Origin of the sequence: Nonomuraea sp. NPDC049725 (assembly GCF_040674795.1) — a bacterium.
Taxonomy (GTDB): Bacteria; Actinomycetota; Actinomycetes; order Streptosporangiales; family Streptosporangiaceae; genus Nonomuraea; species Nonomuraea ceibae.
The window spans coordinates 1-108705 of record NZ_JBFANJ010000016.1 but is presented as its reverse complement, the minus strand read 5'-3'; the positions used below and the strand labels follow the sequence as shown (position 1 = coordinate 108705).

Annotated in this window: 112 protein-coding genes (1 of these 112 only partly in view); 53 read left to right on the top strand and 59 right to left on the bottom strand. The window is 73.5% G+C overall.

Features of this window, described 5'->3' with window-relative positions; translation table 11 throughout:
• Positions 1 to 1644, bottom strand: partial view of a nitrate reductase subunit alpha gene (locus tag AB0J53_RS34265; RefSeq protein WP_364180212.1) — the 5' portion only. The gene continues 1974 nt to the left of window position 1, outside the view; 1644 of the gene's 3618 nt are visible here — the first part of the coding sequence; it begins with the start codon at positions 1642 to 1644; its stop codon lies beyond the left edge, outside the window.
• Positions 1645 to 1776: 132 nt separating this feature from the next.
• Positions 1777 to 3474 carry a GAF domain-containing protein gene (locus tag AB0J53_RS34260; RefSeq protein ID WP_364180027.1) on the bottom strand — a complete coding sequence of 566 codons (1698 nt, stop codon included), beginning with the start codon at positions 3472 to 3474 and terminating at the stop codon, positions 1777 to 1779.
• Between the two features lie 90 nt (positions 3475 to 3564).
• Between AB0J53_RS34260 and AB0J53_RS34255 the strand changes: the two genes are divergently transcribed.
• Both AB0J53_RS34255 and AB0J53_RS34250 read left to right on the top strand, forming a co-directional pair.
• A complete protein-coding gene (locus AB0J53_RS34255) occupies positions 3565 to 4206 on the top strand; it encodes a response regulator transcription factor (protein WP_219510735.1) in 642 nt (213 codons plus the stop codon).
• A 51-nt stretch (positions 4207 to 4257) separates the two neighbouring features.
• A complete protein-coding gene (locus AB0J53_RS34250; RefSeq protein ID WP_364180024.1) occupies positions 4258 to 4662 on the top strand; it encodes a pyridoxamine 5'-phosphate oxidase family protein in 405 nt (134 codons plus the stop codon).
• Here AB0J53_RS34250 and AB0J53_RS34245 read toward each other — a convergent pair.
• Together AB0J53_RS34245 and AB0J53_RS34240 are read right to left on the bottom strand one after the other, a co-directional pair.
• Positions 4655 to 5209, bottom strand: a complete 555-nt coding sequence (locus tag AB0J53_RS34245) for a GNAT family N-acetyltransferase (protein ID WP_364180022.1) — start codon at positions 5207 to 5209, stop codon at positions 4655 to 4657. The two genes, AB0J53_RS34250 and AB0J53_RS34245, sit on opposite strands and share 8 nt — an antisense overlap.
• Positions 5210 to 5249: 40 nt before the next feature.
• A complete protein-coding gene (locus AB0J53_RS34240) occupies positions 5250 to 6419 on the bottom strand; it encodes an ROK family transcriptional regulator (RefSeq protein WP_364180020.1) in 1170 nt (389 codons plus the stop codon).
• A gap of 285 nt (positions 6420 to 6704) precedes the next feature.
• Between AB0J53_RS34240 and AB0J53_RS34235 the strand changes: the two genes are divergently transcribed.
• The 3 genes from AB0J53_RS34235 to AB0J53_RS34225 all read left to right on the top strand — a co-directional run bounded on the left by AB0J53_RS34235 (position 6705) and on the right by AB0J53_RS34225 (position 9916).
• A complete protein-coding gene (locus AB0J53_RS34235) occupies positions 6705 to 8366 on the top strand; it encodes a bifunctional metallophosphatase/5'-nucleotidase (RefSeq protein ID WP_364180018.1) in 1662 nt (553 codons plus the stop codon).
• Positions 8367 to 8486: 120 nt separating this feature from the next.
• On the top strand, positions 8487 to 9368 hold the full coding sequence (locus tag AB0J53_RS34230; RefSeq protein ID WP_364180016.1) for an alpha/beta hydrolase: 882 nt from the start codon (positions 8487 to 8489) through the stop codon (positions 9366 to 9368).
• A gap of 104 nt (positions 9369 to 9472) precedes the next feature.
• Positions 9473 to 9916 (top strand): pyridoxamine 5'-phosphate oxidase family protein, encoded by a 444-nt coding sequence (locus AB0J53_RS34225; RefSeq protein WP_364180014.1) that lies wholly within the window; start codon positions 9473 to 9475, stop codon positions 9914 to 9916.
• Here the strand turns inward: AB0J53_RS34225 and AB0J53_RS34220 are convergent.
• Positions 9885 to 11114 carry an MFS transporter gene (locus AB0J53_RS34220; protein WP_364180012.1) on the bottom strand — a complete coding sequence of 410 codons (1230 nt, stop codon included), beginning with the start codon at positions 11112 to 11114 and terminating at the stop codon, positions 9885 to 9887. The two genes, AB0J53_RS34225 and AB0J53_RS34220, sit on opposite strands and share 32 nt — an antisense overlap.
• 201 nt (positions 11115 to 11315) lie before the next feature.
• On the opposite strand from AB0J53_RS34220, the gene AB0J53_RS34215 reads away from it, so the two are divergent.
• Together AB0J53_RS34215 and AB0J53_RS34210 are read left to right on the top strand one after the other, a co-directional pair.
• Positions 11316 to 12125: a glycerophosphodiester phosphodiesterase family protein gene (locus tag AB0J53_RS34215; protein WP_364180010.1), complete on the top strand. Its 810-nt coding sequence runs from the start codon at positions 11316 to 11318 to the stop codon at positions 12123 to 12125.
• A 58-nt stretch (positions 12126 to 12183) separates the two neighbouring features.
• A complete protein-coding gene (locus AB0J53_RS34210) occupies positions 12184 to 12630 on the top strand; it encodes a DNA-binding protein (RefSeq protein WP_219510722.1) in 447 nt (148 codons plus the stop codon).
• Here the strand turns inward: AB0J53_RS34210 and AB0J53_RS34205 are convergent.
• Positions 12627 to 13409, bottom strand: a complete 783-nt coding sequence (locus tag AB0J53_RS34205; protein WP_219510720.1) for an NAD(P)H-dependent oxidoreductase — start codon at positions 13407 to 13409, stop codon at positions 12627 to 12629. The two genes, AB0J53_RS34210 and AB0J53_RS34205, sit on opposite strands and share 4 nt — an antisense overlap.
• A gap of 114 nt (positions 13410 to 13523) precedes the next feature.
• Here AB0J53_RS34205 and AB0J53_RS34200 point away from each other — a divergent pair, with 114 nt between their 5' ends.
• The 3 genes from AB0J53_RS34200 (at position 13524) to AB0J53_RS34190 (ending at position 15913) form a co-directional block, all read left to right on the top strand.
• Complete coding sequence (locus AB0J53_RS34200) at positions 13524 to 14426, top strand: helix-turn-helix transcriptional regulator (protein WP_364180007.1); 903 nt, start codon at positions 13524 to 13526, stop codon at positions 14424 to 14426.
• Positions 14427 to 14437: 11 nt separating this feature from the next.
• Positions 14438 to 15175: a VOC family protein gene (locus AB0J53_RS34195; RefSeq protein WP_364180005.1), complete on the top strand. Its 738-nt coding sequence runs from the start codon at positions 14438 to 14440 to the stop codon at positions 15173 to 15175.
• 84 nt (positions 15176 to 15259) lie between these two features.
• Complete coding sequence (locus tag AB0J53_RS34190) at positions 15260 to 15913, top strand: hypothetical protein (RefSeq protein WP_364180003.1); 654 nt, start codon at positions 15260 to 15262, stop codon at positions 15911 to 15913.
• Between the two features lie 169 nt (positions 15914 to 16082).
• Here AB0J53_RS34190 and AB0J53_RS34185 read toward each other — a convergent pair whose 3' ends face one another.
• The gene (locus AB0J53_RS34185) at positions 16083 to 16949 is read right to left on the bottom strand and encodes an SDR family oxidoreductase (protein WP_364180001.1); all 867 of its coding nucleotides are present in this window, start codon (positions 16947 to 16949) and stop codon (positions 16083 to 16085) included.
• A gap of 57 nt (positions 16950 to 17006) precedes the next feature.
• Between AB0J53_RS34185 and AB0J53_RS34180 the strand changes: the two genes are divergently transcribed.
• Entirely contained in the window at positions 17007 to 17600 is a 594-nt protein-coding gene (locus AB0J53_RS34180; protein ID WP_364179999.1) for a TetR/AcrR family transcriptional regulator, read from the top strand.
• A gap of 34 nt (positions 17601 to 17634) precedes the next feature.
• Here the strand turns inward: AB0J53_RS34180 and AB0J53_RS34175 are convergent, their stop codons facing one another.
• From AB0J53_RS34175 to AB0J53_RS34160, 4 genes are all read right to left on the bottom strand, one after another.
• Positions 17635 to 18396: a hypothetical protein gene (locus tag AB0J53_RS34175; RefSeq protein ID WP_364179997.1), complete on the bottom strand. Its 762-nt coding sequence runs from the start codon at positions 18394 to 18396 to the stop codon at positions 17635 to 17637.
• Positions 18393 to 19736, bottom strand: a complete 1344-nt coding sequence (locus tag AB0J53_RS34170) for a VWA-like domain-containing protein (RefSeq protein WP_364179995.1) — start codon at positions 19734 to 19736, stop codon at positions 18393 to 18395. The genes AB0J53_RS34175 and AB0J53_RS34170 overlap by 4 nt, the downstream gene beginning before the upstream one ends.
• Entirely contained in the window at positions 19733 to 20821 is a 1089-nt protein-coding gene (locus AB0J53_RS34165; RefSeq protein ID WP_364179993.1) for a MoxR family ATPase, read from the bottom strand. Before AB0J53_RS34165 ends, AB0J53_RS34170 begins: the two co-directional genes overlap by 4 nt.
• A gap of 128 nt (positions 20822 to 20949) precedes the next feature.
• Complete coding sequence (locus tag AB0J53_RS34160) at positions 20950 to 21513, bottom strand: GNAT family N-acetyltransferase (protein ID WP_364179991.1); 564 nt, start codon at positions 21511 to 21513, stop codon at positions 20950 to 20952.
• Between the two features lie 234 nt (positions 21514 to 21747).
• On the opposite strand from AB0J53_RS34160, the gene AB0J53_RS34155 reads away from it, so the two are divergent.
• The 4 genes from AB0J53_RS34155 to AB0J53_RS34140 all read left to right on the top strand — a co-directional run bounded on the left by AB0J53_RS34155 (position 21748) and on the right by AB0J53_RS34140 (position 24912).
• Positions 21748 to 22548: an alpha/beta hydrolase gene (locus AB0J53_RS34155; RefSeq protein WP_364179989.1), complete on the top strand. Its 801-nt coding sequence runs from the start codon at positions 21748 to 21750 to the stop codon at positions 22546 to 22548.
• 32 nt (positions 22549 to 22580) lie between these two features.
• Positions 22581 to 22850: a metal-sensitive transcriptional regulator gene (locus tag AB0J53_RS34150; protein WP_357587878.1), complete on the top strand. Its 270-nt coding sequence runs from the start codon at positions 22581 to 22583 to the stop codon at positions 22848 to 22850.
• 70 nt (positions 22851 to 22920) lie between these two features.
• The gene (locus AB0J53_RS34145) at positions 22921 to 24303 is read left to right on the top strand and encodes an MBL fold metallo-hydrolase (protein WP_364179987.1); all 1383 of its coding nucleotides are present in this window, start codon (positions 22921 to 22923) and stop codon (positions 24301 to 24303) included.
• Between the two features lie 42 nt (positions 24304 to 24345).
• Entirely contained in the window at positions 24346 to 24912 is a 567-nt protein-coding gene (locus AB0J53_RS34140) for a rhodanese-like domain-containing protein (protein WP_364179985.1), read from the top strand.
• Between the two features lie 10 nt (positions 24913 to 24922).
• Here AB0J53_RS34140 and map read toward each other — a convergent pair whose 3' ends face one another.
• Positions 24923 to 25705 (bottom strand): type I methionyl aminopeptidase, encoded by a 783-nt coding sequence (gene map, locus AB0J53_RS34135; protein WP_364179983.1) that lies wholly within the window; start codon positions 25703 to 25705, stop codon positions 24923 to 24925.
• 88 nt (positions 25706 to 25793) lie between these two features.
• Between map and AB0J53_RS34130 the strand changes: the two genes are divergently transcribed.
• The gene (locus AB0J53_RS34130; RefSeq protein ID WP_219510698.1) at positions 25794 to 26063 is read left to right on the top strand and encodes a helix-turn-helix transcriptional regulator; all 270 of its coding nucleotides are present in this window, start codon (positions 25794 to 25796) and stop codon (positions 26061 to 26063) included.
• 11 nt (positions 26064 to 26074) lie between these two features.
• Here the strand turns inward: AB0J53_RS34130 and AB0J53_RS34125 are convergent, their stop codons facing one another.
• Entirely contained in the window at positions 26075 to 27163 is a 1089-nt protein-coding gene (locus AB0J53_RS34125) for a GNAT family N-acetyltransferase (RefSeq protein ID WP_364179980.1), read from the bottom strand.
• A 30-nt stretch (positions 27164 to 27193) separates the two neighbouring features.
• Between AB0J53_RS34125 and AB0J53_RS34120 the strand changes: the two genes are divergently transcribed.
• A complete protein-coding gene (locus AB0J53_RS34120; protein WP_246646418.1) occupies positions 27194 to 27658 on the top strand; it encodes a MarR family transcriptional regulator in 465 nt (154 codons plus the stop codon).
• A gap of 30 nt (positions 27659 to 27688) precedes the next feature.
• Positions 27689 to 28801 carry a hypothetical protein gene (locus AB0J53_RS34115; RefSeq protein ID WP_364179978.1) on the top strand — a complete coding sequence of 371 codons (1113 nt, stop codon included), beginning with the start codon at positions 27689 to 27691 and terminating at the stop codon, positions 28799 to 28801.
• Here the strand turns inward: AB0J53_RS34115 and AB0J53_RS34110 are convergent.
• Together AB0J53_RS34110 and AB0J53_RS34105 are read right to left on the bottom strand one after the other, a co-directional pair.
• A complete protein-coding gene (locus AB0J53_RS34110) occupies positions 28783 to 29235 on the bottom strand; it encodes a RidA family protein (protein WP_364179976.1) in 453 nt (150 codons plus the stop codon). The genes AB0J53_RS34115 and AB0J53_RS34110 overlap by 19 nt on opposite strands.
• Positions 29232 to 30347 carry an aminotransferase class V-fold PLP-dependent enzyme gene (locus tag AB0J53_RS34105; protein WP_364179974.1) on the bottom strand — a complete coding sequence of 372 codons (1116 nt, stop codon included), beginning with the start codon at positions 30345 to 30347 and terminating at the stop codon, positions 29232 to 29234. Before AB0J53_RS34105 ends, AB0J53_RS34110 begins: the two co-directional genes overlap by 4 nt.
• A 200-nt stretch (positions 30348 to 30547) precedes the next feature.
• Between AB0J53_RS34105 and AB0J53_RS34100 the strand changes: the two genes are divergently transcribed.
• Positions 30548 to 31363 carry an IclR family transcriptional regulator C-terminal domain-containing protein gene (locus AB0J53_RS34100; protein WP_364179972.1) on the top strand — a complete coding sequence of 272 codons (816 nt, stop codon included), beginning with the start codon at positions 30548 to 30550 and terminating at the stop codon, positions 31361 to 31363.
• A 26-nt stretch (positions 31364 to 31389) separates the two neighbouring features.
• On the opposite strand, the gene AB0J53_RS34095 is transcribed toward AB0J53_RS34100, so the two are convergent.
• On the bottom strand, positions 31390 to 32376 hold the full coding sequence (locus AB0J53_RS34095; protein ID WP_364179971.1) for a transketolase C-terminal domain-containing protein: 987 nt from the start codon (positions 32374 to 32376) through the stop codon (positions 31390 to 31392).
• On the bottom strand, positions 32369 to 33331 hold the full coding sequence (locus AB0J53_RS34090; protein ID WP_364179969.1) for a thiamine pyrophosphate-dependent dehydrogenase E1 component subunit alpha: 963 nt from the start codon (positions 33329 to 33331) through the stop codon (positions 32369 to 32371). Before AB0J53_RS34090 ends, AB0J53_RS34095 begins: the two co-directional genes overlap by 8 nt.
• Before the next feature lie 125 nt (positions 33332 to 33456).
• Here AB0J53_RS34090 and AB0J53_RS34085 point away from each other — a divergent pair, with 125 nt between their 5' ends.
• The 3 genes from AB0J53_RS34085 to AB0J53_RS34075 all read left to right on the top strand — a co-directional run bounded on the left by AB0J53_RS34085 (position 33457) and on the right by AB0J53_RS34075 (position 36938).
• A complete protein-coding gene (locus tag AB0J53_RS34085) occupies positions 33457 to 34650 on the top strand; it encodes a winged helix DNA-binding domain-containing protein (protein WP_364179967.1) in 1194 nt (397 codons plus the stop codon).
• Between the two features lie 103 nt (positions 34651 to 34753).
• On the top strand, positions 34754 to 36085 hold the full coding sequence (locus AB0J53_RS34080) for an MFS transporter (protein WP_364180210.1): 1332 nt from the start codon (positions 34754 to 34756) through the stop codon (positions 36083 to 36085).
• Between the two features lie 76 nt (positions 36086 to 36161).
• Positions 36162 to 36938, top strand: coding sequence for a helix-turn-helix transcriptional regulator (locus AB0J53_RS34075; protein WP_357587852.1), 777 nt, complete (start codon positions 36162 to 36164; stop codon positions 36936 to 36938).
• A gap of 48 nt (positions 36939 to 36986) precedes the next feature.
• Here the strand turns inward: AB0J53_RS34075 and AB0J53_RS34070 are convergent, their stop codons facing one another.
• The gene (locus AB0J53_RS34070; RefSeq protein ID WP_364179964.1) at positions 36987 to 37409 is read right to left on the bottom strand and encodes a DUF6463 family protein; all 423 of its coding nucleotides are present in this window, start codon (positions 37407 to 37409) and stop codon (positions 36987 to 36989) included.
• Between the two features lie 120 nt (positions 37410 to 37529).
• Positions 37530 to 37805, bottom strand: coding sequence for a hypothetical protein (locus AB0J53_RS34065; protein ID WP_364179962.1), 276 nt, complete (start codon positions 37803 to 37805; stop codon positions 37530 to 37532).
• A 186-nt stretch (positions 37806 to 37991) separates the two neighbouring features.
• Between AB0J53_RS34065 and AB0J53_RS34060 the strand changes: the two genes are divergently transcribed.
• On the top strand, positions 37992 to 38942 hold the full coding sequence (locus AB0J53_RS34060) for an AraC family transcriptional regulator ligand-binding domain-containing protein (RefSeq protein WP_364179960.1): 951 nt from the start codon (positions 37992 to 37994) through the stop codon (positions 38940 to 38942).
• A 65-nt stretch (positions 38943 to 39007) separates the two neighbouring features.
• Positions 39008 to 40165 carry an alpha/beta fold hydrolase gene (locus AB0J53_RS34055; protein WP_364179958.1) on the top strand — a complete coding sequence of 386 codons (1158 nt, stop codon included), beginning with the start codon at positions 39008 to 39010 and terminating at the stop codon, positions 40163 to 40165.
• A 21-nt stretch (positions 40166 to 40186) separates the two neighbouring features.
• Here the strand turns inward: AB0J53_RS34055 and AB0J53_RS34050 are convergent, their stop codons facing one another.
• Entirely contained in the window at positions 40187 to 40762 is a 576-nt protein-coding gene (locus tag AB0J53_RS34050; protein ID WP_364179956.1) for a DUF2867 domain-containing protein, read from the bottom strand.
• Positions 40759 to 42684: a fumarylacetoacetate hydrolase family protein gene (locus AB0J53_RS34045; protein WP_364179954.1), complete on the bottom strand. Its 1926-nt coding sequence runs from the start codon at positions 42682 to 42684 to the stop codon at positions 40759 to 40761. The genes AB0J53_RS34050 and AB0J53_RS34045 overlap by 4 nt, the downstream gene beginning before the upstream one ends.
• 57 nt (positions 42685 to 42741) lie before the next feature.
• On the opposite strand from AB0J53_RS34045, the gene AB0J53_RS34040 reads away from it, so the two are divergent.
• Positions 42742 to 43314, top strand: coding sequence for a TetR/AcrR family transcriptional regulator (locus AB0J53_RS34040; protein WP_364179952.1), 573 nt, complete (start codon positions 42742 to 42744; stop codon positions 43312 to 43314).
• A gap of 35 nt (positions 43315 to 43349) precedes the next feature.
• Here AB0J53_RS34040 and AB0J53_RS34035 read toward each other — a convergent pair whose 3' ends face one another.
• From AB0J53_RS34035 to AB0J53_RS34020, 4 genes are all read right to left on the bottom strand, one after another.
• Complete coding sequence (locus tag AB0J53_RS34035; protein WP_364179950.1) at positions 43350 to 44630, bottom strand: glycosyltransferase; 1281 nt, start codon at positions 44628 to 44630, stop codon at positions 43350 to 43352.
• The gene (locus tag AB0J53_RS34030; RefSeq protein ID WP_364179948.1) at positions 44623 to 45225 is read right to left on the bottom strand and encodes a TetR/AcrR family transcriptional regulator; all 603 of its coding nucleotides are present in this window, start codon (positions 45223 to 45225) and stop codon (positions 44623 to 44625) included. Before AB0J53_RS34030 ends, AB0J53_RS34035 begins: the two co-directional genes overlap by 8 nt.
• Before the next feature lie 88 nt (positions 45226 to 45313).
• Positions 45314 to 45886 carry a hypothetical protein gene (locus AB0J53_RS34025; RefSeq protein WP_364179946.1) on the bottom strand — a complete coding sequence of 191 codons (573 nt, stop codon included), beginning with the start codon at positions 45884 to 45886 and terminating at the stop codon, positions 45314 to 45316.
• A gap of 263 nt (positions 45887 to 46149) precedes the next feature.
• On the bottom strand, positions 46150 to 47106 hold the full coding sequence (locus AB0J53_RS34020) for a LysR family transcriptional regulator (protein WP_364179944.1): 957 nt from the start codon (positions 47104 to 47106) through the stop codon (positions 46150 to 46152).
• 92 nt (positions 47107 to 47198) lie between these two features.
• Here AB0J53_RS34020 and AB0J53_RS34015 point away from each other — a divergent pair, with 92 nt between their 5' ends.
• The 3 genes from AB0J53_RS34015 to AB0J53_RS34005 all read left to right on the top strand — a co-directional run bounded on the left by AB0J53_RS34015 (position 47199) and on the right by AB0J53_RS34005 (position 49789).
• Entirely contained in the window at positions 47199 to 48368 is a 1170-nt protein-coding gene (locus AB0J53_RS34015; protein WP_364179942.1) for an MFS transporter, read from the top strand.
• Positions 48365 to 49171, top strand: a complete 807-nt coding sequence (locus AB0J53_RS34010) for an alpha/beta hydrolase (RefSeq protein ID WP_364179940.1) — start codon at positions 48365 to 48367, stop codon at positions 49169 to 49171. Before AB0J53_RS34015 ends, AB0J53_RS34010 begins: the two co-directional genes overlap by 4 nt.
• 84 nt (positions 49172 to 49255) lie before the next feature.
• Positions 49256 to 49789, top strand: a complete 534-nt coding sequence (locus AB0J53_RS34005) for a signal peptidase II (RefSeq protein ID WP_364179938.1) — start codon at positions 49256 to 49258, stop codon at positions 49787 to 49789.
• Between the two features lie 16 nt (positions 49790 to 49805).
• Here AB0J53_RS34005 and AB0J53_RS34000 read toward each other — a convergent pair whose 3' ends face one another.
• Entirely contained in the window at positions 49806 to 50435 is a 630-nt protein-coding gene (locus tag AB0J53_RS34000; RefSeq protein ID WP_364179936.1) for a TetR family transcriptional regulator C-terminal domain-containing protein, read from the bottom strand.
• 66 nt (positions 50436 to 50501) lie between these two features.
• Here AB0J53_RS34000 and AB0J53_RS33995 point away from each other — a divergent pair, with 66 nt between their 5' ends.
• Positions 50502 to 51011: a hypothetical protein gene (locus AB0J53_RS33995; protein ID WP_364179934.1), complete on the top strand. Its 510-nt coding sequence runs from the start codon at positions 50502 to 50504 to the stop codon at positions 51009 to 51011.
• A 40-nt stretch (positions 51012 to 51051) separates the two neighbouring features.
• On the opposite strand, the gene AB0J53_RS33990 is transcribed toward AB0J53_RS33995, so the two are convergent.
• Both AB0J53_RS33990 and AB0J53_RS33985 read right to left on the bottom strand, forming a co-directional pair.
• Positions 51052 to 51447 carry a VOC family protein gene (locus AB0J53_RS33990; protein WP_364179932.1) on the bottom strand — a complete coding sequence of 132 codons (396 nt, stop codon included), beginning with the start codon at positions 51445 to 51447 and terminating at the stop codon, positions 51052 to 51054.
• Positions 51444 to 52280, bottom strand: coding sequence for a helix-turn-helix domain-containing protein (locus AB0J53_RS33985; RefSeq protein WP_364179930.1), 837 nt, complete (start codon positions 52278 to 52280; stop codon positions 51444 to 51446). Before AB0J53_RS33985 ends, AB0J53_RS33990 begins: the two co-directional genes overlap by 4 nt.
• A 72-nt stretch (positions 52281 to 52352) precedes the next feature.
• On the opposite strand from AB0J53_RS33985, the gene AB0J53_RS33980 reads away from it, so the two are divergent.
• Both AB0J53_RS33980 and AB0J53_RS33975 read left to right on the top strand, forming a co-directional pair.
• On the top strand, positions 52353 to 53216 hold the full coding sequence (locus tag AB0J53_RS33980) for an alpha/beta hydrolase (protein ID WP_364179928.1): 864 nt from the start codon (positions 52353 to 52355) through the stop codon (positions 53214 to 53216).
• A gap of 46 nt (positions 53217 to 53262) precedes the next feature.
• Positions 53263 to 53517 carry a hypothetical protein gene (locus AB0J53_RS33975; protein ID WP_364179926.1) on the top strand — a complete coding sequence of 85 codons (255 nt, stop codon included), beginning with the start codon at positions 53263 to 53265 and terminating at the stop codon, positions 53515 to 53517.
• Positions 53518 to 53520: 3 nt separating this feature from the next.
• Here the strand turns inward: AB0J53_RS33975 and AB0J53_RS33970 are convergent, their stop codons facing one another.
• Positions 53521 to 53955, bottom strand: coding sequence for a helix-turn-helix domain-containing protein (locus AB0J53_RS33970; protein ID WP_364179924.1), 435 nt, complete (start codon positions 53953 to 53955; stop codon positions 53521 to 53523).
• Positions 53956 to 54039: 84 nt separating this feature from the next.
• On the opposite strand from AB0J53_RS33970, the gene AB0J53_RS33965 reads away from it, so the two are divergent.
• Entirely contained in the window at positions 54040 to 55197 is a 1158-nt protein-coding gene (locus tag AB0J53_RS33965) for an MFS transporter (RefSeq protein ID WP_364179922.1), read from the top strand.
• A gap of 18 nt (positions 55198 to 55215) precedes the next feature.
• Here the strand turns inward: AB0J53_RS33965 and AB0J53_RS33960 are convergent, their stop codons facing one another.
• Positions 55216 to 56853, bottom strand: coding sequence for a hypothetical protein (locus AB0J53_RS33960; RefSeq protein ID WP_364179920.1), 1638 nt, complete (start codon positions 56851 to 56853; stop codon positions 55216 to 55218).
• A gap of 149 nt (positions 56854 to 57002) precedes the next feature.
• The gene (locus tag AB0J53_RS33955) at positions 57003 to 58493 is read right to left on the bottom strand and encodes a carboxylesterase family protein (RefSeq protein WP_364179918.1); all 1491 of its coding nucleotides are present in this window, start codon (positions 58491 to 58493) and stop codon (positions 57003 to 57005) included.
• A 90-nt stretch (positions 58494 to 58583) separates the two neighbouring features.
• Here AB0J53_RS33955 and AB0J53_RS33950 point away from each other — a divergent pair, with 90 nt between their 5' ends.
• Positions 58584 to 59183 (top strand): TetR family transcriptional regulator C-terminal domain-containing protein, encoded by a 600-nt coding sequence (locus tag AB0J53_RS33950; RefSeq protein WP_364179916.1) that lies wholly within the window; start codon positions 58584 to 58586, stop codon positions 59181 to 59183.
• Between the two features lie 30 nt (positions 59184 to 59213).
• On the opposite strand, the gene AB0J53_RS33945 is transcribed toward AB0J53_RS33950, so the two are convergent.
• Positions 59214 to 59567: a VOC family protein gene (locus AB0J53_RS33945; RefSeq protein WP_364179914.1), complete on the bottom strand. Its 354-nt coding sequence runs from the start codon at positions 59565 to 59567 to the stop codon at positions 59214 to 59216.
• Between the two features lie 99 nt (positions 59568 to 59666).
• On the opposite strand from AB0J53_RS33945, the gene AB0J53_RS33940 reads away from it, so the two are divergent.
• Positions 59667 to 60521, top strand: a complete 855-nt coding sequence (locus AB0J53_RS33940; protein WP_364179912.1) for a cupin domain-containing protein — start codon at positions 59667 to 59669, stop codon at positions 60519 to 60521.
• Here AB0J53_RS33940 and AB0J53_RS33935 read toward each other — a convergent pair.
• Genes AB0J53_RS33935 through AB0J53_RS33920 form a run of 4 tightly spaced genes read right to left on the bottom strand, consistent with a single transcriptional unit; the run spans position 60518 to position 66412 of the window.
• A complete protein-coding gene (locus AB0J53_RS33935) occupies positions 60518 to 61099 on the bottom strand; it encodes a helix-turn-helix domain-containing protein (protein WP_364179910.1) in 582 nt (193 codons plus the stop codon). The genes AB0J53_RS33940 and AB0J53_RS33935 overlap by 4 nt on opposite strands.
• A 41-nt stretch (positions 61100 to 61140) precedes the next feature.
• On the bottom strand, positions 61141 to 61653 hold the full coding sequence (locus tag AB0J53_RS33930) for a hypothetical protein (protein WP_364179908.1): 513 nt from the start codon (positions 61651 to 61653) through the stop codon (positions 61141 to 61143).
• The gene (locus AB0J53_RS33925; RefSeq protein WP_364179906.1) at positions 61650 to 66014 is read right to left on the bottom strand and encodes a hypothetical protein; all 4365 of its coding nucleotides are present in this window, start codon (positions 66012 to 66014) and stop codon (positions 61650 to 61652) included. Before AB0J53_RS33925 ends, AB0J53_RS33930 begins: the two co-directional genes overlap by 4 nt.
• Positions 66014 to 66412, bottom strand: coding sequence for a YbaB/EbfC family nucleoid-associated protein (locus AB0J53_RS33920; protein WP_357587809.1), 399 nt, complete (start codon positions 66410 to 66412; stop codon positions 66014 to 66016). The genes AB0J53_RS33925 and AB0J53_RS33920 overlap by 1 nt, the downstream gene beginning before the upstream one ends.
• Before the next feature lie 187 nt (positions 66413 to 66599).
• On the opposite strand from AB0J53_RS33920, the gene AB0J53_RS33915 reads away from it, so the two are divergent.
• Entirely contained in the window at positions 66600 to 68717 is a 2118-nt protein-coding gene (locus AB0J53_RS33915) for a polyprenyl synthetase family protein (protein WP_364179904.1), read from the top strand.
• On the opposite strand, the gene AB0J53_RS33910 is transcribed toward AB0J53_RS33915, so the two are convergent.
• Complete coding sequence (locus AB0J53_RS33910) at positions 68702 to 70837, bottom strand: MMPL family transporter (RefSeq protein ID WP_364179902.1); 2136 nt, start codon at positions 70835 to 70837, stop codon at positions 68702 to 68704. The two genes, AB0J53_RS33915 and AB0J53_RS33910, sit on opposite strands and share 16 nt — an antisense overlap.
• Before the next feature lie 81 nt (positions 70838 to 70918).
• Here AB0J53_RS33910 and AB0J53_RS33905 point away from each other — a divergent pair, with 81 nt between their 5' ends.
• Positions 70919 to 71530: a hypothetical protein gene (locus tag AB0J53_RS33905; RefSeq protein WP_364179900.1), complete on the top strand. Its 612-nt coding sequence runs from the start codon at positions 70919 to 70921 to the stop codon at positions 71528 to 71530.
• A 39-nt stretch (positions 71531 to 71569) separates the two neighbouring features.
• Here the strand turns inward: AB0J53_RS33905 and AB0J53_RS33900 are convergent, their stop codons facing one another.
• On the bottom strand, positions 71570 to 72253 hold the full coding sequence (locus tag AB0J53_RS33900; protein WP_364179898.1) for a TioE family transcriptional regulator: 684 nt from the start codon (positions 72251 to 72253) through the stop codon (positions 71570 to 71572).
• Between the two features lie 91 nt (positions 72254 to 72344).
• On the opposite strand from AB0J53_RS33900, the gene AB0J53_RS33895 reads away from it, so the two are divergent.
• Complete coding sequence (locus AB0J53_RS33895; protein ID WP_364179896.1) at positions 72345 to 73511, top strand: erythromycin esterase family protein; 1167 nt, start codon at positions 72345 to 72347, stop codon at positions 73509 to 73511.
• 24 nt (positions 73512 to 73535) lie between these two features.
• Here AB0J53_RS33895 and AB0J53_RS33890 read toward each other — a convergent pair whose 3' ends face one another.
• From AB0J53_RS33890 to trpB, 3 genes are read right to left on the bottom strand one after another with little or no spacing between them, the layout of a single operon-like run.
• Positions 73536 to 74291, bottom strand: a complete 756-nt coding sequence (locus AB0J53_RS33890; RefSeq protein ID WP_357587798.1) for a GntR family transcriptional regulator — start codon at positions 74289 to 74291, stop codon at positions 73536 to 73538.
• Positions 74288 to 75103: a tryptophan synthase subunit alpha gene (trpA, locus tag AB0J53_RS33885; protein WP_364179894.1), complete on the bottom strand. Its 816-nt coding sequence runs from the start codon at positions 75101 to 75103 to the stop codon at positions 74288 to 74290. The genes AB0J53_RS33890 and trpA overlap by 4 nt, the downstream gene beginning before the upstream one ends.
• Positions 75100 to 76296 (bottom strand): tryptophan synthase subunit beta, encoded by a 1197-nt coding sequence (gene trpB / locus AB0J53_RS33880; RefSeq protein ID WP_364179892.1) that lies wholly within the window; start codon positions 76294 to 76296, stop codon positions 75100 to 75102. The genes trpA and trpB overlap by 4 nt, the downstream gene beginning before the upstream one ends.
• A gap of 129 nt (positions 76297 to 76425) precedes the next feature.
• Here trpB and AB0J53_RS33875 point away from each other — a divergent pair, with 129 nt between their 5' ends.
• Positions 76426 to 77145 (top strand): nucleotidyltransferase domain-containing protein, encoded by a 720-nt coding sequence (locus AB0J53_RS33875; protein WP_364179890.1) that lies wholly within the window; start codon positions 76426 to 76428, stop codon positions 77143 to 77145.
• 81 nt (positions 77146 to 77226) lie between these two features.
• Positions 77227 to 78114: an RNA polymerase sigma factor SigJ gene (gene sigJ, locus AB0J53_RS33870; protein ID WP_364179888.1), complete on the top strand. Its 888-nt coding sequence runs from the start codon at positions 77227 to 77229 to the stop codon at positions 78112 to 78114.
• A 25-nt stretch (positions 78115 to 78139) separates the two neighbouring features.
• Here sigJ and AB0J53_RS33865 read toward each other — a convergent pair whose 3' ends face one another.
• Both AB0J53_RS33865 and AB0J53_RS33860 read right to left on the bottom strand, forming a co-directional pair.
• The gene (locus AB0J53_RS33865; RefSeq protein WP_364179886.1) at positions 78140 to 78784 is read right to left on the bottom strand and encodes a response regulator transcription factor; all 645 of its coding nucleotides are present in this window, start codon (positions 78782 to 78784) and stop codon (positions 78140 to 78142) included.
• A 12-nt stretch (positions 78785 to 78796) separates the two neighbouring features.
• Positions 78797 to 80050, bottom strand: coding sequence for a sensor domain-containing protein (locus AB0J53_RS33860; protein ID WP_364179884.1), 1254 nt, complete (start codon positions 80048 to 80050; stop codon positions 78797 to 78799).
• Positions 80051 to 80196: 146 nt separating this feature from the next.
• Between AB0J53_RS33860 and AB0J53_RS33855 the strand changes: the two genes are divergently transcribed.
• Positions 80197 to 81642 (top strand): alpha/beta fold hydrolase, encoded by a 1446-nt coding sequence (locus AB0J53_RS33855; protein ID WP_364179882.1) that lies wholly within the window; start codon positions 80197 to 80199, stop codon positions 81640 to 81642.
• A gap of 33 nt (positions 81643 to 81675) precedes the next feature.
• Here the strand turns inward: AB0J53_RS33855 and AB0J53_RS33850 are convergent, their stop codons facing one another.
• The gene (locus tag AB0J53_RS33850) at positions 81676 to 81897 is read right to left on the bottom strand and encodes a hypothetical protein (RefSeq protein ID WP_364179880.1); all 222 of its coding nucleotides are present in this window, start codon (positions 81895 to 81897) and stop codon (positions 81676 to 81678) included.
• Between the two features lie 169 nt (positions 81898 to 82066).
• Between AB0J53_RS33850 and AB0J53_RS33845 the strand changes: the two genes are divergently transcribed.
• Positions 82067 to 82990, top strand: a complete 924-nt coding sequence (locus AB0J53_RS33845; protein ID WP_364179878.1) for an aminoglycoside phosphotransferase family protein — start codon at positions 82067 to 82069, stop codon at positions 82988 to 82990.
• A gap of 34 nt (positions 82991 to 83024) precedes the next feature.
• Here the strand turns inward: AB0J53_RS33845 and nagA are convergent, their stop codons facing one another.
• From nagA to AB0J53_RS33815, 6 genes are all read right to left on the bottom strand, one after another.
• Positions 83025 to 84149 (bottom strand): N-acetylglucosamine-6-phosphate deacetylase, encoded by a 1125-nt coding sequence (nagA, locus tag AB0J53_RS33840; protein ID WP_364179876.1) that lies wholly within the window; start codon positions 84147 to 84149, stop codon positions 83025 to 83027.
• On the bottom strand, positions 84146 to 85627 hold the full coding sequence (locus AB0J53_RS33835) for a glycoside hydrolase family 3 N-terminal domain-containing protein (protein ID WP_364179874.1): 1482 nt from the start codon (positions 85625 to 85627) through the stop codon (positions 84146 to 84148). The genes nagA and AB0J53_RS33835 overlap by 4 nt, the downstream gene beginning before the upstream one ends.
• Before the next feature lie 17 nt (positions 85628 to 85644).
• Positions 85645 to 86487 carry a carbohydrate ABC transporter permease gene (locus tag AB0J53_RS33830; RefSeq protein ID WP_219507085.1) on the bottom strand — a complete coding sequence of 281 codons (843 nt, stop codon included), beginning with the start codon at positions 86485 to 86487 and terminating at the stop codon, positions 85645 to 85647.
• On the bottom strand, positions 86484 to 87449 hold the full coding sequence (locus AB0J53_RS33825) for a sugar ABC transporter permease (protein WP_219507086.1): 966 nt from the start codon (positions 87447 to 87449) through the stop codon (positions 86484 to 86486). Before AB0J53_RS33825 ends, AB0J53_RS33830 begins: the two co-directional genes overlap by 4 nt.
• A gap of 1 nt (position 87450) precedes the next feature.
• Positions 87451 to 88764 (bottom strand): extracellular solute-binding protein, encoded by a 1314-nt coding sequence (locus tag AB0J53_RS33820; RefSeq protein ID WP_364179871.1) that lies wholly within the window; start codon positions 88762 to 88764, stop codon positions 87451 to 87453.
• A gap of 69 nt (positions 88765 to 88833) precedes the next feature.
• On the bottom strand, positions 88834 to 90033 hold the full coding sequence (locus AB0J53_RS33815) for an ROK family protein (protein ID WP_219507090.1): 1200 nt from the start codon (positions 90031 to 90033) through the stop codon (positions 88834 to 88836).
• 130 nt (positions 90034 to 90163) lie between these two features.
• On the opposite strand from AB0J53_RS33815, the gene AB0J53_RS33810 reads away from it, so the two are divergent.
• Positions 90164 to 90589, top strand: coding sequence for a MarR family transcriptional regulator (locus AB0J53_RS33810; RefSeq protein ID WP_364179869.1), 426 nt, complete (start codon positions 90164 to 90166; stop codon positions 90587 to 90589).
• 22 nt (positions 90590 to 90611) lie between these two features.
• On the opposite strand, the gene AB0J53_RS33805 is transcribed toward AB0J53_RS33810, so the two are convergent.
• Entirely contained in the window at positions 90612 to 91256 is a 645-nt protein-coding gene (locus AB0J53_RS33805) for a hypothetical protein (protein WP_364179867.1), read from the bottom strand.
• Positions 91257 to 91322: 66 nt separating this feature from the next.
• Between AB0J53_RS33805 and AB0J53_RS33800 the strand changes: the two genes are divergently transcribed.
• The 3 genes from AB0J53_RS33800 to AB0J53_RS33790 all read left to right on the top strand — a co-directional run bounded on the left by AB0J53_RS33800 (position 91323) and on the right by AB0J53_RS33790 (position 93272).
• Positions 91323 to 92207, top strand: a complete 885-nt coding sequence (locus tag AB0J53_RS33800) for a LysR family transcriptional regulator (RefSeq protein WP_364179865.1) — start codon at positions 91323 to 91325, stop codon at positions 92205 to 92207.
• A gap of 68 nt (positions 92208 to 92275) precedes the next feature.
• A complete protein-coding gene (locus tag AB0J53_RS33795; protein ID WP_246645215.1) occupies positions 92276 to 92755 on the top strand; it encodes a VOC family protein in 480 nt (159 codons plus the stop codon).
• A 94-nt stretch (positions 92756 to 92849) separates the two neighbouring features.
• The gene (locus AB0J53_RS33790; RefSeq protein WP_364179862.1) at positions 92850 to 93272 is read left to right on the top strand and encodes a PASTA domain-containing protein; all 423 of its coding nucleotides are present in this window, start codon (positions 92850 to 92852) and stop codon (positions 93270 to 93272) included.
• Positions 93273 to 93367: 95 nt separating this feature from the next.
• Here the strand turns inward: AB0J53_RS33790 and AB0J53_RS33785 are convergent, their stop codons facing one another.
• On the bottom strand, positions 93368 to 93994 hold the full coding sequence (locus AB0J53_RS33785) for a TetR/AcrR family transcriptional regulator (RefSeq protein ID WP_364179860.1): 627 nt from the start codon (positions 93992 to 93994) through the stop codon (positions 93368 to 93370).
• 101 nt (positions 93995 to 94095) lie between these two features.
• Between AB0J53_RS33785 and AB0J53_RS33780 the strand changes: the two genes are divergently transcribed.
• The 3 genes from AB0J53_RS33780 to AB0J53_RS33770 are packed head-to-tail and all read left to right on the top strand — an operon-like array spanning position 94096 to position 96506.
• Entirely contained in the window at positions 94096 to 95061 is a 966-nt protein-coding gene (locus AB0J53_RS33780) for an oxidoreductase (RefSeq protein WP_364179858.1), read from the top strand.
• Between the two features lie 60 nt (positions 95062 to 95121).
• Positions 95122 to 95577: an RNA polymerase sigma factor gene (locus tag AB0J53_RS33775; RefSeq protein ID WP_364180208.1), complete on the top strand. Its 456-nt coding sequence runs from the start codon at positions 95122 to 95124 to the stop codon at positions 95575 to 95577.
• Entirely contained in the window at positions 95574 to 96506 is a 933-nt protein-coding gene (locus tag AB0J53_RS33770) for a hypothetical protein (RefSeq protein ID WP_364179856.1), read from the top strand. Before AB0J53_RS33775 ends, AB0J53_RS33770 begins: the two co-directional genes overlap by 4 nt.
• A gap of 4 nt (positions 96507 to 96510) precedes the next feature.
• Here the strand turns inward: AB0J53_RS33770 and AB0J53_RS33765 are convergent, their stop codons facing one another.
• Both AB0J53_RS33765 and AB0J53_RS33760 read right to left on the bottom strand, forming a co-directional pair.
• The gene (locus tag AB0J53_RS33765) at positions 96511 to 97704 is read right to left on the bottom strand and encodes an FAD-dependent oxidoreductase (protein ID WP_364179854.1); all 1194 of its coding nucleotides are present in this window, start codon (positions 97702 to 97704) and stop codon (positions 96511 to 96513) included.
• Position 97705: 1 nt separating this feature from the next.
• Entirely contained in the window at positions 97706 to 98263 is a 558-nt protein-coding gene (locus tag AB0J53_RS33760; protein ID WP_364179852.1) for a TetR family transcriptional regulator, read from the bottom strand.
• Positions 98264 to 98706: 443 nt separating this feature from the next.
• Between AB0J53_RS33760 and AB0J53_RS33755 the strand changes: the two genes are divergently transcribed.
• Both AB0J53_RS33755 and AB0J53_RS33750 read left to right on the top strand, forming a co-directional pair.
• Positions 98707 to 99246, top strand: coding sequence for a sigma-70 family RNA polymerase sigma factor (locus tag AB0J53_RS33755; protein ID WP_364179850.1), 540 nt, complete (start codon positions 98707 to 98709; stop codon positions 99244 to 99246).
• Entirely contained in the window at positions 99243 to 100394 is a 1152-nt protein-coding gene (locus tag AB0J53_RS33750; protein ID WP_364179848.1) for a hypothetical protein, read from the top strand. Before AB0J53_RS33755 ends, AB0J53_RS33750 begins: the two co-directional genes overlap by 4 nt.
• Before the next feature lie 162 nt (positions 100395 to 100556).
• Here AB0J53_RS33750 and AB0J53_RS33745 read toward each other — a convergent pair whose 3' ends face one another.
• Positions 100557 to 101123 carry a TetR/AcrR family transcriptional regulator C-terminal ligand-binding domain-containing protein gene (locus AB0J53_RS33745; protein ID WP_364179846.1) on the bottom strand — a complete coding sequence of 189 codons (567 nt, stop codon included), beginning with the start codon at positions 101121 to 101123 and terminating at the stop codon, positions 100557 to 100559.
• Positions 101124 to 101315: 192 nt separating this feature from the next.
• On the opposite strand from AB0J53_RS33745, the gene AB0J53_RS33740 reads away from it, so the two are divergent.
• Both AB0J53_RS33740 and AB0J53_RS33735 read left to right on the top strand, forming a co-directional pair.
• Positions 101316 to 102488 carry an MFS transporter gene (locus AB0J53_RS33740; protein WP_364179844.1) on the top strand — a complete coding sequence of 391 codons (1173 nt, stop codon included), beginning with the start codon at positions 101316 to 101318 and terminating at the stop codon, positions 102486 to 102488.
• Positions 102489 to 102536: 48 nt separating this feature from the next.
• Positions 102537 to 103343 carry an alpha/beta fold hydrolase gene (locus AB0J53_RS33735; protein ID WP_364179842.1) on the top strand — a complete coding sequence of 269 codons (807 nt, stop codon included), beginning with the start codon at positions 102537 to 102539 and terminating at the stop codon, positions 103341 to 103343.
• A gap of 243 nt (positions 103344 to 103586) precedes the next feature.
• Here the strand turns inward: AB0J53_RS33735 and AB0J53_RS33730 are convergent, their stop codons facing one another.
• On the bottom strand, positions 103587 to 105116 hold the full coding sequence (locus tag AB0J53_RS33730; RefSeq protein ID WP_364179840.1) for an N-acyl homoserine lactonase family protein: 1530 nt from the start codon (positions 105114 to 105116) through the stop codon (positions 103587 to 103589).
• 91 nt (positions 105117 to 105207) lie between these two features.
• On the opposite strand from AB0J53_RS33730, the gene AB0J53_RS33725 reads away from it, so the two are divergent.
• Positions 105208 to 105753, top strand: coding sequence for a GrpB family protein (locus AB0J53_RS33725; protein WP_364179838.1), 546 nt, complete (start codon positions 105208 to 105210; stop codon positions 105751 to 105753).
• 53 nt (positions 105754 to 105806) lie between these two features.
• On the opposite strand, the gene AB0J53_RS33720 is transcribed toward AB0J53_RS33725, so the two are convergent.
• The 3 genes from AB0J53_RS33720 to AB0J53_RS33710 all read right to left on the bottom strand — a co-directional run.
• Positions 105807 to 107234, bottom strand: coding sequence for a hypothetical protein (locus AB0J53_RS33720; RefSeq protein ID WP_364179836.1), 1428 nt, complete (start codon positions 107232 to 107234; stop codon positions 105807 to 105809).
• A 36-nt stretch (positions 107235 to 107270) separates the two neighbouring features.
• Complete coding sequence (locus AB0J53_RS33715; RefSeq protein ID WP_219507120.1) at positions 107271 to 107957, bottom strand: response regulator transcription factor; 687 nt, start codon at positions 107955 to 107957, stop codon at positions 107271 to 107273.
• Between the two features lie 5 nt (positions 107958 to 107962).
• Positions 107963 to 108705 (bottom strand): histidine kinase (locus tag AB0J53_RS33710; protein WP_364179833.1); only part of this gene is annotated, 743 nt, incomplete at its 5' end.

The window sequence follows — 108705 nt, the reverse complement described above, 5'->3', positions numbered from 1 at the left end:
GCAGCCGGTCAGCAGCACCAGCGTGAGGAAGGAGCGGTAGATCTGGTCGGAGTGGAACCAGTGGTTGGTGCCCGCCCCCATCGCGATCATCGACCGGCCGCGGGTGCGCTCGGCGTTGCGGGCGAACTCCCGCGCGATCCGGGTGATCGTCGCCGCGGGCACGGAGGTGATCTCCTCCGCCCAGGCGGGCGTGTACGGCTGGGCGGCGTCGTCGTACGATGCGGGCCACTCGCCCGGCAGGTCCCGGGCCACCCCGTACTGGGCCATGAGCAGGTCGAACACGGTGGTGACGAGCCTGCCGCCGACCTCGGTGACCGGGACGCCGCGCCGCATCGCGGCGCCGCCCTCGGTGTCGCCGGTGTCGAAGCGCGGCAGGTCGACGGCGACCGCGTCCGGCGCGCCGAGCAGCGTCAGCTTCGGCGTGACGCCGTCCAGGCCGAGGTTCCAGCGGCCCTCGCCCTCCTGCCCCCAGCGGAAGCCGAGCGATCCGTTCGGCACGACCGGGCGGCCGGTCGGCTCGTCCAGCAGGACGGTCTTGAACCGCGCGTTCTCGCTCTCCTCGCCGAGGTCGGCGGCGGTCAGGAACCCGCCGGGCACGTACGCGTCCCCGCGCGGCTCCAGCGCCACCAGGAACGGCAGATCGGTGTATTTCCTGACGTAATCGGTGAAGTACGGCACCGTGCGGTCGCGGAAGAACTCCGTCAGCGTCACGTGCCCCATCGCCATGGCCAGCGCCCCGTCCGTGCCCGGGTGCGGCGCCAGCCAGTCGTCGGCGAACTTGACGTTGTCGGCGTAGTCGGGGCTGACCGCGACGACCTTGGTGCCCTGGTAGCGCGCCTCGGTCATGAAGTGGGCGTCGGGCGTGCGGGTGACCGGGATGTTGGAGCCCCACATGATCAGGTAGCGGGAGTTCCACCAGTCCGCCGCCTCCGGCACGTCCGTCTGGTCGCCCCACACCTGCGGGGAGGCGATCGGCAGGTCGGCGTACCAGTCGTAGAAGGACAGCAGCGTGCCGCCGATCATCGATAGGAACCGGGTGCCCGCGGCGAACGAGGCCATCGACATCGCCGGGATCGGGGAGAACCCCACCACCCGGTCCGGCCCGTACTCCTTGATCGTGTGGACGTGCGCGGCAGCCATCAGCTCGACGGCCTCGTCCCAGCTCGCCCGGACCATGCCGCCCTTGCCGCGCGCCCGCTTGTAGGCCCGCGCCCGCTCCGGGTCGCCGGTCAGCTCCGCCCACGCCAGCACCGGGTCGCCCAGCCGGGCGCGGGCCTCGCGCCACATCTCCAGCAGCACCCCGCGCACGTACGGGTAGCGCACCCGCGACGGCGAGTAGGTGTACCAGGAGAAGGACGCGCCACGGGGGCAGCCGCGCGGCTCGTACTCGGGCGACTCCGGCCCCACCGACGGGTAGTCGGTCGCCTGGTGCTCCCACGTGATCAGGCCGTCCTTGACGAACACCTGCCAGGAGCACGAGCCGGTGCAGTTCACGCCGTGGGTGGAGCGCACCACCTTGTCGTGCGACCACCGGTCCCGGTAGAAGCGGTCCCAGGCGCTCGGGTCCACCTGGTGCAGGGTGCGGCCGTCAGCCGACACCTCCGACCTGGTGAAGAAGGCGCGGGCGGCGAGCAGCGGCCCCATGCCGGGGATGGCGTCGATATCAGTCACAGGTCTTCCTCACCGTCGGATGAGTTCAGCCTCGTGGTGTCGGCGCCTGTCCCGGCAGGGACCAAAGTCCCTAGGTGCGGGCCCGATGGGCCCGCGCGGATCGCGTCAGAGGGGCACGTGCCAGAGCAGCCGCGTGCCGCCGCCCTCGGGCGACTCCACGTCCGCCTCGCCGCCCAGCAGCGCCGCCCGTTCGCCGATGTTGCGCAGGCCGCTGTGCCGGGCCCGCTCCCCCACGCCGACGCCGTCGTCGCTCACCACGAGCGTGAGCGCCGAGCCGGCGACCTCGACCAGCACGTCCGCGCGGGTGGCCCGGGAGTGGCGCACCACGTTCGACAGCGCCTCGCGCAGCACCGCCAGCAGGTGCTCGGCGACCGCGTCGGGGACGAGCGTGTCCAGTTGGCCCTCCATCCGGAGGCCCGGCATGAAGCCGAGATGCCCGCCCGCGCCCTCAACCAGGTCGACGATCTGCCCGCGCAGGCTCGGCGCCGCCTCCTCGCGCGGGCCCTGGAGGGCGAAGATGGACGAGCGGATCTGCCGGATGGTCTCGTCCAGCTCGTCGATGGCGTGCTGCAGCCGCTTGCCCGCCTCCGGCCGCTCGACCAGCCGGACCGTGCTCATCAACGTCATGGCGGTCGCGAACAGCCGCTGGATGACCAGGTCGTGCAGGTCCTTGGCGATCCGGTCGCGGTCCTCCAGCAGGCCGAGCCGTTCGGCGTCGCGGCGGGCCTCGGCCAGCTCCAGCGCGATCGCCGCCTGCCCGGCGAACGACTGCAGCATCTGCCGGTCGGCGTCGCTGAACGGCAGCCGCCCGCTCCGCTTGGCCAGCGTGAGCACGCCGTGCACCTTCGGCGCGGTGCCCAGCGGCACCATGAGGCCGGGCCCGAGGCCGAGCCGCCGCAGCGGCGAGCCGGTGCCGGGGGCGCCGTGCAGGTCCTGGTCGGTCATCGGCTCGCCCCGGGTGAACACCTCGCCCACGGACGTGCCCGGCACCGGGAAGGCGGTGCCCCGCACGTCGGCCGCGCCCTCCCCCTCGGCGACCGCCACGCTCAGCGACTCGCCCGACGGCTCCGGCAGCAGCACCTCGACCAGGTCGGCGTCGCACATCTCGCGGGCCCGCGCCGCCACCGTGGTGAGCACCTGCCGGGGCTCGGCACCGGACAGCAGGCTCGTGGTCACCTCGGCCGACGCCTGCAGCCAGGTCTCGCGCCGCCGCGACTCCTCGTACAGCCGGGCGTTCTCCACCGCGACGCCCGCCGCCGTGGCCAGCGCGATCACGACGGCCTCGTCCTCCTCGTCGAACTCGCCGCCGCCGCGCTTCTCCGTCAGGTAGAGGTTGCCGAACACCTCGTCGCGCACCCGGATCGGCACCCCGAGGAAGGTGCCCATCGGCGGATGGCCGGGCGGGAACCCGTACGACTCGGGATGGTCGGAGATGCGCCCCAGCCGGACCGGCCGCGCGTCCTTGATCAGCAGCCCGAGCAGGCCGAGTCCGTGCGGCCAGTGCTCGATCCTGGCGATCTCCTCCTCGGTCAGCCCGACCGGGATGAACTGCACCAGCGTGCTGTCGTCGCCGACCACGCCCAGCGCCCCGTAACCGGCGTCCACCAGCTTCGTCGCGGTCTCCACGATCCGCCGCAGCACCGTCTCCAGGTCCAGGTCGCTGCCCACGGACACCACGGCCTCGAGCAGCGCGTGCACCCGGTCCCGGGTCGCCAGCACGGCGTTCAGCCGGGTCTGCAGCTCGGCCAGCAACTCGTCCAGCCGCATCTGGGGCAGCAACGGGCTGTGCTCACTTTCGGACATACCGCTCAGTGTCGCACCGGCACCCGGCGATGCCGCGTTCAGGACCTTGGTCCCTTTTGCGGGAAAGCCGAGTGCGGATAGCGTCAAGGCATGATTCGCGTGTTCCTTGTCGACGACCATGAAGTGGTACGGCGCGGCGTCGCCGCCCTGCTCGACGGCGAGGACGACATCGAGGTGATCGGCGAGGCCGGCACGGCGGGGTCGGCCGTGGCCCGCATCCCGGCCCTCAAGCCCGACGTGGCGGTGCTCGACGTGCGGCTGCCCGACGGCAGCGGCGTGGACGTCTGCCGCGAGGTCCGCTCCAAGCTCCCCGGGCTCGCCTGCCTGATGCTGACCTCGTTCGCCGACGACGACGCCCTGTTCGACGCCGTCATGGCCGGGGCCGCCGGCTACGTGCTCAAGCAGATCCACGGCTCCGACCTGGTCGGCGCGGTGCGCACCGTCGCCTCCGGGCAGTCGCTGCTGGACCCGCAGACCACCGCCGCCATGCTCCAGCGGCTGCGCGACCAGGCCGCCCGGCGCGACCCGCTGGCCGCGCTGACCGAGCAGGAACGGCACATCCTCGAACTGATCGGCGAGGGCCTGACGAACCGGCAGATCGGCGAGCGCCTGTTCCTGGCGGAGAAGACGGTCAAGAACTACGTGTCGAACCTGCTGGCCAAGCTGAACATGCAGCGCCGCACCCAGGCCGCCGTGCTGGCCGCCCGGCTGCGGGCTGATCGGCGGGATTGACGGGACTTTCGCCCCTGCCGGACGCCCGGCCGCACCGGCCAGGCTGGGGGCATGCGACTCGACTCATCCGGCCTGCGGGTGCTCTCCCGCGCCGAATGCCTGCGCCTGCTGGGCTCCGCCCCGATCGGGCGGATCGTCTTCACCGACCGGGCGCTGCCGGCCGTGCAGCCGGTGACGTTCTGCCTGGACGGCGAGCGCATCGTGATCCGCACCGGGCCGGGGTCCAAGCTCGCGGCGGCCACCCGGCACTCGGTGGTCGCCTTCGAGGCCGACGCCTTCGACCCGGACCTGCGGACCGGCTGGTCGGTGACCGCGGTCGGGCACGCGCGCGCCGCCCGCGACGCGTCGGAGGTGGCGCACCTGGCCAGGCTGCCGCTGACGCCGTGGGCGGCGGGCGAGCGCGACCACTTCATCCTGGTCAGGGCCGAGCAGATCTCCGGCCGGGCGATCAGGTGACCGCCGGCTCGCCCGGGTTCGCGCGCGGCACCCGCATGGCCAGCACCTGTCCCGGCCACGCCTCGTACCGGAAGGGCTCGGCAGGCGTGAAGCCGTTGCGCACGTAGTAGCCCACCAGCTGACCGCCGCCGCCCGCCCAGCAGTCGACGCGCAGCAGCTCCGCCCCGGCCCGCCGGGTCTCCTCGACGGCGAGGGCCAGCAGGGTCGCGCCGATGCCCCGGCCCGCGTGCCGCCGGTCAGAGACGAGCAGCCGGACGTACAGCTCGGGCTCGTCGGCCGGGGCGATGGGCATCTCGGCGCTCGGCCCGGAGTCCAGCACCATCGCGCCGACGGGCTCGCCGCCGAGCTCGGCGATGTGGGGAGCGCCGCCGGCCATGAGCTGCTCGATCCGCGCAGCCCCGCCGGGCCGCTGGGAGTAGGGCTGGGTGCCCCACTGCTCGGTGTTGCCGCGCGCGTTCATCCAGATCACGGCCGCGTCCATCATGGCGAGCACAGCGGGGGTGTCGGCGGGCCCGCCCGGCCGGATCCGCAGGGTGTCGTCGTTCACGGCGGCAGTCTAGTGAGCGGATATACGGTGGAGTGCGTCATTAATGTACAGGTGACGCGGCGGGCAGCGGGCCGCCGCGCTCGGGGCCGAACAGCATCGCGGACAGGTGCTCGACGCCCTGGCACACCGCGCCCACGGCCACGCACTCGTCGCCGAGCACGGAGGCCCGCACCTGCGGGGTGCGCAGGCACATGGTCTCCAGCTCGCCTCTCAGCGGCTCCAGCAGCACGTCGGCCGAGCGGGAGAAGCCGCCGCCGAGCACCACCAGCTCGGGGTCGACGGTGAGGGCCATCGCGGCGGTGGCCAGCGCGAGCACCTTGACGTACCGCAGCACGGCGCCGCGCGCCGCGGCGTCACCGCCCCGGGCGGCCTCGAACACGGCCGCCGCGACCGCGTCGGGCGGCGTGCCCGGCTCCACGGCGGGGAAGGCGTGCAGCAGGTCGCCCACGTTGCCGAGGTTGAACAGCGGGTGCAGGCCGATCTCCCCCGCCGCGCCGCCGGCGCCGCGCAGCGGGACCCCGTCGAGCACGATCGCGGCCCCGGCCCGCCGGCCGACGTGCAGGAACACCAGGTTGCCCGCGTCGCGGGCGACGCCCCTGCGGCACTCGGCCAGGGCGGCGAGCCGGCTGTCGTTGTCGACCAGGACCGGGCAGCGCAGCCGCGCGCCCAGGTGCTCGGCCAGCGGCACGCCCGGCCAGTCGCGGATGGCCCGCGACGCGACGACGCGCCCCTCCAGGTCGACGTGGCCCGTGCTGCCCGCGACCGCGATCCGGACGTCGGAGGCGGCGGTGCCCGAGCCGGCCAGGCAGGCGTCGACGACGCGGTCCACGGCGGCCAGCCGCTCGGCGCGCGGCTGCTCGGGGGTGACCGGTTCGCGCGTGGTGTGCAGGACGGCGCCGTCGAGGTCGGCCACGACCGCGAGCACCTTGTGCGCCCCGATGTCGAGCCCGAGCACCCGGCCAGCCTCCGCGCGGAACCGGTAGCGGCGCGCGGGCCTGCCCTTCTCCCCGCCGCTGGGGTCCAGCTCGGCGACCCAGCCCAGCCCGGTCAGGTCGTCGACCGCCGCCTTGACGGTGGCTCTGGCGAGGTCGGCGCGCTCGGCGAGCTGGGTCAGCGTCAGCGGCCCGGCGGAGCGCAGGGCGGAGAGCGCGGCGAGCGCGTTGTGGCGCCGCAGCCGCTGGAGGTCGCCGCCGGTCACCGGGAGCGTCACTGATCACCCTTCTTGACGGACCTTAATGGTGGACTCCATCATAAATGCGAGCGGGGGTCCGGCCGCAGGCTCCTCGCCCCCGGATCATTCTCCTCGCTGTCATGCGGCGGCAGCCGATCGCCGGGGTCGTGTTCACCGACCGGACAGGCCGATCTACCAGCCTTTCCTCCCGTTACATCCCCCTATCTAGGAGTATGCGTGCATTCCCTCCGTAAGTGGATCGTTGTCGCCTTAGGTGTCACTCTGGCCTCGTCAGCCTCACCGGCACTGGCCGCACCCAAGCCCGTGGACGTGCAACTGCTGTCGATCGCCGACTTCCACGGCTACATCACCCCGCAGAACAACGCCGCCGACGGCACGATCAAGGACGCGCAGGGGAACACCCTGGTGGTGGGCGGCGCGCCGTACCTGGCGACCCACCTCAGCAAACTGAGGGAAGGGCACGCGAACACGGTCACGTTCTCCAACGGCGACAACTTCAGCGGCTGGCCCACCGAGGTGTCCTTCCACGCCGACGAGCCCACGATCGAGTTCCTGAACAAGATCGGGCTGGACTTCACCGCGGTCGGCAACCACGAGCTGGACCGGTCCCTGGAGTTCCTGCGCGACCACATGGGCGCGGGCGAGTGCTTCGGCGAGGCCGACGTCGACAGCTGCTTCACCGACTCCGACGGCCGCCGCTTCCACGGCGCCGACTTCGCCTTCTCCACGGCCAACATCACCAAAAAGGGCGACACCCGCCCGGTGCTCGAACCGTACGTGATCAAGAAGTTCCGGGGCATCCCCGTCGGGTTCATCAACCTGACCACGCCCACCACGGTGGACGGCTCCACCTCCTACCAGCCGTCGCTGGACAACCTGCCGCTGGTGGAGACGGCCGACAAGTACGCCGCCATCCTCAAGCGGCGCGGCGTGCGGGCCATCGTCGCCAACGTGCACGAGGGCGGCGCGGCCGGCGCCGACTTCAACGGCTGCGCCGACCCGATGAACGGGCCGATCTGGGACTTCGCCAAGAAGGCCTCGCCCGACATCGACGTCATCGTCACCGGCCACTGGCACGCGTACTTCACCTGCTCGGTCCCCGACCCCGCGGGCGACCCCCGCCCGGTCGTCGAGGCCGCCAACCACGGCCGCCTCATCAACGAGATCAACCTGAAGATCGACCGCCGCACCCGCGACGTCATCAGGTCCGCGACCACCGCGGTCAACCACCCGGTGACCCGCGACGTCACCCCCGACCCCGTCATGACGAAGCTGGTCGACCACTGGAACGCCAAGCAGAAGGAGACCTACGCCAAGCCGTACGGGACCATCACCGGCGACATCACCAGGACCCGCGACGCCACGGGGCAGAGCACGCTCGGCAACACCGTGGCCGACGTGGCCTACTTCGACTCCCAGCAGACCGAGGGCGGCAAGGCCGATCTGGCCATGGTCGCCGTGGCCCCGGTCAAGGGCTCGAACTCGCTGCGCGGCGACCTGAGGTTCGCCAAGGGGCCGAACCCCGCCGACAGCGACGGCCAGGTGCTCCTGGGCGAGTCGTGGGCGGCCTGGGGCTACGCCAACCCGGTGCTCACCGTCTCGGTCAAGGGCTCGCAGTTGGAGCAGGCCCTGGAGCAGCAGTGGCAGACCCAGGCCGACGGCACCGTGAAGTTCGCGCCGCTGGCCGTGTCGAAGAACGTCCGCTTCTCCTACTCGCCGGGCAGGCCCGTCGGGGACCGGATCAACCCCGCCGACGTGCTCATCGACGGGCAGCCGCTCGACACCGGCAGGACCTACCGGCTCGCCGCGCTGGCGTACACGCTGCTGGGCGCCGACGGCTACAGCGCCTTCGCCGGGTACACCGACGCGGTGCGCGGCAACCGTGACTACGACGCCATGCGGGCCTACCTGCGGCAGGGGCCGCTGACCCCGCCCGCCCTCGACCGGGCGGTGCCGCTGACGTAGCGCTCCCCCGTGCGGAGGGGCTCGCGTCCCTCCGCGCGTTCTAATGCCTTATCGCCGTGTTGACGCGTTAGAGCCTGCCCGCTATAACTAACGCATCATTGGCGTTGAAAGGCATTAGATATGACGATTCCCGTGCTCGCCCGTACCGTCCATCGGCACCTCGACGTCGACGGCGTCCGGGTCTTCTTCCGGGAGTCGCTGCCCGAGCGGGCCGACGCGCCCGTCCTGCTGCTCCTGCACGGGTTCCCGTCGGCCTCGCACCAGTACCGCGGGCTCATCGACGTGCTCGGGACCCGCTACCGGCTGATCGCGCCCGACTACCCCGGCTTCGGCCACACCGAGGCCCCGGCCGGGTTCACCTACACCTTCGACCGGCTCGCCGACATCACCGAGGGCTTCGTGCGGAAGCTCGGCCTCACCCGTTTCGTGGCGTACGTGTTCGACTTCGGCGCGCCCGTCGGGTTCCGGCTCGCCGAACGGCACCCCGAGTGGATCGCCGGCCTCGTCGTGCAGAACGGCAACGCCTACGAGGAGGGCCTGTCCGACGGCGCCCGCGACTTCATCGCGCTGCGCCCCGACCGGCCCGGCGCCGAGGAAACCGTCCGCGCCCTGTTCACCCTGCCGGGCACCCGCGGCCAGTACGAGACCGGCGTCGCCGTCCCCGGCCTCGTCGCCCCCGACGGATGGACCCTCGACCAGCACTTCCTCGACCTGCCCGGCCGCAAGGACGCCCAGGTCGCGCTCGCCTTCGACTACCACTCGAACGTCGAGCGCTACGGCGCCTGGCAGGAGTGGCTGCGCACGCACACCCCGCCCGCGCTCATCACCTGGGGTGCGAACGACCCGTTCTTCCCCGAGCCCGGCGCCCGCGCCTACCTGCGCGACCTGCCCGACGCCGAGCTGCACGTCCTCGACACCGGGCACTTCGCCCTGGAGGACCACCTGCACGAGATCGCCCCGCTCGTCGCCGGGTTCCTCGACCGCGTGTGGCACGCCGGCTGAGCTCGGTAGCCGTCCCCGGCGACGGCGGCCGGTTCGTCCCGGCCGGGGGTGAGAAAGGACTTTGGTCCCTGTTTACGGCGCCGGGTGGGCGGCAGGCTGTTGTCGTGACATGCCACCACGACCGGGCGCCGGACAGGACGGGAGCCCGGCGTCTGCGGGAACTGCCCGAGGCCGAGGCGCTGCGCCTGCTGGCCGGGGTGCCGTTCGGCCGGATCGTCTTCACCCGCCAGGCGCTGCCCGCGGTCCGGCCGGTGAACCACCTGGTCGTGGACGGGCGGGTGGTCATCCGGTCCAGCCCCGGGACGATCCTCAGCTCCCACGTGGCGGTGCCGGAGGCCGTGGTGGCGTTCGAGGCCGACGACCTCGACGGGCACGCGCGGCTCGGCTGGAGCGTGATCGTCACCGGGGTGGCGCGGCTGCTGACCGACCCGGCGGAGACCGAGCGGCTGAAGGCCCTGCTCCACCCCTGGGTGACCGGCGAGATGGACCAGGTGATCAGCATCCAGCCGGAGATCGTCACAGGCTTCGAGCTGGTTCCCGCACCGTAGCCCGGCGCACCACGGTCACCGTCAGCAGCACGGTCAGCGCCGCCGTGGCCGCCAGCAGCCCCAGGCCCACCCCGTACGAGCCGAGTTCGCCGTACAGGAAGCCCATCAGCAGCGGCGGCACGAACCCGCCCAGCCCGCCCGCGGCGCCCACCAGGCCGGTGACCGCGCCGACCTTGTCGGCCGGGGTGACCTGCGCGACCAGCGCGAACGTGGCGCCGCTGGCGGCGCCGAGCGCGGCCGCCATCGTCAGGAACGCGATCGTGCCCACCGGCATGAGGCCGGGCGTCAGCGCCTGGACCGCCGCCGCGCCGCACACCACCACGAACACCCCCGTCAGCACGGGGATCGAGCCGATCCGGTCCGACAGCCAGCCGCCCACCGGCCGCATCAGGACCGCGAGGACCACGAACCCGGCCATGCGGTTGGCGGCGTCGGCCTGCTCCAGCCCGTAGCCGGTCTGCAGGTAGGCGGGCAGGTAGACGGAGAAGGCGACGTAGCCGCCGAACGCGACCGCGTACAGCGCGCACGCCTGCCAGGTGATCGGCAGCCTGGCCGTGGCCGCGAGCCTGCCGAGAAGCGGCTGCGGCGACACCGTCCGGCCGGGCGCGTCCCGCATCACCAGCCACGCGACGGCGGCGTACACCGCGAGGACGACCGCGGTGATCAGGAACGGCGTGGTCGCGTTCCCGGCCTCGACCAGCTTGACCGTCGTCAGGGCGCTGATCGCGGTGCCGCCCATGCCCACCCCGAACACGCCGATCGCCAGGCCGCGCCGCCGGGGCGGGAACCAGGCGTTCACGAACGGCACGCCGACCGCGAAGACCGTCCCGCCGACGCCCAGGAAGAAGCCCCCGGCCAGCAGCGCCGGCAGCGAGCTCTGCCCGGCCACGCCGATGAACAGCACGGGCACGATGGTGGCCGCGGAGATCAGCGGGAACATCACCCGCCCGCCGAGCCGGTCGGTGAGCGCGCCCACCGGGACGCGGCCCAGCGAGCCCACGATCACCGGCACCGCGACCAGCAGCGCCTGCTGTGAGGCCGACAGTCCGAGCAGGTCCTTGTAGCGGGGCCCGAGCGGGCTGAGCAGCGCCCACGCCCAGAAGTTCAGCGCGAAGCCGAGCGTCGCCAGGCCGAGCATGAGCATCGGCCTGGCCCCGTGGGCCGCCTGTTCCTTCCCATCGGTTCCGGTCGTCGTCATCGTGTCCCCAAGGTGTCGTGCTGGATCGGCGGGCGCGGGTGCGCCGCGTGTCCATCCCAGTGCGGAAGCCCGGCGAGGGGCACCGACCAAAGTCCTCGTTACGCGGGGACTTCCGGTCCCTCCCGCCGCTCTTGATCACCTGAGGTGCGGCGCATACGCTGCCGGTGCCGGTCACCCCTCATGGACGGAGTCCCGACCCCCATGACGATCAGGACGAAGGCGGCACTCGCCGCATCACTGGCCGCGATCTCCCTCACCGCCGTCCCGCCCGCCGCTCATGCCGGTCAGTCCGCTCATGCCGGGTCCGCCGTCGCCTGCCCCGCCGTGTTCGGCCACGGCGGCTACCCCTCCGGCGCGAACCCCTGGGAACGCGACCAGATCCGCCAGCCCAACAACGTCCGCGCCGTGAACGACCAGAAGTCCTGGGGCGCCGACGGCGTCGAAGGCGACGTCCAGCTCACCAGGAACGGCACCAAGGCCGTCATGTGGCACAACACCACCACCAACGGGCTGACCGGCACCCGGGTGAACATCACCGCGCTGTGGTGGGCGGCCGGAGCCGACAACCTGCGCGACCGCCGCATCGCGCGCGGTCCGTACCAGGGAGAGCAGGTCTACACGCTGCGCCAGTGGCTCGACCACGTGCGCTCGCGCGGCCTGATCGCCCTGCTGGAGGTCAAGCCCGAGGCCAGGACGGCGCTGTCCGACCCGGCGTACGCGACGGCCGCCTGGAAGGAGATCTCCGACCCGATCAAGGAACGCCAGGCCACGCAGCGCATCCTCGTCTACTCCACGGACTCCTGGATCCAGGGCGAGCTGGCCCGCCGCCACCCCGGCCTGCTCAAGGGCTCCCAGGCCCGCTGGACCGACGGCGTCGGGTGGGAGGAGCCGCCCCCCGCCTGGACCGGCAACATCAGCCGCTGGCAGTCGGTCCTGGACCAGGCGCCGCCGAGCGTGATGACGAACTACACCCGCGACTACCGCGCCTGGCTCAACGGCAAGTGCATTTAAACGTTCTGTTCAACACGTCATGTTGACAACGGATGTTGGATCGTCCAGGGTGGGGTGCATGCCGACGACTCCTGAGCAGCACGCCGATCCCTTCACACCGCCGCATCCGGGGCAGGCGCGGGCGCACCGCGAATACGCCGCGCTCCTGCGCATCGCCGAGCGCCACGCCGCCACCGACGCGCAGCGGCGGCGTCAGGCGCACGCCTCGGAGCTGTCGCCGCACGAGGCCGTCCGGATCGTGGCGTTCCTGCTGAGCGGCGCGGTGTCGCTCGACGACGGCGAGCCGGAAGTGGACCGGGCCGACATCGTCGCCGCCCTGAGCCTGGTCGCGCAGGCCCGCGCCGAGGCCGACGACCTGGAGTCCGGGCTGCTCCGGATGGCCAGGGGGCGCGGCATGACCTGGCAGGAGATCGCGTTCGGCCTGGGGCTCGGCACCCCGCAGGCCGCCCGGCAGCGCTACGAGCGGCTGGCCGGGCGGAGCGCCGCCCAGGACGACGAGCTCTAGCCGCGCGGGCGGACGTGGATGTCCAGCCCGGCAGTCCCCGGCGCCTCGACGCCCGGCAGCAGGCGCATGTCACGGCCGTAGTCGCCGCCGGTGAGCGTCCGGTACGGGACGGGCTCGTCGGTGAACAGCCCGTCGAGCCGCCGCCCGTACTCCTGCGTGACCTGGGCGAACCGCTCGCGTGGCACGTCGACCGAGTCGTACACCGCGAACGGCTCCAGCGGCGTCATGCCGGTGAACCAGAACAGCCCGTGCTGGAGCGGGAAGAGCACGTCCGCCAGCCGCCCGTGGACGCCCCGGCCGGAGAACGCCGACTCGCGGGCGCCGATCGTCACCGAGGCCAGCGCCCGCCGCCCGGCCAGCGCGCCCTCGCTGTAGGGCGGCGGGACGGACGGCCCGTGGGCGAACTCGAACGTGAACACCCGGTCGATCCAGCCCTTCAGGATCGCCGGCACCGAGAACCACCACAGCGGGAACTGCAGGATCACCGCCTCCGACCAGCGCAGCTTCTCCTGTTCGGCGGCGATGTCCGCGGACAGCCGGCCCGCCAGCGTGGCCTCCCCCGACACGGCGAGCACGTCCAGCCGCCGGTCCCCCACATGCTCGGGGAAGTCGTCGGCGTCCACCGCCGCCTTCCACTTCGCCGCGTACAGGTCGGTCACCCGCACCTCGTGACCCGCCGCGCGCAGCCGCTCGACGGCGAAGCGGCCCAGGGCGGCGTTGAGCGAGCGAGGCTCGGGGTGGGCGGTGACGACAAGGATCTTCTTCAGCGTTTCAGACATGTCACCCACGTTCGCCTGGGCGCGCCGAGGTAGCCAGAACCCGGCCGAGCCGGTGGTCCCGCAGTCCTGGTACCGCGAGGGCCACCCATGCCGGACAACCCCATACTGGACACCATGGACGGCACGTACACCATCGACCACGCGGACGGCGGGATCGGTGACGCCCGGCGGGCACTCGGCGCGTTCCTGCGCGCCCGCCGCGAGCGCGTCGCGCCCGAGCAGGCCGGGCTTACGGGGCTCACGGCTGGGCTCACGACTGGGCGCCGCCGCGTGCCGGGGCTGCGCCGCGAGGAGCTGGCCCAGCTCGCCGGGATCAGCGTGGACTATTACGTACGCCTCGAACAGGGACGAGCCACCCAGCCGTCCCCCGAAGTGCTCGACGCGCTGGCCAGGGCGCTCGGCCTCGACGCCGCCGAGCGGCGGCACCTCACCACGCTGGTCGGCGCCGAGCACGGCGGCGAGCACGGCCCCGCGCCCGCCGCCCGGGTCGGCCCCACGCTGCGGCGCATGCTGGACGCCCTGACCGGCCTCCCGGCCTTCGCCACGGACCGCCGCCTCGACGTGGTCGCCTGGAACGCCCTCGGCTCCGAGCTGATCGGCGGCCTCACCGGCCCCTCCCGCCGCGACCCGAACCAGGCCCGCTACCTGTTCCTCGACCCCGTCTCCCGCGACGTCCACCCCGAGTGGGCGGACCGGGCGGCCGAGGCCGTGGGCCAGTTGCGGGTCGCCGCCGGGCAGTATCCCGGCGACGCCGAGCTGGTCGCCCTGATCAAGGACCTGTCGGAACGCAGCGCCGAGTTCCGCCGCATCTGGGCCTCCGGCGAGATCGTGATGTGCACGGCGGGGCGCAAACGGCTCCGGCATCCGGCGGCCGGGCTGCTGGAGCTGGACTACGAGACGCTGCACGTACCGGCGGGACCGGGCGAGACGGGCCTGGTGGTGCACGTGTTCAGCAGTGGGGAGGGCACCCCGGAGGCCGCCGCCCTGGCCAGCCTGGCGGCGGGCCGCCGGGCATAGGGTGGGGCGGCATGACGCTACGACTTGTTCAGGTGAACTTCAAGGCCCGGGACGACTCGGCCCTCGGCAGATTCTGGGCGGAGGCGCTGGGCTGGCGGCTCTCCAGCGAGGTGCCCGGCGTGACCAACCTCGAACCCCACGGCTTCGACTGGCCTGACCCCGACGGCTTCTACATCGACTTCGTCGCCGTCCCGGACCCCGAGACCGTGAAGTACCGCGTGCACCTCGACCTCGCCACCACCTCCGCCGAACACCAGGCGGAGCTGGTCGCGCGGCTGACGGAGCTGGGGGCGGCGCCTGCCGACGTGGGCCAGGGCGACGTGCCGTGGACGGTGCTGGCCGACCCCGAAGGCAACGTGTTCTGCGTGCTGGAGCCCCGCGAGGTCTACCGGGACACCGGGCCGATCGCCACGATGGTGGTCGACTGCGAGGACCCCCGGGCCCAGGCCCGGTTCTGGGGCGAGGCCACGGGCTGGACCGTGCACGAGGTGAGCGACGACCACGCGCGGCTGCGCTCCGCCGAGGGCACCGGCCCGTACCTGGAGTTCCTCCGTGTTCCCGGCCCGCCCGCCGTGTGGAACCGCATCCACATCGACCTGCTGCCGCACCCCGTCGAGGAGCAGGAGGCGGAGGTGGCGCGGCTGCGCGCGCTGGGCGCCACGGCCGCCGACGTCGGGCAGGGCGAGGTGTCGTGGAAGGTGCTGGCCGACCCGGAGGGCAACGAGTTCTGCGTCCTCGGACGCGGCTAGCGATTCCCCGGGATTCCCCGTGAAGGTGACCTGAGGAGTCAACTTCTGTTGTGTCCCGGGTCCAAGATCGCTAACGTGGGGATCGTGCCTGGAAGCAGCGCCACCTCCTGGACCGCCGCCTACACCCGCCAGGTCGCCGCGAACATCCGCCATCACCGCCGGCGCCAGGGCCTGTCGGTGCAGGGCCTGGCCGACCGGTGCACCGCTCACGGCTACCCGCTGGAGCGCGGGAACCTCGCCAAGCTGGAGTCCGGCCACCGCGCCTCCATCACGGTGCCGGAGCTGCTCGTCATCGCCCACGCCCTGGCCACGCCGCCGCTGCTGCTGCTCGCCCCGATCGGCCGCACCGGCGAGGCGGTGGAGATCCTGCCCGGCGTGGAGGCGGCGCCGCAGGACGCCGTCTGGTGGCTGGACGGCACCGCGCCGCTGCCCGACGACCCGCCCGACCACGGCGACGCCGCCCGCGCCGAGCTGCGCACCCTGCGCGAGCTGCAGGAACTGCTCACCGAGTGGACCAGGCGTGACCGCGCCGCGGCGGCGGCCGCCGCCAGGGCGGAGGACGAGCGGGAGCCGCGCCCGCAGGCGTGGGCCGAGGCGGCCCGCGTCCACGCCGCCCAGGCCGCCGACCTGGCCGAGAAGATCCGCCACGTGCGCGAGGTCGCCCGGCTGCGCGGCCTGCCGTTGCCCGAGCTGCCGCCGGGCCTGCTCCACCTCGCCGACCCGGGCCGGCTCCCGTAGACCACCCGGTCCGGTTCCGGCCCGCCTAGACAGCCTTATCCGATTCCAGCTTCCCTAGCGCGTCCTGTCCGATTCTGGCTTCCCTAGGGCGTCCTGTCCGGTTCCGGCTTGCCTGGGGCGCCCTGTTCGCTCTCGGCCACCTTTGGCCGCCCCCCTTCGTCTCCCGGCTTCATGCAGGGGTGGTCTTTGGGTAGTGCGGGCGGAGGACGGCCACGGCGACGCGGTCGAGCAGCCGGTCCGGCAGGATCCGCGACAGGCGGGTGAGCAGGGCCGCGTCGCGGCCGACGGTGTAGCGCGTGCGTGGCTTGCCGGCTGTCACGGCCTTGGCGATCACCCGGGCGGCGTCCTCGGCGGATGTGCCGCCCGCGGTGCCCGCGGCGGTCAGCGCGATGACCGCCTGGACCAGCGGCCCGTAACGCTCACGCAGCTCCGGTGACATGGCCTCGGCCAGCCGGCTCGTGGCGGCGATGCCCCGTTCGCCCATCTCCGTACGGATCCCGCCGGGCTCGACGACCACCACCTGCACGCCCTGCGGAGCCAGTTCGCGGCGCAACGCGTCGCTGACCGCCTCCAGGGCGAACTTGGTGCCCGCGTAGGGGCCGAAGGTGGCCATGGCGACCTTCCCGCCGACCGAGCTGACGTTGACCACGCGGCCGGAGTGACGCAGCAGGGCGGGCAGCAGCGCCTGCGTGACGGCCACGTGCCCGAACAGGTTGACCTCGAACAGCCGGCGCCACTCCTCGAGTGGCAGCGCCTCGACCGGGGCGTTGACGGAGACGGCCGCGTTGTTCACCAGCGCCCGCAGGGCGACTGCCCGCGAGCCGACGCGGGCGGCCAGGGCGGCGACGTGGCCGGGCCGGGTGATGTCGAGGATGACCGGCTCGATGCCGGGGGCGCGGAGCGCGTCGGCGTCCTGGTCGCGGCGCACGCCGGCCAGGACGTGGAATCCCCGGCGGGCGAGCTCGCGGGCGGAGGCCGCGCCGATCCCGGTCGAGGCTCCGGTCACGACGACGTACTCCCGATTTTCAGATGACATTGTCACCTGAACAAGGTCGCATCTTCAGCTGACAGTGTCAACGGTAGAATGATCGGCGTGATCAGCCGCGTGGAGTCCGCCGCCGCGACGCGCCGCGCCCTGCTGGACGCGGCCGCGGACCTGCTGGACGGCGGCGGCCCGGACGCGGTGACGTTGCGCGAGGTCGGGGCGCGGGCGGGGGTCAGCCGCGGCGCGCCGTACCGGCACTTCCCCGACAAGGACAGCCTGCTGACCACCGTGGCGGCCGAGGCTCTGGACCGGCTCGCGGAGCAGGTGCGGGCCGTACGCGCCGATCCACGGCAGCCCCCGGCCGACCGGCTGCGGCACGCCCTGTCGGCACTGATGACGATCGGCCGTCGCCGGCCGCACCTGTACCGGCTGATGTTCACCACCCCGGCGGGCGACCCGGCCGCGATCCACGCGGCGACCCGGGCGGCCGACCGCGCCATGGACGAGTTCCTGGCCGTCGTCGGCGATCTGATCGGGGCGGGGCAGGCCCGTCAGTTCGCCGCGCTGCTCCTGACCAGCGCGCACGGGATCACGGACCTGGAGGTCAGCGGCCACCTGTCCGCGGACAAGTGGGACATCACGGCTGAGGAGCTGGTCTCGACTCTGGTGTCCATGATCGACCAGCGGGCCCGCAGCGCGTAGCCGGACGCTGGCGGCACGAGGCACGCCATCTGTCTCACGCCTCCCGGCGGGGCTCGTCGCCCTCGGTCAGGGCCCGCAGCACCTCGGCCTGCTCGACGCCGACGCCCTCGGCCCGCATCCGGGCCGCCTCCTCGCCCGTGAACCCCGCCGCGCGCCAGGCCGCCACCTCCTCGATCGGCACCCCGGCCCGCCAGAACTCGGTCATCAGGGAGATGGCGTCCTGGCCGGAGGCGAGCACCCGTTCGGCCTCGCGGGCGGACAGGCCGAGCGCTTCGAAGACCCGCGCCTGTCCCGCCTCGATGCCGCGTTTCGCCCACTCCACCGCATCGGCGCCCGTCCACCCCGCCTCCACGTAAGGGCGGGCCCGGCCTGCCGGGATGCCGGTGCGCAGCAGCTCCCGCATGCTGTGGGAGCGTTCCTCGTCGGCGAACGCGCCGCCCGGCCGCTCGCCCCGGTGCAGCAGCCGCCCCAGCCAGCCGCGCGGGTACGGGCGTTCCCCGGCCAGGTGCCGGTCGGCTGCTTCCTCGGGCGAATAGCCCAGCTCGCGCCACTGCACCGCGTCCCGTGGGGTCATGCCGGCCCGCAGCCACAGATCCACGGTGAACGGGGTGGCGCCGGCGGTGCGCCACGACCGCGCGTCGGCGGCGGTGTAGACGCCGGACCCGCGCCACCGCTCGGCGGTGTGGATCGGGAAGCCGTCCTCGATCCACTGCCGGGCCTCGGCGATGGTGAGCCCGCGCCGCCGCCATTCGTGCAGCGGCTCGGGGCGCGGCTCGTCGGCGTGGTCCGTGGTCATGAGTCTCCTTTCGCCGGCACGCGGGCCACGGACGCCCAGCCGGGCGCGTGCCCGCCGTCGCCGATCAGGCAGACCACCACCTGCGCCCCGGGCCGCCGCCCGGGCCACGGCGTCTCGCCGTCGGTCAGCACGACGACCAGGTCGGGGCGGGGCCGCAGGGCCATCGCCGCATCGAGGCCAGCCCGCATGTCGGTGCCGCCGCCGCCGGTCAGTTCGATGTCGCTCGCCCGGCGCACCACCTGGACGGGGTGCGGGCGGACGTCGCAGCAGAACGCCCGCAGCCGCCGGTGGGGACCGGCCACGCCGTCGATGATCCCGGTCACCTCGGCCAGCAGCCGCTTCAGCACGTCGTCGGTGACGCTGCCGGAGGTGTCGATCAGCAGCACCGTGTCCGGGACCGCGCGCGCCATCGACGGCGGCACGATGTCGGCGTACGCGCCGGCGCGGCGCGACGGGCGGCGATAGCTGAAATCGACCTGACCGGCCACCGTGCTCAGCCCGCGCCGGATCATCGCGCCCAGGCGGGCCCGCCAGTTCACCGAAGGGCGCAGGCGCTCCTCGGCCCAGCGGCGCCACCCCGACGGCACCTCGCTGCGCGCGCTGATCCGGTCCTGGATGCCGGCCGCGATGGAGCGTTCGAGCAGGTCCCGGTCGAGCTCGGTGAGTCCTTCGCCGGAGCCGCTGTCCTCGTACGCGCGATCCTGCCCGTCCACCGCGCTGCCGCAGTCGATCGCCTCGGCCAGGGCTCGCCCGCCCCGGCCCATCGCCTGGGCCAGCACGTCGAGCATCGGCACGTACTCCTCGGCGGTGCGGTTGACCGGGAGCCCCAGCTCGGCGGGCGACACCACGCCGGCCGGGCCGCGCAGGTCGGCGGCCTCCAGGTCGTCGTTGATCTCGGCGTCGGCGGCCTGGTTCCAGCGGTGGGCCTCCTCGTCGCGGACCGGGCCGGCGGCGTGGCTCACTTCGGGGCTGACCTCGGGGCTCACCTTGGGGCCCGGCTCGTGGCCCGGCTCCGGCCGCACCGGCGAGCGGGCCGCGTGGCCGCGCACCAGGTGACCGACCTGGTGCAGCATCCACCAGCCGATCTCCTCGACGGGGGTGGCCAGCGTGGTGCCCGGTTCCACGTACAGGTTCCAGCGGGTGTCGGCGGGGAAGGTGCGGAAGCCGGGGTCGGGAACGGGAGCGCCGGTGTCCTCGTCCAGGGCCGGTTCCAGGACGACCGGGTTGAGGGCGAAGACGGCCGAGGCGAGGTAGGGCGCCTGGTGCGCCGCCCACAGCCGCGCGGCGGCGATGCGGGCGCGCACCGCCTCATCGGTGGCGCGCGGGCGGTCGGGGGTCATGGCATGAGCCCCGCCGAGCGCAGCACCGGCGCGAGTTCGAGCATCGTCCTGGGCAGGGTCGCGCCCTCGGGCCGGCAGCGGGCCAGCGACCGGGCCGCGGTCGCCGCCACGTCGGGAGCCGTGCGCGCGACCCGGGCCACCACCGCCCAGGCCCGCTCCCACGTGCCGGCCGTGGCGTCCGAGCGCACGTACGCCACCACGGCGCCGAGCAGGGCGTGCAGCCGGTCGAGCCGTTCGGGCAGCGGGGCCCGCGGGTCGTCCAGCAGGGTCTGCGGGTCGGGCAGGTCGAGGTTGCGCCGCCAGGACAGCAGCTCGAACCCGGCCGCCTCACCGACCGCGCCGAGCACCAGCTCGGCCAGGACCGGCTCGTCCGCGCCCAGGTGCTCGCACGCGGCGACCGCCCCCGCGGCCATCTCCCAGCTGCGCGGGCTGGGCCAGCCACGTCCGGCCCGATCCGGGCTGTCGGGCACCGCCAGCACGAGTTCCGGCCGCACCCGCAGGAACGCCCCGACCAGCGCCCGGGCCCTGGCGGTCTCGGCGGGCCCGGCCGTGTCCTTCACGTTGAACTCCGGTACGGGGAAGCCGCCGGTGAATCCCTCGGCGATGTCCTCGGCCGACACACTCCATGTCAGGTGAATGAGCCGGTTGGCCAGCGGCGCGGACAGGTCCCAGCCGTCGGCGGCCTGGTCCGGCGGGTTGGCGGCGGCCACGATCCGCACCTCGTCCGGCAGCACCAGGTCGCCGACCGTGCGCTCCAGCACCACCCGCAGCATGGCGGCCTGCACGGCCGGCGGCGCGGTGGTCAGCTCGTCGAGGAACAGCAGGCCGCCGCCCTCGGCGGCGAGCCGCTCGGCCCAGCGCGGCGGTGCGAACCAGGTGCCGCCCTCACGCAGGACCGGCAGCCCGGAGAAGTCGCTGGGCTCGCGGATCGAGCCGACCACCACCTCGACCGGCAGGCCGACGGCCGCGCCGAGCGCGGTCACCGCGGACGTCTTGCCGGTGCCCGGCGCACCCCAGAGGATGACCGGCAGATTGGCTGTCACGGCGACCGCGAGGGCCTCTCGTGTCACTGATGGAGCCGCCATGTCGTCCTCCTCGCCGCTGCCCGGATGCGGCGCGCCCGACGGGCCGTCACCGCAGTGCCGTCATCCTAGGTTGACGATCCTCCGTGCGTCAACCAAAGATGACGCCACTCAGGGGGCGCCTGCGCGGATCAGGCGCGGAAGGCGGCCAAGGGGGCGGTGCAGAGGGTCTGCTCGGCGTCGTACTCGTGGAACATGCTGACCGGCCGGAAGCCGAGGCGGGCGGCGAGCCGCAGGGATCGCGCGTTCGCGGACTGCGTCACGATCAGGATCGGCTGGTCCGGAAGCTCCGCCGCCGCGGCGCGCAAGGCGGCGGACGTGGCCTCGAACGCGTACCCGGCCCCCCAGGCGTGGCGGCGCAGCAGGTAGCCCAGCTCCAGCTCGCCGCCCTCCTCGGTGACGTGGCCGGGGCGGTCGGCCGGTCGTCGGGACAGCATCAGCGAGCCGACGACCTGGTCCGTCGTGGTGTCCGCGACGATGAAGCTGCCGGGCGCAGAGGTCTCGCCGGCGGCCATGACCGTGCCGAGATGCCGCTCGACCTCGTCCAGCGGCCGGGGGCCGCCGAGATGCGCCTGGACCTCGGGATCGGTCGAGAGCTCGATGAGCTCGTCACGGTCGGACGCGTATACCGCCCTGCGGAGCAGGAGTCGGTCCGTGCGGATTTCCTTGACGGACAGCGTGGGCGATTGGCTCATGAGCCCGTGATCATAGAACAAGGTCACCGAATGGTAGGGTGTCGGCCATGATCCAGAAGTTCATCCGTTCGCGCTGCAGCTGAAGCGGCCTGCGCCCGCCGGTCGCCGAGCGACCAGCGCACGCGTCTTCGTCATGCCTTTTCAGCGAACGGACTGTTCTTCATGCGATCCAACCACTCTTCTTCGTCGTCGCCCACGTTCGTGCTGGTGCACGGCTCCGGCAGCAGCTCTTTCATGTGGGCTTCGGTCCAGCGTGAGCTGGCCCTGCTCGGTCACCGCAGCTACGCCGTCGACCTGCCGGGCCACGGCCTCGACGCGCAGTACCCGATCTCCTACCAGGCTCCGCAGGACCTCGACGCGTGGGCGGCCGAGCCGTCGACGCTGGCCGGGGTCACCCTGCGTGACAACGTCGACGCGGTCACCGGCGTGGTCCGGCGGCTGGCGGAGCACGGGCCGGTGGTGCTCGTGGCGGCCAGCCTCGGCGGCGTCACCATCTCCGGCGTCGGCAACGCGATCCCCGAGCTGGTGAGCCGGCTCGTCTACATCTCCGCCTGGTCATGCGTACGGCTCCCCAACCCGATCGCGTACATGCAGGAGCCCGAGTTCGCGGACAACCTGATGGCCCCGCTGGCGGCCTTCAACGTCGGCGACCCCGCGCGGCTCGGCGTCGGCCGGGCCAACTACCGCACCGCCGACGTGGAGCTGCTCGACGCGCTGAAGGCCGCCACCCTGGCGGACGTCAGCGACGAGCGGTTCCGCGCCTTCCTCAACATCCTGCAGCCGGACGAGTCGATCGCGGTGATGACGGCCGACGCCCGCGTCGACGCCGCGACCTGGGGCACGATCGCCCGTTCCTACATCCGGCTCACCGCCGACCGGTCGCTGCCGGTGGCCATGCAGGACAGGCTGATCGCCGAGGCCGACGCGCTGACGCCCGGCAACCCGTACGACGTGCACACCCTGGACACGTCGCACGCGGGGTTCGTCTTCAGGCCCGCTGAGGTGGCCGCCCTGCTGGACAAGGCCGTGAGCTAGCCCACTATACGGGCGGGGGTATGCTCGGTGTCATGGAGATGACCCCCGCCCTCGTGGGCGACGCGTTGACCCGGTTGCGCCGGGCGCACGGGCAGTTGGCCGGCGTGATCTCGATGATCGAGGACGGCGAGGAGTGCGCCGACGTGCTCACCCAGCTCGCCGCCGTCTCGCGGGCGCTTGACCGGGCCGGATTCAAGATCGTGGCCACTGGGCTGCGGCACTGCCAGGCCGCCCGCGAGCGCGGCGACGAGCCGCCCATGACCGAGCAGGAGCTGGAGAAGCTCTTCCTGGCGCTGGCCTGAAATCCCGCGACGCGGGAAGGCGATGAGCGCAATGTCTGACCCGGATACCCCCGGGGGTGTAGGAGGAATGATGAGCATCGACGTCCACGTCATCGCGACCTCGTCGCTGGGCGACCACAGCTATCTGGCCACCGACGGCCAGGTCGCGGTCGTGGTCGACCCGCAGCGCGACGTCGACCGGGTGCTCGCCCTGGCCGGCCGCGTCGGCGCGCGCATCACCCACGTCGTCGAGACGCACGTGCACAACGACTACGTCTCCGGCGGGCTGGAGCTGGCCAGGCTGACCGGCGCCCAGTACGGTTTCGCCGCCGCAGACCGGCCGCCGTTCCCGCACCTGCCGCTGGCCGACGGCGACGTCGTCGAGGTCTCGCCCGAGCTGCGCCTGCGCGTCCTGGCCACGCCCGGCCACACCTTCCACCACCTGTCCTACGTGCTGGAGGGCGCCGACGGCGTCCGGGGCGTGTTCACCGGCGGCTCGCTGCTGTTCGGCACCACGGGCCGCACCGACCTGCTGGGCGCCGAGCACGCCGACACGCTCGCCCGCGAGCAGCACGCCTCCGTGCGCAAGCTGTCCGACCTGCTGCCCGGCGGCGCCGCCGTCTGGCCGACCCACGGCTTCGGCAGCTTCTGCTCGGCCACCCAGGCGTCCGGCGACGACTCCACCATCGAACGCGAGCGGCGGGTCAACCCGGCGCTGCGCCTGGCCGAGGACGAGTTCGTCAGCCGGACGCTGGCCGGGCTCGACGCCTACCCCGCCTACTACGCGCACATGGGCGTCATCAACCTGCACGGCCCCGATCCGGTCGACCTGCGCCGCCCGCCCGGCATCACCCCCGGCGAGCTGCGCGCCCGGCTGGAGGCCGGCGAATGGGTGGTCGACCTGCGCCACCGCACGGCCTACGCCGAGGCCCACCTGACCGGCACCGTCAGCCTCGGCCTGGACGGCCCGATGGCCACCTGGCTCGGCTGGCTGATCGACCGGGGCGCGCCGCTCACCCTCATCGGCGAGACGCCCGAGCAGGTCGCCGACGCGCAGCGGGAGCTCGTGCGCATCGGCGTCGACCGGGTCGCCGCCGCGGCCACCGGCACGCCCCGGCGGCTCGCCGACGACCCCGCCCAGGTGCGGGAGCTGCGCACGGCCACGTTCGCCGGGCTGGCGGCCGCGCTGGCGGGTGACGTGCCTGCCGGGCTGCCCGCCCCCGACGTGATCCTCGACGTGCGGCTCGGCAACGAGTGGGACGCCGCCCACCTCGACGGCGCCGTGCACGTGCCGCTGCCCGAACTCGCCGCCCGCGCCGGCGAGATCCCCGCCGGGACCGTCTGGGTGCACTGCGGCAGCGGCTACCGCGCCACCGCCGCCGCCTCACTGCTCGCCAGGACGGGACGCGAGGTCGTGCTGGTGAACGACGCCTTCGACCGCGCCGCCTCCGCCGGGCTCCCCATGGCCGCCTGACCCGCCGCGCGCCGAGAACGTACCGACCAGAAAGGCCAGCACATGACCACCCTCACCACCGCACAGGTCCGCGCCCTGCTCGACAGCGGCGCGGGCGTCCGGCTCATCGATGTCCGCAGCCCCGGAGAGTTCGCGGCGAGCCACATCCCCGGCTCGGCCAACGTCCCCCTCGACCTCATCCGCAAGCACGCCGCCGGCCTCGCCGCCCGGCACGACGACCACGTCGTCCTGGTCTGCCGCTCCGGCGTGCGCGCCCGCGACGCCCACGCGATCGCCGCCGCGGCGGGCCTGCCGGCCGTGAGCGTGCTCGACGGCGGCCTGACCGCCTGGCAGAGCGAGGGCGCCCCGCTGAACCACGGGCGCGGCGCCTGGGCGATGGAACGCCAGGTCCGCATGGTGGCGGGCACCCTCGTGCTCGCCGGGGTCGCCGGCGGCATGGCCTGGCGGCCGCTGACGTGGGTGGCCGGGGCGATCGGCGCGGGCCTGACCTTCTCCGCGCTCACCGACACCTGCGCGATGGCCAGGGCGCTGTCACTGCTCCCGTGGAACCGGACCGCCTCGCCCCGGCCCGAGGCCCAGACGCTGGCGGCGCTGACCGGCCGCTCGTGACCGCGAAATCTCAGGCCGTTTCGTCCGGTTCGCGCCGGGTGAGCACCAGGGCGGCGTCCTCGGTGATGGCCACCGTGTGCTCGGAGTGGGCCGTACGCGAGCCGTCGGCCGACCGGATGGTCCAGCCGTCGGGGTCGTAGACGATCCGGTCGGTCGTCCGGGCGAACCAGGGCTCGATCGCCAGCGTCAGGCCGGGCCGGAGCGCGAGGCCGCGCCCCGCCTTGCCCTTGTTCGACACGTGCGGCCCCTCGTGCATGGTGCGCCCGATGCCGTGCCCGCCGAACTCGGTGTTGACCGGGTAACCGTAGTCGCTGGCCACCGCCCAGATGGCCGCCGAGATGTCGCCCAGGCGGTTGCCCGGCCGGGCCGCCTCGATCGCCGCCTCCAGCGCCTCCTCGGTGGCGCGGACGATCCGCAGGTCCTCCTCGGCGGGGGTCCCGACGATGACCGTACGGGCCGAGTCGGCCACCCAGCCGTCGATGCCGACCGCGAGGTCGGCCTTGAGCACGTCGCCGTCACGCAGGGTGTAGTCGTGGGGCAGTCCGTGCAGGACGGCGTCGTTGACCGACAGGCAGATGACGTTGCGGAACGGGCCCTCCCCGAAGGAGGGCGCGTAGTCCCAGTAGCACGACTTCGCGCCACGTCGTTTGATCATGCCGCGTACGTGGTGCTCAAGGTCGAGGAGGTTGACGCCCACGTCGGCGAGCCGGCCGACCTCGGAGAGCACTTCGGCGACGAACCGCCCGGCCACGTGCATGCGTTCGATCTCCGCAGGCGTCTTCAGTTCGATCACGGTTACCTCGCGTCCTAGAGTGTCGGTATAACTATACCGCCATCCGGGCGCTTGCCGGTATAGTTATACCGGCACTATCCTGGGGCGCATGGTCCGCCAACCGCTCACACGCGAGCAGATCGAAGCCGGCCGGCGTCTCGGCGCCCTGCTGCGCCACGCGCGAGCGGGACGCGACCTGGCCGAGGTCGCGCAGGCGGCCGGCATCTCGCCGGAGACCCTGCGCAAGATCGAGACCGGACGGCTCCCGTCCCCCGGCTTCGGCACGATCGTCTGCCTCGGCGAGGCACTCGGCCTGCCGGTCGAGGAGCTGGCGGCCACCTGGCGCGGCAGCGACCTGCCCCTGGAGGCGGCCTCGTAGCGGCCCGCTCCTCACGCCACGCCCGCCGGCTCCCCCACGGCGTCGTTCGCGGGCGCCGGCTTGACGAGCGAGGCCGTCGCGCCGTCTGACGACTCCGTGCGGTAGCCCTCGGCGTGGTAGAGGGCGAGGTTGCGGCGGCTCCCGGCGCCGGTCGACAGCACGACGCGGCGGCAGTCCGCGTCGGCGGCGGCCTCGGCCCGGCGCAGCAGCCAGCGCCCGACACCCTGCCCGCGCAGGTCCGGGGCGACGCCGAGCCGGCCCACGTGCCAGTCGTCGCCCGCGCGCCGGGTGCGCACCATGCCCAGCAGCCGCCCGTCCCGCCACAGGCCCGTGCCCTGCCAGGCGCCCAGCCACGCGCGCACCCGCTCCAGCGACTCCCCCAGGGCGGGGATGTCCAGCGTGTCGTTGGCCTGCGCCTCGTCCACCCAGCAGCAGCGCTGGAGCACCAGGACCTCCGCCGCGTCGTCAGGCGTCAGCTCCCGGACGTACGAGCCCGGCAGCGGCCCCGGCGTCGAGCGGATCCGCTCGCGCATCGGACGCAGGGCGTGGGCGAGGCCGACGAGCTCGTCCAGGATCCCGGTGGCGGCCGAGTCGCGTGCGGCGTCCGGGCGTAGCCGCCCGTTCTCCACCGTGTCGGCGATGCGCAGCGCGACCGTGGCGCCCAGCGGCACCATGCGCAGTGTCGTCACCACCTGCTTGGCGTGCTGGACCGCCCGGGTGCCCGCCGAGGTGTTGCCGTAGCTGACGAACCCCATCGGCTTCCACGCCCATTCGCGGCCGAGGTAGTCCAGGGCGTTCTTGAACGTGGCCGGCATGCCGTAGTTGTACTCGGGCGTGACGGCGATGAAGCCGTCCGCGGCGTCCACCATCGCGCTCCACCGCTTGGTGTGCTCCTGCCGGTAGACGCCGGACGACGGGTGCTCCTCCTCGTCGAGGAACGGCAGGGCCAGGTCGCCGAGCGCCACGGGCACGAGCTCCACGCCGAGCTCGGCCGCACGGGGCGCGATCGCGTCGATCAGCCACTCCCCCACGGCCGGGCCGAGGGCGCCGGGACGGGTGCTGCACACCAGGACGAGGACACGCGTAGTTTTCGTTGACATGGAAACGACCGTACCTGGTAACTTGTTGACATGTCAAAGAAGCAGTCTCACGCCACGGTGCGCTGGCTCGAAGCCGACGAGGAACGGGCGTGGCGTGCCCTGCGGCGCATGATGATCGCGGTCCAGACGCGCACCGCGCGCGACCTGGCCGAAGTCGGCCTGTCCGACCCTGATTACGAGGTGCTGAGCACGCTGTCCGAACGCCCCGGCCGCACCAGCACGCTGCACGAGCAGGCCGCCAAGATGGGCTGGTCGCGCAGCCGCCTGTCCCGGCACGCCACCCGCATGGAGGCTCGCGGCCTGCTGCGGCGCGAGCCCGACCCGGACGACGGCCGGGGCTGCTACCTCGTCCTCACCGACCACGGCCTCGAAACGCTGGAGGACGCCGCCCCCGCCCACCTCGAATCGGTCCGCCGCCACGTCATCGACCGGCTCTCCCCCGCCGACCTGGCCGCCCTGGAGGAGATCGCCGGCAAACTGGAAGAACCCACCTGACCGGTGTGAAGCGTCCTAGGATGGGCCGCTATGCGGCTGGTCTGGGTCCTGCTTTTGCTGCTCACGGCGTGCGCCCCCAGCGCCGGATCACCCACCCGGACGCCGGCGGACCCGGGCGGGTCGTGGCGGCTGACGCACACCTGGAACGGGTCCGGCGAGCACCGGTGGCACTCCGTCGCCGCCACGAGCTCGGGGCAGGCGTGGGCCGTCGTCGCGGGCGACCGGGCATTGATGATGCGGTGGGACGGGCGCGCCTGGCGGCGCACCGAGCCGCCCGGCTCCTTCACCCCGGCGGGCTACGGCTTCGGCTTCCGGACGTCACCGGCGGGTGACGACCTCTGGCTGGTGTCCGGCAGCGTGTGGCAGTGGGCGCGGGGCCAGTGGGTGAGACGCCCCCGGTCCTCTCCCTACGACGACCTCGACGTCAGGGACCTGGCGGTCCCGGCCAAGGGCGAGGCGTGGCTGGCCGAGACCGGCGAGTACGGAGGCTGGTACCTGCACCGGCGGGACGGCGGCAGGTGGAAGCCGGTGGTCAGGCCCGCGGGCGAGGCGGGTTCGGCATGGCTGGAACGGGTCGCCGCCTCCGGGCCCGATCAGGTCTGGGCGATCCAGCAGGCCGGCGGCGAGACCCAGGCCATCCGGTGGGAGGGCTCCCGGTGGAGCGTCCACCCTCTGCCTCAGGTCCCGGTCCCGTCCCCCAGCCCCACCGGCGCGGGCTGCGTCAACACGGGGTGGCCGAGGTTCTCGATCCAGGCCCTGGCCGTGCCCCGCCGTGACGACGCCTGGGCCGTGGGCTCGGTCCTGGTGGAGAAGCCCGGCGCCTGCCTGCGCTACACGGCCAAGGAGGGCGTGGTCCTGCGCTGGGCGGGCGGGACGTGGAGACGGGTGGAACGCCCGATGCCCGGGACCGCGCTGACCGTCGCGCGGGCGGACACCGAGGGCGGGGTGTGGATCGCGGCCAACCCCGACCAGGGGCGCAGACCGTACCTGCTGCACGTCAAGGACGGGCGGTGGACCGAGCACCCGCTCCCCGAGGGGCCGACCGAGATCATGGACCTCGCGCCGGTGCCCGGCACCGCCCGCGTGTGGGTGTACGCCAGGCAGGGCAGCCGGGTGTCGCAGCTCTACGAACTGGCCGGATGACCCGGGCCGGCCCCCGGCGCCCGGAGGTCGCCGTTCACCGCGACGACGGCCTCGATCTCCACCGTGAGCGCCGGGTCGGCCAGCGCGGCGACGACGGCCAGGGAGTGCGCCGGGACGTCGCCGCCGGGATACCACGCGTCGAACACCTCGTCCCGGGCAGCGCGGAAGCCGGGCAGGTGCTCCGCGCCGGCCACGAAGGTCAGCAGCTTGACCACGTCGTCCGGCCCCGCCCCGCACGCGTCCAGCACGGACCGCAGGTTGGCGAACGTCTGGCGGGTCTGGGACAGGGCGTCCGGGCCCGCGAGCGAGCCGTCCGCCAGGTTCCCCACCTGCCCCGAGACGAACACCAGCGTGGTGCCTCCCGGCACCGCGGCCACGTGGCTGTAGCGGCCGACGGGGGCCGGGACCCCGGCGGGGTTCCAGCGGTTGATCATGACGCTCGCCTCTTCCGGTCTCGCAGCGCGTCGACGGCCCGTTCGACGTCGCCGCCGTCGTTGAAGTAGTGGAAGCCCACCCGCAGCCGGTCGCCGAGCAGGGTGGCGCGCACGCCCTCCCGGGCCAGCCGGGCCCGGACCGCGTCCGGGTCGCTGACGCGCACCACCGCGATGTGGCTCCCGCTGCCGGGAAGGGGGGCGCCGGCCTCCGTCTCGGCCACGCGCTCCCGGAACTCGGCGGCCAGCCGCAGGCAGTGGCGCTCGACCCGCTCGGCGTCGAGATCGAGCAGGAGGTCCAGCGCCGGCAGCGCCCCGACCCAGGACAGCCAGGCAGGCGAGGTGTCGCAGCGCGCCGCGCTGCCGGCGGTGACGTACGGCCCGCCGAAGTACCCGTGCGGGGGCTCGGTGGACTTCCAACTCGGCAGCAGCGGAACCAGCCCGCCGACGTGCTCGGGCGCCGTGACCAGCCAGGCGGCCCCGCGCGGGCACAGCATCCACTTGTAGCCGTGCACGGCGAGGTAGTCGGGGCGTACGCGGTCGAGGTCGAGGCGGAGCGCGCCGAGCGACTGGGTCGCGTCGACGAACAGCCGCGCGCCCACGCCGTCCGCGGCCCGGCGCAGCGCGGGCAGGTCGGTGCGGTGGCCGTCGATCGACAGCACGTCGCTGACGGCGAGCAGCGCGGTGCGCGGATCGAGCGCCGCCACCAGGTCCTCGGTACGGGTGCGGCCGTCCCGGGGCGGCACCAGCGTCACCTCGTGCCCGGCGGACTCCAGTTGCCGCCACGGGAACAGGTTGCTCCGGAACTCCTGGGCGGGCACCACGATCCGGCCGGGCGGCAGGGACTTGGCGACCGTCGCGGCGGCCTCGGCGACCGAGCCCACGACGGCGACCCGCTCCTCGGCGACCCCCAGCAGGCGGGCGACCGAGCTCCTGGCGGCGCCGGGGGCGCGGTCCCATTCCTGCCAGTCGAAGTCGCCGTACAGCCATGAGTCCAGGGCCGCCTGCAGCGCGTGCGCGACCTCGAGCGCGGCGGGCGGGCTCGCCGGCGTGTCCAGCCAGACGTGGCGCTGCAACGCGGGGAAGCGCGACCGGAACTGCTCGGAGCTGAGCATGTGATCCTTCCGGGTCCGTCGATTGTGCGGTTGGCAGTATGGCCCGCGGCCCCGCGCACCGGCCCAGGGCCGGCCCGGCCTTTCGCTATAGTCGAAAACTCGCTTCGACGGACCCGTGACCAGCCCGCTCACGGCATAGCGTGCGGGCGACCAGCCCGGGAGCCCAGCATGACCAGCCAGCCCAGCATGACCAGCACAGCATGACCGACACCGCCCTGTCGCCATCCGCCGCCGAGAGCGACGGCAGCCTGCAGACCCTGCTGCGAGGCATCGACGTGCTGCGCGCCGTCGCCCTCGCGGACGGCCAGGCCACGGCCAAGAGCCTCAGCCGGCAGCTCGGCCTCAGCCTCGGCCGCTGCTACCACATCCTGCGCACGCTCAAGGCGGGCGGCTACGTCGTGCGGCTGCCCGGCGGGCGCATCGACGTCGGCCCGGGCGGCGCCTCCCTCGGCAGGCAACTGCGTGCCAGGTTCGAGCCCCTTCCCGAGCTGTTCGCGATCCTGGCCAGGCTGCACGCCCGGACGCGGGAGACCTCGTACGTCAGCGGCTGGCACCACGGCGTCATCACCCTGCTGCAGTTCATCGCCGGTGAGCAGGCGCTCGGCGTGCGCGGCCTGGACGTCGGCTACACCGGCGACACGCACGCCCGCGCCTCCTGCAAGGCGGTGCTGGCGCACCTGCCGCACGAGCAGATCGAGATCATGTTCGGCGGGGTCGAGCTGCGGCGGCTGACCGCGCGCACCCTCGGCGACGTCGACAGCCTGACCGTGGAGCTCGGCAACATCCGCAGGCAGGGCTTCGCGCTCGACCTGGAGGAGTTCAGCGACGGCATCTGCTGCGCCTCCGCCGCGTACTTCGACCAGGACGGCGCTCCGGCGGGCTCGTACACGGTGTCGGTGCCCGCCACGCGGTTCAGGACCGCCCAGCGCGACCTGATCGCCGCCGTGCAGGAGGCCGCCGCCATCGCGACGAACCTCCTGCGCGGTCATCACCTGGCCGTGCCCGGCCGCGACTGACCGGACGCCCGCCCGTCACGTGGCCGTCACGCGGCCGTCGCGGGCGTGAACATCGAGAGCAGCCGCCCGGCCACCGTGTCACGGCCGGGGATCGCGGCCCGCTGGAGCGCGGGCGCGGCGGGGATCCGCAGGTCCTCGGTGGCGATCCGCAGCGGCGGCGCCGACAGCGGCACCCCGCGCTCGACCACCCGCGCGACGACCTCCGCGCCGAAGCCGCCGGTCAGGTTGGCCGCGTGGACCACCGCCAGGCGGCCCGTACGCGAGACGCTGTCCACGACGGTGTCCGTGTCGAACGGGTCGATCCAGCGGGCGTCGATCACCTCGACGCTGACGCCGGACGACTCCAGGACCCGGGCGGCCTCCAGCACCGTGTGCAGCATCGGCCCCCAGGTCACCACGGAGAGGTCGGACCCCGCGCGATGGACGCGCGCGCCGCCGATCGGCGCCCGCGGCCCGTCCTGGTCGACCGGGCCCTTGAGCGAGTGGTAGAGCTCGCGGCTCTCGATGACGACGACCGGATCGTCGCAGCCGATCGCGGCCAGCAGCAGGTCGTAGGCGTCCTGAGGGGTGGCGGGCAGGCACACCCGCAGGCCGGGGACGTGCGCGAACAACGCCTCCACGCTCTGGGAGTGCTGGGCGCAGGAACCGGGTGTCGCGCCCTGCTGGGTGCGTACGGTCATCGGCGCGGTGAGCCTGCCCCGGGAGACGTACCGGACGTTGGCCGCCTGGTTGATCAACTGGTCGAACGCGACGAACGCGAAGTCCGCCCACATGATCTCCACGATCGGCCGCAGCCCCATCATGGCCGCGCCCACGGCCCCGCCGAGGATGGCCGACTCGGAGATGGGCGTGTCGAAGACGCGCTCGCCGAACTCCCGGCGCAGGCGGCGGGTCACGCCGTGGACCCCGCCGGGGAGCGCGACGTCCTCGCCGAACAGCAGGGTGCCCGGATCCTCCGCGAGGGCGCGGCGCAGCGCGGCGTTGACGGCCTGGGCGTAGGTGATCTCAGCCATGCACGTGCTCCTTCACGGTGGCGGGGTCGGCCGGCGGAGCGGCGAGCGCGGTGACCGCCGCGGCCGCGATCTCGGCGCGCGCCCGGGCCTCGACCGCGGCGAGCTCCGCGTCGCCGGCCCCTGCCGCGCGCAGGGCCGAGGTCAGCACGACGATCGGCTCCGTGGCGCGGGCGGCCTCCACCTCGTCACGCGGCCGGTACGTCTGCGCGTCGCCGATGTAGTGGCCGACCAGCCGCTGGGTGTGCGCCTCGACCAGGACGGGCCCCCGGCCGGACCGGCAGGCGTCCACCGCCTCGGCGACCACGCGCCGGACGGCGCCGACGTCGTTGCCGTTCACCCACGAGCCCGGCATGCCGTACGCGGCGGCGCGCGAGACCAGGTCGTCGTCCCTGACCATCGCGGCGATCGGCGTCAGCTCCGAATACCGGTTGTTCTCCACCAGGAAGACGACCGGCAGGTCGAAGGCGCTCGCCATGTTCATGGCCTCGTGGACGGCGCCCTGGTTCATCGCCCCGTCGCCGAACACCGCGAGCGCGACCCGGCCGGAGCCGTCGTACCGGGCGGCCAGCGCGGCGCCGACGGCGATGGGGGCGTGCGCACCCACGATGGAGTTCTCGCCGTAGAAGCCGTGGCCGGGATCCGACAGGTACGCCGAGCCGGCCCGCCCGCCGTTGGTGCCCGTCTCCCGGCCCAGCAACTCGGCGAACAGCGCCGCCGGGTCGGCGCCGCAGGCCAGCGCCCAGCCGTGGCCTCGGTAGGTGGCGAACACGGCGTCACGCGTCAGGTCGAGCGCGGCGCAGGCGCCCACCGGGACGGCCTCCTGGCCGATGCACAGGTGGACCGACCCGGCGATCCGCTCCTCGACCCGCAGGCGGGTGACGGTCTCCTCGAAGACCCGGATCCGCCACAGTCCGGCCAGATCCGCCAGCGCGGTCTCGGTAGGGGGATGAGGCAACGGGTCCGCCTTTCCTGGGAGTCGTGACGGCACTCACTGTGCGTCCGTCCCCCTGCCGCCTCCACCGCGCGACGGCCCGCTTTCGACTATCTGCAAATGAATGGCCCCTACGCCAGGATGGCCTCATGCGTCTCGTGACCGATGACGAGCGCCGTGCCCGGCTGGGCGTACGGCACGCTCTCGCGCCCACGGCCAAGGCGGCCTCTCCCGAGGAGGCCGCGCGTGCGGTGGTGTGCCTGCACGCCACCGACCCGCCGAGCGTGCACCTGTCCTGCTGGGCACGCGTCGGCGCGCTCGACGTCGACGACGTCGAACGGGCGCTCTACGGGACGCGTTCCCTCGTCCGGCAGCAGTCGATGCGCGAGACCCTGTTCGTGTTCCCCCGTGATCTCGTGCCGGCGGTGTGGGGAAGCGCCTCGGCCCGGGTGGCCGCGATCCATCGCAACCGGCTGGTCAGGGACCTCGAACGCTGGGGCCCGACAGCGGAGGGGCAGGGGGCCGCCTGGCTCGCGACTGCGGAGAAGGCGGTGCTGGCGCACCTGGCCGACGGCGTGCCCCGCTCCTCGAAGCAAGTACGCGAGGAGGTGCCCGAAGTCGCCGGCTTCATCGAGCAGGCCCCCGGCAAGTCCTGGGGAGGCCGGATCGCGCTCGCTCCGCGCGTGCTCACCCAGCTGAGCCTGGACGGCGTGGTGGCGCGCGCGGCCAACGCCGGAGCCTGGTACACGAGCCGCCCGACCTGGACGACGACCCGGGCGTGGTGGAGGGACGAGGTGCCCGAGGCGCTCGCGGCGCGGCAGGGCTATGCCGAGCTGGTGTCGCGGTGGCTGTGGTCCTACGGCCCCGGCACCGTCGAGGATCTCGCCTGGTGGCTCGGCGCCACCAAGTCCGCGGTCCGCACCGCGCTGGACGACATCGGAGCGCAGCGGGTTTCTCTGGCCGACGGCTCGGTGGGGTGGCTGCGCGAGGACGACCTCGCCCCGGTCGCCGCCGCCGGGCCGTGGGTCGCGCTGCTGCCGTTGCTCGACCCGACCGTGATGGGCTGGAAGGCCCGCGCCTTCTACCTCGGTGCGCACGCGTCCCAGTTGTTCGACAGCGCGGGCAACGCCGGGACCACCGCCTGGGTCGACGGGCGCGTCGTCGGCGCGTGGGTGCAGGATGCGGACGGCGTGGTCGAGCTGCGCCTGCTCGACGACGACGTCTCCGCGCAGGCCCGCGAGGCGCTGGCGGACGAGGCGCGGCGGCTGAGTGCGTGGCTCGACGGCCGCCGGGTGTTCGCCGTCTACCCCTCTCCGGCCATGCAGCCCGGCTTCGGGCGCTGACCCCAGTCAGGCATGACGGCGCCCGATGTCCTCCATGCGACATGGTCTGGCCCCGTCGCGGATTGTGGCCATCGGCGGCGGATCATAGCGTCGTCGGGTGCCGATGATCGTGTTGTGCCTGGTCCAGTTCATGCTCGTGCTCGATGACACCGTCGTGAACGTCGCTCTGCCCAGCATCCGCGATGAGCTGGGATTCAGCGCGTCCGGGTTGCCCTGGGTCGTCAACGCCTACTTCCTGGCCTTCGGCGGGCTGCTGCTGTTGTGCGGCCGGATGGCGGATCTGCTGGGCCGCCGCCGCGTCTTCCTCATCGGGGTGGCGCTGTTCGGTGTGGCCAGCCTGGCCTGCGGGCTCGCGCAGGAGCCGTGGCAGCTCGTCATCGGGCGGTTCGTGCAGGGCGCGGGTTCTGCGATGGCCGGCCCGGCGGCGATGTCGATGATCACGTTGCTGTATCCGGGGCCGGAGGAGCGCACCAGGGCGCTGGGCGTCTGGGGCGGCATCGCCGCCCTGGGCGGGACCTCAGGCCTGGTGCTGTCCGGGGCGCTGACCGACCTGCTGTCCTGGCGGGGGATCTTCCTGATCAACCTGCCCGTCGTCGCCGTGGCCCTGGTGCTGCTCCCCCGCCTGGTCCCCGAGTCCCGCGCTCCGGGCCGGCGCGGCCTCGACGTTCCCGGCGCGGTCCTGGTCACCGGCGCTGCGGTGTCGCTGGTGTACGGGCTGCTGCGGGCCGGAGAGACCGGCTGGAGCGACCCGGTCGCCGTCGGCGCCGTCGTGCTCTCCGCCGCCTTGGCGGTGGCGCTCCTGGTGGCCGAGTCACGGGCGGCGGCGCCGCTGGTGCCCCGGTCGTTCCTGGCCTCGCGGACGCGGGCGGTCGCCAACGGCGCGACCCTGCTGTTCTCGATGGCGATGTACGCCATGTCGTTCCTGCTGATGATCCAGATCCAGACCGTGCTGGGCTACAGCCCGCTCCTGGCCGGAATCTCCTACCTGCCCTACGGCGCCGGCATCCTGGCGGGCATGTGGCTGTCCTCCCGCATCTCGCTCAGGATCGGGACGCGCTGGGCGCTCCTGCTGGCGTTCCTGGTCAACATCGCCGGGCTGCTGCTGCTGTCCGGCGTGGCGGCGGGCGACACCTACGCCGCCCACGTCCTGCCCGGCATGCTCGTCCTGAGCGTGGGCAACGGGCTGAGCCTGCCCGTGCTGGCCGTGGCCGCGGTCGATGGCACCACCGTGGCGGACGCCGGTCTCGGATCGGCCCTGTTCACCTCCGTCCAGCAGATCGGCGGCGCCGTCGGGGTGGCCGCGCTGGCCGTCATGGGCTATGCGGACGGGCTCACCGCGGGCGCGGTCTGCGTGGCGCTCGGCGCGGTGCTCATCGCCGTGCTGCTGCCGTCGCGTGCCGTCAGCGGAAGCCTTCCGGCCGCCGCTCCCCGGTGAGTGCCTCACCCGAAGCGCTGGCCACGATCCGCGATGAGGTCACACCATGTCGCCGTGGGGACATAGCCTGCACAGCATGATCGAGGCCGGCGAGTCCGCGGTCCCGGCCGCGGTGGGCGTGATCGTCGTCGGGCACTTCCCGCTGTCGTCGGGAGAGTGGATCTCCCCGCACAGCCACACGCACCACCAGCTGGCCTGGACGCGGAGCGGCGTCCTCAGCGTCGCCGTGGACGACGCGTACTGGGTCCTGCCGCCCACCCGGGCCCTGTGGTTGCCGGCGGGGGTCGTCCACCGGACCGGTGCGACCCGCGACGCGCTGCTGTGCAGCCTCTACCTCGATCCGGCGCGGTGCGCCCTGGACTGGGCGGAGCCCACCGCGGTCGGCGTCGACGGGCTGCTGGCCCACCTGATCGCCCATCTCGCCCGTGAAGACCTCGCCGATGACGCGCGGCTGCGGGCCGAGGCGGTGGTGCTGGACCTGCTGCGCCCCTTGCCTGCCCTGCCCATCGATGTTCCGCTCCCCGTGGACGAACGCGTACGCGCCGTGGCCGGCACCCTGCTCGCCGACCCCTCCGACTCCCGGAGCCTGGACGCCCATGCCCGCTCCATCGGAGTGAGCCGGCGCACCCTGACGCGGCTGTTCGTCCGTGACACGGGGATGAGCTTCGACCGCTGGCGCACGCACATGCGCCTGCGGGCCGCCCTGCCGCTCCTCGCCGAGGGGCGGCCGGTGTCGCAGGTGGCGCACACGGTGGGGTACGCGACCCCGAGCGCCTTCCTCGCGGCGTTCCGCCGGACCGTCGGCACCTCACCCGGGCGCTACCTCAACGGAGAGGCCGTTCTGGACGTTTGATCCGGAACCGCAGCGGTCACCAGAAGATCCGCTGAGGCTGGGGAGGTGTCACCGGTCCAGCCCGGCCGTCGCCTCGGTGAGCGGCCGGGCCGTGCCGGCACGGCGCGCGGCGACGAGGCCGAGCACGCCGATGGCGACCATCAGCCAGCCGCCCGTGACCGGGAACTCGATGACGCACAGCAGGGCGCCGCTGATGATCAGGTACCAGCCGACCTGGGCCGGGAAACGTCCGGTGACGTGGGCCAGCGTCCGGGCCAGGGTGCCCAGCGCCAGGAGCAGGATGCCGGCGGCGAAGAAGTAGAGCGTGTATTCGCGCTTGTAGTAGTCGGCGGCGGCGGTGTCGGCGGCGGAGGCCCAGAAGCCGTCGCCCGCCATGTCGGCCCAGGAGTTCGGCGTCGCGAGGGCGTAGGCGAAGTGCACGATCGCCAGCGCGATGATGAGGCGGGGAACCCATCGGGTCAGTGCGTTCATGTGGTGTGCTCCCACTCGTCCGGGCCAGGCGCGCAGGGTCGCGCCCGCTTACCAGGCGGACCATACCATACCGGATCGTATGGTCCTTTGCGCTGGTGAGCGAGCGTGCGCGGAGCCCGGTCAGCCCACCTGCTGGGCGCACTTGGAGAGCGCCTGCTCGGCCTCCTTGTTCCCCGTCAGGCCCTTGATGTCGTCGGCCGATTTGAGGGAGCCGTCCATGTAGCTTTGCAGGCTCTCCGCGTCACCGTATTTGAGTGCGACGTCCACCAGGCAGGACAGGGCCTGCTCGGGCATGCCCTTCATGTCCTCCTCGGCCTTCAGCTTCTCCGTGAAGCTCGCCTTGTCCACGCCGCCGCCACCGCAGGAGGCGAGGCCGAGGGCGAGTGTCGTCGCCACGCATCCCAGCATGACGGCACGGACGGTACGGGAAAAACGCATGATGCGACCTTTCTGAGGTGCGGGAATCTGCGAATTCAAGGAGTAATTCGGCCGCCCGGGCATTTCACGGGCGGCCCCTCGTTCCTTGATCGGAAAAGGTACCATACGGAATGGTATGCCTTGTCGCGACGTACAATTCCGGCTGTGAATGGGACAATTGCGGCATCAGCGGTCAAATACGTGCTGGGCGCAAGCGAGGACCCCGAGCGGCTGGCCCGGGAGACCGGCCTGTCCGATCACGAGCTCTCCTCCCGCGTCCCCGCCGGCGCCGTGGACGAGCTCTGGACCCGGGCGGCGAGGCTGAACGGCGACCCGGACTTCGGGCTGACGCTCGGGCGGGCGTACCAGCCGGGCACGTTCGGCCTGCTGGACTTCCTGTTCCTGAGCTCGGACACGCTGGCGGGCGCATTCGGCGCCGCCGTACGGAACGTGGGGGTGCTCTCCACGGGCGGGTCGTACGGCTGGAGCGAGCACGACGGGCTGGTCACGCTGAGCCGGAGCCTGCCGACGCAGAACAGGCACGCGGTCACGTTCCTGCTCGGCTGGCAGCTCGCGCTCGTCCGCGTGGCCGCCGGGAAGCCGATCACCCCGGTCCACGTCGGGCTGGCCATGCCCGCGCCACACCGTCACGGCGACCTGGCCGAGGCCTACGGCTCCCCCGCCGTCGACTTCGGCCGGCCGGCCAACTCGCTGACCTTCCGCCGCTCCGAACTGGAGATCCCGCTGGTCGGAGCCGATCCGGTGACGGCGGCGATGCTGCGGCGCCGGGCCGCGCAGCTCCTGCCCGCCGAGGAGAGCTGGCGGGACAGGGTGCGGGCCTACCAGGCGCAGCATCTCGGCGACCTGGAAGCCGCGTCCAGGCACTTCGCGATCAGCCCGCGCAGGCTCCAGGAACTGCTCAAGCGGGAGGGCACGAGCTGGCGGCGTGAGCTCGAAGCGGTCCGCGGCGACCTGGCGGTGGAGATGCTGGGCGACGGCAGCCTGCCGACGGCGGTGATCGCGCGGCGGCTGGGATATTCGGACGAGCGGGCCTTCCGCCGGGCCTTCCGCCGCACGTACGGAAGGTCGCCCCAGCAGCATCGTGGGGGCGCGTGAAAGGTCCCCCAGACCACGCCTCCGGTCCTTACCGGCCGACGCGTCGCGGCCGTACCTTCGCCCCCATGACGCAGAACACCACGCTGCAGCGCAGCAACGCGACCCGCTATTTCTTCGACGACCGCGACATGGACTTCATCTTCCAGTGGTCGCTGGGCGCGGCGAAGACCGGCGGGCTGGACTCCGGCGAGCTGTTCCACATCGCCTCCCGGATCGAGGACGGCGACACGGCCGGCTGGGTGGCGGAGTTCGAGGGCTTCGGCGACGCCCAGCGGGCCCTGGCCGAGCGGTGGGCCGGACAGGGCCGCAGGCGGAGCGCCGGCGAGGTCATGATGAAGGCCTACTACGCCTACCGGCAGGCGTGGCAGTTCGCCGGCCGCGGTGAGCGGTTCCTCCCGTTGATCTCCAAGTACGAGGACGCCTTCAGGCGGGCCGTGGAGCTGCTGGCTCTCCCGATGACCTTCATCGAGGTGCCGTTCGAGGGCGCGTCGCTGCCGGGTCTGCGGATCGACGCCGGCCCCGGCACGCCCACGTTGATCGTGATCGGCGGCGGGGACACGAGCAAGGAGGACATGTACCACCTGGCCGGGCGCAACGCCTGGGAACGCGGCTACACCACGGTCATCGTCGACCTGCCGGGCCAGGGCAGCACGCCGCTGCGCGGGCTGCACCTGATGGCCGAGACCGAGCGGCCGGTCGGCGCGATCGTCGACCACCTGGTGGGGACCTACGGGCAGGACACCGCGAAGCTGGCGATCATCGGGTTCTCCGGCGGCGGCTACATGATCAGCCGGGCGCTGATGTCCGAGCGCAGGATCGCCGCCGGCGTCGCCAGCACCCCGATCCTCGACTTCGGCGCGGTGCTGCCCGTCGAGGTGGTCGAGGCGATGGCGACCGACGGGGCGATGAAGGACAGCTTCCGGATGTACCTGTGGCGCTCCGGCCTGGCCGAACCCGTGGACTTCGCCCGTCTGCTGGCGACCTTCACCACCGACCCGGGCGAGATCCGCAGCGCGTTCCTGTCGATCGCCGGGCTGAGCGAGTCGCCCGTCCTCGTCGACCAGGCGCGGCGGTTCCACGAGGCGCTGCCGGTGGAGCGCAAGACCCTGCTGGAGTTCGACGCCGCCTCGGGCGCCGACGCGCACTGCCAGGTCAACAACCCGACCCGGCTCGCCCAGGAGGCCGTGGACTGGCTCGACGAGACGCTCGGCGTACGGGCCTGACCCGGCGGGCCCCGGCGCCCGTCACGGGCTCCCGGCCCGCCAGCCCCTGCCGATCATCCGGACCAGCGCCGGGTCCACGACCAGGCGGCGGAAGGGCCGGATGACGGCCATGTACGCCCTGCCGAACAGGCCGTTCGGCTTGACCAGCACCGCCATCTGCCCCCGGTGGCCGCCCGTGCCGTCCGGGACCCAGCCGATGTGCATGACGGTGTGCACGGTGCGGTTGGCCAGCTCCGCCGCCCATTCGGCGCCGGTCAGGTAGACGGAGGTGAGCGGCACCGCGCGGGGGTCCGGGCCGCGCGGGCCGTCACGCAGGTCGGCGGGCAGCCGGTGACGCAGCGACTCCACCCGCGTGCCGACGCCCGAGCCCGGCCCGTCCCAGCCGAACAGCTCGCCGAGCCTCCAGCGCAGCGCGAACAGCCACCGGCTCGGCCCGGAGAACCGGCCCGCGCCGCCCGCCATCTGGGCGACCAGCCGGTCCAGGTCGGCGGGGCCGCCGGGCGTGGGCAGCGCCCACACGTCCTCCAGCCGGAAGTCGGGTGCCACGGCGTGGATGCGCCACGGGACGGAGGTGTGGGCGGTGTCGGGAAGTCTCATGAGCGGGCGGCCTCCCATTCGGCCATCAGGGCGAACAGCGCGAACCTGTCGAGCACCGGCTGGCCGGGGCGGATCTCGCGATAGCGCTGGTAGACGTTGACCACGACCCGCTCGGCGTCCAGCCAGGCGGCGTACTGCGCCAGGTCGATCCCGAACGCCGCCTCCCGCAGGTCCAGGCCCTTGACGTGGGCGGCGTCCGCCTGCTCGACGACGTGGCTCAGGTAGTCGCGTACGGCGCGGACGCCGGCGGCGTCGGTCACCGGGCCGTGGCCGGGCACGACGGTCGGCGCGTCCAGCGCGATCATCGTGTCGCAGGCGGCGATCCAGTTGGCGATCGGCCCGCTCCACACGATCGGCGTGCAGCCGACGAACAGCAGGTCCCCGGCGAACAGCACGCCCGCGTCGGGGACGTGCACGACCGTGTCGGCCCCGGTGTGCGCGGGGCCGAGGTCGAGCAGGCGCACCTCCCGCCCGCCCACCTCGACGCTCAGCCGCCGTTCGAAGGTCTGGTCGGGGGCGCGCAACCGGATGCCGCCGAAGTCGTAGTCGCCGAAGCGCGCGCGCAGGTAGCGCGAGAGCGTCGGCCCGAGGTCCATCACCTGGAGGGCGGCCGTCAGCTCCGGCGGCAGCTCGGTGCGCATCTCGTGCGCGGTGCCCTCGGCGGCGATGACGCGCACCGAGCCGGCCAGCAGCTGCCCGCCGTGCGTATGGTCGCCGTTGGCGTGGGTGAGCACGTGGTGGCTGATGGGGTGCCGGTCGGTGACGGGCCGCATGCCGTCGAGCATCGCGGCGGTGAGCCGCAGGTCGTACAGGGTGTCGACCAGCAGCGACGCGCCGTCTCCTGCGACCAGCCCGGCGTTGCTGCGGCCGTAGCCGCCGTCCGGCAGCAGCCACGCCCACACGCCGTCGCCGACCTGGTGCAGACCTTCGGTGTACGGCACGGCGGAGCGGGCCGGGTTGACCCGCGCGGGACGCGGGACGGCGGCCGGGTCGGGCCGCCGCGGCAGCGGGTGCGGGGCGGTGGCGGCGCGCACGGTCTGCCGCACCTCCCCCAGCCCGTCGGCGCGCAGCCGGACCACGTCGCCGTCCTTGAGCCAGCCGCGGAACGCGCCGAGGTCGCCGAAGTCGAGGTGTTCGAGCAGGCAGCAGCCGGGCACGGTGCCGGAGCCGAAGACGTCCCCGGGCCGGAGCTCCACGCCGCGCGAGGCGTAGGAGACGACCTCGGCGAAGGACCAGTCCATGGCGTCGGTGCGGCCTTCGCCGACCACCTCGCCGTTGACCTCGGCGCGGACGCCGAGCGCGAGCCTGCCGTCCGGGCCCGTGGGCAGCTCGTCGGGGGTGACCAGCCACGGCCCGAGCGTGGTCGCCCCGTCCTTGCCCTTGGCCTGCCCGATCTTGAGCTGGCTCTCCAGCCCCTGCAGGTCGCGGGCGCTCCAGTCGCACATCAGCGTGTAGCCGGCGATGTGGCTCCCGGCCTGCTCGGGGGTCAGGTCGCGGCCCGGGGCGCCGATCACCGCGGCGATCTCCAGCTCGAAGTCGAACCAGGCGCTGCCGGGCGAGACGGGCACGTCGTCGTGCGGCCCGACGACGGTGGCGGGGTTGCCGAAGTAGAAGGCCGGGATCTCGTACCAGGTCGGTTCGAGCTCGCCGGAGGCGCCCATGGCGCGCAGGCAGCCGCGCATGTGGTCGAGGAAGCACAGGCAGTCGCGGATGGACGGGGGTGTGGGGATCGGCGCCTTCAGCGTGACGCCGGCCAGCGGGACGACCTCGCCCGGCTCGGCCAGTGCCCGCTCCCCCGCCTCCCGCAGCCCGCCGGCGAGCAGCCCGGCGAGCGTGACGCCGGGCGGGAGGGGGTGGACGAGGTCACCGTCGAGGACCCCGGCTCGGTCGCCGTCGGCGGTGGCATAGGTGACGAAGCGCACGATGCTCTCCTGTGTTGGCCAACATAGAATATGATTGCTAGCACACAAGGAGGGTGTGTGACAACGCGACGAGAGCAGACCAGCCACGAGAGCCGCGAACTGATCCTCACCGCGGCCGCGGAGCTGTTCGCCGAGAAGGGCTACCGGCAGACGACGTTCGTCGACGTGGCCGAGCGGTCCGGGATCAGCAGGGGCTCCATCCCCTGGCACTTCGGCAGCAAGGAGGGGCTGCTGCTGGCCGTGCTCGAACGCTCGGTGGCGGCGATCCGCGCGGGCCTCGACGCCGACGAGCCGGACCCGGGGCCGCTCTGGGAGGTGGAGGACGAGTTCGAGGCACTGTTCACCGCGCCGACCACCAAGCTGTTCGTCACGCTCCTGGTCGAGGCGCTGGAGCCGGGCTCGCCCATCCAGAGCCGCTACGCCGAGATCCACGCCACCCTGCGCGAGCACCTCCGGCGCAGGCTGCGACGGGCGCCGCTGCCCGCCGGGGTGTCGGCCGACGCGCTGACCGTGGTGATCGTCGGCGCGGGCATCGGCATCTTCCAGCAGTGGCTGCTGGCGCCCGACCGGGTCGACGCCGGGCAGGCGCTCGCGACGCTCCGCACGATGGTGGCCGCGCTGGTGCCCTGATCGGCGTCCCGCAGGTATCCCGCAGGCGTCGCGGATCAGCGCCGCGGCGGCCCGCCGACGGCGCGGGCCGCCAGGGACTCCAGCTCGGCCACCGCGAGGTCGGCGGCCGTCTCGGCGGCGATCTCGTCCGCCAGCCGGCGCGCCTCGCGCCGGTAGGAACCGTCGTGCAGGACCCGGCCGGCCGCGCGGGCGATCGTCCTGGCCGAGGCGCCCTTGCCCACGACCAGCCCGGCCCCGGCGTGCTCGACGCGGCGGGCGACCTCGCCCTGGTCCCGGCCGAGCGGCACGCAGACCAGGGGCACGCCCGCCGCCAGGGACTTGACGGCCGTGCCGTGCCCGGCGTGGGTGATCGTCAGCGCGGCGTGGGGCAGGACGGCGCTGTGCGGGGCGGTGGCGGTGACCAGCACGTTGCCGGGCGCGCGGACCGTCGCCGGGTCCACGGCCGGGCCGGTGGTCAGCAGCCCGCGCACGGGCAGCGTGCCGAGGGCCTGGGCGATGCGGTCGAGCAGCGCGCGCTGGTTCATGAACGTCGAGCTGAGGCTGACCAGCGCCAGCGGCGCGTCGCCCGGGGGCAGCTCCAGCTCCCCCACCCAGACGGGGTCGTCCAGCCGGGGCCCGGCGTGGCGGACGTGGTCGGGGAAGCGCCGTCCCGGGTAGTCGAGCGCGCGCGGCGACAGCACGAGGAACCGGTCGACGCGGGAGAACGCGCTGATGACCGACTCCACCGGCCGCAGCCCGTTGGCGGTGCGGGCCGCGTTGAGCGCCGGCAGGCCCTTGGCCCACGGCCTGAGCGTCATCTCCGCCACGATCCGGTCACGCAGGCGGGCCAGCGGGCCGGTGGCGGGCTTGAGGCCGGGCCCGAACGGCGGCGCCCCGGGGGTGGCGAACGGGTAGAGGGTCGTGCCGAGGGCGGCCACCGGGATCCCGGCGGCCTCACCGGCGGTGAGCGTACCCAGCAGGGAGAAGTCGGAGACCAGCACGTCGGCCGGGTGGGCGCGCAGCTCGGCCAGCGTGTCGCGGGCGAAGTCGGCCGCGGGCCCGCAGACGAGCCGGTCGCGCAGCCGGGCGAACGCGCCCATCGGCGTGCGGGCCTCGAAGTCCTTCAGCAGGTCCTGCGCCGGGTCGGTGGTGTCGCCCTGGGGCGCCGTCGTCCAGGCGACGGGCTCCGCGCCGGTGGCGGCGACCTCGTCGTGCAGCGACCTGTCCGCCAGCACCCGGACGCGGTGGCCGCGCTCGCGCAGCGCGCGGGCGACCGAGAGGGTGGGCGGCACGGCTCCGCCGCCGGACCAGGTGGCGAACAGGAAACTGCTACTCATGGTCACTCTTTCGCGGGTCGATCGAGGTCAGCAGGTCACGCATGGCGCGTTCGGCGTCGGCGCGGGCTAGGCCGAGGTCGCGCCGCCACAGCTTCCACAGGCAGACGTCGGTGGCGGCGTAGTGCAGGTTCAGCGCGTGCTCGCGGGCGGGGCCGCCGTCGGGGAGCCGGTCGGCGAAGACGCGCTCCAGCCAGGCCCGGTGCTGGGCGCGGGCATGGGCGGCGGCCCTGCCGATGGCCGGGACGCGGTCGACCTGCGCGATCCACAGCGTCACGGCGTCGCCGTCGCGCTCGTAGTCGTCGAACAGCGCCGCCACGATCGCCGCCACGTCGCCGGCCGGGGCCTGGCGGGTGTCGGAGATCCGGGCGGCGAGCCAGTCGGCGACGGCGTCGGCCAGCTCCTCCTTGCCGCCGAAGCGGTTGACGATCGTCTGCACGGACACGCCCGCCGCGTCGGCGACGTGCTGCAGCGTGACGTCGTCGTACCAGTGGCGCATCCACAGCCCCGCCGCCGCCTCCAGCACCCGCGTGCGGGTGGCCTCCACGGCGGCGGCGCGGGCTCCCATCCGGTACGGACGCCTGCTCCCAGTTTGCATGGAGTCATTACTATATTCAATTGGGTCGGCGGTCAAATGAAAAACGGGGCCCGCCGGTGACGGCGAGCCCCTTGATGCGCTCTACACCTCAGCCGAGGATGACCGTGGCGTACCGGTATCTCGTGCTGCCGTTCTCGTCACCCCAGTGCGCGCGGCCGACCATGACCTCGCCCGGGGTGCCGTGCGAGTAGTGGCTGCTCTCCTTGAGGTTCCCCGTCCACACGTGGGCCGCCAGACGCAACTGCCGCCCCTGCCAGTGGAGGGTGGCGGGCCGATACCGCGTGCTGCCGTTCTCGTCCCCCGTGTGCCACCGGCCGGCGATCGCCTGGTCGGCGGGCGTCTCGTAGAACGAGCTGCTCTCCCTCTGCGGGTCGCTCCACGCCCCCGGCGAGACCACGGCCTGCTCCCCGTTGACGAGGACCCGGCTGCAGTAGTAGGTCGTGTAGCCGTTCTCGTCCCCGCTGTGCTTGCGCCCCGTGATCACCTCGTTGAGCGGGCAGGTGAACGCCACGCCGCTCGACTCCTTGAACGTGGAGGTGTGCTGGAGCTGGGTCGTGATCGTCACCTCCGCGCTCTGCGAGGTGGTCGCGGCCGCGGGGGCCGCAGGCAGGGCGGCCAGGGCGGCCGTCGCCGCTACAGCGGATAGCACCTTCTTGTACACGCTCTTCGTCCTCCGGTTTCGTTTCCGATGTCGTCCGGTGGGCACCGAGTGCGTGAGCTTTTCAGCGCACGCCATCCCGCGCGATCGGTGACGCCCCGTTTGTCCCGTACTGCGGGCACGGCGCCTGGAAGGCGCCGCATGGGATGGTGATCACATGCTGGCCGCTGAGGCACCGCCGATTCGTCCGCCTGACGGGTGATCTCCGATCCGCCGCGCGGATTACCTCCCGCCGGCGCGCGCGGGAGGTCTCGATCGCGTGAGGGTCAGCCGGTGGCCGGCGTGGGCTGGCTCGCCTCGGGCTCGGGCAGCCAGGCGTCGTCGGGTGCGGCGAGCCAGTCGTGGGCGGCGGCGAGATCGTCCACGGCCCGGTGCAGGGCGCGCAGGCCGGGATGGTCGCCGTCGGCCCGCCAGATCATCATCCACGGGAACACCGCGACCGGCTCGACCAGCGGGCGCAGCACCGCGCCGGGGATCGCGGGCTGGGTGGTCAGGGTGAGGATGGGCGCGTCACGGTCGCGGATGTGCTGGGCGAGCTCGTCGCCGCCCCGCACGTGCGGGTGCGCCATCGCCGGGTCGACCCCGAACGGCGCCAGCAGCTGCAGGACGGCGTGCTCCCACCCGGGCGTCGCGTGGTCGCCGGCCCGGATGCACGGGCTGGTGCCGCGCAACGACTCCAGCGGCACGGCCGGCAGCCTGGCCAGGGGGTGCAGCTCGGGCACCAGCACCGCGATGGGCTCGTGGCGTACGGGACGCTGGCGCAGGCCCTCGAGCGCGCCCGGGCCGCGGCCGAACGTGACGTCCAGCCGCCCGTCCAGCAGCAGCGGCGACGCCGCCTCGGTGCCGTTGTGGAAGCGGGCGAAGAACTCCACCTCGGGCGCGAGCCGGCGCGCGGCGGCCAGCACCAGCGCGGGCGTGAGGCCGGAGCCGACGACGTCGACGGTGAGCGAGCGTGGCTCGCCGCGCAGCTCCAGCATGGTCGCGTCGTAGAGCCCGAGGATCTCGCGGGCCCGCGCCAGCAGGAGGCGGCCCTCCGGCGTGAGCGTCACCCGGCGGGTGGTGCGTTCCAGCAGCTTGCGGCCCACCCGGTCCTCCAGCCTGCGCACGTCGCGGCTGAGCGCCTGCTGCGCCACGAACAGGCGCTGGGCCGCCCGGCTGAAGTGCAACTCCTCGGCCACGGCCACGTAGTGGCGCAGCAGGCGGATCTCCACGTCGTCAGGCATGCCTCCTTCCTAGCCGATTGACGCATCCGGTGCGTGAATCGCCTTCGAACAGGTGTTGGACCCGCGCGGGGCGCCACCACCAGGATCGAGGCATGGCCGGACGAGGAACGATCACGCTCAGCTACGGGCTGACGGGCGTCATGAACGCGCTGTGGGGCGCCACGCTCCCGGCGACCGACGCGCGCCTGGAGCTCGGGCCGGGCCGGGTCAGCGCGCTGCTGATGGCGCTGGCCGTCGGCGCGCTCGTGGCCATGCCGGTGGCGGGCCGCCTGGCCGACCGCTGGACCGGGCGGGCCCTGCTGCGCGTCTGCGCCCCGGCGGCGGCGCTCGCGCTGACCGGGCCGGCGCTCGCGGCGGACGCGGGGACGCTGATGGCCTCGGCGGTGGTGTTCGGGATGCTGTCCGGGCTGCTCAACGTGGCACTCAGCCTCCAGGCGGCGGCCGTCGAGCGGGCGCTCGACCGGCCGATCATGGCGGGCGTGCACGGCGCCTGGACGCTCGGCGCGGTCGCGGGCGGCGCGGTCGTCACGGCGGCCCTGCGCGCGGGCGTCGACGTGCGGGTGCTGATGGCGGCGGGCGCGCTCGCCCTGGCCGCCGCCCTGACCGCGGTGAAGGGCGCCCCGGACGCCCCCGCGCCCCCGGCTCCGCCCGTGCCCGGCACCCGGGCGCCGGGGCGGCTGCTCCTGCTGGGCGTGATCGGCGCGGCGGCGTTCGTCAGCGAGGGCGCCGCCACCGACTGGGCCGGGCTGCACGCCACCCGCGTCCTGGGCGCGGACCCGGCCACCGGCTCGCTCGTCTACACGGTCTTCTTCGTCGCGATGACGGTCGTGCGCTTCACCGGCGACGCCCTGCGCTCGCGGCTCGGCGCCGGCCGCACGATCCGGCTGGCCGGCTCGACCGCCACCGTCGGCTACGGCCTCGTCCTGCTCGCCGGCGCGCTGCCAGCGAGCGCGCGGGTGGAGTGCGCGATGGCCGGCTGGGCGCTCGCGGGCGCCGGCATGGCCGTCGTCTGGCCGATCGTGGCCAGCCGGCTGGGCGCCGCCGACGGCGCAGCCCGCCGGCTGTCGGCCGTCACCACCATCAGCTACGGCGGCGGCCTCGTCGGCCCCGCCCTCATCGGGTACGTCGCGACGACCGCGACGCTGTCCCTCGCCCTGGTGATCCCGGCGGCGCTCGCGCTGCTCGTGGCCACCGTCGCACCACCCCTGCTGAACGCGGTCACCAGGACCGCGTCCGACACCCTGTCCAGGAGGACATCATGACCGTTTCCACGCTCCGCGTCCCGGACGCCCGCCTGCACTTCGAGGTACGCGGCCGGGGCCCGCTCGTGGCGCTCGTCGGCGCGCCGATGGACGCCGACGCCTTCGCCCCGCTGGCCGACCTGCTCGCCGCCGACCACACCGTGCTCACCGCGGACCCGCGCGGCATCAGGCGCAGCGTGCTCGACGACCCCGCCCGGGACTCCACCCCCGAGCTGCGCGCCGACGACCTGCACCGGCTGATCGCCCACGTGGACGCCGGGCCCCCCGTGGTGTTCGGCTCCAGCGGCGGCGCCGTCACCGCGCTCGCCCACGCCCAGGCCCACCCTAGGCAGTTGCGCGGCGTCATCGCCCACGAACCGCCGCTCGTCGAGCTCCTGGACGACCGCGACAAGCTGCACGCCCAGACCGACGACATGGTCGCCGCCTACCTCGGCGGCGACGTCATCGGGGCGTGGGCGGCGTTCATGGCGCAGGCGGACATCGCGCTGCCCGAGGGGGCGCTGGAGATGATGTTCGGCGGCGAACGCGATCCGCAGCACGTCGCCGACGAGCGCCGCTGGTTCGCCCACGAGCTGCGCGGCACCACCCGCTGGCGGCCCGACCTGGGCCTGCTCCGCTCCGCACCCGGCCTGGTCATCGGGGTCGGCGCGGAGTCGGCCGGGCAGCTCTGCGACCGCGCCTCCCGCGCGCTGGGGAACGCGCTCGGCCTCGACGCCGTCGTGTTCCCTGGCGACCACACGGGCTTCGCCGACGACCCCGCGGCGTTCGCCCCCGTCCTGCGCGCCGTCCTGGCCCGGCTCTGACAGCTTCGGGCACGTACGCATGGGTCGGCGCTTTCGATCGATACGTGGGCGAAACCGCTAGATTGGGCGGGACAAGCTCATCGGATGGCGAGGTCGAAGGTGCCGATCGGACAGGATGCCCGCAGGCCGGGACGGTACACGTGGATGCTGGCGCTGGGCGCGGTCGTGCTCGTGGTGGACCAGCTCTCCAAGTTCTGGGCGCTGTCGGCGCTGGCCGGCGGCCGGACCGTCACGGTGATCCCGGATCTGATCCGGCTGCGGCTGCTGTTCAACCCCGGCGCCGCCTTCTCCATCGGTGAGGGCGTGACGTGGGTGTTCACGCTGACGGCCGCGGCGGCCGTCGGCGGCATCCTCTACACCGGGCGGCGGCTGCGCTCGTCCGCCTGGACCGTCGTGCTCGGCGCGCTGCTGGGCGGCGCCGCCTCCCACCTGCTCGACCGCCTGTTCCGCCCGCCCGCGTTCGCGCAGGGGCACGTCGTCGACTTCATCGACTACGGCGGGCTGTTCGTCGGCAACGTGGCGGACATCGCCCTCACCGTGAGCTGCGCCCTGCTCGTGCTGCTCACCGTGCGCGGCATCCCCCTCGGCGCGGAGGCCGAGGAGCGGCCCTCCACCTGACCTCCCCGGCCGTCCCTCAGGCGCCTTCGGAGGTCAGCGCGGCCAGGTGGGCGCGGAGCACGGCGAGCATGGTGCCGGGGTCGAGCCGGTCAGGATAGAACGCGCCCTCCAGCGACAGCCCGTCGAGCAGCGCGCACAGGCGGCGGGCCTCCACCGCGACGTCCGCGCCTGGCCGCAGCCGGCCCGCCCGGCGCCCGCCTTCCAGGACCTTGGTGGTGAGCGCGAGCAGCCCGTCGTACAGCTCGTCGGCGTGGGCGCGCAGCTCGGGCCGTGAGCGGGCGGCGGCGGCGAACGACAGCCAGACGACGGCCTCGGTGCGGCGCTCGTCGTCCAGCGGCAGCATCTCCGCCAGCATGCTGACGACGGTCTCGCGCCGCTCGCTCTCGCTGATCGGCGCGGCCGGGTCCAGCAGCAGCTCCGCGTGCGCGGTCAGCCGGGCCAGCAGCCGCGCGGCCATCTCCCGCATCGCGAACACCATCAGCTCGGTGTGCCCGGCGAAGTAGTGCCGCACCGAGCCGATGGCCAGCCCGGCCTCGGCGGCGACGTTGCGCAGCGACGCCTGCTCCAGGCCGTCGCGGCAGATCACGCGGAACACGGCCTCGGCGACGGCCTGCCGCCGTTCCTCCGGGTCGACGATTTTCGGCACCCCCTCTTTATAGCACGGCCATGCTATGTTCTGATTTAGCATGATCGTGCTATCAACGGAGGTGTCATGAGCGGAACCCTGCTCGCGGTGGTCGTCGTCGTCCTGGTCGTCGCCGTGGTGATCCGGCGGTTCCGGGGGGAGCCGCTCCACGCCCGCGACCTGTTCGTTCCACCCGTCGCGCTCGTCGGCATCGGCACGTACACCCTGGTCGACAACGTGCGGCCGGAGGGGGCCGACCTGGCGTGGGTGGTGGCCGGGGCCGTCACGGGCCTGCTGCTGGGCGCGCTGCGCGGGCTCACCCCGCGCCTGTTCGTCCGCGACGGCCACCTCTGGCAGCGCTACACCGCCTGGACGCTGCTCGTGTGGGCCGCCTCGGTCGCGGTCAACGCCGGCCTCGGCGCCCTGGCCACGGCGGCGGGCACACCCGGCCAGATGTGCCCGATGACCCTGTCCATCGGCGTCAGCCTGCTCGGCGAGGGCCTGGTCCTGGCCCTGCGCGCCCGCACCACCGGCGCCCCGTTCGCCCCCGCCAAGGACGACTCCCCTCTCGACCGGCTCACCCGCCGCCGCCCCTGACCGGCGGACCGCGGCGGGGCCGGGCAGGCGTACGGGCGGCTCAGCGCGGGTCGCCGGTGAGGATCCACAGGTGGCCGAACGGGTCACGGACCCGGCCCGAGCGCTTGCCGTACGGCCGGTTCTCGATCGGCACGACCACCTCGGCGCCATGGGCGGTCATGCGCTCGCCGACGGCGTCCGGGTCGTCGACCTCGATCTCCAGGAGAACGGCGGAGCCGCCGAGGTCGTCGGGTGACAGCCACCCCCACGCGGGGACGGCCGGCGAGACGCGGAAGGACGACGCGCCGAGGCGGTGGTCGATCACGCTGGGCCGGCCGTCGTCCTCCCGGGGAGCGCTGAACACCTGCTCAGCGCCGAGAGCGACCTGGTAGAACGCCGACGCGCGGTCCGGGTCGGGCACGACGAGACGGGGACGGAGACGAAGGTCGGAAGTCATGCGCCCATCGTCGGGCCGGGCGGGGGCAGGGGTATTGAAGATTTGGGAACCAGACCTTCGGCACGCAGCCACTCGGCCGGCGCGCACCCGGCCATGGCCCGCCATTCCCGGGTGAAGTGCGCCTGGTCGGCGAACCCCGACGCCGCGGCCACCGCCGCCAGGCTGACCGTCCCGGCGCGGGCGGCGGCCACGAGCCTGCCCCGGGCGGCCTCGAACCGGAGGAGCCGCTGATACTCCTTCGGCGTCACGCCCAGCCCGCCCCGGACCGTGGCGCTCAGGTGACGCCGGGAGCACCCGAGCAGCCGGGCCGCCTCCTGCACCCGGCCGGTCCCGGACAGCGCCGCCAGCGCGGCCCGCAGTCCGGGGCCGCCGGTGCTCGCCCGGTGCCGGGCCAGCCCGGCGACCAGCGCGGCTTCGACCAGCGCCCGGCGGTGCGGCCAGGACCGGCAGGCCGCCAGCCGCTCGGGCAGGTGCGCCATCGCCGGGGCCACGTCGGCGAGATCGGCGACCTGCCCGGCCAGCGCCGACGCCGGCACCCCCAGCAGCGCGGCGGCGCCCGGCGGGCTCAGCGTCAGCCACACGCCGCGCGTCCCGCCCTCCTGCCGCAGCTCGGCCGGGTCCAGGTGCAGCCCGGCGACCACGGCCCGGAACCGTTCGCGCGAGGCCGGCCGCCCGAGCCACGCGATCTCCAGCGAGTCCGCCTCCGGGATCGTGATCGACACCGTGGACGAGGGCAGCCCGCGATGGAGGCCGGCCGGTCCGGGGCCGAGCTCGTACGGGCTCAGCGTCGCCACGAACGGCACCAGAGCGGCGGACCTCTGCTGAGCAGGCACGACGGTCACCTCTCCACCCTAGGGCGGCCGGGCCGCCCGTTTGGCGTGATCGCGCCGGGGAACCCACGGTGGATGTTCAACGGCTTCACTCTCGACCACGTCGACGTCGGACCGGTGACGCTGCGCGTGCGCCACGGCGGGTCGGGCCCCGCGCTCGTGCTCCTGCACGGGCATCCGCGCACCCACGCCACCTGGCACAAGGTCGCCCCCGCGCTCGCCGAGCGGTTCACCGTCGTCTGTCCCGACCTGCGCGGGTACGGCCGTTCGACCGTCCCGGCCGACGAGCCGGAGCACGCGCAGATGTCCAAGCGCGCGATGGCGGGCGACGTCGCCACCCTCATGCGGACGCTCGGGCATCAGGAGTACGCGGTCGTCGGACACGATCGCGGGTCCTACGCGGGCTTCCGGCTGACCATGGACCATCCCGGCCGGGTACGGGCCTTCGTGAACATCGGCGGCCCGCCGATCGGCGAGGTGCTCGACCGGGCCGGGGCGACCTTCGCCCGGCTCTGGTGGCACTGGTTCTTCCTCGGCCAGACCGACAAGCCCGCGGACGAGGTGATCAACCGCGACCCGGACAGGTGGTACGGCGACCAGCCCGGCCACGTGGCCGACGAGGCGTGGCAGGACTACCGGGCCGCCCGCCGCGACCCTCGGACCGTCCACGCCATGTGCGAGGACTACCGGGCGGGGCTCACGGTGGACCGGCGCGACGACGCGGCCGACAAGGCCGCCGGCAGGAGGATCGGCTGCCCGGTGCTCGTCGTGTGGGGCAGGCACGACGACCTGCCGGAGCTGTACGACGGCGACCCGGCCGCCCCCTGGCAGGCGTGGGCCGCCGACGTGCGGGGATGCGAGGTGGACGCGGGGCACAGCGTGCAGGAGGACAACCCCGAGGCGCTCCTGGCCGCGATCGTCCCCTTCCTGTCGCGCTAGGCAGCCCCGGCCCGCCACCCCGGAGTGGCGGGCCGCGACGACGGGCATGCACCTGCCCCGGACCGGCGAGGCCCGGTTCGGCTCGGCGGAACAGGCGCTGTTCCCGCACGGGCAGAGCCGCACCGCCGACTCCCTCGTCGCGACGCTCGCCACGCGCGCCGCCATGCTCGTCCTGCCCGAACAGGAACGTCAGGCGGCGCTCGGCCGGATCCGCGCCTACCTGGCGGCCAGGCCGGAGACCGCGCTCGGCGAGTTCACCCTGCCGATGCTGACCGGAGTGCTCCGCGCCAGGCGCCTGTAGAGGTCAGACCTTCCGCACCAGCGTGCTCTCGGCGTCGAGGCGGGCGCCGTCGGCCCCGGCCGGCACGATCTCCGGCACCCGGACGCCGTGCCGGTCGACCAGCGTGGAGTGGGCCTCGCCGGGCGCGAACGCGTGACGCTCCCCCCACTGCCGCAGGGTGAGGATGACCGGGAAGAGGTCACGCCCGGCGTCGGTGAGCACGTACTCCTGACGACGGCCCGACGGCGCGGCACGCTGCGCGAGGAGCCCGTGGGCGACGAGCTTGCGGAGCCGGTCGGTGAGGATGTTGCGCGCGATCCCGGTGCGCCGCTGGAACTCCGTGAACGACCGCGCCCCGTCCATCGCGTCGCGGACGACGAGCAGGCTCCACCGGTCGCCGACCAGGTCGAGGGTGCGGGCGACGGGGCAGGCGGGGTCGGTCCAGCCGGGGTCCTGCATTGGCGACTCCGTTCGGTTGCGGATTGAAACCATCATGCCGTACGGTCCAAACAGTTGCAATCTGCTACTGATTGGGTCGATGTGATGGATGCGTGGCGGCGTGCGCTGCTGGCGGTGGTGTGCGGGGTGGCGGTGGCGAGCGTCTACGCCGCGCAGCCGGTGCTGGAGCCGATGGGTCGCGATCTCGGCGTGCCGGCCGGGCTCACCGGATGGATCGTGGCGATCGGCCAGCTCGGCTACCTGGCGGGGCTGGTGCTGCTGGTGCCCCTCGGCGACGTGGCCGACAGGCGGCGGCTCATCGCCGCGCACCTGGCGCTCACCTCTGCGGGCGCGACCCTGACGGCCTCGGCCCCGGCCGCCTGGGCAGCGCTCGCGGGGCTGGCGGTGGCCGGGGTGTTCGCGGTCGTCGTGCAGACCACCGTGGCCTACGCCGCGTCGGTCGCGCCGCCCGCCGAACGCGGCCGCACCATCGGGGTCGTCACCTCCGGCGTCGTGATCGGCATCCTGGGCTCGCGGGTCGTCACCGGCCTGCTCGCCGACGCGTGGGGCTGGCGGAGCGTCTACGCCGTGCTCGCCGCGCTGTCGCTCGGGCTCGCGGCCCTCGTCCTCCTCGCGCTGCCGGCGGAGAAGCGGCCCGCCCGGCCCGCCACGTACGGGCAGGCCGTCGCCTCGCTCGGCAGGCTGTTCGCGCAACGGACCTTCCTGACGTACGGGTTCGTGGCGTTCTTCCTGTTCGCGTCGTTCGGCGCGCTGTGGAGCGGGCTGTCGCTGCCGCTGGCGGACGCGCCGTGGCGGCTGAGCGAGAGCCAGATCGGCCTGTTCGGCGTCGCCGGGCTGGCCGGCGCGCTCGGCGCGGCACGCGCGGGACGATGGGCCGACACGGGACGGGCGGTCCCCGTCACCGGCCTCGCACTCACCCTGCTCATCGTCTCCTGGGCGGCGATCGCGCAACTCCCCCGGTCGCTGTGGCTGCTCGCCGCCGGGATCGTCGCCCTGGACCTCGCCGTCCAGGCCGTGCACGTGAGCAACCAGCACCTCCTCACGCTCGCGCACCCGGATCGCACGAGCGGCGTCGTCGGCGGCTACATGGTCTTCTACTCGCTCGGCTCCGCCCTCGGCGCGGCCACGACCACCGCCGTCTTCACCACCTACGGCTGGGCGGGCTCCAGCCTGCTCGGCGCCGGGTTCGCAGCCTGCGCGCTGGCGGTCTGGGCCACCGGCAGCCGCGCCCGGCCCCGATGACCGGGCACGGCCGTCCGGTCACTCGACCATGAGCTGATAGGCGGCCTTGGCCGGCCCGGCGGTGGCCTCCCCCGGCCACGTCGCGAGGTAGCTGTACCTGCCGGCTACGGCGGGCGTGTCGGTGAACGTGTACGTGCCGTCGGCGTTCACCTTCACTGGTGGCAGCTTGACGCTCCCATCGCTGACGCCGTCGACATACACGCTGCGCTGGACGGTGAGCGTGGCCCCCGGCGACGGCGGCCTGCCGCCCACGGCCAGCACGCCGGTCACCTCCAGAGGCTTGCCGACGCTGCCTGACTGCGGCCCGTTCATGGTGAGGGTGGATCTGTGCCTGATTGTCACGGTGACGGAGGCGTTGCTGCGGCGGAAGTGGTCGTCGCCGTCCCAGAACACCGAGTAGCTCACCTCGCCGGCGTCCAGCCGGGTGTCCTCGAAGGTGAACGTGCCGTCCTTGCGGGTCGTCACGTCCGTGATCGGCTCCTTCGTGCCGTCGATCGGGCGCCGGGTGACCGTGAGCGGCCTGAGCCCGAGCGGCTTGCCGTCGGCGCGGATGAGCCGCCCCTCGACGGTGACCGGCGAGCCGACGTACGCGCGCGCCGGGGCCGTCACCGTCAGCTGGGACGCCGGCAGCGTCACGCCTGTCACCCGCCACAGCAGCAGCCGGTCCGCGGAGCTCCGCAGCAGGACGAAGACGTCCGGGCCGGAGAACGCGACGCCGTCCAGGAGCGTTTCGGCGTCCGGCTGGTCGGCCGCGAACAGTGCCGCGCCGGTCGCGGCGTCGTAGAGCGTGAGGTCGGTGCTGCCCCACTGGCGTCCGGCGGCGACGTAGGCGCCGCCCGGGCCGAGCGCCACGGCCGACGGATAGCCGTCCCAGCCGTCGCCGTAGGTGCCGGTCGCCGCCAGGCTCCTCGTGTCGTACCGGGTGAAGTGACCAGGGGTGTCGGCCGCGGAGAACAGCGTGGTGCCGTCGGAGGTCAGGGCGAGGTCACGCAGGTAGTCCATGCGCCACTCCTCGCCGTCGATCGTGCCGCGCAGCTCCGGGGCGCCGCCGACGACGTCGTAGACCAGCATGTCGGCGTGGTGCAGGCCGGTCCGGCCGACCACGAGCGTGTCGCCGGCGGCGGCGAGCGCGGGCGGGCGCAGGTGCTCGCCCCCGACCGCCACCGGCGCCGGTGAGGCGGCGCTCAGGTCGAGCCCGACGACCCCGCCAGGGCCGTCGTCGCACCCGTGCCCCACCCACAGCCGCTCGCCCAGCAAGGCCAGGGTGGACGGGCACGGGTGGGCCGGCAGGTCGATCCGCCGGGTGACGGCGAGGCTCGCGGTGTCGATCTCCGCCACCTCGTCCGAGCCGGTGAGGGCTGCGTACAGGCGGGTCCCGTCCGCGTTCACGGCCAGCTCGCGGACGCCGGGCAGGCCGGTGAGGACGTCGCCGGTGAGGTCGCCCGCGGTGTCGGCCACGATGATCCGGTCGCCGGCGGAGACGAACACCCGGCCGCCGCCGATGGCCAGGTCGGCGGTGTAGGCGTCGAAGGTCACGCCGAGGTCGGTCGTGGCGCCGGCCGCCGAGGCGGCAGGGGCCACGACGGTCAGCAGGCCGGTGATCAGGGCGGCGGCGCCGCAGTGAGCGGCTAATCGGCGAGCCAGTGGGTGACGCACGAAGACCTCCTGCACGAATGGGAACGTATGTTCTAATCACAGCGCATGAACACTCTCCCGTCAAGATCACAGGAGTCCCCCCTCGGTGGGATCCGATGCCGAGTGCGCTGGGTGGGCGGCGTCGCGGTCGCGGGAGCCGGCCCGGGCGGTTACGGGAGATCGAAGGGGGCGGGGGCGTGGCCTTCCCAGATCTGGCGGGACGCCTCTTCGGGGTAGGGCAGCGTCTCCGGCTCGGAATTCAGGACGCGGGTGAGGCGCTCGCCGGGCCGGTGGGCGGGCCAGCCCGCGTCGCCGGTAGTGACGAAGCGGACCCACGCCCCCTGGAGCTCGCGGGAGAGCGCGACGGCCTCGGGAGTGGGCTGCTCGCCGATGAGCTGGGCGCCGACGGGGCTGTCCAGCGTGCCGAACGCCAGCGGCATGTCCAGGCTGTGGCAGGCGCCCAGGATGCCGCCGCGGACCGGGGCGGTCCAGCACAGTTCGAACAGGTACGAGGTGCCGCCCGCTGCGGCGTTCGCCTCGGCCAGCTTCTGTGACGGCATGCGGAAGAGGGCGTCGGAGTACACCGTCTCCACCAGCTCCTCCGGGCCCGCCTGCGGGAACGTGGCACGGTAGGCCCGGGCGCCGTCCGGCTGCGGGGCGAGCAGTTCCAGGGCCGCGCGGGCGTCCTCCTCGGTGAAGGCGCCGTACCGGCCGCTCATGACGCTGAAGTACCGGAACTCGTCCCGGGTGTGGCCGACGAGCAGGTCGGTCCCGTCGGCGCGCGCGCCGGTCAGCGCGGGCCAGGGGGTTTCCGGGAGGACCTCGCCGTCGACGACGGGGCACAGCGCGGTGCCGGTCTCCGTGAGGCGTCCCCAGCTCTCGCGGTGCGCGTGGAGGCCGGCGTTGAAGGAGGTGAGCTCGGCGGCCAGGCGCCAGGGGTCGATGTCGCGCAGGGCCTCGGCGGTGGGGGCCGCCGCGCCGAGCCGGTCCGCGAACGCGGCGGTGACCTGCCGTGCCAGCGCGGGGGTGCTGTGCAGCCCCGGCACCGAGTGGGCGATGGCCCGCCGGAACAGGCCGCGCGCGGGCTTCATCGTCAGGAGGGCGGCGACCGAGCCCGCCCCGGCGGACACCCCGCCCACGGTGACCCGGCCGGGGTCGCCCCCGAAGGCGGCGATGTTGCGCTGCACCCACTCCAGCGCCGCGATCTGGTCGAGGAACCCGCGGTTGGGCGGTGCGTCGTCGAGGAACGCGAATCCCTCCGCGCCCACGCGGCAGTTGATGGTCACCACGACGACTCCCGCCTCGGCCAGCGCCGCCGGGTCGAACATCGGGTCGCTCGACGCCGCCGAGAGGTAGCCGCCCACGGGGATCCACACCAGCACCGGCAGTCCGGCCGCGCCGGGATCCGGGGTGCCGATGTTGAGCGTCAGCCAGTCGTCGCCCTGCGGGGGCACGTCGATCGGCAGGGACAGCGGCACCACGGGGCCGAACTCGACCGCCTGCCTCGTCCCCTCCCAGCGGTGCGGCGGCGCGGGCGCGGCGAAGCGGAGCGGCCCGACCGGGGGCCGGGCGTAGGGGATGCCGCGGAACACCGCGTGCCCCTGCCGCCTGCGCCCCTGCACCACGCCTTCCGTGGTCCGTACCTTCGGCTCTCCTGACATGGCGGTTCCTTTCCTGGAGTGGACCCCAGGATTATGGGTCAGGTGTATTATGTCAACTGTATTGGAACAGCCCCGAGGGAAGGGCCGGCGATGCCGAAACAGGTGGACCATCGCGGACGCCGCGAAGCGATCGCCCGCGCGCTGTGGCGGGTGGTGGAGCAGCGCGGCGTCACGCAGCTGACGATGCGCGTGGTGGCGCAGGAGGCGGGCATGTCACTCGGGCAGCTGCAGCACTACTTCGCCTCCCGGACCGCCATGCTCTCCTTCGCCATGGACCTCGCGTCCGAGCAGACGTCGGCGCGCGTACATCAGGGGCTCGAGAAGCTCGGCGACCGTCCGCACCCCCGTGACGTGCTGCGGCTGACGCTCGCCGAAATGCTCCCCCTGCATGCCGACGCCCGCGCGACCAGCCGGATGAGCGCCGCCTACGTCCTGGAGGCGCTGCACGACGAGGCCGTGCACGAGCAGGCGCGCCGCGGCCTCGTCCAGGGGCGGGCCCTTGTCGAGCGGCTGGTCCGCCAGGCGATCGCCGACGGGCACATCGACTCCGGCCGCGACCCGGTGACCGAGACGAACCTGCTCCTCGCCCTCACCGGCTTCACCTCCCTGATCGAACTCGACGTGATCGAGCCCCAGGACGCGCTCGCCGCGATTGACGCGCATCTGGACCGGCTGTTCAGCAGTACGTGACCTGCCCCGGGAGGCGGGGGCGGGCTCCGCTCAGTGTTTCCGCTCGCCCAGGACGCAGAACTCGTTGCCCTCCGGGTCGAGGAGGGTCACCCAGTGCTGCTCGTCCTGCACGGTGTCGGCGCGCCGGGCGCCGAGGGAGAGCAGCCGGGCGACCTCGGCCTCCTGGTCGTCGGGGCGGAAGTCGGGGTGGAGCCGGTTCTTCGCCGTCTTGCCCTCGGGGACAGGCACGAAGAGCAGCCCCGGCATCCGGTCCGGTTCGGGCCGGATCTCGATGATCTCCTCGGTTTCGTCGACCACGATCCAGCCGAGAGCCTGGGCCCACCAGCGCCCGAGCGCGACGGGGTCGGCGGAGTCGACGATGATCTGTTCCCATTCCAGTGCCATGGGCCTGAGCATAGACAGGCTGCTTTGACAGTGATTCGGGCGGTCTGCTAGATCTAAAACGGAATCGGAATCCGAATCCGTTTTATCGAAAGGGCCGCCATGAGCAAGGACCGTTTCTTCGTGCTGGACGCCGGGGACTCCCGGCCCGCCCGCGTGCCTCTGCCGCCGCGGGCGAGCGTCAAGGCGAGCGCCGAGGACACCCAGGGCCGCTTCTCCCTCCTGGAGCTCCGCGGCGGCGACGTCCCCCCGTACGCGCACGACGACTACGACGAGTTCGTGTACGTCATCGCGGGCGAGCTCGGCGTCGACGTCGGCGGCGAATCCCACCACCTGACCGCGGGGATGTGCGTCCTGCTGCCGCGCGGCGTCACCCGCGCCATGCGTGACCTCGGCGGCGACGCCTCCCCCGTGCACGCGCTGCGGGTGTCGGCGCCGGGCGGCCGGGAGCGCCACCTGGAGGACGCCACCGGGGCGGACCCGCAGGACGACTGGGGCGACCCGGACCGCTGCTTCGTGCTGAAGCCGGGCGAGGCGCGTCCGGGGCGCGTCCCCGTGCCGCCCGCGTTCTCCGTCAAGGCGCGCACCGCCGACACCGGCGGGCTGTTCTCGCTGCTGGAGGTGACGGTCGCGCAGCCGGTCCCCCGGCACACCCACCTGGTGGCCGACGAGTGCGTCTACGTGCTGGACGGCGAGCTGGAGATCGAGTTCGACGGCTCGGTCCACACCGCGGGCACGGGGCAGTTCGTCCTGCTTCCGCATGGCGTGCCCCACGCGATCCGGCCGGGCTCCACGCCGCCGCCCCGGGTGATCCAGATCTCGTCACCCGGAGGCTGGGAGAGCGTGGTGGAGGCCCTGATCGAGCACAGGACCGAGGTGAGCAAGGGGGGCCGGTTCGACCCGGCGGCGCTCAACCGCCACACGCGCAGGCACCACGTCGTCTACGAGGAGAGCTAACCGGTCGGCGAGGAGGGGCGGCCGGGCCGCAGCGCGTCGAGGGCGAGCCTGACGAACCGCCGCCAGTCGCCGCTGCCCGTGCGGATCACCGCCGCCAGCCCGCACACGATCATGTAGACGTCGGTCACCGTGGCGTCGTCGCGGACCGAGCCCGCCGCGCGCCCGCGGTCGAGCAGCGTGCCCGCCAGGCCCTCCAGCGCGGTCCGGCTGTCGCCCGACGGCTCGGCCGAACCCATGGCCGACTCGATCGCGCCGGACAGGCCGCGGTCCTTGGCCAGCACCTCGCCGATGCCCGTCAGCAGCAGGTCCAGCCCCGCACCGGGGTCGGGCGCGGCCAGGCAGCGCTCACGGGCGAAGTCCAGGATCTCCGCGAACCGGTGCTGCGCCGCCGCCTCGACCAGCGCCTGCCGGGTGGGGAAGTGACGGTAGACGGTGCCGATGCCCACGTCGGCGGCCTTGGCCACCTCCGCCATCTGCACCTGGTCGCCGAGCTCGGCGAACAGCTCGCGGGCCACCTCCAGCACGCGTGCTCGATTCCGTTCGGCGTCGGTCCGCGACTTGCTCCGGCTGGCTGGCACGATCGCAGATTACCAGCGCCCCGGCGCTCACCCCGGCCGCGTCAGGCTCCGGCGCGGGCGTTCACGGTGATCAGACCGGCGGTGTGCAGGCTGGTCAGGAGCGTCCAGTCGTCGGCGGGATCGAGCCACACCTGAAGGCCGGCCGGGCCGGACGGCCGAGGGAGAGGACCGGCGGGCTCGTAGAAGGCGGCGACCAGGACCAGCGGGACCGGCGCCGTCCACCGGGCGGGCGCCGGGGGCTCGTGCCGGGGGCCGAGGAGCACGGCCCGCTCCTCGTCCGTGCACGCGCCGAGCCGCCCGGCCGCGAGCTCCGCCTGCAGCCTGACCTGGAGGTCGAGGGCGAGACGGACGCGGGCGGCCGCGCGCCCGTCCTCTCCGGGCAGCTCGGCGTAGCCGGGGACGAGCATCGCGACCAGCTCGGCGGGCTCGCCCGCGTAGCCGCGGAGCCTGCCGCCCGCGTGGATCATCTCGAAGCGGTACGGCAGGCCGTCCGGTCCGGCCGGCGCGGCCGGGGGCGGCTCCGCCGACGACGGGTTGGCGATGATCACGCTCATGGGGTGCCTTCCGTGGCCCAGCGGGTGGCGGCGTACAGGGCGGTGAGCTGCTCCTTGTCGGCGGCCCGCCAGAAGATCTCGTCCATCAGGCTGCGGAAGGACAGGCTGCCCGCCTCGGTGCGGTCCTGCGCCGGGTCCCGGAAGTGCCCGGCGTGGGCGCCCAGCGGGTCGGGCTCGCCCCGGTTCGGCAGGTGGTCCAGCGTCGCGTTGCGGAACGCCGCCTCGACCAGGCCGAGCGACACCTTCACCTGCGCCTGGATCACGGCGGCGTCGAGCGAGCCGTCCCACAGCCGCAGCTCGATGTGGTCCGCCGTGGAGCCCGTCATGGCCTGCATGTTCACCGCGGAATCATGGCCGCTGTTGCGGTGCCGCACCGGCCCGATCTCCGCGTAGCCTTCCGTGGGCACCGCGTTGGGGCGGCAGTGCTTCAGACCCCGATGGCTGTCCGCCTCCGGGTTGTGCGCGAGCCTGAACAGCGTGTCGGTGTGGTGGCCGACGTGGACCAGCGTGCTGACGTAGTTCTCCACGATGTGGTCGAAGTCGTGCGTGCTCACGTGGACGTGCCCGCCGGTCCTGGGGCCGGCCGTGCCGCCGTGCGCCCGGATGATCTCGACGGCGGTGCGCAGGTTCGCCCAGGTCGCCGGCTCGTCGTACAGGATGGGCGAGACCAGCTCGCCCGCGACCGTGCCGTCCTGCTCCAGCGCCCACAGGCCGAGCCCGCCGTTCGCGCCCGAGCTGTAGCCCCGCTTCTTCATCGTGTGGTAGCCGTGCTGCACGGCGTCGCCGGTCAGCCCCGCCTGGTGCAGGGCGCGGGCGATGTCCTCCAGGCGCCGGGGGGAGACGCCTTCCGGCAGCTCGAACTCCAGCTCCAGCCCGAACCCGCGCCCGCCCTCCCGCGCGCCCAGCGACGCCGTGGCGTCGTCGAGCATGTACGGGATCACCGGCTCGCCGCTCACGGCCCGTTCCACGGCCCGGTCGTAGGCGTCACGGAACGCCGCGAAGTCCCTGGTGTACGACACTTCCGGGCGATCCGGCCAGCGCTGCCAGGCCCGGACGCGGGACTCCAGGGAGGCGACGCGCTCCCGTTCCATCGCGGCCAGCGGATCGGGGCCCGCCAGCAGGGAGCGGACGCGGCGCAGGACGGGGTTCTGCTCGGGGCGCGTCTGCTGGGCCGCGTCGAGCTCGCGGCTCGCGGCCCGCAGCGCGTCCCGGTGCGCCGAGGGCGGCAGGTCGTGCAGGCCGGGCGGGACGGCCGGCGGCCGGGGCGCGGCGGCTCCGGCGTCCCCGATCAGGGCGTCGAGCACCTGCTGCCGGTCGACCGGCGCGAACAGGTCGAAGCCCCGCTGCCGCACCTCGGCGGCCCGGTCCGCCAGCCGTTCGACGGAGTAGCCGAGGCCCGCGTCCACGGCCAGGCGGCGCAGCGGCTCGAACACCGGCAGCCGCGACGGCGCCTCCGACCCGGTGATCTCGGCCAGCCGGGACAGCGCCCGCGCCGCGTCGTCCGCCGGCCGCGTGACGCCGTGCTCGGCCGCGACGCGCAGCCCGTCCCACAGGTACGGGTCCCGCGTCCGGTGGGCGGTGAGCAGGTCGGCCAGCTCGCGCGGGCCGGACACCCGCGTCAGGTCGGCGCCGTGCCGGTGCGCGTCGCCGGCCAGGTGGAGCAGCTGCTCGACCGAGTCCCCCTGCCCCACCTCAGCGGCCAGCCCCTCCAGCGGCGGCGCGTCGCCCTCCTGGCGGGCGGCGAGGTCGTCCAGGAGCGCGAGCAGGCGCGCCTCCGGCTCGCTCAGGCCGGTCAGGGCGTGCCGCTCGGCCAGCAGCACGCCGTCCCACAGGGCCGGGTCCTCGCGCCGGAACGCGTCCAGGGCTGCCAGGAAGTCCGCCTCGCTCATCGCCCCGCGCGGGAAGTGGCCGTTCTGGTGAGCCGCGCGGAAGACCGGCAGCAGCTCCCTGATGTCGCGGATGCCGTACCGGTCGAGCACGGGCTTGGTGTAGCTCCTGACCCGGCTGGAGGTGACGGGCTCCCCCATCACGTCGATCATGATCCCGATCGTGCGCGCCTGGTCGGCGTCCGCGTCGTGGAAGGAGAACCGGACCTGGTTCCTGAACCCCGTCCAGCGGTACGAGTCCGCCCCCATCATCCGGTCGAGCACGGCGGTCAGCGACGCGCGGTCGGTCGCGGCTTCCGGGGCCATCTCGTACCGCTGGGCGTCGCCGAACACGTCGACCAGGGCGTCGATCTCGCGATCCAGGCCGAGGTCGCGGGCGAGATCCTGGACGGCGCGCGCCGGGTCCGGCCCGCCGAGGCTGCGGCTCATGTGGGCCAGGGCGCGGGCGGTCGCGTCGTCGCGCCGGGTGGTGGACAGCCGCTCGGCCAGTTGCCGGCCTTCGGCCAGGAGCACCTCGTCGGACGGGCCGCTGAGCAGCCGTTCGATCCGGTTCTGCGGGCCGGGGGTCCAGCGGTGGACGATCGCCGCGGCCTCGGCGAAGTTCCGGGGGCGGGGGTCCGCGATCGGCGAGTGAACGTCGGGCCCGTACTGCGGCCCCGCCGGATACGCCCGATCCTGCACGGCGGTCCCGCCCGCCGCCGGTGGCGCGCCCTCGCGCACGGGGGCCGCCGGCGTGGGGGCATGATCGGCCGCGAGCATCGACGCCACCGGCCGCTCCCGCTGAGCCGCCGCACCCTCGGGGGCCGCCCCTTCGGGCCGGTCGCGGGTGGTCGCCAGGGACCCTGCTTCCGGGCGGCCGGGGGCCGCCGCTTCCGGTTGGTCGCGGGGTGCGGTGGGGGCCGCCGGTTCCGGCCGGGGGGCGGGTGGGGGCGCGTTCTGGTCGCGTGCCGGTGGGGGTGCGTCCGTGCGGGGGTGTTCGGGCCGTTCCGGTCCGGGCTCGCCGCCGGTGGCGGTCTCGGGGGACGCGACGACCGTCGCCGGGACGGTGGCCGGAACCAGGGAGGCGCGCGGAAGCTCCCCCGGGCCCGCGGCATCGGCGCGAGCGGTGGTGGCCGCGCTCTGGCTGTACGGGGTCCGCTCGGCGGGAAGGGTCTGCGGGGCGCGCTCGGCCGGCAGGTTACGAGCCCGCTCCCCCGGCGGGTCCTGCGAGGCGCGCTCGGCCGGGCGGGTGTGCGGGGCGCGGTCACCGGGATGGGGCTGCGGTGCGCGGTCACCGGGCGGCTGGTGCGGGGGGCGCGTCGGCGCGGCACGGTCGGCGGGGGGCAGCGGCGTGTCGTGACGCCGGACGACCTCGCCGGCGAGGGCGCCGTTCGGGAGCACCTGCGGTCCGGCGTCGTCCGGGGCTCTGGGGGCGGGCGGCGGGGCGGTGTCGGCGTGGGCGGCCCCGGCGAGCGAGGTCTCCCCGAGGGCGGGCCGGGCGGGAGGCGGTGAATCGCCGGCCGGGTGCGCGGGGCCGCCGATCTCGCCGATGGCCGCCATCGGCAGGTAGCTCACCCGGGCCGACGCCGGGATGTCGAGCCCGCCCGCCACCCCGGAGATGAACGCGTAGCCGAGGTGGGAGGCGTCCAGTTGCCCGCTGGCCGCCAGCGCGGGGACGGCCCCGGCGGTGCCCGCCGCCCCGCCCAGCAGCGCCTGGCCGTACATGCTCTGCCCGATCGCCACGATCTTGTCGCGGACGGCCAGCTCCGCCCGGGACGCGACGTACACCATCTGCTTGCTCAGCAGGCGGGAGAGGGCGGCGTTCGCGCCGCCGAACAGCACGCCGGTGAGGGCGCCGCTGCCGGTCGACATCGCCAGCGAGGCGAGGTCGAAGTCCCCCGCCTCGCGGTCGCCCCAGAGCTGCTGGGCCACCTGCACGCCGAGGTCCAGGCCGCCCATGATCCCGGCGAACTTCAGCGTGTTCAGCAGCATGAGCCGCTTGATCGTCTGGATGCTCACCTGGGTCATCAGCGTGTGGTGCCTGATGAGCGCGAGGACAGCCGGGCCGTTGACGTAGATCCACACCAGCAGCCTGACGATCATCACGCCGAGCAGCGCCAGCGCCGCGTAGATCATCCACTCGGCGTGCTGCATCCGCACGCCGTGCGTGCGCAGGGCCTCCGCCTCGTCGCGCAGCGCCCGCTCCAGCACGTCGAGCACCGCTTCGCCGGAAACGGAGCCGGCCTCGCCGCCGAGGGACTCGAAGGCCTTCTCGAACGCCTCCTTGGCGACGCCCTCCCATTCCCCGCTGCGTAACAGCCGGGTGACCGCGCCGGCGTCCTCGGCCTTGATCCCGGCCAGCAGGTCCGCCAGCCGCTCCAGCGCCTGCGCCTCGGCGAGCAGCCCGCCGACGTCGGCCCCGGGGAACGCGCCGCCGGTCAACGGCTTGGCCAGCGGCTTGACCACGTCGGGCACCAGGCTGAGGTCCAGCCCCATCAGCGCGCGTCCCCCCGCGGCTGCGCCGGGCCGGCACCGGGGAGGAACGCGTCGAGGTCCGTGCCCTCGCCGAACAGGTCCTCGAACGGGAGGTCCGGCACGAACGGCGCCATCAGCTCCTTCATCTCGCCGGACACCTGCGTGGTCGCCCGCCCGATCTGCTCGACGAGCACGGCGGACAGCTCCGAGGGCGACAGCCTGCGGTAGACGCGGGGGTCGAACTCGATGGACCGGACCTCGCCGCGCGGGCCGACGGTCACGGTGACCAGGCCGTCCTTCGACGTGGCCGTGGCCGACAGCTCCCGGGCCCGCTCGCGCATCCTGCCGAGCTGTTCGGTTTGCTGGTTGACCTCCTGGACGAGTTGCTCCAGCAGCCGCCACGGCTCGTCTGTCGGCATGTTTATCCCTCATGTCCCGTCTGCAACACCAGTCCCACAATTACCATCGTTTCCCCGGTTTTGTGGGACTTGTCGAGTACGGGCGCGGACCGGGCCGATCCGGTGGCAGTGACGGCATGCCATCCCTCATCATGACGGTGAGCGACGGCACGCATGCGTATCGTCACCGATCTGAAGGGTGGACGCCGTGGGGGTTGAGCCGATCGTCGAGACGGGCACGCAGACGCTTCCCGGCCCCGGTCTCGATCACGAGGAGTGGCGCTTGGCCGCCGTGCTGCGTGACGAGGGCGGGGTCGAGCACCGGCTGACGGCCGGCTTCCAGGTCCGGCGCGCCACCCGTCCCGGCGGCGGCCCGCTGGTCGCCCACGGGTGCGAGTGGGCGACGTGCGAGCCCGGGCAGCCCGCGTACCGGGCCTTCACCTGGTGCGACGACGGCGGGGTCGAGCTGACGCGACAGGAGGCGGCCGACGGGTGGGACCCGCGCATCGGCGAGGCGGTGCGCGAGGCGTGCGCGGCCGGGCGGCCGATCCTTCCCGCCCGGCTGCTGCCCGGCCCGGCCCGCGTGGCGGACGATCGCACCGGCCTCGACTTCGGCGGCGTCGCCGAGCTGCGGGCGGCCGGGGACGACGGCTGCCGCGTCGTGCTGCGCGGCGACGGCGACGAGTGGGAGCTGACCGCGCGCCCGCTCAAGCCCGCCGTGGCGGCGTCCGGCGCGGAGCTCGTCACCCGCCTCGCGGTCGAGGCGACCTGGCGGCGGCCGGAGCACCCGCCCGTCCCGCTGACCGGGATCGCCCTGTACCGGCACGGGCCCGCCCCGGCGCGGGACGGCCACGCGCGGATCGCCGTGCACCTGGACAACGGGTGGGACGTGGTGGCCGCCGACGACGGGCTGCTGCTCGTGGCGCCCGACGGCACCCGCGCCGGCAGCCCCGTCACGCTGGTCCCGGGCGAGAGCTGGATCTCCACGACGACGCTGCACGCCTACCCGGTCGCCTGGCGGATCGAGGCGCCCGGCGCCGGCCTGTCGCTGCGGGTGGCCGCCTGCTTCCCGGAGCAGGAGCGCCAGGCGGCGTTCGGGCTGGGCGCCCTGTTCGACGCCGCCGTCACGGCCGAGGGCGAGCTGGGCGGCGAGCCGGTGCGCGGCGCCGGCTGGCTGGAGATCCAGCCCGACCACCGCATCACCGACTTCGAAGGGCACGTCGAACGGCTGCGCGACATCACCCACGCCGAGGTCGTACGCCTGTATCCCGACGAGCCCGACCCGGACGCCATCGCCACGCTGGCCGGCCTCTCCCCCGCCGGCTCCTGGCCGGTCGAGGCCGTCGCCGGGCCGCTGCACCGCGCGCTGGTCGCGCCCGTCCGCCACCTGGCCGACGCGATGGGCAAGGGCTGGCGCAGCTACGCCGCGCTCGCCGCGATGGAGATGCAGGGCGTCGACAGCCGCCACTACCGGGCGCTGGCGGCGCTCGTCGAGCTGATGCACACCGCCAGCCTCATGGTCGACGACGTGGAGGACAACGCGCCGACGCGGCGCGGCCGGCCCGCCGTCCACACGGTGTTCGGGCAGGCCACCGCCATCAACACCGGCACCCACACCTATCTGGTCTTCGACCAGGTGGCACGCCATCTGCTGCCCGGCGACCCGGACCGGCGGCTGCGGCTCTACCAGGCGTACCTCGACGGCATGCGGCGCAACCACGCCGGTCAGGCGCTCGACATCGCCGGGCACCACGACGTGATGGAGCTCGCCGTGGCCACCGGTGACGCCACCGTCGTGCTGGAGCGGGTGCGGACCACGCACCGGCTCAAGACGGGCGGGATGGTGCGCGGCGTGGGCGAGTTCGGCGCGATCCTCGGCGGCGCCAGGGGCGAGCTGCTGGACGCCGTCAGCGCGTACTTCGAGGCCGTGGGGCTGGCGTACCAGATCACCGACGACGTGGCCGACCTGCGGGCGGTGCTGGTCGCGGACGGCCGTCCTGGCGCCCGCGTCGCCAAGCTCCCCGGCGAGGACATCCGCGAGGGCAAGGTCACCTACCCGCTCGCCCACGCGGTCGCGCGGCTGCCGCGCGACCGGCTGCGGGAGGTGTGGGAGATCGTCCGGGCGGGCGGCGCCGACCCGGTCGCGGCGGCCGAGGTCGCCCGCGCCGTGGACCGCTGCGGCGCCACCGGGGCGAGCCTGGCCGACGCGCGCACGGCCGTCGACCAGGCATGGCGTCCGCTGCAGGCCCTGCTGCCGGTCAACCACCACACGGTCATGATCCGCGCTCTCGGCCTGTACGCGGCCAGCCGTCACCTGGACGAGTGACGCGCGAACGGCAGCCACCAGTTGCGGTCGCCGAACAGCCGCATGAGCGCCGGTACGAGGACCAGCCGGATGACGGTCGCGTCGATCACGATCGCGACCGCGACCGTGAGCCCGAGCTGCACCAGATGGCGGCTGTCGGCCGTGAGCAGCGCCGCGAACGTGGCGACCATGCAGGCGGCGGCCACGGTGATCGGCCTGGCGGTGTGCGTCAGGCCGTCGGCCACGGCGGCGGTGTTGTCGCCGTGGGCCTGGTAGTGCTCGGCGACGCGATGGATGAGGAAGATCTCGTAGTCGATCGACAGGCCGAACACCAGCGTGAACGCCAGCAACGGGACCAGCGTGTCGACCTCGGCGCCGACCAGGCCGGGAAGGTGGCGGGTGGCCAGGGTCAGCAGGCCGAACGCGGCGAGGACGGCCAGCAGGTTCATCACGACGGCCTTGACCGGCAGCACGACGCTGCGGAACGTCACCAGCAGGAACGCCAGCGAGCAGCCCAGCACCAGCGGGATCACGGTGCCGAGCTGGGCGGCGGTCTCGTCCATGAGATCGGCGAAGATCACCGTGGGCCCGGTCACGTACACCCGCTGGCCGGGCGGCAGCGTCGCGGGCGCGAGCCGCCCGGTGATCTGCCGGGCCAGCTCGGTGGTGGCCGGGTCGTCGAGGCTGGTCCGGGTGAAGACGGTCACCACGGTGAGGTCGCGGCCGTTGTCGACCGAGGCGGCCAGCGACACCCTGGCGTCGTCCTTGAGCGCGGCGACCAGCGCGAAGGCGTCGACCGGCGGCGTGCCGGCGGGGTGCGGCAGCACGACGGCGAGGCCCGAGGCGATGCCGTCGGCCTCCATGTGCGCCAGGCCGCGCCCGAAGTCGGTGCCCGCGAGCGCCGGCCGGTCGAGGTCGAAGCCGAGGCGCACCCCGGTCAGCGGGGCGGCGGCCAGCAGCAGCGCCCCGGAGCAGGCCAGCGTGTAGGCGACGGGACGGCGCATGAGGTGCCGGGCCCAGCGCGCCCAGCCGTCACCGCCCGCCGGAGCGGCGGCGCGGCGGCGGAGCAGCCACCTGTCGGCGGCCACGAGCAGGGCCGGTAGCAGCGTGACGGCGACCGCGGCCGCCACCACGGCCGTCACGCTCACCGCCACCGCCATGGTGCGGATCATGGGCGTGCGGACGACCAGCAGCGCCGCCGACGTGAGCGCCACCCCGAGCGCGCACCAGGCCGCCGTGCGCCCGGCGGTGGCCACCGCGGCCCCGGCCGCGTCGTGCCGGTCGTGCCCGGCGGCCCGCGACCGGCGGTAGCGCAGCAGGATCAGCAGCGCGTAGTCGAGGCCGAGCCCCAGCCCGACGGTGGCCGCCACGGCCAGCATGAACGTGTTGACCGTCACGCCCAGCAGGCTCGCCGCGCCCAGCAGGCCGAGGCACGTCACGGTCACCGCCCCGGCCACCGCCAGCACCGCCACGGCCGCCCCGATCGCGCCCAGCCCGGCCGCCAGCGCCAGCAGCGACAGCGGCACGGCCAGCAGCTCGGCCCGCCGGAGGTCGGCCAGGTCGGCCTGCTTGACCACGGTCAGCAGCGCGCCCTCGGCCACCACGTGCACCTCGACGCGCCCTCCGGAGGCCCGCCCGGCCGCGTCACCGGCCGCGCGCAGCAGCGACGGCAGCGCCTCCTGCCTGGCCCGCTGGTCGCCGTTGACGCCGAGGAGCGCGTACACGCGCCGCCGGTCCTGCCCCGGCACGGCGGGCAGCAGCCGGACCCCGCCCACCAGGGGCCGGGCGGCCACGGCGCGCGTGGCGTCGTGGAGGGCCCGCTGGTAGGGCCCGTCGGCGTCGGTGAGCGTCGCGGAGGCGAACACCATCAGCATCTGCTCGCCGCCGAGCTGCGGAAAGCCCTGCTGCAACAGCCGCGCGGCGTCGGCCGAGCCCGACCCCTCGACCCGGATCGCGGGCGCGGCCGAGCGTTCGACGAGGCCGGGGACCAGCACCGCCGACCCGGCCACGAGCGCCAGCCACACGGCGAGGATCACCCGGCGGCGGCGCGCCGCCAGCACGCCCAGCCGCCACCAGAGCGAGCGACGCTCCCGGCGCTCGGCGGCCGACTCGCCGGCCGACGCGTGTGAGGACACCACCACGATGCCGCCTCCTGGTAAGCGGAGCCAAAAGCGTGTTACAAAGAGTAGTCAATCAGCTCCACATAGTTATCAGGAGGATGCGTGTCCCAGTCACGTCCCGGCCGCGTTCGCGGTCTCGCCGTCGCGGTCGTCGTCGCCGGTCTCGCGGTGCCGTTCCTGGCCTCCACCGGCTCCGCCGAAACCGTCGCCCGGCAGGTCGCCCGCCCGGCGGCGCAACCGGCGGCGGCAGCCGCGGCCGTGCTGAAGTGCGACGTGCGCACCGCGCCCAAGCACCCCATCGTCTTCACCCCCGCGCTGCGCGACGCGGCGGCGCGGCACACCGAGGGGCAGGGCGTCCTCCTCCTGGAGAACTGCACCTCGCCGTCGGGCACGATCACCGACATCAAGTCGGGGCGGCTGGAGGTGAGCGGCAGCGCCACCGCGAGTTGCCGCGGCGTCGCCGACCTGACCGCGACCGGCACCGCCACCTGGCGCAACGGCCAGGGCACGAGCGTGGGCACCTCCACGCTCACCGCCTCACACCCGGGCAGCGCCACCCTGGCCGACAACCTGCTGAGCGGCACCGTCGCCTCCGGCCGGCTCAAGGGCCGCACCTTCAGCGGCAGCGGCACCATGACCTCCGACCTGAACCAGTGCACGACCGCCGCCGGATTCACCCAGCTCACCGGCACGGGCCAGATCTCCTTCACCTGACCCCGGCGACCGGCCTGCTCGTCCGCCGCCCCGCCCGGGTCAGGCTTCCCGGGCGCGGAGGTAGGCGTCCAGCGCGGCGGCGGCGCCGAGCATGGCCCGGCCCCGCGCCGACAGGCGGGCCTGCCACTCGCGCAGCGTCGCCTCCAGCGGGGCGACGCCTCCGGCGGCGCGGACCTGCGCGATCAGCGGGGCGATCTGTTCCAGCAGGTAGCCGCCCCGCCTGAGCTGGTGGGCCAGCCGGGCGTCCCGTACGTCGGCCGCGTCGTAGACCCGGTAACCCGTCAGCGGGTCGCGGCGCGGCCGGACGATCCCGGCCTTCTCCCATTTGCGCAGCGTGGCGGGCCGCAGGCCGAGCTTCCTGGCCAGCGGGCCGATGAACGTGTCGCCGCGCTCCTGCGGCACGGGCGCCAGATCCCGCAGTGCCGCCTCGACGGCCTGGAGCGTGCGGCGGTCGTCGAGAAGCAGCCCGTGGCTCTCGTCCACGAGCAGCAGCGCGTCCTCGACGGCCCCCCGGTTGACCGCCTGCATGATCGACGTGGCCGTCTGGTGGCCGTGCCCCGGCACGAGGGCGAGGAACGCGCGCAGCGCCTCGGCGTGCAGCGGCGTGTAGGCGCGATAGCCGTGGGCGGTGCGCCCGGCGGCGGGCAGGATGCCGGCGTCCTCGTAGTTTCTGATCGCCTGCGTGGACAGGCCGTGCTCGCGCGCCAGGTCCACCGGCCTCATGGATGCATCACCGTTTGAAGGTCCATCCCGCACAGGTCCAGGAATTTCGCGCGAAAGTTTACACCGGCTGTTCAACGATACCATCGAAGGCATGGATTTCAAGGACATGGCCCGGCCGCTCGACGGCGCGGGCGTCTCGGCGTTCCTCCGCTCGCTGCCCGCCCGGCCCCTGCTGCTGGGGCTGGGCGAGGCCAGGCATTTCGTGAACGAGCTGGGCGAGGCGCGCAACGAGATCTTCCGGCATCTGGTGGAGCACGAGGGCTACCGGGGGTTCGCCCTGGAGAGCGACTGCCTCATGGGCCTGCTCGTCGACGACTACGTCACCACGGGCGCGGGCACGCTCGACGACGTCATGGAGCGTGGCTTCAGCCACCGGTTCGGCACGGTCCCGGCCAACCGCGAGCTCGTCCGCTGGATGCGCGCCTACAACGAGGAGCACGACGAGAAGGTGCGGTTCTTCGGCTTCGACGGCCCGCTGGAGTACTGGGCGGCAAGCCCCCGCCAGGCCCTCACCGGCCTGCACACCCTCCTGGACGGCCCGCTCCCCTGCACCGCGGAGACCCTCGACGCGCTGCTGGGCGCGGACGAGCGGTGGTCGGACGAGGCCGCGGTCATGGACCCGTCCCGGTCGATCGGCCGGTCCGCCGAGGCCCACCGGCTACGCGTGATCGCCGACGACCTGGTGGCACTGCTCGCCACCCAGGCGCCGGCGCTGAGCGCCGCCGACCGGGAGCTGGCGGCCCTGTACGGGCGCACCGCCGTCGGCCTGCTCCGCTACCACCACTGGATGGCCGACACGGCCCCGACCCGGTGGGCCCGGCTGTCGGCCCTGCGGGACGCGATGATGGCCGACAACCTGCGCGCCGTCGCCGCCCGGGGCCCGGTCCTCGTCTACGCCAGCAACCTGCACCTGCAGCGGCACAAGAGCCTCATGTCCTTCGGCGACCACGAGCTGGAATGGTGGAGCGCGGGCGCGCTCGCCGCGACGGACCTGGGTGACCGCTACGCGTTCCTGGCCACGGCCTTCGGCACGGTCGGCGACGACACCCCGTCCCCGGACACCGTGGAGGGGCTGCTGTCCACGCTCCCGTGGGAGCACGCCCTCGTCGACGCCCGCCGTTTCGCCGAGGCCGTCCCGGCCCCGGACAAGCGCGTCTCCCGCGATTTCGCCTATTTCTCCCTCGACCCGGCCCACCTCGGCCTGATCGACGGCATCGTCTTCCTCCAGAAGGCCGTGGACCTCCAGGTCCTCGACTGACCAGGCTCCCCGGCCGGGCGCCGGTCAGCTCGCGGGGCCCCAGGTGAGGGAGAGGCCGGTGGCGGCCCGTTCGGTGCGGATCTCCATCATGCTGCCGAGGATCGTGGCGTGGTCGGCCACCACGGGCGTGCCGTCGAGCGTGAACGTGACGCGGGTGCTGACGAGCACCGGGCTGCCCTCCGGCTCGTGCAGGTGGCGGGCGGCGGCGGGGTCGAGCACGCCGGGCCGCACCACCTCCGACGCCCGCGCGACTGTCACCCCGGCGTCGGCGAGCGCCGTGTAGAGGGAGACGGCGGTGAAGTCGCGGTCGCGGATCCCGTCGGCCACCGGCCGCCGCACCCACGACACCTGGTGCACGGCCGGGCGCCCGGCGAACTCGCGGACCCGCTCCAGCCGCAGCGCCGAGTCGCCGGGCCGCAGCCGCAGCTCGGCGGCGACGTGGGCGGGGGCCCGGCGCACCGCCCGCCCGGCCACCGAGGTGCGTACGTCGTGACCCTGTTTGCGCAGGTCGTCGGCCAGGCTGCGGAGCGAGTCGAGCTGGTATCCCAGGTGGGGCGGGGCGACGAACGTGCCCTTGCCGGGCTGCTGCACGATCAGCCGCTCGTCGCTCAGCTCACGCAACGCCTGGCGCAGCGTCATGAGGGTCACCCCGTAGGAGGCGCTCAGCTCTCGTTGCGGCGGCAGGGCCGTGCCGGGGGCGTAGTGTCCCGACCGGATCTTCGCGGCGAGGTCGGCGGCGATGGCGCGGTATCTCGCCTCGTGCCCGGCGTCGGGGGTCATCGGGGTCGGTCACACTCCTGGTCGAGGGCTTGCCGCAGGCTCGTGAGGAAGGCCCGCAGGTCGTCCGGCCCGGCCCCGTCGAGCACCCGCCGCATGACGGCGGCGCCGACCACCACGCCGTCGGCGTGCCGGCGGGCCTCGCGTGCCTGGTCCGGGGTGGAGATGCCAAAGCCTAGCAAGACCGGCCGGTCGCTGACGTGCCTGATCCGCGCGGTGAGCCCGGCCGCCGAGGCGGCCAGGGCCGCCCGCTCGCCGGTGGTGCCCATCAGCGACACGGCGTAGACGAAGCCGCGGCTGCGCTCGCAGATCCGCGCCAGCCGTGGCTGCGGGGTCGTCGGGGACGCCAGCAGGGCCAGCTCGATCCCGGCGTCGGCGGCCACGTCCGCCAGCTCGTCCGCCTCGTGCACCGGCAGGTCGGGCACGATCAGGCCGCTGACGCCGGCCCGGCGCAGCGCGGCGCAGAACGCCTCGGGGCCGTCGTTGAGCACCAGGTTGTAGTAGGTGCTGGCGACCAGCGGCACGCCCAGGTCGCGCACCTCGGCCAGGTCGGCGAGGATGCGGCGGGTGCTCGCCCCACGGGCCAGCGCCGTGTCGCTCGCCTGCTGGATGGTGGCGCCGTCCAGCGTGGGATCGGAGAACGGCAGGCCCAGCTCGATCGCGTCCGCCCCGGCGTCGGCGAACGCCCGCAGGTAGCCGGTCCAGCCGGGCGCGATCCCGCCCGTGACGTACGGCATGAGCAGGCCGCGGCCGGTGGCACGGCGGGCCCGCAGGTGGCGCTCGACCGCTCCGGCGGTCAGGGTCGGGTTCGTCACAGCAGCTCCTTCAGGGTCGAGACGTCCTTGTCGCCGCGGCCGGACAGCGTCATCAGCACCGTCGAGCCGGCGGCCAGCTCGCCGCCCGCCGCCGCGCGGATCACCCAGGCGAGGGCGTGCGCCGACTCGAGCGCCGGGAGGATGCCCTCCGTACGCGCCAGCCGTACCGCCGCCGCGACGGCCTCGTCGTCGGTCACCGTGACGTAGCGGGCCCGGCCCAGGTCGCGCAGGTGGGCATGCTCGGGGCCGACGCCCGGGTAGTCGAGCCCGGCGGCGATGGAGTGCGGCTCGACGATCTGCCCGTCGCCGTCCTGGAGGAACAGCGAGCGGCAGCCGTGCAGGACGCCGAGCCGGCCGTGGCTCGCCCCGGCGCCGCCGTCCGCCTCGACCCCGACCAGCCGCGCCGAGGTGCCGGAGAAGCCGGCGAACGTGCCGGCCGCGTTCGAGCCGCCGCCGACGCACGCGACCACGTGGTCCGGCACGCCGGCCGGCAGCTCGGCCGCGCACTGCGCGCGCGCCTCGTCGCCGATGACCCGCTGGAACTCCCTGACCATCCACGGGTACGGGTCCGGCCCGACGACCGAGCCGATGCAGTAGTGGGAGTCGCCGGTCGCGCCCACCCAGTGGCGCATGGCCTCGCTGGTCGCGTCCTTGAGGGTGCGGCTGCCCGAGGTCACCGGGACGACCTCGGCGCCCAGCATGCGCATGCGGAACACGTTGAGCGCCTGGCGTTCGATGTCACGTTCGCCCATGAAGACCGTGGCCCGCAGGCCGAGCAGCGCGGCGGCGGTCGCGGTGGCCACGCCGTGCTGCCCGGCGCCGGTCTCGGCGATCAGCCTGCGCCGCCCCATCCGGGTGGCGAGCAGGGCCTGGCCCAGCACATTGTTGATCTTGTGCGACCCGGTGTGGGTGAGGTCCTCGCGCTTCAGGTACAGCTCCACCCCCAGCGCCTCCGACAGCCGGCGGGCCGGGGTGAGCGGCGTCGGCCGCCCGGCGTGCACGGCGAGCAGCCGCGCCAGCAGGCCCCGGAACCCGGGATCCGCCCACGCCTCCCGGAACGCCTCGTCCACCTCGCGGCACGCCTCCACCAGGGACTCGGGCGCGTAGCGCCCGCCGTACGCGCCGAACCGCCCCCGGGCGTCCGTTGTCGCGCCCTGCGGGACCGGCTCGCGCCAGGGCAGCAGATCACGCATGTCTAACTCCGATCGTTCTATAACTCTTCAGCGAGTTCTAGAACAGTGTGACACCGATTGTCCTGGGACGCCACCACGGCCCCGTTAACCGGTTGCCGTCATCGCGCCCGGGTGCTGGAGTGGCCCTCGATGAGCACGGACAGCGGCACGGCGCCGCCCGCTCCCCGCCTCGCCGGCATCCGGTCCCGCTGGCTCGCCGCCGCGACCGCGGGGCTCCGCGACGATCCCGCGGTGGCCGGGGCCGCCCTGGTCGGGTCGCTCGGCGCGGGCCGGGCCGACGACTGGAGCGACGTCGACCTGCTCGTGGTCGTCGACGACCCGCTCCTCGACGACTACGCGCTGCCCGGCCGCCTCCCCACCGGACCGGGGACCATGACGGCCGCCTTCGACGCCCGGCAGAACGGGCCGCGCGGCACCAGGGCGTTCAGCGCGTACCAGATCATCGACGGGCTCCCGCTCTGCGTCGACTGGCACATCCACCCGAGTTCGCGGGCCGGCTGGCCCGCCGACAGCACGGTCGTCCTCGACCGGCGCGGCTTCGACCGGCTCCCCGCCGCCTTCGCCGACCTGCTCGCCGCAGGCGAGCGAGAGACCCCCACCCCCAAGCGGCCGGTGGACCACCAGGTGGCTCGGCTGGTGATGATCCCGATCGCGGGCAAGCGGATCGCCCGCCGCTCGCCCGGGACCGCTCAGCTGATCGAGTTCCTCGGCGGCTCCCCGGGGGCCTCCTGGCGGGACCACCTCGCCGCGCTGCGCCGGCTGCTGGACGGCTTCACGCCGCTCGACCGGCCCGGCGACCTCGCCGCCGGGCACGCCTACCTCGACCTCGTGGAGGACACGCTGGACTGACGCCGAGGCGTACGCGGTCACCTTTCGCTGGTTGGATACGTCACCTGTTGTGATGTGACTGAGACGAGAGGAACGCTACCGATGACCTCCCCTGACTTCCTGGCCGACCAGTTCCAGGGACACCGCCCCCATTTGAAGGCCGTCGCCTACCGCATGCTGGGCTCGCTGAGCGAGGCCGAGGACGCGGTGCAGGAGGCGTGGCTGCGGCTGGCGCGTTCGGACTCGGGTGACATCGACAACCTGGGCGGCTGGCTGACCACCGTGGTCGGCCGGGTGTGCCTGGACATGCTCCGCGCCCGCAAGTCCCGGCGCGAGGAGTCCTTGGAGGAGCGCCTGCCCGACCCGGTGATCAGCAGCACGGACGCCACCGACCCGGAGCAGGAAGTGCTGCTCGCCGACTCGGTCGGCCTGGCGCTGCTGGTCGTGCTGGAGTCGCTGAGCCCCGCCGAACGGCTGGCCTTCGTGCTGCACGACATGTTCGGACTGCCGTTCGAGCAGATCGCGCCCATCGTCGACCGCACCCCCGTGGCGGCCAAGAAGCTCGCCAGCCGCGCCCGCCAGCGCGTCCGCGGCGCGGCCCCGAACCCCGACCCCGACCTGAACAGCCAGCGCCGGGTCGTCGACGCCTTCCTCACCGCCGCCCGCGGCGGCGACTTCGCCGCCCTGGTCTCCATCCTCGACCCCGACGTGGTCCTGCGCGCCGACGGCGGCGTGCTCACCGGCGGCATGAAGGTCATCCGCGGCGTCGCCGCCGTGGCCGGCCAGCTCGCCACCTTCCAGCGCATGGCCACCTCCAGCACCACCCAGCCGGCGCTCGTCAACGGCCTGGCCGGCCTGGTCAACACCGTCGACGACCAGCTCATCTCCGTCATGAGCTTCACCATCTCCGACGGCAAGCTCGCCACGATCGACATCCTGTCCGACCCCGACCGCCTCGCCCGCCTCGACCTCACCCGCCTGGAGCCATGACCCCCGGGGCCGGCGTGGGTGCGGGTCAGGCCTGCAGGTAGTGCAGGACGGCGAGGACCCGCCGGTGGTCGTTGTCCGACGGGGACAGGCCGAGCTTGGTGAAGATCTGCGTGACGTGCTTCTCCACCGAGCCGTACGACAGGAACAGCGCGGCGGCGATGGAGCTGTTGGAACGCCCCTCGGCCATCATGGCCAGCACCTCGCGTTCCCTCGGGGTGAGCGTGCCCAGGGCCTCCGCGCGGCGGCTGGCGCCCATGATCTGGGTGACGACCTCGGGATCGAGGACGGTCTGCCCGGCCGCGATCTGGTCGAGCGCGGCCAGGAAGTCCTTGACGTCGGCGACGCGCTCCTTCAGCAGGTATCCCACGCCGTGGGCGCCACCGGCGAGCAGCCGGGCGGCGTAACGCGTCTCGATGTACTGGGAGAACACCAGGACGCCCACCTCGGGGTGATCATGGCGGATCCGGATCGCGGCTCGCAGGCCCTCGTCGGTGTGGGAAGGCGGCATGCGCACGTCGACCACGGCGACGTCGGGACCGTGTTCCGCCACTGCGGCCAGGAGCGCGTCGCCGTCGCCCACGGCGGCCACCACCTCGTGGTCGCGGGAGGTGAGCAGCATGCACAGGCCCTCCCGGAGCATCACGGCGTCCTCGGCGATCACGATGCGCATGCGCTGCTCCGTTCAGATGTGCAGGGGAAGCTCGACGGTGATCACCGTAGGTCCTCCGGCCGGGCTGTGGATGTCGATCGTGCCGTCCAACGTCCGGACCCGGGTGGCCAGTCCGCGCAAGCCGGATCCGGCGCCGATCGCCGCGCCGCCTGCGCCGTCGTCGCGTACCCGCAGGGTCAGCAGGCCGTCACGTGCCCGTACCTCGACGAGGGCGTGGCTGGCGCCGCTGTGCCTGACCACGTTGGCCAGCAGCTCCGTCGTGCAGAAGTAGGCGATGGCCTCGATGGCCGGTGCCGCCCGCCCGGGCAGGTCGGCTTCGAACCGGGCCGGGATCGGGCTCCGCGCGGTGAGCGTGGCCAGGGCGGTCTCCAGCCCTTGGTCGAGTGCCGGCGGGTGGATGCCCCGGATCAGGTCACGCAGCTCGGCCACGGTCTCCTTGGCGCTGCGGTGCGCGCTGTCGACGAGGACGCGGGCGCGCTGGAGCCGTTCGGGCCGGTCGGCCCGCTCGAGCTCGTCCTGGGCCATGCCCAGGCTCATGGCCAGCGTCACCAGCCGTGCCGCGGTCCCGTCGTGCAGGTCTCGCTCGATCCGGCGGAGCCTGGCGACCGCGTCCTCCTCGGCCAGCGCCCGGGCCTGCTCCAGCCGCCGGATCCGGGTGTCGCCCGGCGCGGGCCCGAGCAGCGTACGGGCGAGCAGCCGCTCCGGAGCCAGCGCGAGATGGACGCCCCACGGGGCGAGGAGCAGCAGCGCCAGCCCGGCGAAGCACACCAGGACCGCGACCGGCCGGCCGGGAGACAGATGCGCCAAGGCGGAGAAGTGCCCCCACAGGGGGCAACCGAGCAGGAACAGGCCACCTCCCCACAGCCCGGCGGCGGCCGCACAGGCGGCCACGGCGGCCGGCAGCCGGAGCAGACCGTGGATGACGGCACGCCATCCCGTCACGTCACCGAGCGCCGCGCCGAGCCGGTTCAGCAGGCCCGACCCGGCACGGAACGGCGCGGGATCGGCAATCCGCACCCCGGCCCACGCCCGGGCCAGACGTCGATTGGCCGTGCCGAGCCGTCTGGCGGCCACCACGCTCACGGCCAGCATCGGCACTCCGACGAGATTCGCCGCCAGCATGACGCTCAGCAGCACGAGAACGAGATGAACCAGGCCGGCTCCCACCATGATCGGCAATATCAGCGCGTAGGCGAGCTCACGCCGCGACCGCTTCCGCACCGGGGCGGCGATCAGCACACGCCACCACTCTGTCCGCCCGTCCACGCTCCTCCTCGCCTCACGCGCCACGCCGTCCAGCCTGACGGACACGTACGCGCGAGAACACCCGGACAGCCCGTGGGGGACATCCCGAACCGGCACGGAGGACGTCCCGGTGGCGGCCGGCCCGTCGCTGTCACAGAGTGATCACCATGACGACTACCAAGCAGCGGCTGGTCATCGGCGTAACGGTGGCGACGCTGGCGGGCATGACCCCGCAGGCCTCCGCCGCCCTGGACGCCGGGCCGGTCTGGCGGGACTGCGCCGGCCAGGGCATGCCGGCGGGCATGCAGTGCGCCGCGATCGAGGTGCCCGTGAACTGGGCCGAGCCGGACGGGCCGAAGGTCGGACTGGACCTGGCCCGGCTGCCCGCCACCGAGCCCGCGCACCGGATCGGCAGCGTCCTGGGCGTCCCCGGCGGTCCCGGGGCCGACGGGATCGACGACCTGAAGCACGCCGCGACCGACCTCGCCGAGCTGGGCCGCAGGTTCGACCTCGTCGCCTACAAGCCGCGCACCGCCGTGTGGCGCGATCGGATGCCGCCGTCCTGCATGAAGTCGGGGACGTCACTGTTCGAGCCGCGGAGCCGGAAGCAGTACAAGGCGTTGGCCGCGGCGATGACCAGGGCCCTCGAAGCCTGCCGGAAGGCGGACAGGACCGGACTGTTCGCCCACATGGACTCCCTGTCGGTGGCCAGGGACATGGACGCGATCCGCGTGGCTCTGGGCGAGGAACGGCTGAGCTTCATGGCCAACTCCTACGGAGGGGTGCCCGCCGCCGCCTATGCCCGGCTGTTCCCGCGGCGCATCCGAGCCATGTACCTCGACGGGACGATCAACCAGGTCGACGGCTGGCGGGACCAGACGCTGCGGACCCTGCCCGTCATGGAACGGGTCTTCACCAGGTTCGCGGCCTGGTGTGCGGACACCCCCGCGTGCGCGCTGCACGGGCAGGACGCCGGGGCGGTCTGGCGCAAGCTCGTCCGGGACGCCGATCGCAGGCCGATCCCGGTCACGTCGTCCGAGTTCGGCAAGGGCGAGCTGACCGGGTGGCATCTGAAGAGTTTCGGCTTCTTCGGCGACCCGGGGCCGGGCCATGCGCGGTGGCTGGCCTTCGCCGAGGCGGTCGACAAGGCCCGGAGCGGGGACGGGTCCGGATTCGCCGATGTCGCCCTCGGCAACGCGCGGATCTGGGCCGCCCCCGGAGCGCTGGCGATGTCGTGCGCGGACGACCGCGGCTACAGCGGCTACGCGCAGTTGCGGACGTTCCGGCGTCAGGCGGAGAAGGTCTCGCCGAACTTCGGGACGGCCTCGTTCGACGCTCTCGGATGCACCGGCTGGCCGCTACCGGTCGCCAACCCGTCCCGCCCGCTGCCGGCGCGCGGCCTGCCGCCGTTCCTGGGAGCAGGCAGCACGTGGGGGGACTACGCCTGGACCGAGAGCTTCACCCGGATGATCCCGGGCTCCGTGACCGTAGGCTACGACGGGCCTGGTCATGTCATGTACCTGTCGGGCAAGAAGTGCCCCATCCGGCACGCCACCGCGTACCTGACCGATCTGCGGCTGCCCGAGCCGGGCACCACCTGCCCTGCCGAATGACAGGCCCGACTCCCGCACTGCCGTACGTCCGGGTCACCTTCCGCGTCCGCTCCGCTTGGCGTGCTTGCTGCCCCAGCCGGCCAGGAGGGCTCCTGCGACGGCGGCGGCCACGTAGCAGGTGAGCCACACCCCGAACCCGCCGGGCAGCCGGCCGAGCAACCCGGCGTTGTCATGGTCGGCCAGCAGCCGGATGGCGCCCTGGGCCCCCAGGACCAGCAGCAGCATGCCGATGATCAGCACGGTCACGTACTTCATGCGCTTCGTCTCCTTTTTGTGGTGCGTTCGAACCATAACACCTGCTTGGTGCGATCGCACCACAAGGTAGACTCGCTCCGTGCTTTGACGCCGGCCCAGCGACCGGGCCCCTCCGTGCTCTCCTTCGTTCGTCGCCATGTGACCCGAATCCACGAAGGAGATCCTTTTCATGACCACGTCGGCCTCCATCGAGGTCCCCGACCGGTTCGCCGCCTCCTACGGAGCGCACGGCGCCGACGCCCGCGCCTGGCTCGCCGGACTCCCACGCCTGGGCGGTGAGTTCCTGGACCGCTGGCGGCTGCGGCCCGACGGCCCGGCCGCGTACGGCATGGCCTCGCTGGTCTTCCCCGTACGCCAGCCCGACGGGACGCCCGCCGTCCTCAAGCTCCAGCAGCTCCGCGAGGAGACCGCCGGCGCCGCCGCCGGACTGCGGGCCTGGAACGGCAACGGCATCGTGCGCCTGCTCGACCATGACGAGCAGAGCGGCGCCCAACTGCTGGAACGCCTGGACGCGACCCGTACGCTCTCATCGGTGGCCGACGACGACGCCGCCATGCGGATCCTGGCCGACCTGATGGCCCGCCTGACCTCGATCCCCGCCCCCAGCGACCTGCGCCGGCTGTCCGGCATCGCCGCGGCCATGCTCGACCAGGCGCCGCAGGCCGTCCCCGCACTGCGCGACCCCGACGAGCAGCGGCTGGTACGCACCTGCGCGTCCGCCGTGGCCGAACTGATCGGCGAGCCCGGCGACCGCCTCCTGCACTGGGACCTGCACTACGACAACATCCTGGCCGGCGAACGGGAGCCGTGGCTGGCCATCGACCCCGAACCGCTGGCCGGCGACCCGGGGTTCGAGCTGCTGCCCGCCCTGGACAACCGGTGGGAGCAGGTGGAGGCGACCGGCGACGTGCCTCGCGCCGTGCTGCGCCGCTTCGACCTGCTGACCGAGACGCTTGGCCTCGACCGGAACCGCGCAGTCGGCTGGACCCTCGGCCGCGTGCTGCAGAACGCCCTGTGGGACATCGAGGACGGCAAGCCCACCCTCGAACCCGCCCAGGTCGCCATCGCCACCACCCTGCTGCACCGAAGCTGATCAGCACGGCGACACGACCCCTGAGCCCGGGCGGTCAGGCCAGGTAGGTGGTCTGCGGGTGCAGGTGGGCGTCCAGGATGACGAGGTCGGCGCGGTGGCCGGGCTCCAGGGCGCCGCGGCCGGGGAGGTCGAGGACGGCGGCCGGGTTGGCGGTCGCCATGCGCAACGCGGTGTGGACGGGGACGTGGGCCGCTCGCACCAGGTGGCGGACGCAGTCGGTGAGGAAGGCGGTCGACCCGGCGAGGCGGTCGGTGCCGGCCAGCCGGGCCGTGCCGCCGGAGACGTCGACGGTGCGGTCGGCGAAGGCGTAGCGGCCGTCGCCGAGGCCGGCGGCGGCCATGGCGTCCGTGACGAGGACGCCGCGGGTGCCGTCACCGGTGGCCAGGGCCAGGACGGGCGGCAGCACGTGCTGCCCGTCGGCGATCAGTTCGTAGGTCAGCCGCGGATCGGTGAGGGCGGCGGCGACGGGGCCGGGGGTGCGGTGGCCGAGCGGGGGCATGGCGTTGAACAGGTGGGTGACGTGCCGGGCGCCGGCGTCGGCGGCGGCACGTACCTGGTCGTAGGTGGCGTCCGTGTGCCCGATCGCGAACACGCAGTCGCCGGAGTAGGCGGCGATGAGGTCGAGCGCTCCGGGCAGTTCGGGCGCGATGGTCATGACGGTGGGAAGGCCGTCGGCGATCTCCAGGAGGTCTTCGAGGAGGGTCCGGTCCGGCGCGCGCAGCGCCGACTCGGTCTGGGCGCCGCGGCGGGCGGGGGCGAGGAACGGGCCCTCGAAGTGCACGCCCACGAGGTTGGGCACGCCGGGGTCCCTGGCCGCCTCGCACACCGCCCGGGCGGCGGCCCGCATCAGGGGCTGGTCGACCGTCGCCACGGAGCCGAGCATGGCGGTGGTGCCCCGCCGCAGGTGGGCCTCGGCCGCCGTGCGCACGTCGGCGGGGTCGCCGGTGTAGACGGCCGCGCCGCCGCCGCCGTGACAGTGCAGGTCGACCAGGCCGGGAGCCAGGTACGCGCCGCCGACGTCCACGATCGGCGCACCACCGGCCGGGTACGGCGAGCCGTACCCGAGGGCGGTGATCCGGCCCGCGTCGGTGCGCAGCCAGCCGGGCTCGACCCGGTCGGCGTGCACCAGCCGGGCGTTCACGAAGAGCCGGGCGGTCACCCGCGCCTCCCGGTGAGCGCCTCGACGGCGGCCTCGGCGCAGACCCGGGAGGCGCCGAACGTGCGCACCCAGCCGCGGGCGGCGGAGAAGTCCAGCTGGGGGAAGCCCATGTCCAGGACGACGACGTCCGGGGTGGTGGCCAGGATGCGGTCGAGGATCGGGGCCTGCCACTCGAACCGGTGCGGGCTCCTGACCAGGATCACCACGTCGCCCGAGGCGCCGTACTGCTCGCGGAACTCCGAGATGGCCGCGTGCACGATCCCGGGGCCGTTGTACGTGCCGGCCGCCACGGTCACCTGTTCGACGGTGCGGCCGGGCGTGGCCAGCAGCGTCTCCACGTTCCCCGGCCCGCCGCCCGAGGCGGGCGAGGCGACCGGTTCGAGGCGGACGACCAGGGTGGCGTCCCCGCGCAGCAGCGGGTCCCCCGACACCCGCGCCGCCCGCCGCGCCAGCCGCAGCCCGAGCCCGCTGTCGGCCTCGCCGTCGAGCGGGCTGTCCGGGGCGCCGCGCCGGCCCATGCGCCGCAGCCGGTCGGCGGCCTGTTCGAGGCGTTCGGCGGGGAGGTCGCCGGTGCGCACGGCCTCGACGATGGCGTGGGCGGCGGTCCTGACGTCCTCGCCGTAGGCCCACGCGCCCAGGCACAGGGCGTCGGCCCCGGCGCGCAGGGCCAGGACGGCGGCTTCGCCCAGCGGCGCGACGTCGGCCACGCCGCGCATCTCCAGGGCGTCGGTGATCACGACGCCGTCGAAGCCCAGCTCGTCGCGGAGCAGGCCGGTGATCACCGACGCGCTGATCGACGCCGGAAGCTCGTCCAGGGCGGACACCCGGGGGTGGGAGACCATGATCGAGTCGACGCCGGCCGCGATCGCCGAGCGGAACGGGTCGAGGTAGTGGTCGACGAGCTCGTCCCGGCTCAGGTCGAGGTCGGGGGTGCCGAGGTGGGCGTCGGTGCCGCTGAGGCCGTGGCCGGGGAAGTGCTTGGCGCAGGCGCTCACCCCGGCGGCCTGGAGCCCTTCGACCCAGGCGGCGGCGTGCGCGGCCACGTGCGCCCGGATGCCGCTGAAGCAGCGTACGCCGTTGGGGCTGAAGGGGTTGACGGCGGTGTCGACGGCGGGGGCGAGGTCCCAGGTCACCCCGGCGGCGCGCAGCGCGAGCCCGATCTGGTGGGCGCAGGCCCTGGTCGCGTCGAGGTCGTCGATCCGGCCGAGGGCGAGGTTGCCCGGCGTGGAGATCCCGCCGGCCGCCTCCAGCCGGGTGACGTCGCCGCCCTCCTCGTCGATCGCCAGGTGCAGGGACGGGGAGAGCTCGCGCAGCCCGGCGGTGAGGCCGCGCAACTGGTCCTGGTCCACGATGTCCTTGCCGAACAGGACGAACCCGCCGAGGCCGGCGGCCACCGGCCCGTCGATCCAGCGCGGGACGACGGGACGGCCGAGAGCGGGGAAGAGTACGGCGTGTGCGAGCCGTTCGAGGTGATCCATGAGACTCCTGTCGGGTGTCAGCCCTTGACCGCGCCCGCCGCCAGCCCGCCGACGAGCCGGCGCTGGAGGAAGAGGAAGAAGACGAGGACGGGCAGGGAGAAGATGGCCGAGGCGGCGATCGTCTCGCCGTAGTCGACCTGGGGCGCGGTGCTGAACGACACGAGCCATACGGGCAGCGTGTAGTTCTCCTGCGACCGCATGAGCACGTACGCGAAGAGGTAGTCGTCCCAGGCGTTGATGAACGCGAAGACCGACGTGACGACGATCCCGGGGGCGAGCAGGGGAAGCACCACCCGGCGGAAGGCCTGCAGCCGGTCGCAGCCGTCGATCATCGCCGCCTCCTCCAGTTCGACGGGTACCCCGGCGACGAAGGCGCGCAGGTTCCACACGGTGAACGGCAGGACGAAGGACAGGTACGTGAGGACGAGCCCGGGGAGCATGTCGAGCGCCCCGATGTCACGCAGCATCAGGTAGAGCGGGATGACCATCGCCGAGCCGGGGATCATCTGGACGAGGACGAGCACGGCCAGCAGGGTCCGGCGCCCGCCGAAGGCGAACCGCACGGTGGCGAACGCCGCCGCCACGGCCACGGCCATCGACAGCACGACCGTGATCAGCGACACGACCAGCGAGTTGCGCAGGAAGGTCAGGAACTCGGGCGCGGCCAGGGTCCTGGTGAAGTTCTCCGTGCTGGGCGGCCACGGCACGAACTGCGGCGTCAGCGACAGGACCTGCCCCGGCGGCTTGAACGCGGTCGCGAACATCCAGTACACGGGGAAGATCATGACGACGGCGGCGAGGACGACCACCGCGTCGACGGCCAGCCGGCGGCGGGTGCGGAAGTCGCGCAGGGCGTTCATGCCACCTCGCCCCCCTTCGTGAGACGGCGGACGTACAGGACGGCGAAGACCGACAGGAGCGCGATCGTGATGACGGAGATCGCCGACCCGGCTCCGTAGTCGTTCGCGGTGAAGGCCTGGACGTAGGCGTAGACCGACACGGTCGTCGTCTGGCCGGACGGCCCGCCCTGCGTAAGCACCCAGAACGGGGTGAAGGAGTTCACCGACCAGATCACCTCGAGGACGACGAGGACGGCGAGCACGGGCCGCATCAACGGGAGCGTGATGCGGCGCAGCGTCTGCCAGGCCCCCGCGCCGTCGATGCCGGACGCCTCGTACAGGGCCGACGGGATCTGGAGCAGGGCGGCGTACATCGTGAGGATCACGAACGGCAGCCCCTTCCAGACGATGAGCACGATGATCAGTACGAGGGCCGGGCCGGGCTCGGAGAACCAGTCGCGCGCGGTCAGGTCGCCGAACACGCCGAGCTGGGTCAGCATCCAGTTCGCCACGCCGTACTGCGGCTGGAACAGCCACTGCCAGATGAGCGCGGCCGAGACCATCGGCATGGCCCACACCAGGACGAGGCAGACCACGAACACGAGCCTGGCCCACGCCGAGGTGCGGGTCAGCGCCCTGGCCAGGGCGAAGCCCAGCGCCATCATGGCCGCGACGCAGGCGGCGGTGACGACGACGGTGCGCCCGAGCACCGCCCAGAAGGCCGGGTCGGCCAGCACGTCGGTGTAGTTGGCCACGCCCACGAAGGGCGCCTCGCCGGTGAACAGCGAGCGGGAGTCGAACTTCTGGAACGACAGGACGACGAGCCGGACGACCGGATAGCCGAGGGTCACGGCCAGGACGATCACCGCCGGCGCGACCAGCCCGTAGGGCAGCCGGGAGCGGCGGTCGCGCGCCGGGGCGGGCTCGCGGGACTCACCCCGGTCCGGCCCGAGACTCACCGCCCCCTGAGTCTGGAGTGCCATGTCAGGAGGTCGTCCCCGTCGCGTTGAACGCCTTGGCGACGTGGGCGTCGTACTCGGCGGCCCGGGCGGCGATGTCCTTGCCTGCGGCGATGTCGGAGAAGAACTGCTCGTTGTAGCGTTCGCCGTCGAGCGTCGCCTGACCCGGGGTCACCGGCAGCGCGTGGTTGCTCTTCACGGCCTCGGCGCCGGTCGTGAGCGCCTCGGTCACCCCGTCGGCGGGCATGAACGCGGGCGAGATCGGCATGAGGTTGAGCTTCTGCGCCATCAGCCCCTGGAACTCGCGGCCGGTGACCACCCGCAGCCAGTCCTTGGCGGCGTTCGGCCTGGTGGTCGCCGCCGAGACGCCGATCGTCGAACCGGCGACGATCGTCGGCAGCGGCTTGCCCTTCTCGTAGCCGGGCATCACGAAGTAGCCGAGCTTGTCCTTCAGCTTCGGGTTCTTCTCCAGCACCTTGTCCGGCTCCCAGGCCCGGACGTAGAGCATCGCCGTCTGCTCGTCGGCGAAGAGCTGGGTCTGGTCCGGGCTGTTGGTGTTGCTGCCGACGGACGAGGGCGTGGAGCAGGTGTTCTGGAAGTCCTTCCATTCCCGCAGCCCCTCCTGGGCCTGGGTTGTGCTCATCGCGCCCTTCCAGGTGTCGCCGTCGCGGGTGGCCACGTCGCCGCCCTTGCCGAAGACGAACGGCGCGCCGGCGAACCAGTACTGGCCCGGCATGTAGAAGCCGGAGAAGTTCTTGGTGCCGGAGTTCTTCCCGGCGAGCGTCTCGCAGGCGCTCTTGAGCTCCTCGATCGTGGCCGGCGGCTCGTCGATGCCCGCCTCGGCGAAGAGGTCCTTGTTGTAGAGCACCACCTTGGTCCCGCCGTACAGCGGGGTGGCGTACAGCTTGCCCTGGTGGGTGGAGGGCTGGGCGAGACCGTCGAGCCAGGTGGCCGACTCCTCGAAGCCGGCCTTGTCCGCGGTCAGGTCGAGCAGCGCTCCCGAGTACGACTGCAGCGGGGTCTGCGTGTTGCCCATCTCGACGACGTCCGGCCCCTTCCCGGACGCCAGCGCGGTCGTGATCTTGGTGGCGATGCTGTCCCACTGCTGGATCTCGACCTTGACGTCGATGCCCGGCTGCTTCTTGGCGAACGCCGCCTTGGCCTGTTCGATGATCTCGGAGTCGCCGGGCCCGCCCGTCATCATCCAGACGGTCAGGGTGCCGGACTCCGGCCCGCTGTCACCGGAGCCGCCGCCCGCGCCACCGCACCCGGCGGTGAGTACGAGCAGGCCGGCCAGAGTCAGTGCGCCGTGGACGACGGCGGTCCTCCTGGTTCGCATCGAGGGTTCCTTCCATGGGGGATGTGAGGGGGTTCGTGGGGGTGGCTGGTTCGGGCGTCCGCAGGCGGGTCAGCCGGGATGGACGGGCGCCTCTTCGAGGGCCTTGACCGCGCGGGCCCGGTCCACCTCGATCTGGTTGATGTGCTCCTCCAGCACGCCGAGCGAGGCGTACAGGTCGCCGAGCGCGATGGCCAGCGCGCCGAGCAGGCCCGCCTGGCCGCCGAGCATGGTGCGGCGGACCCGGGTGCTGACGCCGACGAGGTCGAGCACCTCGCCCTGGACCTCGTCGAGCGCCGACTCGGCCAGGCCGTCGCCGAACCCGCCGGTCACGATGACCGTGCGCGGCTCGTAGGCCAGGGCCACGATCGACACCAGGTGGACGAGCGCGTCGCGGATGCGCTGCCGCAGGTCGCCGAAGCGCTCGGGCTCCTCCAGGATCTGCCTGGCGTGCGTCACGTCGTACCCGGCGGCGCGGGCGTGGGCGACCAGGCCGGCGCCGGAGACGAGGTCACGCAGCCGGGTCTTGGTGCCGGGGATGAGCAGCCGCCCGAACTCGCCGAGCAGCCCGTCCTTGCCGGACAGGACCTGGCCGTTCATCGCCGCCGCGGAACCGAGGCCGGTGCCCAGCGTGAGCAGCACCGCGGTCTCCTTCTCGGCCAGCGCGCCGTACTGGAGCTCGCCGACCAGGGCCAGCTTGGAGTCGTTGTCCAGCGTCGTCGGCACGGCGATGCGCTCGCGCAGGGCGTCGACGAAGACCGTGCCGTGGAGCTGCGGCAGGTTGTGCGAGCCGACGACCCGTGACCTGTCGCCCGACACCACACCCGGCAGTCCCACGGCGACCGCGCCGAGCGGGCCATGCTGTCCCGATACCGCGCCGGCCAGCTCGTGGATGCGCTCGGCCATCCAGCCGGCCAGCCGCTCGCCGTCGAGCGCGAGCGGGGTGGGGTGCTTGGCCCGGACCAGCGTGTTGCCCAGCGCGTCGGCGACGGCGAAGCGGCAGTTGGTGCCGCCGAGGTCGATGCAGCCCACCAGGTGCACGGAGCCGTCGAACTGGACGAGCGTCGACGGCCTTCCTCTGCCGCTGGCCGGTTGCACGGCCGCGTCCCGGGCGAAACCGCGTGAACGCAGGTCGTCCACGATGCGGAACACGGTGGCACGACTGAGCCCGGTGCCCTCCACGATCTGTCCACGCTCCAGGGAACGCCCGGAGAGCAGCGTGGACAGGACCGCGCTGCGGTTGGTGGCACGAGGTTCGGTGGCAGAGTGCATTTATTTCTCTCAGCTTGAACAAAAATGTTGGCCGTGAGTGTAACCACACGACCACGCGGTTGTCACCACCCCGCTCTTGCGTCCGGTCCCGCTGGTTTGTAATGCAAAGCACGATGGGTAGCGTGAGCACATGACTTCCGACGCCCTCGTGGACGCCCTCGTCCGCAACACCTTCGAGGTGGTCGGCGTGCTCACCCGCATCGGAGCCGAGCACGACCTCTCGCTCACCCAGCTGCGGGTGCTGGGCATCCTGCGCGACCGCCGCCCGCGCATGACCGAGCTCGCCGCGTTCCTCGGCCTGGACAAGTCCACCCTCTCCGGCCTCATCGACCGCGCCGAGCAGCGAGGGCTGGTGGCCAGGGGCAAGAACGCCCAGGACCGCCGCGTCGTCGACGTGTTCATCACCCCGGCCGGGCTGGAGCTGGCGGAGCAGGTGTACGACGAGGTACGGCGCGCGCTGACGCCGGTGACGAACCGGCTCGACCCGCAGGACGGCGACCAGCTCGCCAAGCTGCTGCACGGCCTCCACTCCCCCGGCCGGGACCTGGCGCCCTGACACCGCGCTCGCCGCGGGTCGCTCAGCCCTCCGCGCGTTCGGCCACCCGGCGTTGCAGCTCGCGGACCCGCTCCAGAGCCGCGTACTCCTCCGCCACCTCCTCGTCGTCCACCGAACCGGCGCCCCAGTTACGCGGGTCGCTCAGCTGCTTCTCCACCCGGCGCACCGCCTGGAGGTGTTCGCGGTGCAGCACCTCCAGCATCGACGCCCCGCAATGCCGCGCCTTCGCGGCGGGAGCCGTCCTGGGGAGCCGGAAGACCGTCGAACGGCCCTCCCGGAGTTCGCTGAGCCGATAGCAGACGACCTGGTCAGGCGTGTCGAACAGGACGGCGGGGATGCCGAAGAGCGGCATCAGGTCAGGATCCTCGGCCAGGAGCCGCAGCTCGGTGCCGTACATGCTGTTGGAGGTCGCCGCCGGGCCTCCCCGGTCCGGCGGGACGGCCGGCTGCCACGGCTGGTTGGTGAAGCGCGCGCGCAGCTCCAGCCGCCACATCCCGCCGTCGACGACGACGAACAGCTCCTCGGGGAACGTGACGCCGTAGCATTCGCGCAGCACCTCGCGCCGGTCGTGCCCGAGCTCGTACAGGGCCCGCGCCAGCCGGGCCATCGACGGATAGTCGTCGCGTGACGCCTCGGCCCGCAGCCGGCCGACGGTCTCAGGGGTCATCGTCACGTCCTCCAAGGTCGCCGCCGGCGCCATGAACCGAGCGGGACGGTCGCTAACGTACGGGGCATGGAACGGCGCGACATCGAAATCTTCCTCACCCTGGCCGAGGAGCTGCACTTCACCCGCACGGCGGAGCGGCTGGGAGTCAGCGCCGCCCGGGTGAGCCAGACGATCAAGCAGTTGGAGCGCCGGTTCGGTGTCGCGCTGTTCCAGCGGACCAGCCGCCAGGTGGCGCTCACCCCGGTCGGCAGCGCGCTGCGCGAGGACGTGGAGGCCGGGCACCGGCGCATCCAGGAGGGCATCGCCAAGGCGGTCGCCGCCGGGCGCGGCTTCACCGGGACGCTGCGGGTCGGCTTCTCCAGCCCGCTCGTGGGCGAGGCCCTGATGGCCGCAGCCGAGGCGTTCCGCGCCCGCCATCCGGGCGGCGAGGTGCGCATCCGCGAGGTGCACCTGTCGGACGCGTTCGGCGCGCTGCGCACCGGCGAGCTCGACCTGCAGATCACCGAGCTGCCCGTACGGGAGCCCGACCTGGCAAGCGGTCCCGCGCTGCTGCGCGATCCCCGCGTGCTGGCCGTCTCCGCCAGGCATCCCTTCGCCCGGCGTGACAGCGTCACGGTGGAGGACCTGGCCAGGGACGCCGTGCTCGTGCCCGCCGACGCGCCCGCGTACCTGCTGGACGCGATCATCCCGGCGCGGACCCCCGGCGGGCGGCCCGTCCGGCGCGAGCGGGTGCTGACCTCGCGGCAGGAACTGCTCACGCTGGTCAGCGGCGGCGCGGGGATGGCCGTGGTGGGGAACCAGGCCACGCGCTATCACGCCCGGCCGGACATCGCCTACGTGCCCATCGCCGGCCTGCCGCCGATCGAGTACGGGCCGGTCTGGCCGGCCGGCGGCCGGACCGGCCGGGTCGGTTCCTTCCTCGCCCTCCTCCAGGCCGAACTGGATCGTTAACCCAAGGGTTGACGGTCGTTGCGGATCTCGTCGTTGTTGCAGGTCGGCGCCGTGGCCAGGATGGAGTCATGACCACGACGAAGGAGCACACCATGACGAACCCCATCCCCGAGGAGTACAAGGGCGGCGTCCCCTACCTCAACGTGCACGACGCCAAGGCGGCCATCGACTTCTACCGGCGGGCCTTCGACGCGGACGTGCGCATCGAGATCCCCCGCCAGGGCGGCAAGATCGCGCACGCCGAGTTCCGGATCGGCGACGCGGTGTTCATGCTGCGTGACGAGTACCCCGAATACCGCTTCCGCAGCCCGAGGACGATCGGCGGCACGCCGGTCAACCTGATGGTCTTCGTGGCGGACGTCGAGACGTTCGCCGAACGCGCCATCGCCGCGGGAGCACGCGTGATCCGGCCGGTGGAGATGCAGTTCCACGGCGATCTGCAGGTCGAGCTGGAGGACCCGTTCGGCCACTCCTGGTTCTTCACCAGCCGGGTCGCCCACATGGACGCCGCCGAGCTGCAGGAGACCGCGTCCGCGGTGAACCTCTGAGCCCGGCCCGGGCCGGCCCTGATCCGAGAGTAACGTCCCGCCTACTTTTCGTGATTCAGAAGGGTCGGCCCACCGCTCCCAGGAGGCTCCAGCCATGCACCTCGCCCGTGCGCTCACCCCCGCCGCGCTCCTGATCGCCGCCACGGCGTCCGCCTGCTCCCCGGCCGCCCCGTCGACCAACACGCCGGCGCCCGCCGTCACCGTCACCGCGACGACCACCACGACCCCGCCACCATCGGGTGACCTAACCACTGACCAACCGGAATCCACCGCCCCCAGCCGCAGGAGCGCCCAGCGCGTCCGCCTGCCGGACGTCGTCGGCATGAACCTCCAGGCCGCCCAGGACCACCTCCAGGCCACCGGCTTCTACATCCTCAACGACAAGGACGCCACCGGCCAGGGCCGCCTCCAGGTCCTCGACCGCAACTGGGTCGTCGTCCGCCAGACCCCGGCCGCCGGCAAGCGCGTCCCCACCTCCACACTGATCACCCTCTACGCCAAGAAGCTCGGCGAATAGCGAGGTCAGCCCGGCTCTCCGCTACTCCATGCATGGCCGAAGTCGCGCAGAGCTATGTGGCTGGCTCCCTGGCCCGAGGCTCGATCCCCAGGCCGCTACCCGTCCGCCGGGCGGGGGGATGGCGTCCGCAGGGCGCCGGCGTGGGCGGCGGCCAGGGTCACCTCCACCGCCCGGTCGGCGGTCGTCTCGTCGACCGGGTCGGCGGTGATGAGCAGGCGCAGGTAGATCGGCGCGGCCAGGGTCTTCAGCAGCTCGGCCGGATCGGTGCCGGCGGGGAGCTCGCGGCGCTCGACGGCGCGGGTGACCACGGGTTCGGCGCGGGCGAGGCGGTCGTCGAAGACGTGGCGCCGCGCTGCGGCGATCTCCGGGAGGTGGGCCGCTCCGGTGAACATCGCGGCGAGGATGGCCTGCCCGGTCGGGGTGGTGAAGGTCTGGACGATCGAGCGCGCCAGCGCCCGCAGGTCGGTCTCGATCGCGCCGGTGTCGGGAACGGGGACGTCCGTCGCCATGTGCTCGGCCAGGGCGTCGGTGAGCAGGCTCTCGCGATCCTTCCAGCGCCGGTAGACCGTCGTCTTGTGGACCCCGGCGCGCTGGGCGACGTTCTCGACGCTGAGCGCGGCGTAGCCCTTGTCCACGAGCTCGGCGAGCGTGGCGGCGTGCACGGCGGCGCGCACCTTGACGCCGCGGCCGACCGGCCGGGCCGGGGGGTGATCAGACTGCATTGCAACTCCAAGTTGCGATATTCGCAGGATGGGTGACAGGATGACTTTATCGCAACTTTGAGTTGCGATACATTCGCCTGCGTCCCCTGAGGTGACACACCATGCGCAACCCTCCCCCTTGGACCTTCCACGCCATCCCCGACCAGAGCGAACGCGTCGCGATGGTGACCGGCGCCAACAGCGGCATCGGCTACGTCACCGCCCGCGAGCTGGCCCGCCGGGGCGCGCACGTCGTCCTGGCCTGCCGTGACCCCGGACGCGGCCGGGCCGCCCTCGCCCGCATGCGGGACGAGACGGGCAGCGCCCGCCTGGAGCTGCGACGGCTGGACCTGGGCAGCCTGGCCGCCATCCGGGAGTTCGCCGCCGGCTGGGACCTCGGCCGCCTGGACCTGCTCGTCAACAACGCCGGGGTGGCGATGGTGCCGTACGCCAGGACCGCCGACGGGTTCGAATCGCAGTTCGGCGTCAACCACCTGGGCGCCTTCGCCCTGACCGGCCTGCTCCTGCCGCACCTGCTCGCCGCGCCCGACCCGCGGGTGGTCACCGTCAGCAGCGAAGGCCAGCGCTTCGCCCGCTTCGACCTGGACAACCTCAACGCCGAACGCCGCTACCGCACGGCGTTCGCCTACGTGCAGTCCAAGCGGGCCAACCTGTACTTCGCCGTCGAGCTGCAACGCCGCGCCGACGCCGCCGGGCGCAAGCTGCGCAGCATGGCCGTCGCCCCCGGCCTCACCCGGACGAACGTGCTCACCGGCGGCGCCAACAGCGGCAGGGGTCGGGTGTACGCGACCCTCACGCGGCTGCTGGTGCGCGCGGCCTTCCGTCCCACCCCGGAAGGCGCAAGGACCTCCCTGTACGCGGCGACCGAGCCAGATCTGCCGGGCGGCTGCTACGTCGTCCCCGACGGCGTGCTGCAACTGTGCGGCGAGCCCACCCGCCGGACCCGCGAACGCGCCGTCCGCGACACCGCCACGGCCGCCCGCCTCTGGCAGCTCTCCGAACGGCTCACGGGCGTCACGTACGCGCTGTCCACCACGGCGACTCCGCTGCCGGGAAATGGTCTGTGACCATCGGGCGTATCGGCTCGTCCTCAATGACGTGACTGTCGTTCAAGCCCGGAGGCCCCCATCATCGAGGAGCTGTACCGCGAGTACTGGCCGCTCGTGTGCGGGTTCCTTCAGCGGCGCACCCGAGACCCCCATCTGGCCGAGGACCTCGCCCAGGAGACGTTCATCAAGGCCACCCGGGCGTTGCTCGGCTGGCGTGGTGAGAACCCCGGCGCGTGGCTGCTCGCCATCGCGCGCAACGTCCTCATCGATCACGCCCGGCGCCGCCGCCTGGAGCTGCCGTTGCCCGATCCCGGCGAGCTGGCGGTGCCCGCGCTCGACGTCGCCGCCGTCGACGTCCGCGAGGCCCTGGACCGGGTGCCCGAGCAGCACCGGAGGCTGCTCCTGCTGGTCTACATCGAGGGGTTCTCGCTCGTGGAGGTGGCCGCGATGACCGGGAAGAGCACATCGGCGGTGAAGACCGCGATCTGGCGGGCCCGCGCCGCCTTCGCCGACAGCTACGGAGACGACGCATGACCGAGCAGCCCGAACCCCTGCTGATCCCCGAGTTCGACCCCAAGGCGACCCGGCGCGCGATACGCCGTGGCATCCGCAGGACCGCCGTGCTCGTGCTGGGCGTCCTCACGGCGCTCGTGCTGGTGGCGACCCTCGGTTCGGCGCTGATCCAGACGCGCGGCGACCGGGAGGGGCGGATGGTCCACGTCCTCGGCACCGCGCTGCAGATCGCCAAGCCCGCCTACACGGTCACGTCCTGGACGTGCTGCCGGACGGAGCCGCTGTCGATGTCCTTCACGGTGACCGCCGCGCCGATGCGCGCGCACGGCGGATTCGCCCTGCAGAGCCGGCCGGATTTCACCGTACGGCAGAACCTGTTCGGCGGGGTCGAGGAACTGCCGTGGGCGCAGCTGGCGAACACCACGCTGACCCAGGCGCTGTTCAACATGGGCACCCAGCTCCAGCGCAAGCCGGACATCCGGCAGGTTCTGGCGAGGTTGCCGCAGGACATGAACGCTCTCGCCGTGGTGGAGTTCGAGCGGCCGCTCACGGCCGACTCGCTGGTCGGCTTCGCCCAGCAGTACGGCGCGTGCCCGGAGAAGGTGGTGTACGAGGCCCGTCCAGGGTCGGCGCCCATCACCTGGGGCAGCGACATGACCACGTTCCTGGGCGTCGCCCCGATGAGCCAGGTGACCAGGTGCAGTGATCTTCCTCCGGAGGACCTGGCGGCCTTCCGGTCCTGGGTGAAGACGCTGAGGCAGCACGATGAGCCCAATCTGCGCCGGTTCGACCTGAACCTGGCGCGGCTGCGCAAGGCGTCGGGCGAAGGGCTCGCGTACGGCTACGTCGATCAGCTGGTGACCGTCAAGCAGCTCAGGAAGATCATCGAGGATCGGCAGGTGCGCGCGGTGCGGCTGGCCGACGTGACCTTCGATCTCGAGCGCCCCTGACGCGTCATGCGGCGAGGTGCTCCGGGCGGACGCCCAGGCCGATGAAACGCCCGAGGAGGTGGCGCAACGGCGGCAGCGTCCGGAACGCCGTGAGGACCGGCGGCACGTGCCGGGTCGTGTCGTCGCCCAGGTCCTTGGGGTAGAGGTCGCGCAGGATGCCGAGCTGGAAGGCCTGGGTGATCCGCGCGGCGCGTGCTCTGCGTGCCTGCACCCGGGCCAGGTCGGCGTCCTGCGGCACGCCGCCCCGGGCGAGAAGCGGGCCGAGCAGGTTGGCGGTGGCCACCGCGTCCTGCACGGCCAGGTTGATGCCCACGCCGCCCGCGGGCGACATGGCGTGGGCGGCGTCCCCGATGCACAGCACTCCTGGCCGGTGCCAGCGCGACAGCCGGTCCACCCGGACGCTCAGGTGGTGCACCGCCTCCCAGTCCTGGATCTCCTCCACGCGCTCGCGCAGGGCGGGGGCCAGGTGCGCCACCCGGTCCCGGAACGCCGGCAGCCCGGCGGCCCTGAGCTCGTCGAAGGCGCCGGCCGGGATCGCGTAGGCGAGCTGCCAGTAGTCGCCACGGTCGATGGAGATCAGCGCCCCCTTGCCGCCCTGGAAGAACGGCACGTCGTCCAGCGGGTGGCGGGGCAGGCGGAACCAGAGCACGTCCATGGGCGGTGAGGCGCTGACCGGGGTGAGGCCGGCGGCGGCCCGTACGGTGGAATGGCGGCCGTCGGCGCCGATCACCAGGTCGGCCCGCACCTCCACGGGACCGTCGGCGGTGTCGGCCAGGACGCCGGTCACCCTCCCCCGCTCGGTGAGCAGTCCCGTGGCCCGGGCCCGGCGCACGAGGCGGAAGGAGGGGTAGGCCGTGGCCTTCCCGGCCAGGAAGTCCAGCACGTCCCACTGCGGCATGAACGCGATGTAGGGGCAGCGCACGTTCAGCCGGCTGAAGTCGGCGAAGGTGATGTCCCGGCCGCCCAGGTTGACCGTGACCTGCGGCATCCTGGTGTGCGGGAGGTCCAGGAACTCCTCGATCCAGCCCAGCTCGGCGATCAGTTGCAGGGTGGAGGGGTGGACGGTGTCGCCGCGGAAGTCGCGCAGGAAGTCCGCGTGCTTCTCCAGCACGATCACCTCCACGCCCTGACGGGCCAGCAGCAGCCCGGCCATCATGCCCGCGGGGCCGCCCCCGACGACGCAGCACTGTGCGCGCATCTCATCCTTCTTCCGGAAAAAGCAGCCCGACCAGGGCCGCGACGTCGACGGGGGTGCCCAGCCGCCGGTTGACGGCGACGGTGGCGAACAGGGTCCTGGCGGCCGTGACCGTGTCGTGCAGGCGCAGCTCGCCGGCCTCGACGCGTTCGAACAGGAAGTCGCCGATGAGCCGCTGGCCCTCGCCCACGAGCGCCGCCAGCGGCACGCGGGCCTGGGCGGAGCTGAAGAACACCGCCATCAGCTCGGCGTTGTCGGCCAGCAGCCGGTCGAACGCCGCCAGCGTCTCGGCCAGCACCACGACGGCCGGCCGCGGGTCGTTCTCCTGCTCGGCCCGCAACTCCCGCAGGCGCGGCAGGAACCCCCGCTCCGACAGGAGCGTCTCCACCATCGCCTCCTTGCTGTCGAAGTAGCGATACAGCAGCCCCGGCGTCACCTCGGCGGCCTGGGCCACGTCCTTGACCGTGGCCCCGTCCACGCCCTTGTCGGCGAACACGCGCAAGGCCGCGTCCAGCAGCCGCTCCCGGCGCCATGCCGCCTGCTCACTTCGTGTCCTGGACACTGCCCCACCTCATTGAGTAAACGTTTATTCAACGTAGCACGCGCACCAAGAAAACGAAAAGGGCGTCCGGTAGGCAAGGGGCAGAGTCCCCGTTCGGGGGCCCCGGGCGCCGATCCCGGGCGGCCTGCCGGCGTACCGGGAGACGATCAAGGTGGTGGTGGTCGGCGGCGAGCGGCTCGGGCCGGCGCTCCTCCGGGCCGCGGGCGGCCTGGAGGTCGCAGGAGAGGCGGCGACCGCCGAGGAGGCGGCGGGCGGGGGCGGCCGGGCTGCTGCCACGCGACACCTCGCCGGCCCGGGTGCTGCCCGCGGTCCGGGCGGCCCGCGGCAGCGAGGGCGTGGTCCAGGTGCGGACACCCTGGGGCGTGCCCGAATCGGGATGTAAGAAAGCCTTCCTTCGGACCACTTGCTCTGTGAACGTTCGTCCCTGACCGAAGGAACCCGGCTTGCCAAACCCACCTGAGCGCTTCACCGCGCTCTACAACACCTACCAAGCGCGGGTGTACGGCTATGCGGCGAGTCGCGCCGGGCACCAACTCGCGGAGGAAGTGGTCAGCGAGACCTTCCTGGTGGCCTGGCGGCGTCTGGACAGCATCCCCGACCAGGCGCCACTGCCCTGGCTGCTCCGCGTCGCTCGCAACATCCTGCGTGACAACTACCGGCAGGCCGCACGGCGCGAATCCCTGGAAGCCGAACTGCGCAGGTGGACCGACGAGGCGGCCACCGACGTGGGCGAGCACGCCACCGAACGCGTCGCCGTACTCCGCGCCCTGGCCGGTTTGTCCGAGGCTGACAAGGAGATCCTGACCCTGACCACCTGGCACGGCCTGTCCACCACGGAAGCGGCCACGGTGCTCGGCTGCACCAAGGCCGCCTTCTTCGTCCGCCTGCACCGGGCGCGCCGCCGGCTCCAGGCGGCGGTCGAAGCCACCGGCACCACCACACCCCGCAAGCCCGTGACCGTTCCAGGAAGGAACCTGCGATGAGCCGCAAGCCCGACGCGATGGACCTGCTCGCCCTGGCCCGCCCGGCCTCGCTGGACCGCGGATCACGCGTCTCCGCTGACGACCTGCTGCTCAGGGCCACCGCCGAGGCGCCACCAGCACTCGCGCGCCCAGGCCGTCCCCCGCGCTCCCGCCTGGTGGTCCTGTGGGCGCCGCTGTCCACGGCCGCGATCGTGGCCCTGGTCCTCGCGGTGGTGACGAACCTGGCGCCGGCCCCAGCCGTGCTCACTCCGCCGAGGACCAACCAGGAACTGTACGACCTGGCCGACAGGATCGAGAAGCTCCCCGCGGCCGGCGGCGCCTACTGGCGGGACGTGCGAATCGACGGCAACAGGCTGTCCGCCCGTGGCTACAGGCTCATCGTGACCGGACGCCGCGAGACCTGGCAGCCGCGCGATCCCGCGGATCCGGTGCTCACGCAGGTCTGGCGGCAGGACAGCGCCCGCCCGGCCACGGCCGCGGACGAGCGCGCCTGGCGGGCGGCGGGCGCTCCCGCCGAGGTCAAGGGGCACTGCGAGACCAGCGGGCCGTGCGAGCCGATTCCGGTCGCCGACGAGCCGGAGGACTGCACGTACAGCCTGAGCCTGAATCCCGCGGGAACCTACCCCGACACCTCGGTCAGCGAGTTCACCATGGCGGACCTCGCCGCGATCCCCACCGATCCGGCCCAGCTCGTGAAGCGGTTCCGCGCCTATCACGAGACCTGGAACGGCCGCGGCTTCACGCAGCCGTTCGAGAAGTTCCTGCCGATCACCGCGAACCTCCTGAGCATGCCGCTCAGCCCCGCCCAGCGCGCCGCGATCATCCGCGTTCTGGCCGGCCTGCCGACCACCAAGGTCGTGGGCACGGTGACGGACCCGCTGGGCAGAAGGGGCATGTCCGTGGACTTCGGCGGCGCGGGAGGCTCCCTGGTGTACTCCGACAAGCCGCGCAAGGAACTGCCGGTCTATGACAGGCACATCCTCGACCCGGCTACGGGGGTGACGCTGGCGCGCGTCTCCCACGCGGCCCGCACCGCCCTGGGAGCGACCAAGGGAGAGGTCATGGGTTACCAGGCCCGCGGCCCCGAATCGGGCTGGACCGGACCGCCCGCGTCCCCGCCGAAGGGGTGCGGGAAGAGCCGCCGGTAAGAACACGGCGGCCCCGCTGACCTCTCGCTCGTGCCACTGGTTGGCCTCGGCTGGCGGGGCACAGCTTCCGGAGCGCCCGCCGGCTCCTGCGGCCTATAGCCACCTCTGCCCGTTTTGACGGGAGGGCCACACGGACGAGGTTCTCGGCGGCGCGGCGTCAGGTTATTTCGGTAGCAGATGCGACACGAGCGAACGCGCCCATTCGGGCGAAAGGGGCTGGTCGGTGAAGACGGCCCGGTAGTAGAGGGGGGCGAGCAGGGTCTCTATGGCGCGTTCGATGCTCGGAACCTCGTTGCCCCGCCCCTGCTCGCGTTCGATGATGGCTTCGAGCTGCCGCTGCCGCTCCATGCGGCACACGCCGGCGCCTTCCCCGCCCGTGCCGACGATGGCCCGTACCAGCGCGAGAGTGTCCGGGTCGCTGAGGTCCCTGGCGAGGTCGTACGCATAGCGTTCCAGGTCCTCGCGGAGGCTGCCGGTGTCGGGGACGACGACATCGCCGGAGAAGCGGCTGGTCGCGACGTCGGCGAGCAGCTCGCCGACGGAGCCCCAGCGGCGGTAGACGGTTGTGGCATGCACCCCCGCGCGCGCGGCGATGACCGGGATCGTCAGCGCGTCGCCGGCCTCGTCGGCGAGCAGTTCCTTGACCGCCTGGTGGACGGCCGCCCGGACCCGGGCTGAGCGACCTCCGGGCCGGCTGTCGGTGCGCGGTGGAGAGCTCTGAGCTGGCATGTCTCCATTATTGCATCGATCGCTGCTTTTAATTCGCAGTAATCACTGCGTTTGTGGTACGTTTCCAGCCACTAACGCAACGATCACTGCGAGGTTCCAGTGTCTGTTGATTCCTACGATACCGCGTCCTCCGGCACCGCACCGCCTGTCGCCGGTCCGCACCGCCGGCCGTGGAGAGGTGCCTTCTCGTCCGTGGCCGCCGTCCTGGTGCTGTTCCTGGCCGCTTCCAGCGCGCCGTCACCGATCTACGTGATCTACCAGCAGCAGTGGCGGTTCACGGCGTGGGTGCTGACCGTGGTCTTCGCTCTCTACGTGTTCGGCCTGCTGGCCTCGTTGCTGGTCGTGGGAGCGCTGTCGGATCATCTCGGTCGCCGGCCGGTGCTCGCGGCGGCGATCGGGCTGGAGGCGGTCGCGCTGGTGCTGTTCCTGGTCGCGGGAGACGTGTGGGTGCTGTCCGCCGCCCGGGTGCTGCAGGGTGTCGCGACCGGGGCGGCGACGACCGCGCTGAGCGCCACTCTGGTCGATCTCGAACCGGAGTCGGCTCGCGGCCGGGCGGGCGTGGTCACGTCGGTGGCGCCGTTGACCGGGCTGGCTCTGGGCGCGGTCGGCAGTGGTGTGCTGGTGGAGTTCGGTCCGGCACCGACCCGGTTGATCTATGCGCTGCTGCTCGGAGGCATGGTTGCGGCGGGGGTGGTCGTCGCCCTGCTGCCGGAGACGTCGCTGCGCAGGCCGGGAGCGCTGGCCTCCCTTCGCCCCCGGGTGGCGATGCCCGCACACCTGCGCGCCGACATCGTCCCGCTGGTGCCGGCGATGATCGCCACCTGGGCGCTGGCCGGCATGTATCTGTCCCTCGGCCCGTCGGTCGCCGCGGAGCTGCTGGGGCTGCGCAGCCATCTCATCGGCGGTGTCGTCGTGACGCTGCTTGCGGGCACCGCGGCGCTCGCGGTCGCCCTGCTCCGCTCCCGCCCGGCGTCCTCGCTGCTGGCCCCCGCCGCGGCGCTGCTCGGGCTCGGCACGTTGATCTCGCTCGCCGGCGTGGCGGGCGATCTCGTCTGGCTCGCCGCGGCCGGCACCGTCGTCGCGGGCATCGGCTTCGGCGGGTCGGTGCTGGCCACGTTCGGCACCTTCGCCCGGATCGCCAGGCCACACGAGCGCGGCGCGGTCTTCGCGCTGGCGAACGTCATCAACTATCTGGGCAACAGCGTGCCCGCCGTGCTGGGCGGCATCGCCGTCACCGCCCTGGGACTGAGGTCCGCCACCGTGATCTACGCGCTGGCGATCGCGCTGATCACCTTCTCCGCCTTCGCCCTGCGCCTGAACCAGCTACGGCTCCAGTCCCGCATGGCCACGGTTCCCTGCGACTGAGGCCCCGACGAAGACATCCCTGCCAATTTCGCGAAATGAGGACGAATCATGACAACTACGCACAGGATCAGGCAGGACCGGGAGGTACGGCGGCCCGGTGGCACGACGATCCGCTACACGGCCAGCGGTCCGGCGGAAGGGCCGGCCCTGGCTCTCATTCATGGCTGGGCGTGCGACCGCGGCGACTTCGACGCGGTGACCGACCATCTGCCCGACGACCACCGCGTGCTGGCGATCGACCTCGCCGAGCACGGCGAGTCGCGGTCGGCGCGGGAGGTCTGGACGATCGAAGAGTTCGCCCGCGACGTGGCCGCGGTGCTGGAGGCTGAGTCGGTGGACAAGGTGGTCGTGGCCGGGCACTCCCTCGGCGGGGCGGTCGCCGTCGAGGTGGGCCGGCTGCTGCCCGGCAGGGTCTCGCACGTGGTCGCGCTCGACGCCTTGCACTATCTGTCCCTGTTCCCGGCGATGAGCGAGCAGCAGGCCGAGGCGATGCTGCGCGTGTTCAGGGAGGACTTCGCCGCGGGCGTACGGGGCCTGGTGGAGGGAGGCTCGCCGGCCGGGACCGACCCGGCTCTCAAGGACGCGTACTTCGAGAAGATGGCCGCCGTGCGTCAGCCCGCCGGGCTGCGTTCCATCGAGGGCCTCGTGCGCTGGGACATGGACGCGGCGCTGCGCGAGACGGAGCAGCCGATCACCGTGTTCGCGATCCGTGACCTCATCACGCAGGATGCGATCGACCGCTACGGTGACCGGCTCGACATCGTGCTCGTCGACCTGGGCAGCCACCACTTCCCGGTGGAGTCGCCGGCAGACACGGCGAAGCTCCTGGCCGGTGTGACGCCCTCCCCTGCCTGACCCCTGCCGAAACCCGCCCCGCCTGCACGCCTTCACCCGCGCGACTCGTTCCGGTGGCGCCCCGAGGCGTTCCTGCCGAGGAGGGGGCGCGTCGGGGGGCCGCAGCAGCCGGTCGGCGTGGCGGAGGACGGCCCGCAGGTACTGGCGGGTGGCGGCGGGGCCGGGTCGATGAGCATGCGGTACATGGCCGCCCCGACGATCATGTCGATCACGGTGTCGAGGTCGGCGTCGTCCGCGTGGAGGTCATCGGAACTCCACCCGCCCCAGGTCGGCACCGGACGGGGGCGGCACGAAGTGGGGGGTGTGCCCGGGCCGCAGCCGCCAGCCGGGGGTGAGGACGGTCTCCATGTACCGGCGCAGCTCCCGTACCCCTTCCTCGCCGGGCGTCCCGTGGGCGAACGCGGAGGCGACCGGGCCGGACTGGTAGCGGGTGTTGTCGTGGGCGAACAACGGCACGGTGGCGGGGTCGGCGGCCAGCAGGCTCTGGATGCGCCGGGCGGCCTCGAGCTGGCGGTTCGTGTCGGCGCCGCCGATGGTCATCTGGCGGACCTGGTCCGTGGCCAGGTGGGGCAGGGTGTAGAGGGTGTCGCCCATGAACAGCACGCTGCCGGAGTCCAGGCGCAGCAGCACGCACATGTGGCCCGGCGAGTGGCCGGGGGTGGGGAGCAGGACGAGGCTGCCGTCGCCGAAGTGGTCCTGGGCGGCGGGGAACGGGCCGAAGGCGCCGGAGTCGAAGGCGGGGAAGGACAGGTTGTCCTTGACCAGGTCGAAGGAGTACGGGTAGACCGCACCGTGCTCCCAGTCGCGGCGGTCCAGCACCACCGTCGCCTGGGGCAGGCCGCGCAGCCCGCCGGCGTGGTCGTCGTGGACGTGGGTGAGGAACACGGTGGTGATCTCCCTGGCGTCGTAGCCGAGCCGGGCCAGGCGTACCCGCAGGTCCTGATCGGGGGTCAGCCTGTACTCGTCGCGCTGGGTCAGCAGGCGCGAGACCATCTGGTTGTGGTTGTAGTACCCGTCGTGATCGTGGGCCTGTTCCCAGTTGACGCCGCTGTCGACCAGCAGGAGGCCGTGCCGGGGGTGGTCGATGAGGTAGGCGAACACCGGCACCGCGATCTGCGCCTTGTCCACCAGGGTGCGCAGGTAGCCGTTCAGCCCTTCCCAGCCGTCCAGACCGCCGTAGAACTGGCCGTACGTGACGATGGTGTCGCCGGTGTGAATCGGGAACACCCGTACGGCGCCGTCGTCGATCCGCCGCCGCGCGCCCGGGGCGCGCACGGCCGCCCGCCGCTCCTGCTCCCCCCTCGCCAGCACCTCGCGTCGCTGCCGTTCCACCCGATCGACGGACAGTACGCCCAGCGCTCCCAGCACCAGCCCGGCGCCGCCTGACAGGAAGGCGCGCCTGGTGCTCCGCTCCTCCCGGCCGCCCGCCGCCCGGCGCCCGCGCAGGTAGGCGACCACCGCCCACGCCAGGCAGGCGACGGCGGCCAGGGCGAGCAGCACCGGCAGGTCCGTGACGTAGTAGACGACCGCGAGGTAGAGCCCGAAGGTGGCCAGGCCGGCCAGGACCCCGAGGTACGCCGGCACCCGGCGCCGTGCCGCCGACCGGCCGAACACGCCGGGCCACAACAGCCCGACCACCGCCCCGGCCAGCAGCAGTCCATAGACCACCAGCAGCGGCACCGGCACGTCCTTCATCCGCAGCACGACCAGCCAGGCGGTGCCGACTGCGAACGCGGGCACGAGTAACCCGATCTTGCCCAGAACCTTCAGCATCCCGGCCACCCCAATTCGTATACGCATACGGATGCGTTTACATAATAGGACTGCCGTAAGCCCTGGTGCGCCCAGCAGGGACAATCAGGGCATGGGCGATTCGATCGAGGTCGTGGACCATGACCCGGCCTGGCAGGCGGAGTTCGCCGCGATCGGGAAGACGTTGCGCGGGGCACTCGGCGACGGCGCCCTACGGGTGGACCACATCGGCTCGACGTCGGTGCCCGGCCTCGCCGCCAAACCGGTCATCGACATCCAGATCTCGGTACGCTCGCTGGAACCGCTGGACGCGTACAGGGTCCCGCTGGAGCGGCTCGGCCTGACGCATCGGGCGGACAACCCCGAGCTGACCAAGCGCTACTTCCGCGAGGCCCCGGGCAGCCGCCGCACCCACGTTCACGTACGCGAGCTCGGCAGCTTCTCCCAGCAGCTGCCCCTGCTGTTCCGCGACTACCTGCGCGCCCATCCTGACGCCGCGGCCGAGTTCGCCGAGGTGAAGCGGCGGTGCGCGCGGCAGTTCCGTGATGACCGGCAACGGTATGTCTCCGCCAAGGAGCCCTTCGTCTGGGACATCGTGCGCCGCGCCGACACGTGGGCCCAGCGCGTCGGCTGGCGACCGGGCCCCAGCGACGCCTGACCCGACCGACGCCACCACCCCGCGGGGCATGGACGGGCACCCGTGACGCCGGCTCACTGCTTCTGACCAGGTAAGACCGGTCCGACCTGGCGGGTGCGGAGCCTGGTGAGCGCGACGATCAAGAGCCCGATCGAGGACCAGGCGGCCCAGTCGCCCAGGCTGGTGTAGACGGTGGAGGCGCCCTGCCGCGGCAGCGCCGCGTACACCGTGTTGACCGTGTTCGCCGTGTTCGCCGTGTTCACCCCGGGCTCGCCGCTGCGGCCCTCGGCCAGCACCCGCCCACGGGTGTCGCTCACCGTGAGGAACCCCTGGCGGGCCGCGCGAGCCACCGACAGCCCGCTCTCCACGCCGCGGACCATCGCCATCCGGCTGTGCAGCCAGGCGTCGTCGTCGAAGTCCCACGCGGGCGCGAGCAGCGCGGTGGCGCCGGCCTGGCGGTACTGCCGCACCAGCCACGGGAAGTCGAGGTCCTTGCAGATGATCAGCCCCAGGGTGGTCCGGTCGAGGAAGGCCAGCGCCCGTCCAGGGGTGAACCCCGACTCCAGCCCGGGTATCAGGTGGTGTTTGTCGTAGCGGACGCCGGTCGGAGTGGCCAGCGCGGTGTTCGTCCACGTCGCGCCGGCGCCGAGCGCGACGCCGGTGACGACCTCGACCCCCGGCCCGGCCGGCGGCAGCCGAGGGGTGTCGGCCTCGAACGTCTTTTCCGGCAGCACCACGATCTCGGCCCCGCGGGCGGCGGCCGCGTCGACGGCCTGGCCGTAGCGCCGGAGCAGGTCGCGCCCCTGCGGGGAGTCCAGCTCCGCGGTGTCGCGCGGGTGGTCGGTGGAGATCAGCGCGACCGTACGGCGCCCCTCGCCGTCCTGGCCGGCGCCGAGCCGGGTGAAGCCGTACGCCGCCACCAGCGCCGCCAGCGCGCCCGCGGTCACCGCGACGTGGAGCCGGTGCGTCGCGCCGGGCGCGAGCAGCGCGGCCACGGCGGCGGGCGCGAACAGGAGCAGGAAGGTGATCCCCCACACTCCCGTGACGGACGCCGTCTGCAGGACGGGCAACACGTCGGCCTGGGTGTAGGCCTGGCTCCACCAGGCGCCGTGCGGACCGGCCCGCGCCATCAGGTATTCGACGCCGACCCACAGCGCCGGCACGGCGAGCGCGGCCGTCAACGGCCGCCGCCGCGCCAGCAGCGAGCGGTGCAGCAGCACGCCGAGGCCGTACAGCAGCGCCGGCCCGCCGAGGAGACCGGCCGCCACCAGGGCGGGCATCTCGAGCGTCCCGGCGAAGTACGGCCACAGCTGAAGCTGCCCGCCCAGCCAGGCCAGAACGCCCGAGGCGAACGCGAGCCCGGCCCCCACGCGGGGAGCGGCGACCAGCACGGGCAAGGGAGCGAGCCAGGTCAGCCAGGCCACGGGGTGCAGGCCGGTGCCGAAGTGCAGCAGGACAGCCGAGGCCAGAGCCGCGACGAGCGGGATCAGGGCACGTCTCATGACGACGATGTTGCTGGAGGCGACCCCGGTGGCGCGTCAGTCCTGAGTATGATCCCCGAGGTCACTCTCACCGGCGACCACCAGGCCGCATTCGTAGGCGAACACCGCCGCCTGCACCCGGTCCCGCAGGCCCAGCTTCGTCAGGATGCGGCTGACGTGCGTCTTGACCGTGTGCTCGGTGACCACGAGCGTGGCGGCGACCTCGGCGTTCGACAGGCCGCGGGCGACCAGCCTGAGCGTTTCGCGCTCCCGCTCGGTGAGCGCCTCCAGCCGTCCCGCCAGGCGCGGCATCGGGTCGTGGGCCGGCCGTCTGACCAGGCTCTCCAGCAGCCTGCGGGTGGCGGCGGGAGCCAGCAGCGCCTCACCGGCGGCGACGGTGCGCACCGCGTGCGCCAGCTCGTCGCGGCGGATGTCCTTGAGCAGGAAGCCGCTCGCGCCCGCGCGTACGGCGTCGTACACGTACTCGTCCAGGTCGAACATCGTCAGCACCAGCACCTTCGCGGAGGTGGTCGCGCAGATCTCACGGGTGGCCTCGATGCCGTTCCTGCCCGGCATCCGCACGTCCATCAGGACGACGTCCGGACGCAGCCGCCCGGCCAGCGCGATCGCCTCGTCGCCGTCCGCCGCCTCCCCCACCACCAGCATGTCCGGTTGAGCGCCGAGGATCAGGCCGAACCCGGCCCGGAAGAGATCCTGGTCGTCGGCGATGAGCACGCGCAGCATGTGCGCTATTCAAGCGGAAAGACGGCCCTGACCACGTATCCGCCGGCTGGTCCCGGTCCGGCGGTGAGGGTCCCGCCGCACGCCGCCGCGCGTTCCCGCATGCCGATCAGGCCGTAGCCGCTGCCGCCTCGGGCCGGGCCGCCGCCCTCGTCGGCGAGCTCGACGACCAGGTCCTGCGCGGTCCATCGCAGTCGCAGCCGTACGGCGTCCACCCCGGCGTGCTTGCGCACGTTGGTGAGGGCTTCCTGGACGATCCGGTAGACGGCGGCTTCGAGGCCGGCGGGCACCGGCCGCCGCTCGCCCTCCACGGTGATGTCCACATCCAGGCCGCTCCGCCCGGCCAGCGAGGCGAGCCCGTCCAGGCGCGGTTGCACCGGCCCGAGGTCCTCCCCCACCGGGACGGCCGAGGTGCGCAGGGCCGCGAGCAGGCCGCGCAGCTCGGTGAGCGCGCCTCTGCCGGTGTCGGCGATCGCGTCGAAGACGGCCTCGGCCCTGGGCGCGTCGCTCCGGACGACCACGGGCCCGGCCTCGGCCTGCACGACCATCAGCCCGACGGCGTGCGTGATGATGTCGTGCATGTCGCGGGCGATCCGCGCCCGCTCCTCGGCGACCGCGGCGACGTGCTCCTGTTCGAGGCGGCGTGCCCGTTCGGTCAGTTCCGCGGTACGTGACCGGCTCGCCCGCGCGCTGGTGCCGAGCGCGTACGCGGCCACGAAAGCGATACCGACCAGGCGGAACGTCTCGCTGT

Excerpts from the sequence above, each read along its gene's own strand:
- AB0J53_RS33995 (WP_364179934.1), top strand. The coding sequence starts at position 50,502 with ATGAGCGGAACCCTGCTCGCGGTGGTCGTCGTCGTCCTGGTCGTCGCC.
- AB0J53_RS33835 (WP_364179874.1), bottom strand. The coding sequence starts at position 85,627 with ATGGATCACCTCGAACGGCTCGCACACGCCGTACTCTTCCCCGCTCTC.
- AB0J53_RS33720 (WP_364179836.1), bottom strand. The coding sequence starts at position 107,234 with ATGAGACGTGCCCTGATCCCGCTCGTCGCGGCTCTGGCCTCGGCTGTC.
- AB0J53_RS34250 (WP_364180024.1), top strand. The coding sequence starts at position 4,258 with ATGCGACTCGACTCATCCGGCCTGCGGGTGCTCTCCCGCGCCGAATGC.
- AB0J53_RS34035 (WP_364179950.1), bottom strand. The coding sequence starts at position 44,630 with ATGAGTAGCAGTTTCCTGTTCGCCACCTGGTCCGGCGGCGGAGCCGTG.
- AB0J53_RS33790 (WP_364179862.1), top strand. The coding sequence starts at position 92,850 with ATGCACCTCGCCCGTGCGCTCACCCCCGCCGCGCTCCTGATCGCCGCC.
- AB0J53_RS34070 (WP_364179964.1), bottom strand. The coding sequence starts at position 37,409 with ATGAACGCACTGACCCGATGGGTTCCCCGCCTCATCATCGCGCTGGCG.
- AB0J53_RS34010 (WP_364179940.1), top strand. The coding sequence starts at position 48,365 with ATGACCGTTTCCACGCTCCGCGTCCCGGACGCCCGCCTGCACTTCGAG.
- AB0J53_RS33770 (WP_364179856.1), top strand. The coding sequence starts at position 95,574 with ATGACCGAGCAGCCCGAACCCCTGCTGATCCCCGAGTTCGACCCCAAG.
- sigJ (WP_364179888.1), top strand. The coding sequence starts at position 77,227 with ATGACCTCCCCTGACTTCCTGGCCGACCAGTTCCAGGGACACCGCCCC.
- AB0J53_RS33780 (WP_364179858.1), top strand. The coding sequence starts at position 94,096 with ATGCGCAACCCTCCCCCTTGGACCTTCCACGCCATCCCCGACCAGAGC.
- AB0J53_RS33930 (WP_364179908.1), bottom strand. The coding sequence starts at position 61,653 with ATGAGCGTGATCATCGCCAACCCGTCGTCGGCGGAGCCGCCCCCGGCC.
- AB0J53_RS33940 (WP_364179912.1), top strand. The coding sequence starts at position 59,667 with ATGAGCAAGGACCGTTTCTTCGTGCTGGACGCCGGGGACTCCCGGCCC.
- AB0J53_RS33725 (WP_364179838.1), top strand. The coding sequence starts at position 105,208 with ATGGGCGATTCGATCGAGGTCGTGGACCATGACCCGGCCTGGCAGGCG.
- AB0J53_RS33865 (WP_364179886.1), bottom strand. The coding sequence starts at position 78,784 with ATGCGCATCGTGATCGCCGAGGACGCCGTGATGCTCCGGGAGGGCCTG.
- AB0J53_RS34175 (WP_364179997.1), bottom strand. The coding sequence starts at position 18,396 with ATGACCACGGACCACGCCGACGAGCCGCGCCCCGAGCCGCTGCACGAA.
- AB0J53_RS33850 (WP_364179880.1), bottom strand. The coding sequence starts at position 81,897 with ATGAAGTACGTGACCGTGCTGATCATCGGCATGCTGCTGCTGGTCCTG.
- AB0J53_RS34115 (WP_364179978.1), top strand. The coding sequence starts at position 27,689 with ATGCGGCTGGTCTGGGTCCTGCTTTTGCTGCTCACGGCGTGCGCCCCC.
- AB0J53_RS33765 (WP_364179854.1), bottom strand. The coding sequence starts at position 97,704 with ATGCGCGCACAGTGCTGCGTCGTCGGGGGCGGCCCCGCGGGCATGATG.
- AB0J53_RS33810 (WP_364179869.1), top strand. The coding sequence starts at position 90,164 with ATGACTTCCGACGCCCTCGTGGACGCCCTCGTCCGCAACACCTTCGAG.
- AB0J53_RS34005 (WP_364179938.1), top strand. The coding sequence starts at position 49,256 with ATGGCGAGGTCGAAGGTGCCGATCGGACAGGATGCCCGCAGGCCGGGA.
- AB0J53_RS33925 (WP_364179906.1), bottom strand. The coding sequence starts at position 66,014 with ATGGGGCTGGACCTCAGCCTGGTGCCCGACGTGGTCAAGCCGCTGGCC.
- AB0J53_RS34200 (WP_364180007.1), top strand. The coding sequence starts at position 13,524 with ATGGACGGCACGTACACCATCGACCACGCGGACGGCGGGATCGGTGAC.
- AB0J53_RS34030 (WP_364179948.1), bottom strand. The coding sequence starts at position 45,225 with ATGCAAACTGGGAGCAGGCGTCCGTACCGGATGGGAGCCCGCGCCGCC.
- AB0J53_RS34195 (WP_364180005.1), top strand. The coding sequence starts at position 14,438 with ATGACGCTACGACTTGTTCAGGTGAACTTCAAGGCCCGGGACGACTCG.
- AB0J53_RS33900 (WP_364179898.1), bottom strand. The coding sequence starts at position 72,253 with ATGAGGCCGGTGGACCTGGCGCGCGAGCACGGCCTGTCCACGCAGGCG.
- AB0J53_RS34140 (WP_364179985.1), top strand. The coding sequence starts at position 24,346 with ATGACCACCCTCACCACCGCACAGGTCCGCGCCCTGCTCGACAGCGGC.
- AB0J53_RS33890 (WP_357587798.1), bottom strand. The coding sequence starts at position 74,291 with ATGACCCCCGACGCCGGGCACGAGGCGAGATACCGCGCCATCGCCGCC.
- AB0J53_RS33715 (WP_219507120.1), bottom strand. The coding sequence starts at position 107,957 with ATGCTGCGCGTGCTCATCGCCGACGACCAGGATCTCTTCCGGGCCGGG.
- AB0J53_RS33990 (WP_364179932.1), bottom strand. The coding sequence starts at position 51,447 with ATGACTTCCGACCTTCGTCTCCGTCCCCGTCTCGTCGTGCCCGACCCG.
- AB0J53_RS33785 (WP_364179860.1), bottom strand. The coding sequence starts at position 93,994 with ATGCAGTCTGATCACCCCCCGGCCCGGCCGGTCGGCCGCGGCGTCAAG.
- AB0J53_RS34110 (WP_364179976.1), bottom strand. The coding sequence starts at position 29,235 with ATGATCAACCGCTGGAACCCCGCCGGGGTCCCGGCCCCCGTCGGCCGC.
- AB0J53_RS33950 (WP_364179916.1), top strand. The coding sequence starts at position 58,584 with ATGCCGAAACAGGTGGACCATCGCGGACGCCGCGAAGCGATCGCCCGC.
- AB0J53_RS34105 (WP_364179974.1), bottom strand. The coding sequence starts at position 30,347 with ATGCTCAGCTCCGAGCAGTTCCGGTCGCGCTTCCCCGCGTTGCAGCGC.
- AB0J53_RS34150 (WP_357587878.1), top strand. The coding sequence starts at position 22,581 with ATGGAGATGACCCCCGCCCTCGTGGGCGACGCGTTGACCCGGTTGCGC.
- AB0J53_RS33825 (WP_219507086.1), bottom strand. The coding sequence starts at position 87,449 with ATGGCACTCCAGACTCAGGGGGCGGTGAGTCTCGGGCCGGACCGGGGT.
- AB0J53_RS34085 (WP_364179967.1), top strand. The coding sequence starts at position 33,457 with ATGCGTCTCGTGACCGATGACGAGCGCCGTGCCCGGCTGGGCGTACGG.
- AB0J53_RS34125 (WP_364179980.1), bottom strand. The coding sequence starts at position 27,163 with ATGTCAACGAAAACTACGCGTGTCCTCGTCCTGGTGTGCAGCACCCGT.
- AB0J53_RS33730 (WP_364179840.1), bottom strand. The coding sequence starts at position 105,116 with ATGCTGAAGGTTCTGGGCAAGATCGGGTTACTCGTGCCCGCGTTCGCA.
- AB0J53_RS33750 (WP_364179848.1), top strand. The coding sequence starts at position 99,243 with ATGAGCCGCAAGCCCGACGCGATGGACCTGCTCGCCCTGGCCCGCCCG.
- AB0J53_RS33965 (WP_364179922.1), top strand. The coding sequence starts at position 54,040 with ATGGATGCGTGGCGGCGTGCGCTGCTGGCGGTGGTGTGCGGGGTGGCG.
- AB0J53_RS34210 (WP_219510722.1), top strand. The coding sequence starts at position 12,184 with ATGCCGACGACTCCTGAGCAGCACGCCGATCCCTTCACACCGCCGCAT.
- AB0J53_RS33815 (WP_219507090.1), bottom strand. The coding sequence starts at position 90,033 with ATGCACTCTGCCACCGAACCTCGTGCCACCAACCGCAGCGCGGTCCTG.
- AB0J53_RS33820 (WP_364179871.1), bottom strand. The coding sequence starts at position 88,764 with ATGCGAACCAGGAGGACCGCCGTCGTCCACGGCGCACTGACTCTGGCC.
- AB0J53_RS34220 (WP_364180012.1), bottom strand. The coding sequence starts at position 11,114 with ATGACGACGACCGGAACCGATGGGAAGGAACAGGCGGCCCACGGGGCC.
- AB0J53_RS34165 (WP_364179993.1), bottom strand. The coding sequence starts at position 20,821 with ATGGCGGCTCCATCAGTGACACGAGAGGCCCTCGCGGTCGCCGTGACA.
- AB0J53_RS34215 (WP_364180010.1), top strand. The coding sequence starts at position 11,316 with ATGACGATCAGGACGAAGGCGGCACTCGCCGCATCACTGGCCGCGATC.
- AB0J53_RS34145 (WP_364179987.1), top strand. The coding sequence starts at position 22,921 with ATGAGCATCGACGTCCACGTCATCGCGACCTCGTCGCTGGGCGACCAC.
- AB0J53_RS34075 (WP_357587852.1), top strand. The coding sequence starts at position 36,162 with ATGATCGAGGCCGGCGAGTCCGCGGTCCCGGCCGCGGTGGGCGTGATC.
- AB0J53_RS34170 (WP_364179995.1), bottom strand. The coding sequence starts at position 19,736 with ATGACCCCCGACCGCCCGCGCGCCACCGATGAGGCGGTGCGCGCCCGC.
- AB0J53_RS33735 (WP_364179842.1), top strand. The coding sequence starts at position 102,537 with ATGACAACTACGCACAGGATCAGGCAGGACCGGGAGGTACGGCGGCCC.
- AB0J53_RS33970 (WP_364179924.1), bottom strand. The coding sequence starts at position 53,955 with ATGCAGGACCCCGGCTGGACCGACCCCGCCTGCCCCGTCGCCCGCACC.
- AB0J53_RS34120 (WP_246646418.1), top strand. The coding sequence starts at position 27,194 with ATGTCAAAGAAGCAGTCTCACGCCACGGTGCGCTGGCTCGAAGCCGAC.
- AB0J53_RS34230 (WP_364180016.1), top strand. The coding sequence starts at position 8,487 with ATGACGATTCCCGTGCTCGCCCGTACCGTCCATCGGCACCTCGACGTC.
- AB0J53_RS34130 (WP_219510698.1), top strand. The coding sequence starts at position 25,794 with ATGGTCCGCCAACCGCTCACACGCGAGCAGATCGAAGCCGGCCGGCGT.
- AB0J53_RS33855 (WP_364179882.1), top strand. The coding sequence starts at position 80,197 with ATGACGACTACCAAGCAGCGGCTGGTCATCGGCGTAACGGTGGCGACG.
- AB0J53_RS33975 (WP_364179926.1), top strand. The coding sequence starts at position 53,263 with ATGCACCTGCCCCGGACCGGCGAGGCCCGGTTCGGCTCGGCGGAACAG.
- AB0J53_RS33955 (WP_364179918.1), bottom strand. The coding sequence starts at position 58,493 with ATGTCAGGAGAGCCGAAGGTACGGACCACGGAAGGCGTGGTGCAGGGG.
- AB0J53_RS34155 (WP_364179989.1), top strand. The coding sequence starts at position 21,748 with ATGTGGGCTTCGGTCCAGCGTGAGCTGGCCCTGCTCGGTCACCGCAGC.
- AB0J53_RS33920 (WP_357587809.1), bottom strand. The coding sequence starts at position 66,412 with ATGCCGACAGACGAGCCGTGGCGGCTGCTGGAGCAACTCGTCCAGGAG.
- AB0J53_RS34095 (WP_364179971.1), bottom strand. The coding sequence starts at position 32,376 with ATGGCTGAGATCACCTACGCCCAGGCCGTCAACGCCGCGCTGCGCCGC.
- AB0J53_RS34185 (WP_364180001.1), bottom strand. The coding sequence starts at position 16,949 with ATGTCATCTGAAAATCGGGAGTACGTCGTCGTGACCGGAGCCTCGACC.
- AB0J53_RS33945 (WP_364179914.1), bottom strand. The coding sequence starts at position 59,567 with ATGGCACTGGAATGGGAACAGATCATCGTCGACTCCGCCGACCCCGTC.
- AB0J53_RS33800 (WP_364179865.1), top strand. The coding sequence starts at position 91,323 with ATGGAACGGCGCGACATCGAAATCTTCCTCACCCTGGCCGAGGAGCTG.
- AB0J53_RS34080 (WP_364180210.1), top strand. The coding sequence starts at position 34,754 with ATGATCGTGTTGTGCCTGGTCCAGTTCATGCTCGTGCTCGATGACACC.
- AB0J53_RS33795 (WP_246645215.1), top strand. The coding sequence starts at position 92,276 with ATGACCACGACGAAGGAGCACACCATGACGAACCCCATCCCCGAGGAG.
- AB0J53_RS33805 (WP_364179867.1), bottom strand. The coding sequence starts at position 91,256 with ATGACCCCTGAGACCGTCGGCCGGCTGCGGGCCGAGGCGTCACGCGAC.
- AB0J53_RS33845 (WP_364179878.1), top strand. The coding sequence starts at position 82,067 with ATGACCACGTCGGCCTCCATCGAGGTCCCCGACCGGTTCGCCGCCTCC.
- AB0J53_RS33980 (WP_364179928.1), top strand. The coding sequence starts at position 52,353 with ATGTTCAACGGCTTCACTCTCGACCACGTCGACGTCGGACCGGTGACG.
- AB0J53_RS34205 (WP_219510720.1), bottom strand. The coding sequence starts at position 13,409 with ATGTCTGAAACGCTGAAGAAGATCCTTGTCGTCACCGCCCACCCCGAG.
- AB0J53_RS33875 (WP_364179890.1), top strand. The coding sequence starts at position 76,426 with ATGAGCACGGACAGCGGCACGGCGCCGCCCGCTCCCCGCCTCGCCGGC.
- AB0J53_RS34050 (WP_364179956.1), bottom strand. The coding sequence starts at position 40,762 with ATGAGACTTCCCGACACCGCCCACACCTCCGTCCCGTGGCGCATCCAC.
- AB0J53_RS34055 (WP_364179958.1), top strand. The coding sequence starts at position 39,008 with ATGACGCAGAACACCACGCTGCAGCGCAGCAACGCGACCCGCTATTTC.
- AB0J53_RS33895 (WP_364179896.1), top strand. The coding sequence starts at position 72,345 with ATGGATTTCAAGGACATGGCCCGGCCGCTCGACGGCGCGGGCGTCTCG.
- AB0J53_RS34160 (WP_364179991.1), bottom strand. The coding sequence starts at position 21,513 with ATGAGCCAATCGCCCACGCTGTCCGTCAAGGAAATCCGCACGGACCGA.
- trpB (WP_364179892.1), bottom strand. The coding sequence starts at position 76,296 with ATGCGTGATCTGCTGCCCTGGCGCGAGCCGGTCCCGCAGGGCGCGACA.
- AB0J53_RS33830 (WP_219507085.1), bottom strand. The coding sequence starts at position 86,487 with ATGAACGCCCTGCGCGACTTCCGCACCCGCCGCCGGCTGGCCGTCGAC.
- AB0J53_RS34260 (WP_364180027.1), bottom strand. The coding sequence starts at position 3,474 with ATGTCCGAAAGTGAGCACAGCCCGTTGCTGCCCCAGATGCGGCTGGAC.
- AB0J53_RS34015 (WP_364179942.1), top strand. The coding sequence starts at position 47,199 with ATGGCCGGACGAGGAACGATCACGCTCAGCTACGGGCTGACGGGCGTC.
- AB0J53_RS34100 (WP_364179972.1), top strand. The coding sequence starts at position 30,548 with ATGACCGACACCGCCCTGTCGCCATCCGCCGCCGAGAGCGACGGCAGC.
- AB0J53_RS34020 (WP_364179944.1), bottom strand. The coding sequence starts at position 47,106 with ATGCCTGACGACGTGGAGATCCGCCTGCTGCGCCACTACGTGGCCGTG.
- AB0J53_RS34255 (WP_219510735.1), top strand. The coding sequence starts at position 3,565 with ATGATTCGCGTGTTCCTTGTCGACGACCATGAAGTGGTACGGCGCGGC.
- AB0J53_RS33745 (WP_364179846.1), bottom strand. The coding sequence starts at position 101,123 with ATGCCAGCTCAGAGCTCTCCACCGCGCACCGACAGCCGGCCCGGAGGT.